Genomic DNA, 114,549 nt, shown 5'->3' with positions numbered 1-114,549 from the left:
GGTCTATGGTTCCAGCGACGGTGAAGCGGCGTTTGTGCGCCAGTTCGTCGACGCCTGGACCAAGGTGATGAACGCGGACCGTTTCGACGTCGCCTGATCACATTGACCAATACCAAAAGGGCGCGGGTGATCCGCGGCCTTTTTCATGCCTGCCAACAGGATCATCGCCGGATGGCGCGGCCTGTATCCGCGTCCAGAACAACCGAACCGTCCCGCACCGCAAACCCGCCGTTCACAAGCAGGGTCTGTACGCCCGTCGCGGGCCGGTTGGCATTTGCATAGGTCGCGTTGTCCGTGATCGTGGCCAAGTCGAACACCACGATGTCGGCATCCATGCCAACCTGCAGCCGCCCCTTGCGCTGCATTTGCGGAACAAACTCCTCAAGCATCTGAGCAGGCATCAGGGACATCTTGCGGATGGCCTCGCTCAACGAGAGCAAACCACGCTCGCGCACATAGGACCGCAGCATCTTGGCAAAAGCCCCGGCAGATCGCGGGTGACTGAACACATCATCGGGCAAGGGCCATTCATCGCCCTCATAAATCAATGACATACCGTTGTCGTCGAGGTAGGACCAGAACACCGCGTCCGAGGCGATCATCACCGACGGGTGCGTGACCGAGACATCAACGAGCGATAGGTCTTCTGGCTGGTCTTCATCCAGAAAATGCCAGGTGATGAATGTGCCGGGTTCGTTGGCCTGCAGATCGTCCAACTCGTCTTCGGTCAAGCGGCGATCGCCCAATTGAAAGGCCTGGGCGGTGGTGTTCAAGCGTTCCTGCCAGTTCTCACCCGAGAACATCGCCGCCCCAACCACAGTGTTGCCCGCGCCATAGGGATAGGCCTCGACCGTGACCGGCAGACCGCGCGCTTGCGCCCGCTCAACCAGATCAAGGGTCGCATGAATGTCACGAACCGAGTTGCTGTTGATATGACAGATATGCATGCGTGCACCCGTCAACGCCGCGTTGGCAATGAGTTCCTGCATCGCATCAAAAGCGCCGTTGGGCTGATGATCACCCAGATACCTCACATGGGTAAAGGTCGCCACGTCGTATTCAGCCGCCAGCTTTGCCAGCGCAAAATACTCTTTCTGGCCATATCCGGGGGCATAACCTGCGTTGACACCAATCCCCAGCCCGCCCTCGGACAACCCCTGTTCCACAAGCGCCATAAGCCGGTTAAAGGTCTCGCCATAGGCGATCTCTTGCTTCCAATTATCAAGGCTTTGGGCATCCTGAAAGAAATCCGGCGTGGCGCGCGGCTCGGTGTTGGTGAAGGCAGCGATCCGCCCAAAGGTCCAGGCCGCAGCCGCGCCATAGTTCAACGGCAACACCTTTTTCGCCTGTGTGTCGTACCAGGCCCCGATGGGGAGCACGCCCGATTCCAATTCAAGAACGGTGCTCACCCCCTGCATGGCCTGCATCCGCATGTCACCGACGTTCAATCCATGGGCATGCAAATCGATAAAGCCCGGCGCGACCACCTGCCCGCGCGCGTCGATTACCGTCTCGCCGGACAAGGGAAACTCGCTGATCGCTGCAATCTGGTCTCCGTGGATACCGACATGTCGAACCGCATCTAATCCCGTTTCCGGATCAACGACTCGACCGTTGTTGATAACGATATCATAGGTTTGCGCATGGACAGCGGACGACAGAAGTATACTAAAAGTAAGGGAGAGTGTTTTTTTCATACTGGAACCATTGGCTTACCAAAAATCGCGACCATTGGGCCCCGTTGACCCGCCGCCTGTCAACAACTCTTGCCTGAAATCCAATTCAGGAACAGCTCCACTTCCGGCCTTGTATCGGCTCTGTTTGTGACCGAACAGAAATACCCTCGGGCCGTCTTGCATTGATGCTCACAGGCCAGAACCAACGCGCCACTGCTCAGGAATTCGTCAATCATCGGACGCCATCCGGTGCCAACGCCCAACCCGCTCTGGATCGCGCGCAAGTAGACCATGTAGCTAAGGTAACGGTCGTGTTTGGGCGGTTTTGGCGCATGCAGACCCGTGCCGTCAAAGTATCTGTCCCAATCGCCAACATGTGCTGGACCGGACATGTGCAATAACGGCATGTCCGCCAGATCACGCAGGGGGACAGGGTCCGGGGATGGCAGAACGTCTGGATGGCAGACGGCAACGATCTGCTCGGGAAAAACGCGCACGCTGCGCAGGCCGGGCACGCCGCCTTCGCCAAATACCACCACAAGATCGCAGCGGGCCACGTCGTAATCCGGGTTCTGATCGCGCGTGACCACCTGCACCTTGATGTCCGGATGCAGCGCCTGAAACTCTGCCAGTCGCGGCAGCAGGTAGAAGCTGGTGAACCCGATGGCAGCATTGACCACGATCTCACCGCCCGGTCGTCGCATCTGCACCGCGTCGAACCCCGCATGCATGGCGTCGAACCCTTTGGCAATCGCCGTGGCCAGAACCTGGCCCTCTTCGGTCAGGGTCAGGCGGGGCTTGGACCGCAGAAACAGCGCGACCTCCAGCCACTCTTCAAGAGCTGCCACCTGTCGGCTGATCGCTGGTTGCTGCACGTTCAGCTCTTGGGCCGCGCGAGAAAAGCTCAGATGCCGAGCAGCGGCCTCGAACGCGTTGATCTGTTGCAGCGGCAAGGGCTTACGAGCCATGATCATTCCACTCACGAATTATAGTCATTCACCATTTCCGTCTTTTTTGTTCTTTTCAAGCGTTACACTGTGGTTTCGTACGTCGAGAAAGGAATGATCGTGCTGGTCCACGCCATGGCCCGATTTGCCGCAACTGCCGCCCCGCCGCCCTCTGTTCACGCGGTGGCAGCCCAAGCGGTCGCAGATTGCTTTGGCTGCATTTTGGCAGGCGCGCACAGCGAGGTCGCTCAGCGGGCTTTTGCCGCCTATAGCCGTTTGGGCGATGGATCCGCGCCAATTCTTGGCACAGTGCAAACCTTACCCGCCTCATATGCAGCCCTTGCCAACGCCGTGGCCGGTCACGCCTGGGACCTGGATGATTGGGAAGAGCCGGGCAACACCCACCCCACGGTTGTCCTGCTGCCTGCGTTACTGGCGGCGGCACATTTGAAACCCGTATCGGGCCGCGACCTGCTGGCGGCTTATGCGGTCGGGTGCGAAATCATCATGCGGTTGGGAGAGGCCCTCACACTTGATCACTATGCGCGTGGGTTTCATTCCACCGCCACCCTGGGCGGGATTGGCGCGGCCGGCGCCGTGGGGCGGCAACTGGGCCTGGATGACGCACAGATTGCACAGGCCATGTCCATCGCAACATCGCGCGCGGTTGGCTACACGGTTCAGTTCGGCTCGAACGCCAAACCCTTGCAAGCGGGGTTTGCGGCCCAGACCGGGGTCGAGGCCGCGGTACTGGCGGCCCAAGGCGCGACAGGTCAGGCACAGGTTATTGACCACCCACGTGGGTTTGCCGGGCTGTTGGGTGCGCACGATGCTGATCGCAGTGCCCGCACACGACAGCGGCTTGGGTCCCCCTGGGCGCTCGACGAATATGGGCTGGTGCTGAAACCTTGGCCAAGTTGCGGCTATACCCATCGGCTGATGACAGCCGCCCTTTCCGTGCGCGATCAGGTTCTGCACCGCCTTGATCAAATCGTACGCATTCAGGTTTGGATGCCTGACTTTCACTATGAAATCCTGCCCTTTGATCGCCCTATGACCCGCAACGAGGCTTTATTTTCCGCCCCCGCCTGCCTTGCGCAAGCACTGATAACCGGAGGCCTGACGTTGGCCGACAGTGCCGCCGGGTTCTGGGACATTGACCCTGTGACCCGGCTGATCCCGCTGACTTCGGTCGCGTCGGAACCCGCGCGTGATCCGAACCTGAACTATGACCCGCTTCAGCCCGACCGCCTGGCAATTGAGCTGCGGTCCGGTGAGGTTATCGAAACCACCTGCGCCTATCCTTTGGGCGCACCGCAGAACCCCATGAGCCCGGACCAGCTCGCCGACAAGTTTCAGGATATCACCACCCTCTCGCGCAGCTGTTTCGATCACCTGCTGCAGTGGCCCGACGCCCCTGATGCAGCCAAATACTTTCAGGAGATCCCCAGATGAGCAGACCAAAACGGGCCGGGGGCCGCAGCGCCCGCAGGCTGGAACGCGCAGACGGCGCAGGCAGCGGCCCGACCGAGGCGATTTGGCCTGGCATCGCAGGTGGGCGGTACCGCGCCTTGACCGGCGCCGAGGTCGCGATGATCGACGAGACGGCAATGCGCATCCTCGAAGAGATTGGCCTGAAGGGGGCCACACCGGCCTGCATTGAAACCGTTTGTGCCGCGGGTGGGCAGATGACCGAAGATGGGCGTTTGCTGATGCCGGAAACCATGGTGCGCGAGGTTCTGAAAACCGCCGGGCGCGGCTTCAAGCTTTATGGTCAGCTGCCCGAGTTTGACATCGACCCATCCGATACGCGCATCCATTTCGGCACCTCTGGCGCGGCGGTCCACATCGTTGACAGTGAAACCCGCGAGATCCGCGATTCCACTCTGCGTGACCTTTATGACATGGCGCGTTTGGCGCAGGCGCTGCCCAACCTGCACATGTTCCAGCGCACCGTCGTGGCCCGCGATCTGACCGACCCGCGCGAAATGGATTTGAACACCGCCTATGCCTCCCTCAAGGGGACAGCGAAACCCACCGGCACCTCGTTCGGGTCGCCTGATGTGATGGAAGAGGCGGTCGAGATGCTGTCGATCATCGCAGGCGGGCGGGACGCGCTGCGTTCCAGGCCACCGATCTGTGTGTCCACCTGTTTCATCGTCCCACCGCTTACCTTTGCCGAAGAGGCGCTAGGCGTCATCGAATGCGCTGCACGGCACGGGATTCCGCTGAAACTCGTTTCGGCCGGACAGGCGGGCGCCACCAGCCCTGCGCCCCTTGCCGGGGCGGTGGCGCAGCAAACCGCCGAGGTGTTGGCCGGGCTTGTTTATGTAAACCTACTGAACCCCGGCCATCCGGCCACATTCGGTGCCCTGCCCTTTGTCAGCGATCTGCGCACCGGGGCCATGTCGGGGGGAAGTGCTGAACAAGGCCTGCTGATGGCCGCCTGTGCCCAGATGGCGCAGTTTTATGACATCCCCTGTGCCGTCAGCGCGGGCATGACCGACAGCAAGATGCCGGATTTTCAGGCCGGGTATGAGAAGGGGTACACCGAACTGCTGGCTTCGCTGGCCGGGGCCAACCTGATCTATGAGGCGGCAGGCATGTATGGCTCACTGTTGGGCTGTTCGCTGGAGAGCTTTGTCTTGGACAACGACATGATCGGCTCGCTGATGCGCGCCACGCGCGGGTTCGAGGTGACACCTGAGGCATTGTCTCTGGAAACCATCCGCGACGTCTGCGTTGGCGGAGCCGGTCATTTCCTGGGGCATGAACAGACGCTGAACCGGATGCAATCGGATTACTTCTATCCTGCGCTGGCCGATCGCCGCACACCGCAGGAATGGGCGGCAGCCGATGACCGGAGCCTGCTGGAGCGCGCGCGCCAACGCACAGCGGACCTTCTGGCGGCACCCGAACCAGATCACATCCCGCCCGAGATCGACGCAGACATCCGGGCACGGTTCCCGATCCACTTGTCCTGATTTGACCGCTTTGTCATTGCCTCAGGTCCGGCGACGTGACTTTAATCTGCGCATCACGCAGGGAGAGAGAGCCACATGAAAATCGCGACTGCCGCCTATCCGCTCGACTGGCTCGACAGCTGGTCACAGTACGAAGACAAGATCGCCCATTGGGTCAGCGACGCCGCCGGGCAAGGCGCCGATCTGCTGGTGTTCCCCGAATATGGCGCGATGGAGCTATGCACGCTGGCAGGCGCCAATGTAGCTGCCGATCTGGAGCAATCGCTGCACGCCGTGTCCGACCGGATGGAACCGGTGCACGCGCTGCATCAGAAATTGGCGGCCGAACACGGCGTTCACATCCTGGGTGCGTCTGCCCCGGTGAACGATGGTTACGACAGGCCGGTCAACCGCGCTACGCTTTATGCGCCAAACGGCAAACGGGGACATCAGGACAAGCAGATCATGACCCGGTTTGAACGCGATCCGTGGGACGTGGTACCGGGTGATGGGCTGCAGGTCTTCGAGACCGAACTGGGCAAGATCGGCGTCCTGATCTGTTACGACAGCGAATTCCCCCTGTTGGGTCGCGAGCTGAGCGAATGCGAAATCCTTCTTGTCCCGTCCTGCACCGAAGCCCTGTCCGGCTACTGGCGGGTGCGGATCGGAGCAATGGCGCGGGCTCTGGAGAACCAATGTGTGTCAGCGATGGCTTCACTGGTGGGCGAAGCGCCCTGGTCGGAGTCGGTGGACGTCACCACCGGCATGGGCGGCATATTCGGCCCGCCCGACACCGGCTTTCCCATGACCGGCGTTTTGGCAGAGGGCACCTTGAACCACCCCGCCTGGACTTACGGCGAGGTTGACATGGACGCCATCGCCCATGTGCGTGCAGATGGTGTGGTTTTGAACCGAACCCACTGGGCCGAACAGGACAGCCGGGTTAATTCGGTCACAAACAGCCTTGTTTAAGCGATTGGGGCCTTGAAATAAGGGGCAAATAGGCTCATTTAAACGCACGGCCTGCGGATTCTGCAGGTGCAACATCAAGATGGAGACAACATGGCCAAGGAAGATACGCTCGAATTTCCCGGTGTCGTGAAGGAACTCCTGCCGAATGCGACGTTTCGGGTCGAGCTGGAAAACGGCCATGAGATCATCGCACATACGGCAGGCAAGATGCGCAAGAACCGCATCCGTGTTCTGGCCGGCGACAAGGTTCAGGTCGAAATGACCCCCTACGATCTGACCAAGGGTCGGATCAACTACCGCTTCAAGTAACGCCAGCCACATGGCGTTCATTCTCGGATCGGGCAGCCCGCGACGGTTGGACCTGTTGGCCCAGCTTGGCGTGCAGCCCGACGCCGTCCGCCCCCCCGATATCGACGAAGACCCCCTGAAAGGCGAGCTGCCGCGCCCCTATTGCGTCCGTATTGCGCGCGAAAAGGTGCAAGCGGTCGAGGCCGCGCCGGATGACATCGTGCTGTGCGCCGACACCACCGTCGCGCTCGGGCGCCGGATCATGGGAAAGCCCGCCGATGTAGGTGAAGCTGCCGAATTCCTGCACGCCCTCTCGGGCCGACGTCACCGGGTGATCACCGCAGTTGCAGTGCGCCAGGGGGACAAACTGTGGGAGCGTGACGTGGTCAGCCAAGTCAAGATCAAACGCCTCTCGGACGTTGAAATCAACGCTTACCTCGCCACTGGCGATTGGCAGGGCAAGGCAGGCGGCTACGCCATCCAGGGGCCCGCCGGAGCCTTCATCCCATGGATCAGCGGCTCGTTCACGGGTATCGTGGGCCTGCCACTGTCGGAAACCGCGGGCCTGCTGCAGGCCGCGGGCTACCCCTTGTATCAGGAGCGCACATGAAGGGCCGTACAATCGTTCTCGACCACATCAACGACCGCCAGGCAGCCGCGCTGATGTTGGACGGCAAGCTCGAAGATTTCCTGATCGCGAGTGACGCCCCGGCCCCCGGCACGATCTATCGCGCCCGCGCCGACCGCCCGGTCAAAGGCCAGGGCGGCATGTTCCTGACCACCCCCGACGGCCCCGCATTCCTGCGCCAGGTCAAGGGCTTGGCCCCCGGCGCGATGCTGCTGGTACAGGTCACGGGTTATGCCGAACCCGGCAAAGCAATCCCTGTGACCACAAAGGTTCTGTTCAAAAGCCGCTATGCCATTGTCACGCCCGATGCGCCCGGCCTCAACATCTCGCGCAGCATCCGGGACGAAGATGAACGGGATCGCCTGTTGGAAATCGCCCATGGCGAGATGGGTTCGTCGGGCTACGGCCTGATCGTCCGCTCGTCCTGCGCTGGCGCGGATGAGGGCGACATCGCCGAGGACATCGCCGAAATGGCCGAGATGGCCGCCCGCGTGATGGGCGACGATGGCACCGACATCGCCTGCCTTGCCGAAGGCGATAGCCCCCACACGCTGGCCTGGCGCGACTGGAGCGATCCAGCCGAAGTGGTCACCGACTCCGGCGGCTTCGAAGACCACGGCGTACTGGACGCACTGGACGAGGCGCAAGGCATCGTAGAGCCCCTGCCCGGCGGCGGTTATCTTTATATCGAGCCAACCCGCGCTCTCATCGCAGTGGACGTCAACACCGGCAGCGATACCTCGATGGCTGCAGGGCAAAAGGCCAACTTTGCCTGCGCCAAGGCTCTGCCCCGCGCCCTGCGTGTCCGCGGCCTGGGCGGGCAGATCACACTGGATCTGGCGCCAATGCCAAAGAAGGACCGCCGCGGGTTCGAAACGTCCCTGAGGGCAGCTTTCCGTGCTGACCCTGAAGAAACGACACTGGTCGGCTGGACCCCCTTGGGTCACTATGAACTGCAACGCAAACGCGGTCGTGTGACCTTGTCCGAGGCCCTCAGATGAGTTGCCCGGTTTGTGAAGCCGAGACGGCGCAAAAGTACCGCCCTTTCTGCTCTAAACGCTGTGCGGACCTTGACCTGGCCAAATGGCTGAACGGGTCATATGCGCTGCCATCCCAAGCCCCCGAAGACATGGATGTGGATGTTTCCACAGAAGAAAAAGCCCCAAACCGTCCGCATTAAAAAAAACCTGAAAAAGCCTCTGGACACTGCCCTTGGCACGTCATAGAAGGCCCCCACCCAACGACAAACGTCGTTCCCGTGCCCGGGTAGCTCAGGGGTAGAGCAGTGGATTGAAAATCCTCGTGTCGGTGGTTCGATTCCGCCCCCGGGCACCATTTGCGTGTGTCGTATGCCCCATCTGCCGTGACGCTGCCGATTTCCTGGTCCGCCGGGATCTGGCCAAGCAGGTCGGGTAAAACCGGTGCATCGCCAATGTGGCTCCCGGTGATCTCAACAGCCCGGATCTCCAGCGTTTCCTCGTCAATCCCGAGGTGGATCTTGCGCCAGACGCGACGTTTCGGGCCGCCATGCTTGCGGGCGTGCCATTCGCCTTCGCCCTCGATGCCGGTGCTGTCGATTAGCAGGTGCAACGGACCCTTGGAGCCGCGATAGGGGATATTGACGGCCAGCGTCTTCTGGCGGCGCGACAGCGTGCTGAAGTCGGGCACCGTCCAGTCGAGGCCAGCCAGTCGCAGCAGACTTTCGACGAACCCGGCTGTCTGCCGGAGCGCCATCCCGAACAGCACCTTCATCGAAAGGCACGTCTGTATAGCGGCGTCGCTGTAGCTTTGCTGGCGGCCACGCCTGCATGTCGGCGCGCCATCCCAGCTCATCTCAGGATCGAACCAGATCGTCAGCAAACCCCGGCGCTTGAGCGCTTCGTTATAGGCTGGCCAGTTCTTGGTCCTGTAGGTTGGGGGTGTAGGTCTGCTCATCCATCCCAGCTACCACGCTGGATTCACAAGATGAATCCCTCACGCGATTCGTGCAACAGAGCCGCTTCTGGATTGATCGAAGCGCTGCGCAAGCAATGGGCCGATGCCTGGGGTGTGCGCATGGAGCATCTGTTGCACTATGCCATTCTGGCACTGCTCGATACCCCCCGCACACCGATCGTCGGGACATCCTTCGACTGTTTCTGGAAAAGGAGTTTCGATCCGAGGTGCTAGCGCAGGTGCAAGATCCGCAAGTGCGGCAGGCCTGGACGAAAGAATACCCAGCCATGAACTACAAGAACGCAGCCGTTGGTCTGGCTCCCATTGCCTACAAGCTGGGTGCCTTTCTGTCTCACCCGATTGGGCGCACGGCGCTCTGCGAGCCCAGACAGCCTCTGCGGTTTCGTCAGATCATGGACAGCAGACAGATCCTGATCGTCAATCTCGCAAAAGGACAGCTCGACGCGGACATTGCCAATGTGCACGGTGGACTTTTGGTGTCGTCCCTCATGCACGCCGCATTGTCGAATTCGCCCAACTCAACGTCACGCGCGATTCCCATCGCTTTGCGTCTGGCGTCGGCAAGGGAGACCACAGGATAAGGGCCGATTTTGACGCGTCTACATGAACCGTTCGGGCGGACCATCGTGTAGAACACCTTGGCACCTGTGGTCGACACACGCACATGCAGGCCGGATATTTTCTGGTCACGCACTTCGTACCGTTTCGAGGTTGCAAGGTGCATCGCGTCGAGTGATTTTGTTGTCAGCATCTGTTTTATGCGGACATCGTAAGACACCCAGAATCCGCGTGTCAGGGTATGGTTTGGAAAACTATGCAGCGCCCGGTGACAGTCTGACTGGTCACGAAAAGATTACGCAAAACGCATTTCTCTGAAGGTGAGTGACAAACGCCGGGATCGGGGGTGTTTCTGCCCATTTACGATATCGCTTTTGCGTGCAGGAATGGCATGGGTCCAGACATGACGCGCCTCACCTGAAAGCACCCAAAGGCTCCCAGGCTCAAGTGTCAGATCGATCTGTTGGCTGATTTTCAAGTTTTCCAAGCGCATGACGCAGGACGAAAGCAGGCTTAACGATGCGATCACATCTCCAAAACACGGTCTGCAATCCACATGTGCAGATATTCCCTGACCCGGCATGTACTCGTTCACAATGACCTGATCTGGGACCGACCCGAGATAGTCTTCTTCCCGAGCTTGTCTTACTTTGTAGTCATAGCGATAGCCGTAGTGCTGCACGCGCCGTTTCAGATCGCTGCGCCAAGGCTGTGCATCAATCTTGTTTACCAGATAATCGGCTTCTTCACCTGAAACGGAGTCGGGCCGGTACTTTAAGCCCGAAGGCAGATCAGGCTGAAAAAACGAAAGTTGCGAAAGCTGTGTGCTCATGTATCGCTGCCTCCTCATCAGCCGTGTTCTGGTGAGAATAGGCCGGATAGTCTTTGGGGTTGAAAGTATAGATGTCTGGCCCTGCGAAGCCAGCTTTCTTGGCTGCGTCATCCATCTTGAACGCGCCCTCATAGAATGGGCTATCCACCGTTGAGATGACGACGAGGTCACCGGATTTCAGGTGGGCGCGGCTGCTTTTCAGAAAGCGCGTGACGAGTACATGATTTGGATTTTGGCCGTAGAGCGCTTCGCGCGAGGCGACATTTGGAAACTGAAAGATGATAGTGCGAAACCGACGCTGCCCGATGGTCTTCGACAAACAAGTTGCATCAACCCCCGTTTTGATCTGCGCGCCAAGTTTCAGCAATTTCGCGGCGTTGTCACAAGCGGTATCGCCCAGATCAACTTCATCCTCGTATGCAGTGGCAAGAATAGATGAAGGCGCCCCCCCTTCAAACGTGCCAAAGCCAACGCAAAGCTAAAATTGCCTTCGCCAACAAACAAAGCGCTGCCAAGACGGGCGCGGGCTGCAAAGTCGAACTTGTGTGGTGCTTTGTTGAGCTTCTTCAGTTCAATGGCTGGCGCGTTGCGAGCTACGGCCTGCTGAACTGCATCAACCAACGAAGCTCCTCGGAATTCATACGTCACTGCCAACACCCCCTGCAAATTTGAGACAAATCGAAGGTGCCAAAGCCGGGTTAACAGGTGGCCATCTGGCGCTCGCTCGCTGGGCTGGGTGCCACATGGGGGCTAATATGTGTGAGCTTGATTGCGATGAACTGACGGAGAGCGAAACAGCCTGGCAAGTCCAAGTAATTGACTGCAAACCACATTCGGCACGGACTGCTAGGGTCAAGACTCATAGCCAGTAAATTACGAGCGCTGCCAAGGCGATCGCGGAGAGGAAGACTCTTGGACAGCGGTCATATCGCGTCGCGACACGCCGCCAATCCTTCAGCCTGCCGAACATGATCTCGATCCGATTGCGGCGTTTGTACCGACGTTTATCGTAACGGATGGCTGTTTTGCGTTGCTTTCGACCAGGGCTACACGCGTGTATCCCTTTGTCTTTCAACGCTTCTCTGAACCAATCAGCATCATAGCCACGGTCGCCCAGCAACCACTCGACTTTTGGCAGGCTGCTTAATAGCGCCCGCGCCCCGATGTAATCGCTGACCTGACCGGCGGTTACGAACAGGTTGAGCGGGCGGCCCTGGCTGTCGCAGATGGCATGCAACTTTGTGTTCATGCCCCCTTTGGTTCGGCCAATAAGGCGTCCACGCCCCCCTTTTTGACAACCATGCTGGTCGCTGTTCGGTGGGCCTTTAGATATGTTACGTCAATCATCAGGGTCTTCTCTTCCCCGCGCTCGGCCGCCAGGCCCGCCATCATCTGGGCAAAGATGTCCTTGTCACTCCAGCGCTTCCAACGGTTGTAAAGCGTCTTGTGAGGGCCATATTCCTTGCGAGCATCACGCCACCGCGACCCATTGCGATTGATGAAGATAATCCCGCTCAACACCCGCCGATCATCAACGCGCGGCTTTCCCTGAGACTTCGGGAAATAGGGCTCCAAACGCGCCATCTGCGCATCGGTGAGCCAGAAAAGATCAGACATGTCACCGCCTTGTTTTCCTGCGGTGAATCACGACGCTCGATCGAAATCAATGGGTCCTGACCCTACTGCATTCTTGGTGTAATTCTGAATAACGCTCCAAACTTCTCATGATTACCCCCGCATTGCCCTGTTGAAATAGTCGGTGAACGGTTTGGTCAGATAGCTCAGCGGTGTGCGTTCGTCGGTCTTGATGAATACTTCGACGGGCATGCCGGGCAGCAGGGTGTTATCGCCCAGTTTGCTCAGCTCACCCTCGCCAGGCAGCACCTCGACCCGATAATAAGTTTGCCCCGTCACCTCATCCACCAATGCATCGGCCGAGACACCCACGACATTGCCTGACAGTTCCGGTGTCGTGCGTTGTTCAAAGGCGGAAAACCGCAAGCCCGCAGGTTGGCCGCGGAATACCTGGTCGATATGGATGGGTTCGACTCGTCCGACAATAACCAGCGGTTGATCTTGGGGGATGACATACATTATCGGCGCTCCGGGTTGGACCACAGAGCGTTCGGCGAAGACCTCGCTGCCGTAGATCAACCCGCTGACCGGGCTTTGCACATTCAAGCGGTTCAGTCGCTCGCTCAAGGCCAGCTTTCGTTCGACCAATTCGATCTGCTGGAACTGCTGGTCACGCAGAGTCGAGATTGCCTCTTCACGGCGGCTTGCCCTAAGGCGGAGCACCTCGATCTTGATCGAGGCGATTTGCCCCTTTGTTTGCGCGATGTTCGCCACAAGCTCACCGATCCGACCGGCCAATGATGCCTGCTCACGCTGGAGCGCTGACACGCGACTATTCTGAGTAAGACCTTTGGCCAGCAGGGCGCTCTGGTCGTCCAACTCGTCCTTGATCAGGTCTAACTGCGTGCGTAGCGCTGTCAGTTGAGCCTCGACGCCGGTAATCGCGGCGTTGTGCTGCTGGATCTGTTCGTTCAACTGGTCAATCTGTTGATTTGTCGTGCGCAGGCGCGCCTCAAAAAGATTGCGTTGACCGGCAAGTTGCTCGGCCACTTCATGATCGCTCTTGCTTGCTTCAACGAATTTTTCCTCAAAAGCGATATCACCCGTTTCGTCCCGCTCGGCAACCAGACGAGCCTTGCGCGCGGCTAGCTCGGTCAGCTGCCCTTCGATGATGGCAAGCTCGAGCCTTAGCAAAGTGTCATCAAAGCGCAGAACGATCTGCCCGGCCTCGACCTGTGCGCCGTCCTTTGCCAGGATTTCGCCCACAATACCGCCCTCAGGATGCTGGATAACCTGCCGGTTGGTTTCAACCTCGATCTTTCCAGTGACCACAACGGCCCCCGCCAACCGCGTTGTCGTGGCCCAAGCCCCTAATCCCCCCACAAGCAGCGTTAGTGCAGAAAACCCAACGATCATTGGCATGGTTGCGCGTCTGCGGATTGGTGGTTTTGTATTCACTGCGCGGTCGCCTGGTTCGAGAAATTTCGCTGGAGGGTTTCTACGTTCTTCAATTGTGCTTTCATCACCTCATCCCGTGGGCCGTAGGACACGACAGTGCCCTGATCCAGCACCACAAGAGTGTCACATTCAGCGATGGCCTGCGGACGGTGGGACATGATGATGACAGCTTTGTTTTCGATCTTGAATTCTTTGATAGTGCGGTTCAAGGCTTTCGATCCTTCGGCGTCCAAGGCCGAATTTGGCTCATCCAGAATGAGAAGAACAGGATCTCCGAACAATGCACGCGCCAGGGCGACGCGTTGCCGTTGCCCACCGGACAGACGGCTTTGATCGCCGTCGAGCAAGGTGTCGTAGCCGTCAGGCAGGGTCAGGATCATGTCGTGGGCATTCGCTCGCTTCGCGGCAGCAACCACTGCATCTCCAGCTACGTCTTGGGCCATGCGCGCGATGTTTTCTGCCACGGTACCTGGTAATAAAACCACATTTTGCGGAAGATAGCCGACATGGCGTCCCAAATGATCCGGATCGTATTGTGAAAGCTCAGCTCCGCCCAACCGAACCTCTCCACTGGCAACAGGCCAGATGCCGAGCAAGGCCTTGGCCAACGAGGATTTGCCGGACCCACTTCGACCAATCACGCCAAGCGCCTGACCGGGTTTTACTGCAAAATTCAAACTCTTGAGGGTCGGACTAGATGCGCCCGGAGGAACGACGATCAGTTTCCGAACCTGAACACTGGCTTCGGGGCGGGGTAGCGGGGTGACGGGTGTAGGCTTTGGGGTTGAGGACAGAAGGTCTACCAAAGAATTCCAGGCATTGCGAGCCCGTTGGACCGTCTGCCACTGCCCCAGACTTTGCTCGATCGGAGCAAGGGCGCGTCCCAACAGAATTGAAGAGGCGATCATTGCGCCTGCGGTCAACTCTCCTTGCAAAACATAGTACGCACCAACAGCCAGCATTGCGGATTGCAGGAGCAGCCGAAATGCTTTGGTGGCCGAAGCGAAACTGCCAGTCCAGTCGGCGGAACTGATACGATCGTCCAAGGCAGCTGCCTGCTTCTGCAACCACCGCTCGGAAACAGCGTTTCGCATGCCCTGACTTTGCACGACTTCACGGGCGTTTTGAACGTGCGACGACAGATCCTGAGCTTGATGCGCAGCAGCCAGAGCACGATGCACCTTTTGTGCCGTGATGATCTGGTTCAGCACCGCAATGACGACCAGGACAGCCGCACCGGCACAGGCGGCCCACCCCAACATGGGGTGCAGAATAAAGATCGCAATCAAGAACACAGGCGACCAAAGCATGTCGAAGATTGCTAGGAAAACAGGTGATGCAGTGAACATCTGGATCGTTTCAAGGTCGTTCCGGCCAGCACTCTTGTTTTCAGTGCCGCCCGATACTCTGGCCAACCTCGCTTCAAACACCGTCCGGTCAAGCGCAGTTTGAAAGTTGGCCCCATAGCGCGCCATGATCCGACCACGTGCGTAATCCAAAAGCGCCATAAGCAGATACAAAATGCCAACCAACAAGAAAAGCGCCGCCAGCGTTTCTTCGGATCTGGAAGTCAAAACCCGATCATACACTTGAAGCATGAACAACGGTCCTGTCAGCATCAGCAGGTTGACGAAGATGCTGAATACGAACACAGCGGCAATCAGATTAGCCCCCGATGTCCGCGCTGATTTTAGCAACTGAATTTGACTGTGATCAGGAGATAGAGAAGACACGGGATTTCTTTTTCTTTGCTTGTTCGCAGGTGTTGCGGCCCTGCAGTTAGGGTCGCAATGAAGATTATCAGTGGAAAGACATCAGCATAGAAGGATTAGACAAATTGGAACTCAGCCTCGCTGAAATCGGTGACCTGCGCGTTGTCGATCAACAAACGATCACCGCTCCCGTAGTCGATCTGAATGTTGCCCCCCACTTGCGAAGTTGAAATATCCGCGAATCGAAGACCAATAAATTGTATCACACCGGCTACTGAAGAATAGTCTCGAATCTGGTCGGTGCCGTCTCCTGTCGCGAATTCGAAAGTGTCACTTCCTGCTTCGCCGAAAAGATTATCGTTGCCTTCATTTCCGTCGATCAGGTCGTCTCCGCTGCCGCCATAAACCCAATCTGCGACTTTGGTTGCCCGAATGATGTCGTTGCCATCCGTTCCGTGCAGCGCGTCCGTGGGGTTACCCACGTTTGCCGTCGCATAGCTGGGGTGGCGCGAGACCCAATCAGCATCGATCCGACCCAGGCGTGATCGGCTCTGTTGCACAAATCCCGTGCGGGATTCATGTCGTGAATCCAGCGTGGTAGTTGGAGCGCATGAGCAGACCCACACCTCCGACCTACAAGACCAGGAACTGGCCGGCCTACAATGAAGCGCTCAAACGCCGTGGCTCGCTTTCGATCGGGTTCGACCCCGAGATGAACTGGGATGCCGCGCCATCAGGCAGACGTGGCCGCCATCAGACCTACAGCGATACCGCCACCAAGCCTGTCTGACGATGAAGGTGCTGTTTGGCATGGCGCTGCGCCAGACGACCGTGTTCGTCGAAAGACTGTTGCGCCTGATCGGTCTGAACTGGAAGGTGCCTGACTTCAGCACGCTTTCGCGCCGCCAGAAGACGCTGGCCGTGGACATCCCATATCGTGGCTCCAACGGCCCGCTACACCTCCTGATCGATAGCACCGACATCAAGACCGAGGGTGAAGGCGAGTGGAACGCATGCAAGCATGGCGGGCCCAAGCGGCGGGCCTGGCGCAAAATCCATCTTGGAATTGACGAGAACACCCTAGAAGTCCGCGCCGTCGAGATCACCGGGAGCCACATCGGTGATGCGCCGGTGCTGCCCGATTTGCTCAACCAGATCCCGGAGGAGGAGGTGATCGGCAGCGTTACCGCAGTACCTATGATACACGCAAGTGCCACGACGCCATCGCTGACCACGGGGCGAATGCTGTCATTCCGCCTCGCAAAAATGCCAAGCCGTGGAAGACCGTCACCACGGGTGCGGGGGCCAGAAACGAGGCTCTACGGGCGTCGAAATATCTTGGCCGAGCGATCTGGCGAAACTGGAGCGGATACCACCGACGAAGCCGTGCCGAAACGAAACCTCTCGGGATCATGCTGCGCATAACGCTGCCGGTCAACGGATGCACTGTATGAAACTGCTGGGGCAGCGCCTCATGGCACGAGACTTTGACCGACAGGTCGCGGAGGTCCAGCTCCGCATCGCCGTCATGAACGGCTATACCGCGATTGGCATCCCTGTCACAGAAGCCGTTGGATGAAGCCGTCAGGGGAAAGGGGAGCCTCGGGCATCAGAGGTTTTGTGCAACAGAGTCGGGTTACACTGGAGTTACGTAGCGAATGGCCTTCATCGTTGTATACATTTCAGCAGCTTAGGCCGCTTCTCAGCCATAAACGACTGCATGCCTATCTAATTCCAATGCTCTGTTCGCGGACTTCCAACCGGTCAACAAACCAACAGATTGCTTCGACCATGGGGGGCAGTCTCTGCAAAATGCAAGGTTGCAGGCCTTGCGGGATCGCCAGCATATTCCAGGCTAAAGAGCTTGTGCAAAATGACGAGGTCGAGGCGGGTTCGTCGAGGCTGTTCATGGGTTGAGCTGAGGTGTTCCAACAGGTGCTGCACCGGCCCCGACTTCAGAATTCATGGAAGATGCCTATGATGTACTGCAGGAGTGCCTAACGCCTCAAAAGCTGCACCTTCGACCGGCGCCCCTATGACGTTGGCACCCTACAAATGACGACACCAGAATTGCAGTGGTTTCGCTGATGCCACCTTCTGCCCGAGGTCTTTCCATTCGAATTCAGCGATGGCGCCTTCCAGTTTCGAATACCCGCGTTTTGTCCAAAATGGCTCCAGCGACTGATAGTCGGCAGTCCGCATGGGATGGTTCAAAGGGCGCTGAACAGCACAAAAGGCAACCAGTCCGAACCCAAGCGCCTGGGCGTGACCCTCGCGCAAATCAAAGAAACGGTGCCCGACGCCCTGCCCCCGATAATTGGACAGCAGAACAGATTCGGCGCAGTAAAAAATATCCGCCATGTCGTACCCGGTGCCCGCAAAGGCCGCGCCAAAATCGTCCGAATGATCAACCAACGGTGTGCCCGTCGAGGCGCCAATCAGCTGCTCACCATCAAAGGCACCGACCAGGATCGCGTCCGCGCTGTCGCGATAAGCCTGCAAATAGTCCCGCTCATAGGCAAGATCGCCATCGTAGAGGTATGGAAAGGCCCGAAACACCTCGATACGCAACGCGGCGACGTCGTCCAGTGCAGCCTCAAGCGCCGCGCCGGTCAGGACGCGGACATCCGTGACCTTAGCCATTCGAGACCTGCTTCACCCAATCCGCAAGATTGTAATAGGTGGTGACACGGGTGATCTTGCCGTCGCGCAGATCAAAGAAGGACCCCGCAGGCAGGCGATAGGTCTGGCCCGTCGCCTCGGGCAGGCCTGCGTCCGTTTCCAGATAGGTACCGTTGACGATGTATTCCGCCGACGCGCGGGTGCCGCCCCCATGATCTTCGGTGGCCTCGAACACGACCATGTCGGTCAGTTCTTCCTTGTAGCAGCGGCTCATATGCGCGCAGAAGTCCGCGAATTTCTCGCGCCCGGCGCGGATCTGCCCCTCGTTCACATGGTGGGCCACATCGTCGGACAGGCAGTCCAGCATGGTGTCCACATCACCTGCGTTGAAAGCTGTAAAATAGCGTTTGACGGTCTCGGTCATGTCATCTCCGTTGGTTCCCCCCAACGATCCTTGAGATGCTGAATGATCTGGTCGCGGGTCTGTCTGTAGCTGTTTAGCTTGTCATTCCGCGTCTCGCCGAGCCCGGTAGGGTCCATTATTGGCCAATATTCGACATCGAGGTGAAAATATCGCGTGAGTTCCAGCGCCCGCCGCTGACTCGCGGGCGACAAGGCAATCACCAGATCGAATGAGCTCAGGTCATCGCCCCATTGCTCCATCATATCGAACGAGCGCGACCTATGGCGGCTAAGCTCGACATCCATTTCCTGACACACTGCGATTGAAAAACCGTCAATCTCCATGTCGTTGTGGACACCGGCAGATTGGACGTAGGTATCCATACCGTAGTATTTTTTCATGATCCCCTCGGCCATCGGGGATCGCACCGCATTGTGGTCGCAGCAAAACAGAACCGACTGCGGAAGCGGCAACACCACCTATCAGCCTCCGAAGTGCAGCACGCAGATCAGCGTGAACAGGCGGCGGGCAGTATCGGTGTCGATGTCGGCCTTGCCTTCAAGACGTTCTTGCAGAACCCGGCTGCCTTCGTTGTGGATACCCCGGCGCGCCATATCGATGGTTTCAATCTGGCTCGGAGGCAGGGTTTTCACCGCATTGAAGTAGCTTTCACAGATCTGAAAGTAGTCTTTGACCACTTGGCGGAACGGCCCCAGCGACAAGTGAAATTCCGCTGCCTTTTCCTCGGCTTCGGTATTCACGTCGAAGACCAGGCGCTTATCGCGGATTGACAGGTTCAGGTGATATGGACCGTCCGGAATGACGCGATCATCCCGCTTGGGCAGGGCGAAACTGTTCTCTTCCAGCAGGTCGAACATCGCAACCTTGCGCTCCTGCTCGATCTCAGGTGTCGGCGGGGGCAGGTTGCGGTCGTCCAGTTCGATTTGACTGATGCGGTTCATCTGTGCGCGGTCTCGGTCAGCGTAAGTTGCGCACGGTCCTACAGGATCACGTCAGCAGGGGCAACGCCCGGTTCCCCCTGTCCAGATTCACTGAACTGGCTGCGGCATCAAGGCCACGAAACCTGACCCAAAAGCCCTCCGTTGCCACGCGACATCCGACCACAGAACAACCGATAAGGATGTCTCAGGCCGACTTAGAGCAACAGGAACTAACGGTTCAACGCGTCCAGACGCACCTTGACCGAAAGTCCGTGCGCCTCAAGGCTCTCGGACTGCGCCAGACGTTCGGCGGCCGGGCCGATGGCACGCAGGGCCTCGGGCGTCATCTTGCTGAGCGTGGTGCGCTTGAGGAAATCCATCACCGACAGTCCGGACGAAAACCGCGCCGAACGCGCCGTGGGAAGCACGTGGTTCGGCCCGCCCACATAGTCGCCAATCGCCTCGGGGGTGAACTGGCCGAGGAAAATCGCGCCCGCATGCACCGTTTTCTGGCTCAACGCGTCCGGATCGGCCACGCACAGTTCCAGGTGTTCCGGCGCAATCCGGTTCGACAAGCTTGCGGCCTCATCCAGGTCTCGCGCGGTGATGACGGCGCCAAAATCGCGCCAGCTCGGACCGGCGATGGAGCGACGCTGCAAGGAAGTGAGACGTTGCTCGACGGCTTCGCCGACAGAACGACCAAACGCAGCATCATCGGTGATGAGGATCGATTGCGCGCTTTCATCATGTTCCGCTTGGCTCAACAGATCTAGCGCGATCCAGTCCGGGTCATTGTCTTTGTCGGCGATCACCAAGATCTCGGACGGACCTGCAATCATGTCGATGCCCACTTTGCCGAACACGCGACGTTTGGCAGCGGCCACAAAGGCGTTGCCAGGGCCCGTGATCTTGTCAACCGGCGTAATGCTCTGCGTGCCATAGGCCAGTGCTGCAATCGCCTGGGCGCCGCCCACGCGATAAATCTCGTCCACGCCCGAAAGCCGCGCGGCCAGCAGCACCAGCGGATTGATCTGACCGTCCGGTGTTGGCACGGCAATGGCCAGCCGTTCGACGCCAGCCACCTTTGCCGGAATGGCGTTCATCAAAACCGACGACGGATAGGACGCCAGCCCGCCCGGCACATACAGCCCCGCAGCCGACACCGCCGACCAGCGCCAACCCAATGTGGCACCGCTCTCATCCGTCCAGCTGTCATCCGCCGGCATTTGCCGCTCGTGATAGGCCCGGATGCGCACGGCGGCCAGTTCCAGCGCTTCGCGATCTGCGTCCGGCACCTGGGCAATCGCCTCATCAACCTCTGCTGCTGAAATCGCCAGCGTCTCGGGGGTCAACGTCATCCGGTCGAACCGCTCGGTCAGCTCGATCACCGCAGCATCGCCGCGCGCGCGAACGTCAGCAATGATCCCGGCCACTACATCATCCACATCCGGGCTGTCTTCGCGCTTGGCGCTGAGCAACTCGGCAAAGGCCTGCTCGAAATCGGGCTGCGTCGTGTCGAGAAACTTTGGCATGGGCGGTCTCCTTTGCCCGGTCACATACCCGGCCCACTCCAAGGCCTCAAGCCGTATGCGCCTCTTGCGGCAAAGCGACCGGATCAAAGCGACTTGATCATCCGCAACTCATCACCCGCCCGCTGCCATCCAAGACGCAGATAAAACGCCTGTGCCGTATACGTACTTTTGAGATACGCTTCCGCAAATCCAGCCTCTCGCAAGTGCCCTTCGACCTGCTGCAACAGCGCAGATCCCACGCCACGTCCGGTGGCTGGTGGATCAACGTAGAGCACCGAAACCTCGCCCTTGGGGGATGCCGCCGCAACGCCGCAAATCTGCCCGTCCCATTCCGCCACCCACAACACGTGATCCCCCGCGAACCACTGCCGCAGGCCATCGGGCGTCTTGTTTGCGGTCCAGGCGGCGATCTGATCTGGATCGCCCTTGTGATCGGCCCCGCACAATTGGGTGATCGAGCGGATCAGGATCGCGCTCATGTCAAAGACGTCAAACACGGTGGCCGGGCGCACAACCCGGCCCCGGGGCACCGCGCCAAAGGTTTGCGAAATGCCCCGTTTGTTCTGCATCACTCAGGATGGTTGGGTACGTGTTTCGACGGCGCCAGATAGGGGCGCGTTACATCGCGCAGCGACACCTCAAGCGCCTCAACCTGCAAACGGATCGCACCATCGCCCGCCAATGTCAGCAGCACATGACCCGCGCCATCCTCTCCAGCCTCGAAGGCAACCGAGAGCAGCGACAGAACCGTGTCCGCGTCCGACCGGTCGATGCCCTGGCTGGAAACGCCCAGAACATTGTCCACTACCAGAACCGATTGCACCCGCTCAAACGCGCGGCCCCGTTTGCGAGCCGCGTCCTCGTCTTCCCACCGGAACCGGTTGAGCAACAGCGCAAACCGCCGTTCAGCCGCGCGCCAGGACATTTCCGTGATCGGAAACACCGCGTCCTGCGTCAGGGTCGAAATGACCTTGAGATCTTCGGCGTCCAACGCACCAAGGTTCAGCGGTGCCTCACGGCCGTCTTCGAATGTTGCGTCTGCCATCAGCTCTTGATCCGTTCGATTTTTGCGCCCACACCTTCGAGCTTGCGCACCACATGCTCATATCCACGATCCAAGTGATAGACCCGACTGACCACAGTTTCCCCTTCGGCAGCCAGACCCGCAAGGATCAGCGACACGCTGGCCCGCAAATCGGTGGCCATCACCGGCGCTCCTTTGAGTTGCTCAACCCCGGTCACAGTGGCTGTTCCACCCTGAACCTCGATATTGGCCCCCATGCGCATAAGCTCGGGCGCATGCATGAAGCGATTCTCAAAGATCTTCTCTTCCAGAACGCTGGTGCCTTCTGCCGTGCAAAGAAGCGCCATCATCTGCGCCTGCAGATCAGTCGGGAAACCGGGGAACGGCTCGGTTGTCACGTCGACCGCTTTCACGCGACCGTTGCGGCGGCACACTTTCAGACCCTTTTCGGTCTCTTCGACGCTGATCCCGGCAGCGTCAAGCTTTTCGACAAAAGCCCCCACCAGATCCATGCGACCGCCGAGCAGTTCAACCTCACCCCCGCAGATCGCAGGCACCAACATATAGGTGCCCAGCTCAATGCGGTCGGTGACCACCTGATGCGTCGCGCCATGCAGCCGGTCGACGCCCTGGATTTCAATGGTAGATGTCCCTTCACCCGAAATCTGCGCGCCCATCTTCCGCAGACAGTCGACCAGGTCGACGATCTCGGGCTCGCGGGCCGCGTTTTTGAGAACCGTGGTGCCCTTGGCCAGCGTTGCCGCCATCACGATATTCTCAGTCGCGCCAACCGAGGCAAAGCGCATCTCATGCACAGCCCCTTTAAGGCCACCGGGCGCCTTGGCATGCAAATAGCCGTCTTTAAGCTCGATCTCGGCCCCAAGCGCGGCAAGACCGTCAGTGTGCAAATCCATCGGGCGCGCCCCGATCGCGCAGCCGCCCGGCAGCGACACAACCGCCTGGCCGAACCGCGCCAACAGCGGCCCCAAAACCAGATTGGACGCGCGCATCTTGCGCACGATGTCATAGTCCGCTGTGTGGCTTGTCAGGTCGTGGCTGGACATCGCAATGACCTGCCCGTCCTGCAATGTTGACACTTCGGCCCCCAGTGATTGCAACAATGCAGTCATCGTCTTGATGTCACTCAAGCGCGGCGCGTTGGTCAGCGTAAGCGGTTCTTCGCTGAGAAGTGTGGCCGGCATCAGCGTCAGACACGCGTTCTTTGCCCCTGCAATCGGGATCTGGCCGCTAAGCGCGCCGTTCCCTGTGACCAGAATCGAATCCATCTGCTCTTACCCCTCGCCTTCCTCGTTACCGTCGTTTTGAACCGAGCGCGCCTTGGCCTGCGCCTTGCGCCGCCCTAGGTTCGCCTTTAGCGCCGCCTTGAGCCTGTCTTCGCGCGACGCCTCGGTTTTTGCCTTATTTCTGGGTGTATCTTTGTCTGCCATGCTTCTTCTGTACAGGAGCCAAAAAAAACCGTCCAGATGCCCTTGCACCCCGTTTCGTTTGAGTCTAATCACCCCCCCACGGCGCTGCTGTAGCTCAGAGGTAGAGCACTCCCTTGGTAAGGGAGAGGTCGAGAGTTCAATTCTCTCCAGCAGCACCATTAGCATCCCCCAAGACAAATATTATGAAAATCACCGCAGTCGTTTTGGCTTCGGAAATCTGTCAAAATTAGCCGGAATTACACCCAAATTCTGTACATATCCATACAGCGTTTCTAGTCCCGCACAACTTGTCGGCTCATTACTTGAGGGCCGATTCGTTTATCCTTCACCCAGGTTCGGAACCCATTAATTCGTCAAACTCAGCGTATGACCGCAAGCTCTGCGCGTTGATCATACGTTTCGGAAAAGACAATGACTGGCTGCCAGATGAGGAGCGGAATGGGCGCTTAACTTCAGCACCGCCATACTGACGCTCGAACCGTCGTGCAATCATTGCCCGCGTGAGGTGCCCCGCTCGATTTTCGGTTTGAGCATCTTCAGCACTAATTTACAATTTCCCGCCATCTTGCCCCTGGGTGAATTAAGGAGCGGGAAGTGAAAGTCGAAACATTATTGCTGTCCAAGAGATCGGCTGACGTTAAAGGGGTCAGTCCTGATTTCACTTTACGGGAGACCGCTCAACTGTTGCTTGAGCACAGGCTTGGCGCCTTGGTCGTCACCGATGACCATAACAATTTGATTGGCATCGTATCTGAGCGAGACCTAATCCCAGTTGTCGCCAGCCTGGATGCGTCGGCGTGCAATCAGCGTGTCTCAGAGGTAATGAGCACGTCTGTCGTATCCTGTAGTCCCGAGGACGAGGTGGCGTTTGTCCTGCGGTTGATGAATGAGCATTCGTTCCGGCACATGCCAGTGCTTGAGGACAAGAAGCTGGTCGGAATTCTGAGTATCCGAGAACTGACAAAAGCATACGACCTGCTGCAGATCGAAGCGAACACTGATCCTCTGACCCAAGTATCGAACCGTCGGCCCTTTCTCAAAACGCTTGAGGCAAACTTTCAGAGTGCCGCCAAAATTGGCCAACCGCTTTCCGTTGCCATGCTGGATGTGGATCACTTTAAGCGCATCAATGACACCTATGGTCACGACGCGGGCGACAAGGTTCTACAGCAACTGTCCAGGATGCTGATCAGAGAGTTCCGCACAATTGACCTTGTTGGCAGGCTCGGCGGTGAAGAATTCGCTCTGGTGTTCCCTGAAACAGATCTTTCAGGCGCATTCATTGCATGCGAACGCTTGCGCAAAAACGTAATGCAGCAGGAAATCAAGACAGATGGCAACAGAATCTGCCTGACCGTTAGCATTGGGCTTTCTGCACTCGGCGCGGATTCGGTTGACGGGGCATCGCTGCTTAAGCAGGCAGACGAGTTGCTCTATGTGGCAAAACACAAAGGGAGAAATCAGGTGGTTGTCGATGGAAATCTTGATATCTCGACCATTTCCAAAACGTCGATGTCTTGGGTTGGAGAAAACCAGTAGCTTACAGTCGGGCTTTCCAATCAATAGATGATGCTTGCTGCGAGCGATTGCTGAAAGGGGAACCCTAGGACAGCAGTCATAGTGGGCTGCGACGTGCTTCTGCTGCTTGAGCGTGCCAAATATGATTTCGATCCGGTTGTGGCGTTTGCACATGCGTTTATCGTATGTGACCGAGGTCTTGCGTTGCCCTCTGCCGGGGATGCAGGCACGAATTGCGCTTCAAAGGCGGGTCTTTTGGCCTTGGCAGAAGTGTGCGTCCCGAGTGTGCTGCGCATGGGATCACCTGCGTCAGTGTCAGCCCGACAGGGATATAGGCGGAAATGCTAAAGTCCCTTTTGGATCAGACCACCGAAAAATCCGGGATACGGCGTGCCGATGTCTATGCAAGCCATGCGGCGTCCCCCCCTAAGAGAACCCTTGCGCAACCTGAAGAGATTGCAAATCTCAACGCATTTCTTGTCAGTGACGCGGGCAGCGCAATCACAATGGAAGATTTCCGGGTGAACGCAGGGAAGAACTGGCACGGCCCAGCCAATGTATGTTTGAGGCCGCAAGTGTTGCCGCACCCACAACACAAAACGACACGAATGGGCCTTCGTTTATTCAACCGGCCTGGCCGTCAACACATCAAACGCAGGATCCAGATGGTTATCAAGCAATGGCGCGATACCCGAGGGAACATCTTGTGAATTTGGCAGATACAAGCCACACGCCCCCAGTGCCTTACGCAGGTCGATATTGTTACCGATCTTGTTGTAAATTACCCGCGCCACAGTGGGGTCGCGCCGCGATGCGCTGGAAGACCCCATGGTCAAACCCGATAGTTTCGTCGCCTGACTACGATAGGTCCCATAGAGAATAGTCAGGGCCATTTCCCCGGCCGACATAGTGCTGGTTTCAGCGATGAACAGACGCTCGGCTTTCATCGTCACGAGACCCCGGTATTTGAAAACGAACCGGTGGCCAGTCACCGGATCCCGCAACCGTTCGATGGTTTTGGACAGCACCTGTCCGTCCTGTTCATACAGGTGCACCAGCGTTTTCATGATCTTGCCCTGCCACCCAAACGAGTAGAAATAGGCATGATGATAGCCCAAATAGGGTCTGAGCCGCCGTAAGTCGGGCGAAAAAGCCTCGTTCACCAGTTTGTTGACCTGGTGGTCGGACGCGCTTGTCAGCGGCAGGTTCACATAATTGCGTTGGAACTCGGCCTTGGACCAGGACAACGCCCCTGGCTCCAACCCAAAATGCACTTCGATCTTGCGCGTGTTGTGGGGGGACGGGCGGGTTTGCCCGGAAAGATAGCGGGCAAACTGCTGCCGGTTGATCGACAGTTTGCGACACAGATCGGAAACAGATGCTTCTCGTGTCACGATCATCTTCAGATTGGCGCTGAATGGGGCGTCCTGGTCCGTCACTTTTTTCCAAATCCCCGCAAATTCTTTAGCTAGTTTTCGCTAAAAGAGATCTTTCGCTAAAACAAGCTAAAACTAGCGAAATCCACATTGTGTGCCCGTTTATGGAAGTGTCCCCAGCAGAACATGGTCAGCGACCAGCAAGATGGGAGGACATCAGATGCCAGATTATACACGGTTCGAATTTCTAAAGCGCGAACTGTCCGAGAACCGGTTGTCGCGGCGCGGCTTTCTGCAACAGGCCAGTGCGCTAGGGCTGATGGCAGCTGTGCCCGCTGGGCTAATTGGCAGCCAGGCACAGGCGGCGACGCCCAACAAGGGCGGTAATTTCCGCATCGGCGTCGGCGGCGGCTCAACCACCGACTCGTTGGATCCGGCCACCTATGCAAACGCTTTCTCGCAAACGCTGGGGTCGACGATTCATTCATCGCTGACCGAAGTGGGCACTGACAGCACCCTGCAATCCGCAGTCGCCGAAAGCTGGGAAGCCAGTTCTGACGCCACGGCATGGACCTTCAAGATCCGCTCGGGTGTCACTGCGCACAATGGTAAGACCATCGACGCAAATGACGTGATCGCATCGCTCAATCACCACCGGGGCGAAAGCACCTCGTCTGCCAAGCCTTTCCTTGATCCGGTCACGAACATCTCGGCCCCCGATGCAAACACCGTTGTGATCGAGCTGAACGGCGGCAACGCGGATTTCCCGTTCATTCTGTCCGACTTTCGCCTGGTCATCATGCCATCGGACGGCGGCAGCGTCGAAGTCGCCGCGCGTGATGGTATCGGTGTTGGTCCCTACAAGTTGGAAAGCTTTGACCCCGGCGTCCGTGCCCGCACCAGCCGCAATGACAATTTCTATGGCGACGGTCAGAACTTTGACTCGGTTGAATTCATCACGATTGCCGACAGCACCGCGCGCACCAATGCGTTGGTGTCAGGCGATGTGGATTACATCGACCGGGTGGATCTGAACACGGTGCACCTGCTCAAGCGGCAGTCGGGCATCACCGTTCAAGAGGTCAAGGGGATGCAGCACTACACGCTGCCGATGAACATCACCACGAACCCGTTCACAGACAATAACATCCGTCTGGCGCTGAAGCATGGCATCGACCGAGAAGCCGTCGTCAAAACCGTTCTGCGTGGCTATGGCTCGGTGGGCAACGACCACCCGATTTCCTCGGCCAACCGGTTCTTTAACAGCGAGCTGGCGCAACGCACCTATGATCCGGACAAGGCGAAGCACTATCTGAAACAGGCTGACCTGGACTCGTTGACCGTGGGCATTCACCCCTCGGACGCAGCCTTTGCCGGCGCAGTGGACACAGCGGTTCTTTATAAAGAGCACGCGGCCCCTGCAGGTATCACTCTGGACGTGGTGCGCGAGCCGGCGGATGGTTATTGGTCCAACGTTTGGATGAAAAAGCCCTGGTCGTTCTCATACTGGAATGGCAGCCCGATCGAAGACCGCACGCTGACCACCGCTTATGAGGGCGGCGCGGCCTGGAATGAATCCTTCATGGATTTCCCGGACTTCAACGAGCTTCTGGTCGCGGCGCGGTCCGAGTTGGACACCGCCAAGCGCAAGGACATGTATTGGCAACTTCAGGCGATCCTGAACGAACGCGGTGGATCGGTCATCCCGATGTTTGCCAGCTATGTTTCGGCGCATTCCAACAAGGTAGCGCACGCCGATCAGGTGGCAAAACACGCGGATATGGATGGCTATAAAATCGCCAACCGCTGGTGGTTCACCTAATAAATCCCCGACTGTGGCGGCGTTGGGCTTGTCCCGCGCCGCCCTCTTTTTCTCTGGCGCAAAAGGGTTCCTGTATGAGCCTGGCGAAAGCCCATTCCCTATTGTTTGAACCGGTACAGATTGGCCCGGTCACGGCCCCGAACAGATTATATCAAGTGCCCCATTGCAACGGCATCGGGGATGCCGCGCCTCATGTGATCGCTGCGATGCGGGGAATGAAGGCCGAAGGTGGATGGGGTGTGGTCTGCACCGAAAACCTGATGGTCGATGCCTATAGCGACATCGCCCCTTTTGCCATGCAGCGACTGTGGGATGCAGGGGATGTCGATGTGCAGCGCCTCACCGTGGATGCGATCCACGAACACGGCGCGCTGGCGGGATGCGAGTTGGCGCATTTCGGCATGGCAGCCAGCAACCGCATCAGCCGCGAGCTCCCGATGGGGCCATCCTCACGTCCGATCCTTGAGGCGATCGATCCACGCCAGTCGCGGGTAATGGACAAAAGCGATATCAAGGCGTTTCGCCGCCGTCACCGCGAGGCCGCGATAAGGGCGCGCGAGGCCGGGTTCGATATCGTTTACCTGTATTGCAGCCACGAAAACTCGATCCTGTCTCAGTTCTTCTCGCCCTACCTGAATGACCGCTCGGACGAATACGGCGGATCGCTGGAAAACCGGATGCGGCTGTTTCATGAGGTCTTGGCGGATACCAAAGATGCGGTGGGGGACCGTTGCGCTGTCGCGATCCGTTTCTCGGTCGCGCAGTTGCAGCGGCACCGGATCATTGAACGGGACGAGCTGCGCGACATCGTCGAAGCGACTGCAAACATGCCCGACCTTTGGGATGTTAACATCAATGACTGGGGTCATGACAGCGCCACCTCGCGCTTTGCGGGCGAAGGGCATCAAGAGGATCTGATCTCGTTTGTCAAACAGGTGTCTGACAAGCCGGTGGTCGGTGTGGGCCGCTTTACCTCACCCGATACCATGGCCGGTCAGGTCCGGCGCGGTGTGATGGATCTGGTCGGCTGTGCGCGGCCCTCGATTGCCGATCCGTTCCTGCCAGAAAAAGTGCGGACCGGCCGAGTGGACGAAATCCGCGAATGCATTGGCTGCAACCTGTGCATTTCGGGCGAGAATTCATTCACGACCATGCGTTGCACCCAGAATCCGACAATGATGGAGGAATGGCGCCGTGATTGGCACCCCGAGATCGTGTCACGCATTGGATCTCCCGAAAACGCGCTGATCGTCGGATCTGGCCCTGCGGGGCTCGAGGCGGCGCTGGTCTTGGCCAAACGCGGCTATGACGTGGCGGTCGCCGAGGCCGCGAGTGATTTTGGTGGCCGGATCCGGCGCGAAAGCGCGCTGCCGGGGCTGGCCGAGTGGATCCGCGTGCGCGAACACAGGCTGTTGCAGCTACGACAGATGGCCAACGTGGATCTGTACCATTCCTCTCTGCTTGGGGCAGAAGATGTGCTGGACTTTGGTTTTGAAAACGTGGTTCTGGCCACCGGCGCGCGCTGGCGGGCCGATGGGGTTGGGCGCAGTCATTACCGCCCGCTGGACCTGCCTCCGGTACTGACGCCCGATGACGTGATGGACGGCAACCAGGTGTCAGGCCATGTGGTGATCTATGACGATGACGGGTCGTATCTGGCGGCCGCACTGGCCGAACAGCTTCTCAAACAGGGCGCGACGGTCGAGATTGTAACCCCGCATGAAACTTTTGCTCGCTGGACCCGGCTGACACTGGAACAGCGCCGGTTGCGGGCACGGATGGTCGAGCGCGGTGTGTCCGTGTCGCAAGAGTTCACCCTGTCTGACGCCACGCAGGGCCAGTTCACCTTTGTGGATGGCTTAACGGGGCAAAGCGTCACGCGCGAGGGCGATCACCTGCTGATGCTAACCAGCCGCCGACCGGATAGCGCGCTGTTTGATGCGCTGACGCAACAACCGCTTGCCGAGGCCGGGATCAACTCCGTGACCCCCATCGGCGATTGCGTTGCGCCGGGTCTGATCGCCCACGCCGTTTTTGCCGGGCACCGGCTGGGTCGGGAAATCGGGCAGGCCGCACAGGACGTGTCCTATGCCCGTGAACGCTTTTCTTTGAACAGACAGGCCGCCCATGCGGATGCGGCAGAATGAAGGACAACTCATGACCGAACAGAACATCCCCGTCATCCGCCTGCATCCTGATGGCGACGGCGCCACCTTCAACCCGTGGCAGGACGTCACCCATGACGGCGTGATCGAGGGCACCCCACAGGACCGCAACCTGATCTACTTCGACCAGTGCCGCGACATGGCCGGGCGCTCGCGGGTGGGCATCTGGGAAAGCACGGCCTATGCCGAGCAGATCACCGACTATGCCGCGGATGAATTCATGGTCGTGCTCGAAGGCAGCTGCACCATCATCGACGCGGCGGGCCACGAAGAAGTGTTCGAGGTCGGTGACAGCTTTTTCATGCCCAAAGGTTTTAACGGGATTTGGCGGCAAGAGGGGCACATGAAGAAGTATTTCATGATGTTCCTTGCCGACTGATCCGGACAAAGGGGGGACTTCGCCATGCATGCACTGATGAAAATGATCCTGCAGCGATTGGGGATCGGGTTACTGACGCTGTTTGTTGTCTCCCTTCTGATCTTTGGCGCGGTCGAGATGTTGCCAGGGGATCTGGCACAGGAGTTGCTGGGACAAGGTGCAACCGAAGAGACTTTGGCCGAGCTTCGCGAACAACTCGGCCTTAACCAGCCTGCCTACCAACGGTATGTAAACTGGCTCGGGGGCGCGATTCAGGGTGACTTTGGAACTTCATTGGCCAATGGCCGTGATATTGGCGAATTGATCGGAAACCGGTTCGTGAATACGATCAAACTGGCGATCTATGCCGCTGTCATTGCGGTGCCAATTGCCATCACACTGGGTCTGCTGGCCGCGCTGTATCGCAACACGATCTTTGATCGGGTGGTGAACATATTCACGTTGGCTTCGATTTCGTTCCCCGAATTTTTCGTGGCCTACATCCTGATCCTGATCTTTTCTTCGAAACTGGGTCTGTTTCCGGCGCTTGCCGCTATTGAAGATGGCGCTCCATTCACTGAATTCCTGTACCGGGGCTTTTTGCCCGCGCTGACGCTGACGCTGGTTGTTACTGCGCACATGATGCGGATGACCCGGGCATCAATCATCAACCTTCTGGCGCAACCCTATATCGAGATGGCAGGGCTGAAAGGCATGAAACGACTGCGTGTGATCGTCAAACATGCGCTGCCAAATGCGTTGGCCCCGATCATCAACGTCGTGGCGTTGAACCTGGCCTATTTGATCACTGGCGTGGTGCTGATCGAAGTGGTGTTTGTCTATCCCGGTCTTGGACAGTTGCTGGTCGATAGCGTGGCCAAGCGCGACGTGACTGTGGTGCAAGCCGCCTGCCTGATCTTCGCCACCGTTTATATCCTACTGAACCTCACTGCGGATGTGCTGTCGATTGCGACCAACCCGCGCCTGATGCACCGCAAATAGGGGGCCGCGCTGATGTGGAAAGACCTGAAAAAAGCGCCACCAACCGCCTGGTTCGGCATCCTGACCGTGGCGTTCTATGTCATCGTGATGGCCTTCGCGCCGGTTCTCGCTCCGTTTGGCGAGACCGAGATTGTGGGCTCTGAATTCGAACCCTGGGGCGCGCCGTATTTACTGGGTACCGACAATCTGGGCCGCGATATGTTGAGCCGACTGATCTATGCGGCGCGCAACACCGTGGGGATCGCGCTTGTCACCACTGCGTTGGCCTTTCTGCTGGGTGCAGCGATGGGGCTTCTGGCAACGACCATGGGGGGTTGGATCGATCAGATATTCTCGCGCATTGTCGATGTGCTGATGTCAGTGCCGTCGCTGATCTTTGCGCTGCTGCTGCTGACCATCTTTGGCACATCAATCGTTTCGGTGGTGCTGGTGATCGCTGTACTGGATTCGACGCGGGTGTTCCGGCTTGCGCGGGCGGTGTCGATGAACGTGATCGTGCTGGATTTTGTCGAGGCGGCTCAGCTGCGCGGAGAAGGTCTGGTCTGGATCATCCGCAAAGAGATTTTGCCCAACATCATGCCGCCGCTGGTGGCCGAATTCGGATTGCGCTTCTGCTTTGTATTCCTCGCCATCTCGGCCCTGTCTTTTCTGGGGCTCGGCCTGCAGCCGCCAACCGCCGATTGGGGCTCGATGGTGCGCGACAACGCTGCGCTGATCACCTTTGGTGATGTCACACCATTGCTGCCTGCCGCTGCCATCGCCCTGCTGACCATCGCAGTGAATTTTATCGTGGATTGGATGCTGCATCGCGCATCCGGGCTGAAGAGCTAAAGAAGGAGAGAAACATGAGCGAACAACTCCTGACCATCCGCGATCTGCGCATTGAGGGAAACACCGGTGATGACTGGATCGAGATCGTACATGGCGTCGACATAGATCTGAAAAAGGGCGAAGTGTTGGGCCTGATCGGGGAATCCGGCGCCGGTAAATCAACCATTGGCTTGGCGGCCATGGGCTATTGCCGGGATGGGTGTCGCATCTCGGGCGGAACCATCAACTTTGACGGGGCGGATTTGCGCGCCGGCAGCGCCGAGGATTTGCGCGGTGTGCGCATCGCCTATGTGGCGCAATCAGCAGCGGCGTCGTTCAACCCGGCCCACAAATTGATCGACCAGTACTGCGAAGGCCCGGTTGTGCACGGTGTCATGAACCGCAAACAGGCCGAAGAGGAAGCGGTCGAGCTGTTCGAGAAACTGCAACTGCCCGAACCGCATCAGATCGGCTTTCGCTATCCGCATCAGGTCTCGGGCGGGCAATTGCAACGGGCGATGACCGCCATGGCAATGTCTTGTCGCCCCGATCTGATCATCTTTGACGAGCCGACTACGGCGCTGGACGTCACCACACAGATCGAGGTGCTCAGCGCGATCCGCGACATCGTACGCGAATACAACACTGCCGCAATTTACATCACCCACGATCTGGCCGTGGTGGCGCAGATGGCCGACCGGATCAAAGTGCTGCTGAAAGGGGATGAGGTCGAAGAGGCTGACACCGTCACCATGCTGTCGGCCCCGAAACAGGACTACACCAAATCACTCTGGGCCGTGCGCTCGATGGAGGCCCAGCCGAAACCAGCCCCGGCGGCGAATGCGGTGCCCATTGTGCGGGTCGAAAACGTGACTGCGGCCTATGGCGCGACGCCCGTGCTGGAGAATGTGAGCTTTGACATCCATGCGGGGCGCACCGTGGCCGTGGTGGGTGAAAGCGGGTCTGGCAAGTCCACTACGGCGCGGGTCATCACCGGCCTGCTGCCTCCGCGCGATGGCCGCGTTCTGTTTGACGGTCAGGAGATGCCGGGTCACTTTCGCAGGCGTAGCAAAGACCAGCTGCGCAAAGCCCAGATGATCTATCAGATGGCCGACACAGCACTTAATCCCAAACAAACCCTGGGTGAAATCATTGGCCGCCCTGTGCAGTTCTATCTGGGCCTGCGCGGGCGCGCCGCCACCGAACGGGTTCGGGCGCTGATGGATCAGATCGAGCTGGAACCGGATCAGTATATCAACCGCTATCCAACCGAACTGTCAGGTGGCCAGAAGCAGCGCATCGGCATTGCCCGCGCCTTGGCGGCAGAGCCGGAATTCATCGTTTGTGACGAGGTGACTTCGGCGCTTGATCAATTGGTGGCCGAGGGGATTTTAAAGCTTCTGGACAAAATCCAGCGCGAAATGAACCTGGCGTATATGTTCATCACCCACGATCTGGCCACTGTCCGCGCCATCGCCGACGAGGTGGTCGTGATGCAGAAGGGCCGCGTTGTCGAACAGGGGCCCAAGGTCGATATGTTCACCCCGCCACATCATCCCTATACTGATTTGCTGCTGAGTTCGGTGCCTGAGATGGACCCAAACTGGCTCACTGGACTTCTTGAGGCACGTGGTATCAGTGCAAGCTAAGGTTCTGATAAAAGTGGTCAGTGAAAACTGATCGTACCGTGCCCAGCCTCATTTCAATGGACCATTTCGGATTAGAGTTTCGGGCATTGGTGGGCGCATGTTGAGGGCCTGATGGGATCGGGTGTGGTTGTGTTGTTCCAGCCAGCAATTGATCGCGATCTGTGCCTGCCCGGTGTTTGTGAACCATTCGGAATCGAGAACCTCGCGGCGGAGCGTTCCGTTGAGCCTTCGTTGTCCCCGTTCTTCTGGGGTGAACCCGGGAGGATCCGGGTCGGTCTTACCCCAACTCTCTCGAGACAGCGCTGAGTAACCTGTGATGCAACTTCCGGGCCGTTGTCGCTTCGGACGAACTCTGGCTGTCCGTGGCGCAAGAACAGCCCATAGAGTACCTCCAGCCCATCTTCAGAACCCATGCGGTTCCAAACTTCTGCGGCAAGTGCCTGGCGGGTGTAACGACAGACACATTCAAAACAGAAGGCAATGTCCTGAGGGTGATATGTGACGTTGTCGCAGGCATGACCGGCGCCAGTTCGTTGAAGACTAATAAAGGCTTGTCTGCTCCTCGGCTTGGATCGGTGTTTGATAAACTCTGAAGCAACGCTTCAACTATCTGAGTTTAGCTGAGCCTTGCGAGGCTAAGAAGACTTGATGTGAAGCCACTCAACTCATCACGACACATCCCAGAAAATAGAGAGCCACCGCCCCTTTGAGGGCGGTGGCAAACTTTTAGTGGTCAAAATTGCAGTTTAAGCTGGTCAAATTGCAAACTGATGCGAGCTTTCACAAGAATTTGAGCCCATGCCGGGTCAGCCACACTTGGAATGCCCGCAACTGCGGCAGGTCATGCAGCCTTCGATCATGACCAGGTCAAACTGGCCGCAGCTGGGGCAGGCCTTGCCGCGGTTTGTGTCGGTGTTGACCACCTGCGCCTGCGGATCGGACTTCAAGCCCATGCCCTCGCCCTCCAAGAACCCGATCGCCACCATGTGTTGCTCGATCACACCACCAATCGCCGCCAGGATCGAAGGGATGTATTTGCCCTGCACCCAGGCCCCCCCGCGCGGGTCAAACACGGCTTTCAGTTCTTCTACAACAAAGGAGACATCGCCACCACGTCGGAACACCGCCGAAATCATCCTGGTCAGTGCCAGCGTCCAAGCATAGTGCTCCATATTCTTGGAATTGATGAACACTTCGAACGGGCGACGACGGCCGCCGATGATGATGTCATTGATGGTCAAGTAGATTGCATGCTCACTGTCAGGCCATTTGAGCTTGTAGGTCGAGCCCTCAAGCGACTGCGGGCGATCCAGCGGTTCTGACATGTAGATCACATCGCCGCCTTCGACTTCGTGCGGGGCATCAGCACTTTCGCCCGGCGCCTTTTCCGAACTTTCCGATACGGTCAGAACGGACCCTGTGACGTCATTCGGGCGGTAGGTCGTGCACCCTTTGCAGCCCTGATCCCAAGCCTGCATGTAGACGTCCTTGAACGCATCGAACGAGATGTCTTCGGGGCAGTTGATGGTTTTTGAGATCGAACTGTCGATCCACTTCTGCGCAGCGGCCTGCATCTTGACGTGATCGGTTGGGGCCAAGGTCTGGGCGTTGACGAAGTAGTCCGGCAACTCCTTGTCGCCGAACTTGTCGCGCCACAGCTGCACGGCATAATCCACGACCTCTTCTTCGGTGCGCGAACCGTCCTTTTGCAGTACCTTGCGGGTATAGGCGTAGGCGAAGACTGGCTCGATGCCCGAGCTGACATTGCCCGCGTAAAGCGAAATGGTTCCGGTTGGTGCGATCGACGTCAGCAAAGCGTTGCGGATGCCGTGCTCGCGAATTGCCTCGCGCACGTCGTCGTCCATCGCCTGCATTGTGCCGCTGGCCAGATATTTCTCGGCATCGAACAAGGGAAACGCCCCCTTTTCCTTCGCCAATTCCACCGACGCCAAATACGCGGCGCGGGCGATCGCGTGCAACCAGCGCTCGGTCTGACGCGCCGCCTCGTCCGAGCCATAGCGCAGGCCCAGCATCAACAGCGCATCGGCAAGGCCCGTGACGCCCAGACCAATCCGGCGTTTGGCTTGCGCCTCGGCCGCTTGTTCGGGCAGCGGGAATTTAGAGGCATCGACCACGTTGTCCATCATGCGTACAGCGGTGGCGACCAATTCCTGCATCGCGTCAGGGTCAAGCTCGGCGTCCTTTTCGAACGGGTTCTTGACCAAACGGGCCATGTTGATCGACCCGAGCAGGCATGCGCCATAGGGCGGCAGAGGCTGCTCACCACAGGGGTTGGTCGCGGCGATGGTCTCCACGTAACTCAGGTTGTTGGCTTTGTTGATCCGGTCGATAAAGATCACGCCCGGCTCGGCATAGTCATATGTGGCCTGCATGATCTTGTTCCACAGATCACGGGCCTGAACCGTGTGATAGACCTTGTCGCCAAAAACTAGCTCCCAAGGACCGTCCGCCTTTACGGCCTCCATGAAGGGATCGGTGACCAGGACCGACATGTTGAACATGCGCAGGCGCGCCGGGTCGGATTTGGCAGTGATGAACTGCTCGATGTCCGGGTGATCGCAGCGCATGGTGGCCATCATCGCGCCACGACGCGAGCCCGCGGACATGATGGTGCGGCACATCGCGTCCCAGACATCCATGAACGACAGCGGGCCCGATGCATCGGCCGCCACGCCGTGTACATCCGCGCCCCGCGGACGGATGGTCGAGAAATCATAGCCGATCCCCCCACCCTGCTGCATGGTCAACGCCGCCTCTTTCAACATGTCAAAGATGCCGCCCATGCTGTCGGGCACGGTGCCCATGACAAAGCAGTTGAACAGGGTCACCTGACGCGCGGTGCCAGCACCGGCGGTGATACGGCCAGCTGGAAGGTATTTGAAATCTTCCAGAGCCCCAAAAAACCGCTCTTCCCAATGCGTCGGATCTTTCTCGACCCGGGCCAGATCACGGGCGATCCGTCGCCAGCTGTCCTCGACGGTTACGTCGATGGGCGTTCCATCCGCCTGCTTAAAGCGGTATTTCATATCCCAGATTTGCTCGGCGATGGGGGCGGCAAAGCGGCTCATTGGCTGATTCCCTGTCTTGGAAGAGGCGTACAGATTAAACCAATTGTGATGACATCCACAACACCTTGATGACTGCAACCATCAAGCTACAATATGAAGTTGAAACCGGGGACGACTCTGTGGGCAAGCTGTGAATAAGTACGTAAATCTCATCAAACTCTCGGTCGGGACGGAATCGCCCGAGACGCTTGATGCCTGGCAGCAAAGCCGCGCTGCCCAGACCGAAGACGGATTACCCCGCCATGTCACCCGCATGTGGCCCAAGCGTGAGGCCGAGATTCTCAATGGCGGCTCGATCTATTGGGTCATCAAAGGCGTCATCCAATGCCGTCAGAAAATCCTGCGAATGGATGAAGTCATAGGCTCGGACGGCATTCGCCGCTGTGCCATCGTACTAGATCCCCAGCTGCACCGAACCCAGACGGCCCTGAAACGCCCATTTCAGGGCTGGCGCTACCTAAAACCAGAAGATACCCCGCCCGATCTGCCCAAGGGGCGTACGCAGGATGACCCGATCCCGGACGAGTTGAACAGGGCGCTTGCCGAGATCGGCGTGCTCTGAACTCAATCCTCGAAAATCGCCACAGCCCGAATGAACCCGGCTGAGGCGCCTTTGATCTTGAACGGAAAGCACGAGATTTCGAACCCGTTGGGTGGCAGGCCCTCAAGGTTCGACAGCTTCTCCATATGGCAATAACCAATGTCCATCGACGCCCTGTGCCCCTCCCAGATGATTGAAGGGTCACCGGATTTGGCATAGGTCTGAGCCGTCAACGGAAACGGCGCATCCCAGCTCCATGCATCAGTGCCAGTCACCCGCACACCCCGTTCGGTCAGATAAAGCGTTGCCTCACGCCCCATGCCGCAGCCCTTCATCAAGTAATCAGGCTGGCCGTAGTGCGCTCCTGCTGAAGTGTTGACCACAACAATGTCTAGCGGCTGCAAATCGTGACCGACCCGCGTCAATTCTGCTTCAACATCTGCCGCAGTCACCACATAACCGTCATCAAAATGGCGAAAGTCCAGTTTCACGCCGGGGTTCATGCACCATTCCAATGGCACCTCGTCGATGGTGATCGCCCTCTGACCGTTGTTCATGGTCGAATGGTGGTGATAGGGCGCGTCCAGATGGGTGCCATTGTGGGTGGCGATCTTCAACCGCTCAATGGCCCAACCTTCACCACCCGGCAAATCCTCACGCGTCAGACCCGGAAAAAACGACATGACCTGCCCGGCAGTCTGATCATGGCTCAGGTACTCGATCTCGGGCAGCATGATGGGCGGGTCGGACACGATGCCCATTTCCAAAGGGACAGACAGATCGACAAATCGGCGCGGCATAAGGGGGGCTCCTGCTCTGGCGTTTGGCCGCACATTAACATGATCCTCGGGATTGTCTTTTTTCGTGTTAAGCTCTTCGGAATTGATTGGAGGAATTTGAATGCCAAGTTTCAAAGACAGGCTGAACAACAGCACAGACTGCATGACAATGAACATCGCGACCATCCCCTCGGCGGTGGTGACCCAAGCCATGGCCGCAGCCGGATCGGACGGGGTGATTATCGACATGGAGCATGGTGCCATCGACTATGGCACAGCTCACGCCATGATCGCCGCCACTCAAGGCACAGAGTGCGCGCCACTGGTCCGCCTGCCCGAAATTGACACGGCTCTGGCCAAGCGAGTGCTGGATTTGGGCGCCGAGGGGTTGGTTTTCCCGTTGGTCCGGACACCGCAGGATGCAGAGCGCGCTGTTGCATCCATGCGGTATCCGCCAAACGGAAACCGGGGGTTTGGCCCATTCATCGCCCATTCCCGCTGGCAAACCGCTCTGCCTGAATACCCATCGAAGATAGAGGATCAGCTTGTCTGCTGCCTACTGGTCGAAACCCGCGACGCGGTGGACAACATCGACGCCATCTGCGCTGTACCGGGCATTGACCTGTTGGTCCCTGCCCTGTTCGACCTATCCACGGATCTGGGCCACATGGGTCAGTTCGATCACCCCGAGGTGGTCGAGGCTCTCGCTCGGGTCGAAGCCGCCGCCAACGCTGCGGGCATACCGCTTGGCAACGCAGCACTGAACGGGGATCAGGCCAAGGGGCTGGTGGCGCGCGGCTATCGGGTCATCGCGGGCTTTGATGTCTTGTGGCTCAAGGAAAAGGCGGCGCAAACCCAAAGCTGGGTCGCCGGTTGAACCGAATTACGAGAAAACCAGCGCCTTGACCGGCAACACGATCGCCTGCGCTCGTAAAACGATGGCGTTGGCGATGCCCATGCCGTCGACCAGCCGAGCGATGAAAGCCGAGAAGCCCTTGATCTCTCCGGCTTCGATTTCTTTTGCACGGCTGGTGTAGGCGACGCCGACGCAGGCGCTGCCGGGTGGGATGTCTTGCAAGTGCGCGGGAAATATCGGAGCAAGGAACACCGTCACAGTCCCCGGTCGCACCCGGTCCTGTTGGTCCAACAACGCATCGCCGGGGCGGAACTGTCCGGCGGCAATTGCGTTTTGTACGTCGCCGACGACCATCGGAATGATGGTCAACGGTTTTGCAGGACAGGTAATTTCCACCAGCATCCCAGGCTTCACCACGCTCGCCGAGATCTGACCAAAAGCTGCAATGAAACGCCCCTGCCCTGTGACATCAGGAACCAGAACGCCAGCCGGTCGCAGGATCGGGTTCACGATGTCTCCGGGTTTGAGCAGGAATTGCTTCACCGTCCCATCCACTTCGGCAAAAACCGTGGACTTCGCGATCTCATTCTCGGCTTCCTGCAATGTGGCGCGTGCGGTTTCGCGCTGTGCGGGGAGCAAGATTGTCTGGCGAAGTTTTGCGCCATCCAGCGCCGCCGTGGCAGCCGCCTGTTGGCTTTCGGCACGGGACACGGCGGTCTGCAACCGCTCCAACTCTTGCTCGCTGACCGTGGAATTATTCCGCTCGGCCAAGGATTGGCGACGATCCAGGTCATCACGCGCCTGGTTCAGGTCGGCAGTGGCGCTACTGAGACGAGCTTCAGCCGCTGCGATCTCTGTAGTCATCAGCCCAAGGGCCGCATCAATTTCGTCAATGCGGCGTCGTGCGGTTTCGGCTGCCGCCTCTTGCCGCGTGGTGTCCAGGCGAAAGATCGGGTCGCCCGCTTTTAGCTGGTCGTTGTTCTGCACATAGACCTCTGCCACCCGGCCTGCGCGGTCGGACAGCACAGTCACGGTGCGAAACGCGGCCGAAACATTGTGGGTCGAGGGGTGAAAGTAGAAGATCACGGTGATCAGGGTCACAGCCAGAATTGCGCAGGCCGTCAGGCCCCATCGCAGCTCATACCAAACGTTGAAGAGCGTGATCTCATGCCCCCAACGTTTGCCCTGTTTGTAATGGCGATACAGGTAGTCAGGCACAATCGTGATCAGGGCCGAGAAGATGAGTTCAAGCATCGTCTTCCCCCGTCACGGTTCCTGAAATGTGGGACGGGAATATCTCGTGCAACGGCACCGCTGCGATCAGTATGGCAGCGATCCAAAAGGCATTGTTCAGTGTAAAGAGCGATATCAGACCCAGCACCCCAACCAGCTGCATCTGCACCTTGTGTGCGCCAGACGCCATCCGGTCCGGGATCGCCTGGATCGTGAAGTAAAGCGCGCCAAAGCCCAGCAAAACAGCCACTAGAACGCATCCGACGACGATCAGGAAACCGTCTGTCTCACCCGGCGGTGTTACCCAAAAAGGCAGTCGCGCCAGGGCCTCATCAGAAATGGAACTGCTCAAGGGTCGCCTCCAGTTTCATAACGATACCAGAGGACTATAGACACGATCACGCTATCAGATCAACGAAACCGCATATGTTTGGGGTGCAGGCGACCCATATGGATCGCCTGCGCCGTCAATCATTCCGCCGCGATGGCGTCTTCGATCTTTTCGACGCGGATCGCCGAGAACTTGAACTCGGGGATCTTGCCATAGGGGTCGATGGCCGGGTTGGTCAGGATGTTCGCCGCCGCCTCGACATAGGCAAACGGAATGAACACCATATCCTCGGCAATCGCCCGGTCAGCCCGCACCATAATGTCGATGGAACCGCGACGGGTGGTCAAACGCACCATCTCGCCCGGCTCAACCCCCATCAGTTTCAGGGTGCGCGGGTTCATCGAGCAGTTGGCCTCGGGCTCCACCGCGTCCAGAACCAGCGACCGGCGGGTCATCGACCCGGTGTGCCAATGCTCCAGCTGACGGCCAGTGGTGGCGATCATCGGATACTCTTCGTCCGGCGCCTCGTCCGGCGGGATGACGCTGGCAGGCGTGAACTTGGCCCGACCTTCAGCACGCGGGAAGCCATCACCAAACACGATCGCCTGACCGGGGTCGGTCTCATGCAGCGACGGATAGGTAATGGTCTCGGTCTCAAGCCGCTCCCAGGTGATGTTGTCGAGCGAGGCCATGGTCTGCTTCATCTCGTTGAACACCTGAGACACATCCGTGTAATCCCAGTTCAGCCCAATGCGCTGCCCCAGTTCCACAGTGATCGCCCAATCCTCGCGCGCCTCACCCGGAGGGGCCACGGCAGGACGCACACGCTGCACCTGACGGTTGGTGTTGCTGACGGTGCCGTTCTTTTCATAGAGCGCAGAGGCGGGCAGGATGATGTCGGCGTAGTTCGCCGTCTCGGTCAGGAAGATGTCCTGCACGATCATCAGGTCCAGATTGGCCAGAGCCGCCCGAGCGTGATCGGCATCCGGGTCGGACATCGCCGGGTTTTCACCCTGGATGTACATGCCCTTGATGTTGCCCGCATAGGCTTGATCGATGATCTCGGTCACGGTCAGACCCTTCTCGTTCGAGAAGTCGCGATCATCCTCCCAGACAGAGTTGAACTTGGCACGAATGCTATCGTCCATCACCGACTGGTAATCCGGCAGGAACATCGGGATCAGGCCCGCATCGGACGCACCCTGCACGTTGTTCTGGCCGCGCAGCGGGTGGAGACCTGCGCCTGGCTTGCCGACGTTGCCGGTCATCAGAGCCAGCGAGATCAGGCAGCGCGAGTTGTCGGTGCCGTGGATGTGCTGGCTGACACCCATGCCCCAGAAGATAAGGCCTGCCTTGGCGTTTGCGAACGTGCGTGCAACACGACGCAGCTGCTCGGGCTCGATGCCACAGATCGGCGCCATCGCTTCGGGCGTGAACTGGCGCAGGTGCTCTTTCTCGGCTTCCCAGTTCTCGGTCCAGCGGTGGATGTACTGGCTGTCATACAGTTCTTCCTCGACGATCACATTCATGATCGCGTTGAGCATCGAGACATCCGCACCGGGACGGAACTGCAGCATTTCGTCGGCGAACTTGCGCATGCCAACGCCGCGCGGGTCCATGACGATCAGCTTGCCGCCACGCTTGGCGAACTGCTTGAAATAGGTCGCGGCAACGGGGTGGTTTTCGATCGGGTTCGAACCGATGATGATCGCCACATCCGCATTCACGATCTCGTTGAAGGTCGCGGTCACAGCGCCCGAGCCCACATTTTCGATCAGCGCCGCAACGGATGAAGCGTGGCACAGACGGGTGCAGTGGTCGACGTTGTTGTGGCGGAAGCCCTGGCGGATGAACTTCTGGAAGAGGTAGGCCTCCTCGTTGGTACATTTCGCTGAGCCAAAGCCAGCAACCGAACGCGGGTCTTCTTCGCGCAGCGCTTTGAGCTTGGTGGCGGCCAGGTCCATCGCCTCTTCCCACGAGGCTTCGCGGAAATGGGTCGACAGATCGCCGGGATCGACGTTCAGCCCTTTGGCCGGTGCATCCTCGCGCCGGATCAGTGGCTTGGTCAGGCGATGCGGGTGGTGGATGTAGTCAAAGCCGAAGCGGCCTTTGACACACAAACGGCCTTCGTTTGCCGGGCCGTTGATGCCCTCAACGTATTTGACCTTGCCGTCCTTGACCTTGAGCGAGACCTTGCAGCCCACGCCGCAGAACGGGCAGACGCTTTCGGTTTCGCTATCGTAGTCCTTACTGTCACCCTTTTGCTGGCCATCCAGGACTGTGGCAGGCATCAGGGCACCCGTCGGGCAGGCCTGAACACATTCGCCACAGGCCACACAGCTTGACGCACCCATCGGGTCGTTCTGGTCGAACACGATTTCAGCGGTATGACCACGACCGGCCATGCCGATCACGTCGTTCACCTGCACTTCGCGGCAGGCCCGGACGCAGAGGTTGCAATTGATGCAGGCGTCCAAATTGACGCGCATCGCGACGTGGCTGTCATCCAGCAGCGGGATTTTATCCGCCTCTTTGGCGGGGAAGCGGCTGTCGCTGACATCATTCAGCTTGGCCATGTCCCAGAAGTGGCTGGATGTGTCGTGCGGCTGTTCGGGCTGGTCAGCAACCAGCAGCTCCATCACCATGGCGCGCGACTTCTCGGCGCGGTCGCTGTCGCTCTTGACGACCATCCCTTCGGCCACGGGACGGATGCACGAGGCGACCAGTGTGCGCTCGCCTTCTACCTCAACCATACAGGCACGGCAGTTGCCGTCGGGGCGATAGCCCGGCTGCGGCTTGTGGCACAAGTGCGGAATTGTGAACCCCTGCCCCTTGGCGGCTTCCCAGATGGTCCAGCCCTCGGGCACGGTGACATCTTCGCCGTTCAGGTTGAAGGTGACGGTCTTGGTTGGGCTTGCGTCTAGCATGGCTCTGTCTCCCTCAGATTTCGTCAGCAAAGTGTTTCATGACCAGGCGGATCGGATTCGGAGCCGCCTGCCCCAGACCACAGATCGAGGCATCGCCCATGACCTGGCACAGGTCCTCGAGCAGGTCCTGATCCCACTTGTCGGCCTGCATCAACTTGACCGCCTTTTCGCAGCCAGCCCGGCATGGCGTACACTGGCCGCAGCTTTCGTCTTCGAAGAAGCGCAGCATGTTCAGCGCCGCATCGCGGGCGGTGTCCTGATCGGACAGAACCACAACCGCAGCCGAGCCGATAAAGGTGCCAAGCGGTTGCAGAGTGTCAAAGTCGAGCGGGACGTCGTCGATGCTAGAGGGGAGAAGGCCCGACGACGGCCCGCCCGGTTGATACGCCTTGAATGCATGGCCATCAGCCATACCCCCCGCCGCATCAATCACGTCAAGAATGGTCGACCCTGCGGGCAGCAGGAACACACCCGGGTTCGCAACACGACCCGAGACCGAGTAGCTGCGCAGCCCCTTGCGGCCATTCTTTTCAACAGAATTCAGGATCTGCGGCCCCTCGCGGCAGATCTTTGAGACCCAATAAAGCGTCTCGACGTTGTGAACCAGCGTGGGCCGGTTGAACACGCCGACCTGCGCCACAAATGGCGGGCGGTGGCGCGGCAGGCCCTTTTTGCCCTCGATGGATTCGATCATCGCGGATTCTTCGCCGCAGATGTAGGCACCGGCGCCCCGGCGCAGGTCGATGTAACCGGGCTCGACAATCCCCGCAGCTTCAAGCGCCGCAATTTCGGTGGCGAGAATTTTCAGCACCGCCGGATATTCGTCGCGCATATAGATGAAGCAAGTTTCGGCCTCGACCGCCCAGGCAGCGATCAACATGCCCTCAAGGAAGACATGCGGCGTGCGCTCCAGATAATAACGGTCCTTGAAGGTGCCCGGTTCGCCCTCGTCGCCGTTCACGGCCAGGTAGCGCGGCCCTTCGTTCATGCGAACAAAGCCCCATTTCTTACCCGACGGGAAGCCCGCACCGCCCAGACCCCGCAGGCCCGAGGACAGGACATCATCCTGCACCGCTTCCCAGTCGCCGCCTTCGCGCAGCTCTGTCAATTTGGCATAGCCGCCTTCAGCCACATAGGCGTCGTAGGTTTCGTAGTCGGGGATATGGGCGTGGGTGTCATCCGCCGCAATCGCCGCCTGCACCTTTTCAGGTGTGGCGTTATCGATGTGGTTGTGGCCGATCTCAAGCACCGGGGCAGTGTCGCAACGGCCCATGCAGGGCGCGCGGAGGACGCGGACCTGAGTGGGATCAAGGCCATCTTCAAGCGCCTTTTGCAACTGCGCAGCCCCAGCCATTTCGCACGACAGCGAGTCGCAGACGCGGATGGTCAGAGCGGGTGGAGGCGTCTCGTCTTCTTTCACCACATCAAAATGCGCGTAGAAGGTAGCGGTCTCATAAATCTCAGCCTGCCCCAGACGCATCTCAACCGCCAAAGCGGCAATGTGGTCGGCGCTGATGTGGCCATGGGCATCCTGGATCAGATGCAGAAATTCAATCAACAGATCCCGGCGGCGTGGGCGATCGCCCAACAGGCGCGTGATCTCTGCCTGCGCTTCATCCGAAAACTGACGGCCTTTGGGCGTGTGCCGCCCTTTGCCTTTACCTGACTTCCAAACGCCCTTGGGTGCGTTTGATGGCTTGGTATCTAATGGTGCCATGATGCCCTCCGATTGACGCTCCGTCTCTCATCAGAATAGCATATCGTCAAATCGCAAATCGCAATCACACGATAACGACACCTTATCACCGTAAAGACGTCACCACGCGCCTCAATGCGGCAACCGTTGGCAGTTCCGGGTCACGCGTCAGCGTGGCCAAGCAGATGGGCTTGCTGACCTCGGGCGCAATCAACGGCAAGACCCTTGTGCCCTTTAGGTTCCCCAAAGCGCGCACCAAGACACGCGGCACCACCGTTGCTGCCAACCCTTCGCGCGCCATGACCATCGAGGCGGTAAACCCGCTGCTTTCCGCAACCACCTGAGGATGCAGGCCAAGTTCGGCAAAGATGCGATCCAGAATGCGCCGGTTCTGCATCTGAGGCTCAAGCATCGAAAGTGGAAACTCGGCCACGCGCGCCCAGGGAATTGGTCCCGTTTCGCTGGTCATGTGCTCGGGAACAAGCAGGACATAGGTCTCTTCATAGAGTGGCTGAACCGAACGAAGATCTGTACCGATGCTGTCACCATAGGTAACGCCCGCATCAATCGTGCCCTCGTCCAACCGCTTCTGGATTGTGGCCGAGGACATGGAATCGATGCGCGGCACGATCTTTGGGTGCGCCTGATGCAGTCGCCTCACCAACCGGCCGGTAAAGGCCAAAGCCGTGGGAATCACCCCCAGGACCAAGGTTCCTGTGATCTCACCCTTGACCGCCAGCACCTCTTGCTCCAGCGCTTTGGTGTCCAACAGGATGCGCCGCGCCCGTCGGACGATCATTTCGCCCTCTTCGGTCAGCCCCTGAAACCGATTGGCGCGCTTGACGATGGAGACACCCAACCGGTCCTCGAGATTTCGGATCCGCATGGAGAACGCAGGCTGCGAAATCCCGCAATCCTCGGCCGCCTTGGCAAAGTGCCGATGCCGCGCTAACGCGCTAAGCAATTCCAGGTCTCGTAATTCGATCACGGGTGCAGTCTCCGGGGCGGATCTGCCCCCTTTCCGGATCATAGCGACATTCAGGGCGGCGAAAAGCGTTGCATTGCATGGCCCTATGCAAAGGCACGGTCTGTCTCAAAAAAGAAATTGACAAATGCGGTTGTCCACATGGATGCTATAGCGAACGTTCACTAACTTGCCTTGCGGCAAGATATCAGGATTGCACGGACAGACATGCTGACGCTAGGCGAATTGATCAACCGAAACGCGCGCAACTTTGGCGACCGCGAGGCCTATGTCGAGATTGACCGCCGCCGCACTTGGCGGGAATTGGATCAGCGCACGGATGCGCTTGGCCGCGTTCTGCGGGGTTGGGGCGTGCGCCCTGGCGATCGGATCGGTGTGATCCTGAAAGACAGCATCGAGGTGGTCGAAACCATCGGGGCCTGCGCCAAGGCGGGCGCGGTTCGGGTCGGGTTGAACTATCGCCTTGCCCCGCCCGAGTTGGGCGCGTTGATCGACGACGCCGGTGTAGATCAAATCTTTGTCCAGGCGGAACTGGTCGATGGGGCCAAAGAGGCGCTGGCCCATTCGGATCGACAGCCGCGCCTGATCGGCATTGGTGGCGGACACGATCTGTCAGACGACTATGAGGCCCTGATCGCCGAAGGCACGGCAGACGAACCACTCAGCCTGTCGCAGCACGAGCGACTGATGATCTGCTACACCACCGGATCAACCGGCCTGCCGAAAGGCGCAATCTATCCGCATCGCCAGATGATCGAATCCATGGCCGCCATTGCTCTGTCCGAAGGGGCCACGCCCGATGACGTCTGGCTGCACGCGATGCCCGCCTCAGGCGTGCCGATCATGCATCTGCTGCGCAACATCTTTCACGGCAACACCTGCGCAATCATCGGCGAATGGGATGCGGAACGGGCCCTGCAATTGATCGAACGCGAGAAATGCTCGATCTGCGTCCTGGTGCCGACGATGCTCAACAGCCTGCTGAGTTCCGGCCTGATCGGCAAATACGACGTCTCGTCCATGCGCCAGCTCGGCTATGGCTCGGCCCCGATCCCGCCCGCCACGGTGCGCGAGGCCGTGCAGGCCTTTGGCTGTTCGTTCCTGCAGATGTATGGCACGACCGAGTTGATGGGCATGTCGATGATGCTGACAGCGACCGACCATGACCTTGCCTTGAACGCCGATCACAATTGCCTCGCCAGTGCCGGCCGCCCGCTCTATTTTGTAGAAACCCGGATCATCGACGACGAGGGCAACGATCTGCCCCAAGGCAAGGCCGGAGAGCTGCTCATCCGCACGCCCTACGTGATCCCCGGCTATTGGAATCAGGACGTGAAATATACCGAGACGGTGCGCGATGGCTGGCTCTACACTGGTGACATCGCCGCGCAGGACGCCGAAGGGTACGTCTATCTGATGGATCGGGCCAAGTTCCGTATCAAATCGGGTGGCTACAACATTTTCCCGGTCGAGATCGAAAACTGCCTGGCCGAGCATGAGGCGGTGGATGAGGTCAGCGTCTTTGGCCTGCCCGATCCCAAATGGGGCGACCGCATCCATGCGACCGTGACACTGGTTGATGGCCAGACCACCACAGGCGAAGAGCTGCGCGCGTTTTGCCGGGGCAAGATCGCCAACTTCAAGATTCCAAAGGACATCGAGATCTGGGACAGCCTGCCAAAAGGGCCGACCGGAAAGATCCAAAAGCGTGAGATCATCGAGGTCTGTACGCGCCGCGAGAAGACACACGCCACTCAGTGATATCTCGCGAAGGCGCGGTGGTTTCTCCCAACCATCGCGCCGCTGGAACCCCGAAACTTGCGCCCGCCCCTGGGCGCATTTTTTTGTTCTAAGGGAAGCGGGCCGGATCCGTGACGATCCGACCCGTTGTCGTCTTTAACTCACTCTTCTGGCACGTAGTTCCGAACACACTGCTGGAAGTATGTCAGCGGCGATTCCGCACCCGGTCCGCTGGCCAGTTGACCTACAGAATATTTAGGAGACTGCAGCGAACGCTGCATTTTTTCGGCGACATATACATCCTCGGTCTGGAAATCACCGGTTTCCAGCGGGTGCACCTTCCAATGCGAGGATTTGATAGTGCCGGTTGTCTTGTCATAGCCCGGGACGTGCTTGAGCCCACCCATTGCCTTTAGTCGTGCCTTGGGCATCCAGCTCAGGACTTCCAGGCGTGTGGTGTTCGGCCCGGTCGGGTGCATGATCGACAGCGAGAAGGAATAGGGCGACGTCACCACCAAGGTGGTCGGGAACATCGCATAGACGCCGCCATACCCATGCTCGCCTGCGTGAACGAGCGGCTTGAGCCGCATCTTTTGCAGTTGCTGTGCAACGTACTGCGGGATCCGGCTTTTGATGTTTTCCTGTTCGGTCGAATACCAAACCTGGTGATCGCCATGCGGCTCCCAGACGTTCTTTTCCGGGTGGGGGCCGCCCAACGTGTGTTCATGCAGGTAAAGCAGGTGATAACCGTCAATGGCGTTCTCGAAGAAAACCTTCCAGTTGCACTCCATCTCGTAGACGATCTTTTCCTGCGCCTGCACCAACTCGGGGTTGTTCAGATCATGCGGCCAGACCACCTCGGGGATGGTGCTCAGGTAGGCATCAAAGCTGAGATCAGGTTCCGGGCTGACAAAGACCAGGCCTTTGAATTCCCCCACTGACGCAGGGTGCAGGCCGTTTTCCTTCTTGTCAAAATCCGGGAACAGCGCCTTTTGATCCGGCACACCGCGCAGCGCGCCATCCAGACCGAATGTCCAGCGGTGATAGGGACAAACGATGGTTTTACCCTTGTTGCCACAGCCACGATCCACCAGCTCGGTTCCCCGGTGGCGGCAGATGTTGTGGAACGCGCGCAGCTCGCCATCCGATCCGCGAATCACAAACAAGGTGAAGGTCCCGACCTGGGCCGTCATATAGTCACCGGGGTTGGCTACATCCTTGGCGAGACCTGCGAATCCCCAGGTCTTGGCGAACAATTCCTTCATTTCACGGTCGAACCATTCCTGCGAGGTATAGGCCTCACGCGGCAGGATCTGGGTGGCGTGTTCTGGCATAGAGCAATCTAAAGTCACGAGAATCTCCTCTCTCTTCTCAGCGGGCGCGCGTCTTTATCCATTTACTATCATGAATGACAAACTATCGCCTTTGACAAGTAATTCAACCTGTGTCTAAATTCAAGATATCATGAACGTTCACTAACCTCAAAACAATCAACTATGAAAATATATCAGTGAACGGGACCAGGGAGGAAAGAAAATGAAGACCCAAACCGCCGGCACGCCCGGCAAGATGCAACTGTTCTACGGCTTGGGCGGTGTCGCCAACGGCGTATTCTCAAATGGTTTGAGCTTCTTTCTGCTCATCTATTACAACCTGGTCATCGGACTTCCGGCCGAGGTTGTGGGTTTTGCCCTTTCGATCGCGCTGGTCTTTGACGCGATTTCGGACCCGGTTGTGGGCTATCTGTCGGACAACTGGAAATCGCGGATGGGCAAGCGGCATCCGTTCATCTTTCTGTCGATTGTACCGACCGCTTTCCTGTTCTGGCTGATCTGGAATCCGCCCGCATCCCTGACCACCGATGGGCAGCTGTTCTGGTTCCTGTTGCTGACCACCATCGGACTGCGCTTTTCGATGACACTGTATGATGTACCGCACAACGCGATGCTGCCGGAACTGACCAGCGACTACAACGCTCGGACCCTGTTGTCGGGGCACAAGGTCTCAGTGACGTGGATCGCCGGTCAGATCATCGTGATCGCGATGTACACCATCTGGCTCGTGCCGACCGACTTCATGCCTTACGGCATTCTGAACCAGGCCGGATACCAGGAAGCTGGGCTTGTCAGTGCTTTCCTTATCGGTGGCGCAATCCTGATCTCCGCCCTGGGTCTCTACTCCTACAAAGATCAGATGACCGAAATCGCCCATGAGCCGACCAAAGGCGCCGGTGGCTTCTTTCGTCAGTTTGCCTCGGCCGCAGGTCTTCCCGCATTGCGCGCAATCTTCCTGTCATCGGCAGTCTACGCGATCGGATCCGGCGTTGCCGCCGCTCTGTGGACCTATCTGATGAGCTTTTACTGGGAGCTCAGTAACGATCAGATCTCGCTCATCCTGTTGGCGAATTTGGCAGGCGCGCTGATTGCGGGTTTCCTGATCAAGGTGCTGTCCAACCGTGACAACAAGAAGGCCGCGGCAATCAACTTGTCGATCCTGTCGACCATCATCGGCGCTGGCCCCTATCTGCTGCGCTGGCTGGATCTGTTCCCTGCCAATGGCACTGAGGCCCTGCTCTATGTCCTGTTTGCGCACGGTATCATTCAGGTTGGTGTGATTGTCTGGACCTCTTCGGTGCTGACCTCGATGACTGCGGATGTGGTAGAGGTTGGCCTGCACAAGTCCGGGTTCCAGAACGAAGGGATCATCACTGCTTCGATCACCTTCATCCTAAAAGCAGGTACAGCGGGCGGCTTGGCGGTCTCGGGCATGTTCCTGGCCTTCGTTGGTTTCCCATCGGCACCCGACCAAAGCAACCTGACACCTGAGATCATCAGCAGCCTCGGCATCAACTACGCGCTGCTCACAGTCATGATCTACGTAGCGTCCATCGTTTTCCTTTTGTTTTACAATCTTGACAAAAAACAATTCGAAGAGATGGTGGGCAACAAAGCTGCATAGAAAACTAACAATTTCCTGGGCGTGGTGACTGACCTCGGTGACACCGCGCCCAGGAGCCCCAAGGGAGACTAAAATGACCAAGCACGACCCAAATCTGAACGCGGACATGCTGAGCCTGCTCGAAGCGCAGCGTTCGCATTTCCTGACCTCCGGAGCCCCCTCGCTGAACGAACGGATTGATCGCATCAACCGTCTGATCGATCTGATCGCCGACAACCAGGACGCTCTTTGTGACGCTGTTTCTGCAGACTTCGGCAACCGCAGCAGGGCCGAGACACTGATCGCCGATATCGGCGGCACGCTGACCGAACTCAAGCATGCCAAGTCCCATTTGGCCCAATGGATGAAACCGACCAAAGCCAAAGTTGATTTCCCGCTGAACATTTTCGGCGGCAAGGCCCGGATCGAATACCAGCCCTTGGGTGTCATTGGCATCGTATCGCCTTGGAACTTCCCGATCTACTTGGCCATCGGCCCAATGGGGGAAGCCTTTGCTGCCGGCAACTCGGTTATGTTGAAGCCGTCGGAATTCACACCAAACACCTCGGCCCTGATGAAGCAGTTGATCGAAGAGAAATTCTCGGCCAACGAGGCAGCGGTGATCACTGGTGGCGTGGAAACCGGTGTGAACTTTACCAAGCTGCCGTTCGACCACATGCTGTTCACGGGGGCGACCTCGATCGGCAAGCACATCCTGCATGCTGCCGCCGACAACTTGGTTCCCGTGACTTTGGAACTGGGCGGTAAGTCGCCCGCCATCGTGACCAACAACGCCGACATGGATGTGGCAACTTCGCGGATCACGGCAGGTAAACTGTTCAACGCAGGCCAGGTCTGCCTGGCGCCCGACTATGCCTTGGTCCCACGCGCCAAGGTTGGTGACTTTGTGAACCAAGTCAAAACCAAGATGGCCGCTGCTTATCCGACCCTGCAGGGCAATCAGGACTACACCCATATCGTATCCGACCGTCAGCACGACCGGTTAAAGGCGCTAGTTCAGCAGGCCCGCGACAGCGGCGCTGAAGTGATCGAGGTGAACCCTGCCAATGAGAGCTTTGACGGCTCGAACGAAAAGGTCATGCCGCCCACCATCATCGTCGACCCTTCTCCTGACCTGGACGTGATGACAGACGAGATCTTTGGCCCGATCCTGCCAGTCATCCCCTATGACACGGTCGAACAAGCCATCACATTCGTGAACGCCCGCCCCCGTCCCCTTGCTCTGTATGTCTTCTCGAAAGACGCAGGCGAGCAGGACAAGGTTCTGTCCAATACCACATCGGGCGGCGCTTGCATCAACGACACCATCATGCATTCGACCCAGCAAAGCCTGCCGTTTGGCGGCGTTGGTCCGTCGGGCATGGGCGCTTATCACGGCCACCACGGCTTCAAGCTCTTTAGCCATGAAAAGTCCGTCTACAAGCAGATCAATATGGACGGGCCGTTCAAACCTTTGCGGGCGCCTTTCGGTGAGAAATTCAAGAAGGCCGTTGCGCCGATGCTTAAAAAGTAAGGGAATTCAATGAAGTACCTAACCAACCACCCGGTCACGTGGCTGACTGTTGTCGCGCTGCTTCTGGCGACACTCTTTGGCCATTTCTGGGTCTGGGGGTCGCTGTTCCTGTGGTGGGCTTACACCTCGTTCATCGCGGGTGAGGCCTTTATCGGGGAAATCGTGAACATCCGCGAAAATCCACCGCTGTTCTGGACCGTCACCGTGATGTGGTTCTCTTTGGGAGCCTACTACGTGGTTCAGGACCTCGCGTGGCGACTGTTCGGCATCTATTTCGACATCTCTCAACTGGTTGGCATCAATCCATACGGGTTCTGATCCCCGACCCGTTCATTTTAGCAAGTGAGGAAAAGACCATGAAACTGACACCCATTCTGAGTGGCGCTTTGTTCGCGTCGACTTTGTCGACGACCGCTGCTCTAGCCGACATGGAAGTAACCATCGACGGTGTCGATGCATCCGGCGGTTCAATCCACGTTCTGGCGTTCAACGATCAACGCGCGTTCGAAAACAACATGTTCGCCAAAATGGTAAGCTATGTGAAAATTCCCGCAACCGAGGGTTCTGTCACTGGTGTTCTTCCCGGACTGGAGGCCGGCAGCTATGCCATCATGTTGCATCACGATGCCAACGACAATGGCCAGTTTGAAATGAAAGGCGCCGTTCCGGAAGAGGGCTGGGGTTACTCCAACAACGCCGGCGCAACCGCGCCTCCGACTTATGACGAAGCAGTGTTCGAATATACCGGCGACAACAACCCAACCATGAAAATGAACTACGCGCCCAAATAAGTGACGTAGGCAAAAACCCGCACAAAGACCCCGCTCAGGCGGGGTCTTTTTCGTTCTGTCACCTTGCTTTGCGCATTGAAAACCTTAACTTGTCATATATGACAGATAACTGGAGGAGTTGCAGCTCACCTGCCCCCCTCCGCACAGTCGAGGCAAAGCCATCAACATGAAAAACACATTGGAAGACACCAGCCGGTTTCTGATGCAAGCCACACTTGGGGCCGATCAGACGCTTTTGGACAGGGTGAGCGCGCAGGGGATCAAGCCCTGGCTTTCAGATCAACTTGACCACAAGCCGAACTCTGGACGCACGTTTGAAAACGCGACCCGCGCGATCTGGAAGGATTTTCGCAAGCGGCTTGTCGCGGCTCATGGCGAGCACGCGATCAATGGCGATGGCAACAACCCCGCCCTGCCCTACAAATGGTACTTCCACATGGCCTGGTGGGATCACACGCTCAGCAGCAAGGACGATCTGCTGCGTCAGCGTATGGCACAGGCCTTGGGTGAGGTTCTGGTGATCTCGGACCAATCCTCGCTGGAACTCGATGCCATTGGTTTTGCCAGCTACTATGACCTGCTCTACAAACACGCCTTTGGCTCGTATGTTGATCTGCTTTACGACGTGTCGATGCATCCGATGATGGGCATTTACCTGTCTCACATGCTCAACCAGAAAGCCAACAAGCGCAAAAACATCCACCCGGATGAAAACTATGCGCGCGAGATCATGCAGCTGTTTTCGATCGGCCTGTTCGAGCTGAACCAGGACGGGTCGGAAAAACTGGACGGGGGCGGCAAACCGATCCCGACCTATGACAACCGCGATATCAAGGAACTCGCCCGAGTGTTCACCGGCCTACTGCCCGCAGCCTATGAATACGAATGGACCAACAGTTTCTGGGAAAGCTCGTACAACGGTTATCCGGTTGGTTTTGATGACGATGTCGAAAAAGCATACAAAACCGTGCCCTTCATCGACGCCACAAAGCCGATGGTGGTCGATGAGGATTTCCATGATCGCGGCGCCAAAAACCTGCTGGGGGGCAAGCTGACGCTGCCCGGCGGTCAAAAAGGCCCGCGCGAGATCCGTTCATTGGTAGAGCAGCTGGTGGCACACCCATCAACCGCGCCATTCATCGCGCGCAACCTGATCAACCGGCTTGTGACCTCGAACCCCTCACCTGCTTACATCCGCGCCGTGGCCAAGGCGTTTGGTCCCAAGGGCGACCTGAAGGCCACGCTTGAGGCGGTGCTGACTTATCCGTTGATCAATGAGGTGACGGACAACCGCTTGCCGACGGCCCGCAAGGCCGGGGACAAGATGGTGCAATCGCAAAAATTGAAATCGCCGCTGCACCGCGTGACCCAGCTTTTGCTGGCATTCAACGCCCACAACACCAGCGGCAAGCTGTGGCTGCTCGGGGATGATCTGCAAGAAGAACTGCAGATGCACCCGATGTCGGCACCCACGGTGTTCAATTTCTACAAGCCCGACTTTGCCCCTCATGGTCCGCTGCAGAACGCCGGAATGGTCGCGCCCGAGTTTGAGCTGCACACCTCGGCCACTTCGGTCGCTTACGTCAATCAAATGTACTATTGGTTCTTTGGAGGTTTCCTGCCGCTGGTCTCGACCCAGATCGGGTCTGGGGCCGAGCAGAAAATGGTCATGGAGATGTATCCAGATACCCTCTGGGCACAGAAAAATGACGCCTTGCGGTTCGATCTGAAAGCCGAGATCGCATCAGCAAAATCTGCGGCCAAGCGCGATGCGTTGATTGATCAGATGTCGATCCTGCTCACAGGTCGCACGTCTCAAAAGGCCAAGGCACGTATCAAAGCGGCCTTTGCGCAATTTTCCGACAATCCCGCATGGGTGGTGCAAACCATCGCCTTCATGATCGCCATTTCCCCCGAATTCACCGTGCAGGAGGCCTGAACCATGTCCCATCCCGAATTCACACGTCGCGGTTTCCTGCACTCCAGTGGTCTTGCCATGGCAGGCACCGCCGCCATGACCATGGGCCTGCCCGGCCTGGCGCGCGCCTCGGGCGCTATGATCACACCGCAGCGCAAGGCACTGGTGTTCATCATGCTCGACGGGGGCAACGACAGCTACAATATGCTGGTGCCCACCGACCGCACCCATCACAAGCAATACAGCCGCACCCGGGGCAACCTGGCCATCGCACGGCGCGAATTGCTGGGTCTGGATGGCCCCGACGACGCGGCAGGCCGCAGCTTTGGCCTGCACGCGTCGATGCCCGAGGTGCAAAAGCTCTACAACCGCAAGAAACTCGCCTTTGTCGCCAACGTCGGCCCGCTGGTCGAACGGCTGCGCAAGGAGCAATTCTATGATGGTTCAGCGCAACTTCCGCTTGGTTTGCTCAGCCACGCGGATCAGTTCAAGCACTGGCAAACCTCGCGCCCGGACGTACGCGAAAACCAGGGCTGGTTTGGCCATTTCGCCGATCAATTGCAGCCCAGCCTGTCCGCACATGAAATCCCGATGAACATTTCGCTGGCCGGTCACAACATCCAGCAGAACGGCGCGCACAACCTGCCTTATTCGATCAAGTCCGAGGGGTCGGTTGGCCTCTATGTCAAGGAAGAGAAGAGCCAGCTGAACGAGGTACTTCTGGATAGCTTCACCAAGCTGATGAACGAAGATTACGCAGGCGACCCGTTCATGGAGACCTATCTGGGCCTCACCCGCGACGCGCAAGCCAAGCACGAGGTCTTCCGTGACGCCACGAAAGGCATCAAGGCGCCGGGCCGCTTTTCGGGCAGTGATCTGAGCCAACAGCTGCGCATGGTCGCCCGCACCATCAAGGCCGCGGACCGGTTGGGGTTGCAGCAGCAGACGTTCTTCCTGCGCTATATCGGTTGGGACCACCACGACGAGTTGCTTAACAACCAAGGTTACATGCTGAGTGTTCTGTCGCGGGCCTTGGGTGAGTTCCAGCATTCGCTGGAAGAGATGGAGATCGACGACCGTGTCGTGACCTTCACCGGGTCCGACTTTGGCCGCACCCTGACCTCGAACGGGAACGGCACCGACCATGGCTGGGGTGGCAACACCATCGTCATGGGCACACCTGTTCAGGGCGGCCGCGTCTTTGGCGAATACCCGAGCCTTGGCCTGGGCAACGACAACTTGCAGGATGTGGGCGACGGCGTGCTGATCCCGACCACTTCGACCGACCAGCTCTATGCCGATCTTTCACTGTGGTTCGGCGTTCAGGACAGCGCGCTGAACACGCTTTTCCCCAACCTGCACCGGTTCACAGACACAGCAAACGGGGGTCGTCTGGGTTTGTTTGCCTGAGAGGGCGACCTTGCCTTGACGGCAGGGTCCCCCTCCCCTCCTCCACTCCTCTCGGGCGGTTTTCCGAGTAGCACCAGATGACCTTTGGACCGGGGCCGGGCGTTTGCCTGGCCTCGGTTATTTTATGTGCCGCGGAGCAAAACGCGCGTGGGCGACCCGCTCAAACCGGTGAGTTTCAAGGGCGTCGTGATGATCTCACCCGTCTCGGGCAGAGGGCCCGCATCGTCCGCATTCAGATCCTCAACCAAAAACTTGCCCGCTCCGGCGATGCGCTGATGAAACCACAGCCCGTCCGGATGATCGACACGCACGCCGCCTGCCATCACCCAGATCGGGATCGGCAAAGTTAGCAGGGCCTCGATATCCGCGACCCGAGCCAAGTGATCCGCGCGCGCGTCCAGAAACAGATGGGTGATCCCTGCCCATCCCTCTGGTGACAGATCCACCTTCGGCTGCGCTGCATCCACCCGGCGAAACCGGCCAAAACAGTGTTGCGGGTCAAAGGCATCCATCGTGGCCGCTCCGGGCACAAAATGGCACGGCGCATCGATATGAGTGCCCATCTGCGTGCCCATGGACAACGCCCAGACCTCATATCGGCTGGTCTCCGGATCGGTCCACTTCATCGCGCCAAAGGGCGGGTCCGAGTAGTTTTCCGCCGAATAGATCCACATCTCGGGGTTCAGATCAAAACTCAAGTCGATCCAATCGGTCATGGCGCAGCCTCCATTGCTGAGACTGATCTAAGGTCGCCGCACCCCCAACAAAAGAGGGCGCCCGATTTCTCGGACGCCCCATGTCATGAATGTTGGTCCGTATCAGATGCAGCGATCCGCGCGGCAGATCATGCCCGGCTCACCCGCCTGCAAGATCATCTCGTGGCTGAGCGCACGCGGCAACGCCCGCACCAAGAGCGCGCGCGCGCAATCGAGACGGTCAGCATAGTAATCGGCCGACTGCGCCCCTGTCCCGGCGTGTGCTGCTTTGGCAATACGCGCGGCCATCCACGCCGAGAAGCTGAGCGCGACCACCTCAAGATAGTCACAAGCCCCCGACAGAACATCGCCCTGCGCCGTCGACAGCACCCAATCGGTGCAGCGGCCCAATCGGGCGGCGGCATCGCGCAGTGCGGTCTGGACGTCTGCCAGTTCAGCAGGCAGGGCATCGGCATCGGCCAGCATATCGGCGACAAAGCCCTTCATCACCGCTCCGCTGTCACCACGCACCTTGCGGGTTACCAGATCGCGCGCCTGCACGGCGCTGGTGCCCTCATAGATCTCGGTGATGCGGACGTCGCGGACCAGCTGTTCGACACCGTAGTCCTTGATGAAGCCGTGACCACCGTGCATCTGCACCGCCTCGTTGGCCATGCGCGACCCCATCTCGGAGAGGTAGGATTTCAACACCGGGGTCAGAACCGACAGCTTGGCGTCGGCTGCCTTGCGGGCCTCGGGCGTGGCCGAGCGATGCGCTTCGTCCAGCAGGCTGGCACCGAAATAAGCAAACGCACGGCCCGCATCCATTTCACCCTGAGCCGTCAGCAGGCGGCGACGCACGTCGGCGTGTGCAACCAGCGGATCGGCTGGTCCTGCGGGGTTCCACGCCTCGCCATCCGCGCGACCCTGCAGGCGTTCATGCGCATAGGCGGTTGCGGTTTGAATGGCCGCCTCGGCAATGCCCAGACCTTGCTGACCAACCGACAGGCGAGCCGCATTCATCATGACGAACATCGCCGCCAGACCCTTGCCCTCTTCACCCACGATCCAGGCCTTGGTGTCCTCGAACGAGATCGCGCAGGTGGGCGAGCCATGGATGCCCATCTTGTTCTCGATCCCGGCGATGGTGATCGTGTTCTGGGTATCCGTGGTGTTGCCGTCGGCATCCAGCATATACTTGGGCGCAAGGAACAGCGACAGGCCGCGCGGGCCGGGCTGCGCGCCCTCGACGCGAGCCAGGATCAGGTGGGCCACGTTTTCCGACATGTCGTGGTCGCCCCAGGTGATGAAGATCTTGTTGCCGGTGATGGCATAAGACCCGTCATCGTTTTGCACGGCCTTGGTGCGGATCAGACCCAGATCGGTGCCGCAATGCGGTTCCGTCAGGTTCATGGTCCCGGCCCAGTTTCCATTAGTCAGCTGCGGCACATAAACCGTCTTCTGATCGTCCGAACCATAGGCCATCAGAGCCTCAACCACGCCAAAGTTCAGCTCGTGGATCAGGGCAAAGGCCAGGTTGGTGCCAGCCATCCCCTCGCGCAGCGCGGCATGCAGGACAAAGGGCAGTTGCTGCCCGCCGTATTCTTCCTCAAGCGCGAGCGCGTTCCAACCGTCTTCGCAGAACACCTTGTAGGCATCGCCAAAACCGGGCGCGGCATAAACCTGACCGTCGACCAGCTTAGCACCGGGGCTGTCGCCCGCCTCATTGCAGGTCGCCAGGTTGTCACGCACAAAGCCGTTGATGGCGTCGACCACGGCAAAAAACGTGTCCTTGTCGCAATGCTCATACCCCGGCAGCGCCAGCGTGTCGTCGAGGTTCAGAACCTCATCAAGCAGGAACGTGATGTCCCGTTGGGGGAGTTGATAGTCCATCTGTACCCTCCGTCAGTTCTTCAGCGGTTTGCCGGTGGTCATGGTGTGACGCATGCGCTCGACGGTCTTGTCCTGAGCGATCAGACGCATCATGCCGTCGGCTTCGAGCGTGTGCAGCGCTTCCTCGTCCAACGTGCCGCCTGTGCCACCGGCCAGGACCTGAGCGGTTTCACGGGCGATCTCGACCGTATAAGGCGCGTCGGCTGTGGCCTCGGCCAAGGCGGCCAGTTTCGACTCCAGCGCGACGGTGATTGCAGTGGCGTCCAGCGTGATTTCGGCCTTGGCCGGGGCGGCGTAGCCTTCGGCCAGTTCCAGTGCCGCCGCTTTGGCATCCGCCAGCAGACGATCGCGGTTCATCACCACGCCATCCGTTGCACGCAGGTAACCCGCGTTCTGTGCCATAGGCGCCGAACCCACCATCAGCGCGGTAGAGATCACGTCAAACGCAGCCTCGGCCCCCTTGACCGGATCGCCCAGTTCAGCGGTTTTGCGCAGCAGCAGCGCGGTGGTGCCACCCCATGCGGGCAGCAGGCCCACGTTGGCCTCTACCAGACCGATATTGCTTTCCAGCGAGGCCATCACACGATCCGAATGCATCAGGATCTCACACCCACCACCAAGGGCCAGACCGCAGGCAGCAGAGACAACCGGGAACGGCGCGTATTTGATCTTGCGCATGGTCGCTTGACCGATGGCCAGTTGATCCGCGACCAGATCCAGCTCGCCGGCATCCGCACGGTCCAGCGCCTTTTTCAGGTTGGCACCGACCGAGAAATGGTAGCCGTCTGAACCGATGACCATCGCCTTGAAGTCACGTTCCACCACGTCCAAAGCCTCTGACACGCCGTTCATGACCAGATCGTCCAGCGCCGCGTTGGGGGCGGTGATAGTCAGCAAGGCAACACCATCGCCCATGTCACGCAGGACAACTGCGTCGGTGGCAAAGACAGGCACGTCGGTCAGGTCGGATGCAAAGATCACACCCGGCCCACGCGGCACGTCCGCCTGCTCACCCGAGGGCAGCAGCACCTTGCGATCCAGGCCTTTGCCGGAATAGATCCCACCACGTTCAGCGGCCAAGGCCAGCAAGGGCGGCACCTCCTGACCTTCGGCTTTCAGCCGCGCCACGATCTTGTCCGCGCCGATCTTGTCGATCAACTTGAACGGACCCATGCGCCAGTTATAGCCAAGCTCCATCGCTGCATCGATGTCGGCAGGGTTGGCGGTGATTTCAGGCACGCAATAGGCCGCATAAGACAGGGTCGGTCCCATCACGGACCAGGCATAATCGGCCAGACGATCGCCCGCTTGGTCGATGAAATCCACGCCAAAGGTTTTGGCCAGCTCCGGCCCCTTGGCCTGCGCGCGGTATTCGAGCGAGAACAGATCGACGGCCTGAGCCACTGTCTTGCCGTTCTCATCCTTGCTGCGCTTGTAAAAGCCCGCACCTGCCTTGCGACCAGCCAACCCCTTGGCGGCCATGTTGTCGAACAGCTCCAGCCCCTCGGTGTGGGTCTGCTGCGGATCGTCAGCCTCTAGCAGGTTGCGCATGGAGAGGCGGGACTTGCCCAAAAGGTCGACGCCGATCAGGTCCATCAGCGCAAAAACACCCGTGCCAGGCACGCCAAAGGGACGCGCCAGAACGGTGTCGGCTTCCTCAACGGTGATACCACGGGCCACAGCCTCGCGCGCGGCGGCGTTCATCCACAATCCACCCAGACGGTTGGCGATAAAACCGGGGCGATCGTTGCAGGGCACCACGGTCTTGCCCAGGCGCGCGTCGCTGAAGGCGCGGGCGCGTTCGGCTGCAACCGGGTCGGTGTCCGGTCCGGTGACCAGCTCGATCAGGCGCATGTAGCGCGGCGGGTTGAAGAAGTGGACGATAACGAACCGCTTGCGCAGGCTCTCGTCCATCTCGGCCACCAGATCCGCCAGCGGAATGGTCGATGTGTTCGAGCTGAGCAGCGCATCATCGCGCAGATAGGGCGCTATCTTGCCATAAAGCGCGTGCTTGATGGCCAGGTCCTCAAGGACCACCTCGACCACCCAGTCACAATCGCGCAGCTGCTCCAGATCGTCGTCCAAGTTGCCCGAGGTCAGACGCGAGACATAGGCCTGGTCGGCCAATTGCGGCGCGCGGCCTTTGGTCATGCGGGCAACCGCACCCTTGGCCAGCATCGAGCGATCTTCGGTATCCTTGGGGACAATGTCGAGCAGGACAACCTCCGCGCCCGCGTTGGCGAAATGGGCGGCAATGCCTGCCCCCATAACGCCCGAGCCGATGACGGCAACTTTGTTGATGGTGCTCATTACAGCACCTCAAACAGGCCAGCCGCGCCCATACCGCCGCCGATGCACATGGTGGCGACAACGTATTTCGCGCCGCGCTTCTTACCTTCGATCAACGCGTGGCCGACCATGCGGGTGCCGGACATGCCATAGGGGTGACCAACCGAGATTGCGCCGCCATCGACGTTCAGGATCTCATTCGGGATGCCCAGTTTCTGCTGACAATAGAGGGCCTGTGACGCGAAGGCTTCGTTCAGTTCCCACAGACCGATGTCGTCCATCTTGAGCCCGTTGCGTTCCAGCAGCTTCGGCACGGCAAAGACCGGGCCAATGCCCATTTCATCGGGCTCGCAACCAGCCACGACATAGCCCACATAACGCCCCAGAGGCTCAAGCCCGCGCTTCTCGGCCAGCTTTTCCTCCATCACGACCTGCGCCGAGCCACCGTCGCTGAGTTGCGAGGCGTTGCCGGCGGTGATCCACTTGCCGTCGCCCATCACCGGGTTCAGACCCTGCAGGCTATCCAAAGTGGTCGAGGGACGGTTGCATTCATCCTGTGTCAGCGTGACCTCTTCATAAGTGATCTCGCCGGTTTCCTTGTTCTTGTTGGCCTTGGTGACGGTGATCGGCACGATCTCATCATCGAACTTGCCTGCGGCTTGGGCTGCTGCGGTGCGCTGCTGCGATTGCAGGGCAAATTCGTCCTGTGCCTCGCGGCTGATGCCATAACGTTCGGCCACGGTATCGGCGGTCTTGATCATCGGATCATAGAAGCCGCGGACGTTGTTATCGATCCAATCCTCTTTCAGGCGGAAGGTGTTGTCGCGGCCCATGACAAGCGAGATGCTTTCCGCACCGCCACCAACAACCACGTCGCAGCCATCGACCATCACGCGCGAACAGGCGCGAGTCAGCGCTTCCAGACCCGACGAGCAAAAGCGGTTGACGGTCACGCCCGACGCCGTCGCCGGCAGGCCGGCGCGCATCGCGACCTGACGGCCCAAGTTGCCGCCATTTGCGCCCTCGGGCACGGCGTTACCGATGATTACGTCTTCGATTTCAGACGGATCAACGCCCGCGCGCTTGACCGACTCGGCCACGGCATGGCCGCCATAAACAGCAGGATGAGTGTCGTTGAAGGCGCCTTTGAAAGCTTTGCCGATGGCGGTACGGGCGGTGGAAACGATAACAGCGGAACGCATGATTGGGATCCTTTTGGGAGGAGGAGAAGGAAGGGGAAAGGGGGCGCCAAGCGCCCCCGTCAGTTAGTTGTCGGTGGGCAGCTTGTAATCTGCGTATTGCTCACGCAGGTGCAGCTTGGACACTTTGCCGGTTGCGGTGTGGGGCAGCTCGGCCTGGAACACGACGTCATCGGGCGTCCACCATTTGGCGATCTGACCATCGTACAGAGCCAGCACGTCTTCGCGGGTGACATCCGAGCCTTCACGCTTGACCGCAACGATCAGCGGGCGCTCGTCCCACTTGCGGTGTTTGGCAGCGATACAGGCAGCTTCGAGCACATCGGCGTGGCTCATGGCGATGTTTTCCAGATCGATCGAAGAAATCCACTCGCCCCCCGACTTGATCACGTCCTTGGTGCGGTCGGTCAGGCGCAGATAGCCCTTTTCGTCGATGGCCGCGACGTCGCCGGTCGAAAACCAACCATCCTCGGTAAAGGCATCGGCCCCAGCCCCGCCCCAATAGCTGGAGGCGACCCAGTGACCGCGCACTTGCAACATGCCCGAAGCCTGACCATCGTGCGGCAGACGCTCGCCTTCGTCGTTGACGATGCGCATTTCGACGCCATAGAGCGCGCGGCCCTGCTTGGTTTTGATCTGCAGACGCTCGTCGATGGGCAGCTTGTCTTCGCCGCGCTTCAGTACGGCCAGCGAGCCCACCGGCGACAGTTCAGTCATGCCCCAGCCGTGAACAACCTCGGTCCCATGATCCTTTTCGATCTTTTCGATCAAGGACAGCGGTGCAGCCGAACCGCCCATCATGGCGCGCTTGACGGTCTTGAGCTTTTCGCCGCGCTGATCGAGGTATTCATAAAGGCCCAGCCAAACGGTCGGCACGCCCGAAATCATGGTAACCTCTTCGCCGTCCATCAGCTCTTGCAGCGGTGCGGGGTCCATGCCCGGTCCCGGCAGAACCAGCTTGGTGCCGTTCATCAGTGCCGCATAGGGAATGCCCCAGGCGCAGGCGTGGAACATTGGAACAACCGGAAGCGTCGCATCGCGCGAGCTGAGCGCCAGCCAGTCGCCACCCGACACCCCCATGGCGTGCAGCACGGTGCCGCGGTGTGAATAGAGAACGCCCTTGGGGTTGCCGGTGGTGCCCGATGTGTAGCAGAGCGCCATGGCAGCATTTTCGTCAATCTCGGGCCAGTCAAAGACGTCTGGCTTGCCTGCTATCAGGCTTTCATAATCACTGACCTCGGTCTTCATCTCAGGGATGCGATCCGGGCCGGTCAGGCTGTACCAGCCCTGAACGGTGGGACAGCGGCTGGATACCGCGTCGATCAGCGGCGCAAAGGTCGTGTCAAAGAACAGATGCGTGTCTTCGGCGTCGTTCACGATAAAGGCGATCTGGTCGGGGTGCAGGCGCGGGTTGATCGTGTGGCAGATGGCACCGATGCAAGCCAGAGCGTAGTAGAGCTCTAGGTGCTGCGCATTGTTCCAGGCCAGCGTTGCAACGCGGTCACCGGCACCGACGCCCAACTCGGTCAGCGCATGCGCCAGCTGCTGCGTGCGGCGGCCCATGTCAGCAAAGCTGTGGCGATCAACCGACATATCCGAATTGCGCCAGACGATCTCGGCCTCGGGGTGGGCGCGCATGGCGTGACGAAAGATGCTCGTCACAGTCAGCGGCATGGTCATGATCTGGCCGGGGATTGTTTGTTTGGCCATGGGGTATCCTCCCGTATTGAACTGCCGGAGGGTCTCCCCCACCTGGCAGATGGATGTTCAGGGTTTGATAGGGTTCAGAGTTTTGGTGGTGTCAGGCGTCCGACGGCTTGTTCCAGAACATGGCTCAGGCCCAGAACACCCACGTCGTCATAGCGTTGACCGATGATCTGAACGCCAATGGGCAAGCCATTGCGGTCCAGCCCCATGGGCACGTTTGATCCGGGTTGCTCGGTCAAGTTTAACAGGAACGTATTGGCCCAGCTTTCAAAGATACGGGTCGGGTCCGAGCCGGGCAGCTCAGCATCAAAGGCGGTGTCGGGGGTCGAGGGCAGGATCAGGAAATCATACCCTTTGATCAGGTTCAGTGTCCGTTCACGCAACAGCTGCGTGGCGAAGAAATTGGCGTGGTGGTCCAGCGCTGTCAGCTCCAACGCCCGGCGGGTCCAGTCATAGATCACCGGCGTCTTGCGTTGTTCTGCATCCGGGTGCTGGCTCAACTCGCTCAGGGTGCGGACCATGTAGAACAGTTCGGCAGGTTCCCACTCTCCGCGCTCAAATGGGACTGTGTCGAGGCGGTCGACATGCACCCCCTGCCCGCGCAGCGCCTCTCCAGCGCGCACGATGGCATTGGCCACGTCTTCTGCCACAGGCTCGCCGATCCCCAGCTCGGTGATCACAAGCGCGCGTTTGCCTGCCGGATCAAAACGGTCAAGCTCGGCAACATAGTCCACACCGTCACGCGGAAGGGCCGAGAAGTCACGCGCATCCGCGCCGGTCAGCACGTTCATGTGCAGCGCCACGTCGGTGATCGAGCGTGCCAAGGGACCCGCGACCAGAACGGGGCTACCTTGGAAATAGTACGGCACGCGGCCATAAGACGGCTTGTGCCCCACAAGACCACAGTAAGAGGCCGGCAGACGGATGGAACCGACGATGTCGGTGCCAATCGACACCGGTTCGATCCCGGCGCAGACGCTGGCCGAGGCCCCAGAGGAGGACGCGCCAGTGGTCTTGCTCAGATCCCAGGGGTTGCGAGTAACGCCGTGGTACGAGCTGACACCTGCCGCCAGGATGCCATAGTCACACATGGTGTTCTTGCCGACGATGACAGCGCCGCTGTCGCGCATTCTTGCGACAGTGGGGTGATCGGAGGAGTGGATCACCCCGCTGCCAGCTGCCGACCCACGATGGGCCGGCAGACCGTTGGTTTCCAGCGCGTCCTTGATCGTGGTTGGCACCCCATCGAGCCAACCCAAGGGCGCGCCGTCGCGCCAACGGAGTTCGGATGCCTTTGCCTGCGCCAATGCTCCATCACGGTCGATGTGATAGATCGCATTGATCTTTGGATTGACCTCTTCGATCCGGGCCAGCGTTGCTGTCAGGGCCTCAACCGGCGACAGCTCGCGGCGTCGGAACAGATCGGTCATTTCGACCGCAGATAGATGGGACACGGACACGGTCATAATCGTCTCGGACAGGCTAAGGGTTTGTTACTCTTCGTACTTCTTCACGTAGTAGACCTTAGAGGCGATTTTCCATTCGCCGTTGGTCTTGATCAGAGACAGGTAGTCAATGAAGTATTTGGGCTGCACCGCACAGTCGATTTTCACGAACGCTGTGTTGGGACCCGACTGGTCGATGTGCACCACGTGGCCATAGACAGGATAACCCAACTCCTTGGGGCTTTTGCGGCCAGCGACCAGGTCCTTGTACTGCTGCAGCGTCATGTGGACATAGCTGCCATCATCATTGACACAGCACAGATCACATTCGGGCAGAAACTGCTTGTCGATTGCTGCGACATCACCTTCGTGCAGGCCGATCATATAATCCTGCATCATGGCTTCGAGTGTTGCGATATCCGCCATCTTGTCCTCCAACGGGGTTACGCCGCCACCGGCGCGAGTTTGTAAAAGCCACGTTGCGCATAGATCAGCGCCGAGGCTTGCGGGTTCAGGTGCACAGCATCCACCAAGCCAAAGAAGACCCGATGCGTGTGCGCGTCTGTCCATTCGCTGACCGTGCATTCAAACGAGGCGACCGCCTCTTTCAGGATCGGCAAACCGCCCGCCGACCGTTCCCATGTACCGGCCATCTGGAACTGCTTTTCCTTGTCCTCTTTCGAAGAGAACGCACCAACCACATCTGTCAGGCTGTCGGGCACCACGTTCACAGCAAACTTGTTCGACCCCATGATGTAGTCGAACGTGCGCGCCGTGCGATTGGTGCAGATCAGCAGCGATGGCGGGTCCGCCGCCAGCGAGGTCACAGCCGTGGCCGCCATGCCTGCGCGCGCGCCGTCATGCTCGGACGTGATAATGGTGGTCGAGGCCGCCAGCAGTTGCATGCCCTGCTTGAACAGCTCTTGCGTATTGTCTTGGGTCATGGCGACCTCCCTTGTCATAGGGGTCGGGCGTTGCGGCCCGACCGTGGCGATCAGCCGTTGACCTGCTTGATGACACCTTCGGAGAACTCGATCAGAGCCTCTTGCTCGATGTCGTCGCCGAAATAGTTCACGTGGTGCCAGACAAAGAACTCATCAATCTGATAGCGCTCGGCCAGTTCACTGATCTGATCCACAACCTGTTGACGCGAACCATCCCAGACACGGCCCAACGGCACGTGATAGGGCGGCGCGTCATAGGCTTTGCCCCACAACTCGTCGAACATGCCGCGGTATTGCTTGGTCTTTTCCGGGGTTTTACCCATCAGCAGGTGACCACCCAACGCCAGAACGTCGTTGTTGGTTGTCTCTGTCAGACCCTTTTCATGCGCGGCCGCCAGACACTGTTCCAGAATGACCGGCATGAACTCTTCTTTGTCGGCGGTCACGAACGACACCATCTTGGCGCCTTCAGAGGCCCAGAACCGTGCGGTTTCCATCGAGTAGGAGAAGGGCGCATAGACCTTGGGGTGCGGTTGCTGCAGCGGACGCGGAACGATGCCCGATTTGCGCAGGACCTTGTTTTCATCAACCGGGTTGTCACCACCCCAGAGTTTGGTCGGATTGAATTCCCATTCAACATTCGACGGGAAGTTCCAAAACTCGCCCTGATGCTCGGTCAGATCGTCGGTCCAGAGCGATTTGATCAGGCGCCAGTTCTCGTACATGGCGCGGCGGTTGCGCTGATCCGCCTCGGACTTGTCTGACTCGGCCGAGGTGATGTCCAGGTGCTGCCCCATGGTTGCGGTCCAACGAGGGGTGTTGCCACGAGAGAAGCCCGCAAACACTCGACCGCCTGTCATATGGTCGAGCATCGCGATGTTTTCCGCCGTGGTGATCGGGTTCATCGCGGTCAGGTTCATACCCAGCTGACCCACCTTAAAGTTCTTGGTGTGCTGCGCGATGTACATGTTCCAGAACAGCGGGTTGGTGGTGCATTCCACCCCTTCGACCTGCATGTGATGCTCGGTCAAACAGAACCCTTCGTATCCCAGCTCTTCTGCCAGAACCATCTGGTCCCGCAGCGTGTGCATCATCTTGTTGAATCGACCCGGATCGCGACCGGCAAGTTGGGCGTCTTCGCCATGTTGCCGAGCGAACGGGATGGCAAGAATCTTGAATTTCATGGCGCGCTTCCCCGCTATAATGAACGTTCACTAACCTTCACCTGAAAACACGGTGTCGTCAAACAAATTTTGTTGATATGTTACAGAGGTTTAGAAATGACCCTTCGTCAGGAAATTTAGTGAACGGTCACTCCTTTTTCACTCTAGACCAAGGAATCTCGCTGGACAACCACCGCTGAGCCACGCATCGTATGCATGCAACGTAAGGGAACCTGGGGCGAAGAATGTATTCGTATTCATCAGCACAAATGGCTGATTTCATATCGAAAAAACAAAGCGATAGTGCTTTTTCGTCTCTCGCGCTCGAGGCTGCCCGCCACGAGCTGGAACGTGATGTTGACGGCGAACTACAACTGATCACAAGCACAGTTTCGACCCTCGCGCCGCCTTCTGGGGAATCACTTGTTGCAAAATCAACACGGCTGTCCGCCAAAGGGGCGGATCAGCAGGTCTGCCGGGTGATCCTATCGCAGCTCACCGAAGGCTCTTCTAAGAAACGAAATGTGGCAGAAGCACTATGTGTCTTTCAGGTCAAGGAACCCGCGCCCGAAGATCAGGCTGCGGCCGTAGACAGGTCCGAAAAGACCGCTGCCACAGGAAAAGAAGCTCTTTCCAGCACCGCTGAAATGCGGCGATTGCAAATTTTCGAAGGCGCTTGCAAAGTCATTGCCCGCCATGGGTTCGGCAATTCTACAATGCGTGAAATTGCACGTGAGGCAGGTCTGTCCGTGCCGTTGATGTACAAATACATCAAGGATAAGGACGACATCCTTTACCTGATCATGACCGTGAACATGCAGGGCATGTTTACATTCTTCGACAATCAGGAATTCAGCTCTGGCAATCCAGAAGAAAACCTGATCAGCGCAGTCGACAAATACATCGACTACATTGGCGAAAATCGAAAATATATCAATTTGGTATACTCCGAAACCCGCTCACTTAGCGCCGAAAACCGCATGAAGGTGTTTGACACCGAACGTGACTTCATGCGCCGCTGGCAGGCCATTATCGATGACGGCGTCGAGAAAGGGTTCTTCCGGCCTGTAAACACCGAGCTTTTGTCCAACTTCATCTACTTCCTATGCACCGTCTGGGCGTTGCGACATTGGAGCATTGGGCACTTTCCCGTTGATGAGGTTAAAACAGCACTGCACGAGTTTGTCTTGACAGGACTGCTGAAAGTGGAAAATTAAATATCAAAGTGTCAGCATATGAATGCGCATAACAATCATTAACCAAGTCGCTTGTTGACGAATACGGAATTTTTGGAAAGGACATTTCATAAAGATGGGTCGACCGTCGGTTCAAAAACAGCGCAAGGCTGAAGTTCTTGATGCATTCCTGACCTGCGCCTCAAAGTACGGCATAGAAGGCGCCACGCTGGAACGTATCGCTACTGAAGCAGGATTGAAGCGGCCGCTGATCCGTCATCACCTGGGCAACCGAGATGACATGGTCAAAGCCCTGTCTGAATACGTGATCTCTGCGATCAATGAATTGGTCCAAGGGATGCGTGAGGCCCTTGAAGGGTATCCCACGGCTAAGGACTTCATCGATGCCCTTTATACGCCACAAAGCGAAACCGACCCGCGCCTGAACATCGTGTTCCAGTCTCTCACTCATTCCTCGGATAGCTATCCCGGCCTGCGCGAAGAGCTGATTTCGGTCATGCAGTCGTTTTTCGATATGGCCAGCGAGGTCATGCAACGTAACTATCCGCATGCCCCAAAGGCGGAATGCGATATCGTTGCCCAAGGTGTTATTGGTCTCTACCTGACCACGGATTCACTCGCGCCACTCGCCCCACCGTCCGAGTGGGCCTACTCATCCTATTTCGCCTCTTTGCGGTTGGCCAATTCGCTGCGCGAAATCAGCTGACATCAAGCATCCAAACGAAAACGGCCAGCAATGAATTGCTGGCCGTTTTCTTTTGTACGTGGTTCAGGGATCAGACCTCGAGCCACTCCTGCCGGATTTCCGCGTTGTTTTTCAGATCATCCGGCGTCCCTTCGAACACCATGTGGCCGTGGCCCATCACGTATACGCGGTTAGTCACCCGCATGGCGATGGTAAGCTTTTGCTCCACCAGCAGGATGGAAACGCCCCGCTCAGCGATCTGCAGCAAAAGATCACCCACTTGCTCCACGATCTTGGGGGCCAAACCTTCGGTCGGCTCGTCGATCATGATGAAATCCGGGTCGCCCATCAGTGCACGGCAGACGGTCAGCATTTGCTTTTCGCCACCGGACATCAGCGAGGCATCGACGTCAGCCCGCTCTCGCAGGTTGGGGAACATGTCGAACATGTCCTCCATATTCCAACGCCCGTCACCGTCCTTTTGCCCTGGCTTGACGCCCAGCATCAGGTTCTGGCGCGTGGTCAGGCCGGGAAAGATATCGCGGTTTTCGGGTACATAGCCTATGCCCTTCTTGGCGATCTCATAGCTCTTGCGCCCTGCAAGCTCTTCCCCGCGGAACTGGACCGATCCCTTGGGTTCAACCTCGCCCATGATCGCCTTGCAGGTGGTAGACCGCCCCACCCCGTTGCGCCCCAACAACGAGACGATCTCGCCTTCGCCGACTTCAAGGTTGACGCCCTGCAGGATGTGACTTTTGCCGTAGTATGCGTGAAGATCATTTACCTTGAGCATCTTACGCGTCCTCTTCTTCAAGCGTTGTACCCAGATAGGCCTCTTTCACCTTGGCCGAGGCACGCACGGCATCCGGCACGTCCGACTCGATGATTTCGCCATAGACCAGCACCGAAATCTTGTCGGCCAGGTCAAAGATCACACCCATGTCGTGTTCCACGATCATCAGCGTCTTGTCCTCGGTCACCTTGCGGATCAGATCCACGATCAGGTCGGTTTCCGAATGGCTCATCCCTGCACAGGGCTCATCCAGCAGGATGATGTCGGCGCCACCTGCGATGGTGATCCCGATTTCCAGCGCGCGCTGCTCGGCATAGGCCAGCGTACCCGCCAGAAGATCGCGACGTGCAGTCAGATTGATCTCTTCCAGGATCTGTTCTGCCTTTTCCGTCACATCGCGTTGGCCATTGATCATGTGCCAGAACGAGTATTTGTAACCCATCGTCCACAACAGCCCGCAACGAATGTTCTCGAACACGGTCATGTTGGGGAAGATGTTTGTGATCTGGAACGACCGGCTCAGGCCGCGTCGGTTGATCTCGAACGGCTGCATGCCGCTGACATCTTCACCATGCAGGTATACCCCGCCCGAGGTCGGCGCGAAACGACCCGTGATCAGGTTGAACAGGGTGGATTTGCCTGCCCCGTTCGGGCCGATCACCGCATGACGCTCGCCCTTTTCGATCTTGAGGTTGACGCCCTGGATGATCTTGGCCAGGCCAAAGCTCTTCTCCAGATTGCGCAGTTCGATTGCGGGAACTGTCATTGGGCGTCTCCTGCGTGGTTGGCTTCGTCCCAGGCGGCCTTGATCGACGGCAGAATGCGCGAGACCAGGAACAGCGAGATGGCAGCGATCACGATGCACAAGCCAAGTGCTTGATAGCCATGACTGTCGAAGGTGATGCCGTACAGGGACATCTCGTGGTCATCACCAAACGAATGGCGCTTGTGGAAGCTGATTTCCAAGATCGCGGCCAGCGAAAGAACGCTGGTGATCGCAGGGATCGCAACCTTGAGGTAAGGACCGACCAACAGGTTCAGCTTGCCAAGAGCCAACGGGCGGCGATGCATCGCGATGATCCCGGCAAAACCACCAGGGAAAAACATCACACAGGCCACGAACAGGATGCCCAGATAGAGCGACCAGATCTCGGTATAAAGACCCAGAACCGTCTGCAGCAGGGTGAACACGATCGCCCCGATGATAGGACCGACAAAGAAACCGACGCCCCCCAAGAAGGTGATCAGCAGGATCGAGCCAGAGGTCGCCAGGTTCAGGTTCTCTTCGGTCAGGATCTCAAAGTTGATGGCAAAGAGCGAGCCAGCGACGCCTGCAAAGAAACCCGACGCGATGAACGACATCCAGCGCACCCGGCGTTGCGAATAACCCAGGAACTCGGCGCGTTCTTCGTTGTCGCGAACCGCGTTGGCAATACGGCCAATCGGCGTGCGCGAGAAAAGGTACATCAGTGCTGTGGCCACCAAGAGCCAGATCACGGTTAGATAGTAGACCTCGGACTGCGCGGCGAAATCGTAACCCAGAACTTCGGGGCCCATGGTCCGGTCTCCTGAAATCCCCTCTTCACCGCCAAAGAAGACGACAATGATGATCGAACAGGCGGCGATCAACTCGCCCACACCCAGAGAAATCATCGCGAACACGGTGCCTGCCCGACGGGTCGAGAAGCTGCCAATGAGGAAGGCAAAGGCCATGCCGAACACACCGCCAACAACCGGCAGCAGCGGCAAGGGCAACCACAGGCCATCATATTCCACCATGTTCATCACATGCATGGCAAAGAACCCACCCAGGCCCATGTAGACCGCGTGCCCAAAGGACAGCATGCCCCCCTGCCCCAGAAGCATGTTATAGCTAAGCGCGAAGACGATTGTGATCGCCATCTGGTTCATGATGGTCAAGGCCGAACTGGACTGAAAGATCAGTGGCAGACACAGCAGGAACAGCGCGGCAAAGGCCCATGGCAGCAGGTTGGAAAGCGATATCAACCTGTTGGGATTGGACACAACTTGTGTTTTGCTTGCGGTATTCATGTCTCACGTTTCCCCATCAGACCCTGTGGACGCAGCACAAGGACAAAGACCATCAGCAGATACGGCAGGATCGGCCCGATCTGCGGCAGGGTCAGGGTCCACAGATCCTGCAGCGGATGATCCCAGATGTTTTCAGGTTTGGTAAAGCCGATGGCGGTCAGGATGTCCTCCATCGCGACGTTGTAGGCAGCGGCGAAAGTTTGTAGCCAGCCGATGATCAGCGAAGCAACAAGCGCGCCCCAAAGCGAGCCAAGGCCGCCGATGACGATGGTTACGAAAACGATCGAGCCCAGCTGAACCGCCATGCCGGGGAATGTGCCCAGAACCGGCCCTGCGATCACGCCCGCCAGACCCGCCATCGCAGTGCCCACGCCAAAGACGCCCATGAACACCAAAGGCACGTTGTGCCCCAGGTTCTGCACCGTTTCGGGATAGCTGAGCGCAGCCTGAATGGTCATCCCGATGCGGGTCTTGGTCAGGATGTACAGCAACGTCAAGAACAGCCCCATCGCAACAAAGATCATGAAGACTTTGTACGCAGGGAAAGAGTTTCCAGCGATGGCAAAGGCGGCAAAGTTCAGCGCCTCGGGCTCGGAGTAAGCCATCTGGCTCTTGCCCCAGAAGAACTGAACCACTTCTTCGATCAGCAGCGCCAGACCAAAGGTAAAGATCAATTCGGGCACATGGCCGTATTTGTGAACGCGCCTCAGCCCGTATCGCTCGATGAGCGCCCCAAAGACGCCGACGATGACCGGGGCGACCAGAAGGCCCAGCCAAAACCCGGTTATTGTGCTGATTTGGTAAGCGAAATACGCCCCCAACATATAGAAACTGGCGTGGGCAAAGTTCAGAACACCCATCATCGAAAAGATGAGTGTAAGGCCGCTGCACAGCATGAACAGCAGCAACCCCGTAACCAGGCCATCCAAAATATTAACGAGGAACAATGCCATCGTTGTCGGCTCCCTGATGAGAATTTCGGTTTTTTCTTGGTCTTGTCCCGTCAGGAAACCCCTGACGGGACAGTCTGGCAACCTTTAATGCAGTGACGAAACGTTACGGGCGTTTCATCTTGCAGGTGGTTGGCGCATCTGCCGAGGCCAGCTCGACGACGGTCTCGGCAATCATGCCGTGGCCCGAGTTGTCATAATCGAAGGTCAAACCATCTTTGGCCTGGCCTTGAACGGTCACAGTCTGGATCGCCTGGTGATCGCTTTCGCGCATCACGGTCTTACCGGTCAGGATGCCGTCGTGCTCCATGCCTTCCAGAGCGTAGGCGATCGCTTTTACGTCATCGGCATTGCCTACTTCGTTGATGGCCGCGGCCAGCATCGGAGCAACGTTTGCCATCTGCGGCTGGCCCAGGTCGAGCTCCGGGAACTTCTCGTAGTAGGACGCAGTGAACGCTTCGGCGTCTGCCGACAGCGGCGGGTTGATCTGACCGGCACCGGCCAGCTTGACGATGCCGTCGCCCTGATCACCAAAGTTCGCAGTGATGCCCGAGGTGGCGCCATAGTAGGTGTAGATCGGCTTGGTAAAGCCTGCACCCATGACGGCCTTGCCCAGACCAACCATGTCACCGCCCCAGTTGCCGGTGATTACGGCGTCCGCTTCGCTTGCAATAACTTTGCGCGCGTAAGGCGTGAAGTCTTTGACCTTGCCAATCGGGTGCAGCTCGTTGCCGACGATTTCGATGTCGGGGCGCTTTTCACCCAAGAAACGAACAGCGGCGGCCGCAACCGCTTTGCCGAACGAATAGTCCTGGCCGATGATGTAGACCTTTTTGATGTCCTGATTGGCCGCGATGTCGTCGGTCAGCGCATCCATCTTGATGTCGGCGTTGGCGTCAAAACGGAAGTGCCAGAAGTTGCACTTGTCGTTGGTCAGCGCCGGATCAACCGCCGAGTGGTTCAGGAAGATGACCTGGCTGTCGGGGTTGCGCTTGTTGTGCTTTTTGATGGCATCGGTCAGCGCGTTGGCAACGCCCGACGATGCACCCTGTGCGATGAAACGAATGCCTTGGTCGATGGCGACCTGCAGCTGGATCAGGGATTCCTTGGCACTGATCTTGTTGTCGAACGGTACGATCTCGAACTCGGCCGCGCCATTCAGCAGGGCGCCCTTCTTGTTGACCAGTTCGTCAACCGAGTGACGATAGATCGACAGGCCCTGGTTGCCCGTCGACGCAAACGGCCCCGACAATGGGTCGATAAAGGCGATTCGGACTTTCTCCTGCGCCATGGCCGATGTTGCAGCCAAACCGGCGACAACCGCACCGACCAGCAACGACTTGAACTTATTCATTTGTTCCCTCCCTAAGGGTTTGGTTTTGCTCCTGGACGGATAGGCGCCCATTCGCTTGATCGTGCCAACTTTTTTGTTAGTGATCGTTCACCACTGTTGAAAATAATCGTTTGTGTGTCAACGATCTTTTTTGACAAATTAACGGTCCAAAATTCAGTTTGGCAACCTTCAACTTTGAGCTGAGGAAAAAGTTACCGAGTCGTCGACAATCGAGTCTGACAATTTTCCGCAATCCCCCCTGAAACCCCGAATGCCCGCGTAAGGCAAACTGGCCCCCACAACCTCAACACCCGGAATCCTCGAATAAATTCAATCCCGTAACATGTTCAAACTTTACGTTGACAAATTTCCGAATCCAGCAATATCATTAGCATACAAACAACAATGGCACGCTTCCAACCGGGAACTCGCACCTTGGACTACTTTTCGCCCACGACCTTGGACGATGCATTTGACCGCCTCAGCGCGCGCAATGTCGATATCGTTGCAGGGGGGACCGACTTTTATCCGGCGCGTCCACAAGGACCGCTTAAATCTGATCTTCTCGACGTGACCCGCATCGCGGGCCTGTCCGGTATCACCCAGGGAACGGATGGCTGGCGCATTGGTGCCGCGACCCGGTGGAGTGAGATCTTTCGCACTGATCTGCCCTCTTCCTTTGCGGGCCTGCAAGCCGCTGCGCGCGAAGTGGGAAGCTTGCAAATTCAGAACGCAGGCACTGTCGCAGGCAACCTCTGCAACGCCTCCCCTGCCGCTGACGGTGTACCCCCTCTGCTGACGCTGGATGCGCAGGTTGAAATCGGCTCGGCTCGCGGCACGCGCACGATCGATCTGTCCGATTTCATCACCGGTGTCCGCAAGACAGACCTGCTCGACGACGAACTTGTCACCGCAATTCTGTTGCCGGAACCGCCTGCGCATGCGCAGGGCGCTTTCGAGAAGCTCGGCTCACGCCGCTACTTGGTGATCTCGATCACGATGACTGCAGCCGTGGTTGGTCTGGACGATGAGGGACGCATCGATCACGCTCGCGTTGCTGTTGGGGCATGCTCGCCCGTCGCACAGCGCCTGACCGGGTTGGAATCCGACCTGATCGGCAAAACGCTGGATCAAATTGAGGTGACCGAGGCGCATCTCACCCCGCTGTCGCCCATCGACGATGTACGCGGCAGTGGCGAATACCGTCTGGATGCGGTTGCGGAACAATGCCTGCGGGCAATCATACAGGCAGGAGGCGAGAATGGATAAGCGCGTGAGCGAAACCGTCGCTGATTTCATCCTCAACGGCGATCACGTCAGCACAACGCCCGTTGCCGGGGAACGTCTTTCTGAGACCCTGCGCGAACGCCTTGGGGCCCGCGACGTCAAGATCGGCTGCAACGCGGGCGACTGCGGGGCCTGCACTGTCTTGGTCGATGGCGATCCCGTGTGCGCCTGTTTGATGCCCGCGCAACAGGCGGCTGGCCGGGCCGTCGAAACCCTGGGCGGTTTGGCGCGCGAGGATGAGATCACGCAGCGTCTGTCCGAAAGCTTTCAGAATTTTGGCGCGGCACAGTGTGGGATCTGTACACCCGGCATGATGACCGCTGCTGTCGCCTTGCTGCGCGACACAGATGCTCCGGACGAAGAGCAGGTGCAGGACGCCCTTGGGGGCGTGCTCTGCCGCTGCACCGGCTACCGCAAGATCATCGACGCCGTTGTCGCCGTGGGTCAGGCCGAGGTGCCCATGCAGGCCGAAGGTCATGCAGGCGAAGGCATCCGCCGCCTCGACGGTCTGGGCAAAGTGCAGGGCACAGAGGCCTTTGGCGATGACGTCGCCCCTGCTGGCACGCTCGAAGTGGTTGTGATCCGCTCGCCCTTCCCACGCGCAGGGTTCACCTTTGGGGATTTGGACGCATTTGCTGAAGTCACAGGCGTGGAAGCTGTTTTGACTGCCGCTGACGTTCCAGGCCGCAACCTGTTTGGCGTTATCCCGGCCTTCATGGATCAACCCGTCTTTGCCGAAGAAGAGGCGCGCTTCCGGGGCGAAGCCGTGGCTGCCATCGTTGCCACCCCTGAATTTGCCCGTGACTTTGACCCAAATACGTTCCCAGTCGAATGGGACGAGCGCCCTGCCGCTCAGGACGTACATGCGGCAATGGCGCCAGAGGCGGCGCAACTGCACGAAGGCCGTGACGGCAATGTCATGTGCGGGGGCTTTGTCCAGTGCGGCGACGCCAAGGCGGCAATTGCCGAGGCCGACCTCACCGTCGAAGGCAGCTTCCGCAGCGGATTTGTCGAGCACGGCTACATCGAGCCGGAAGCAGGCTTTGCCGAGGTGGTGAATGGCCGCGTTGAAATCCACGCCTGTACCCAGGCTCCGGTCATGGATCTCGATTCGATGGAGATCATTCTGGGCATGCCTCGCGATCAGATCCGCATCATTCCGACCGGTGTTGGCGGTGGGTTCGGGTCCAAACTCGATATTTCGGTGCAGCCCTACCTGGCGCTTGGCGCGCTCAAGACGGGCAAGCCCGTGCGCATCTGTTATTCGCGCACCGAGTCGATGCAGTCGACCACCAAGCGGCACCCGTCCGAGATCACGCTCAAGATTGGCGCCACGAAGGATGGCAAGATCAAAGGCTTCGACTTCTTCGGCTACTTCAACACCGGCGCTTATGCCAGCTGGGGTCCGACTGTCGCGAACCGGGTTCCGGTCCACGCATCCGGCCCTTATCAAATCACCGACTACCGAGCTGAATCCAAAGGCATCCACACGAACTGCCCTTCGTCAGGTGCCTTCCGAGGCTTTGGCGTGCCCCAATCGGCCATCGCGCAGGAAAGCCTGTTTGACGAGTTGGCGGATAAGCTTGGCATCGACCGGCTGGATTTCCGCATCAACAACTCGCTTGAGAACAATGTCCCGACCGTCTGTGGTCAGGTCTTCGAGCAAGGCGTTGGGATCAAGCCGTGTTTTGAGGCCTTGCGTACCGCGTGGAATGACGAACGCACTGACGCAGAGGCGTTCAACGCAAGCAACGACACGCTAAAGCGCGGCGTTGGCGTTGCGGGCGGCTGGTACGGCTGCGGCAACACTTCGCTGCCAAATCCCTCGACCATCAAATCCGGCGTTCGCGCCGATGGCACCGTGGTGCTGCACCAGGGCGCGATGGATATCGGCCAGGGCGCAAATACCGTCATCAGCCAGATTTTTGCCACTGCCTTGGGCATTCCGGTGGCTCAGCTTGAAATCATCGGTGCGGACACGGATGTGACGCCGGATGCCGGCAAAACCTCGGCCTCGCGTCAGACCTATGTGTCGGGCAGCGCCTCGCGCCTGTCGGGCGAGGCGATGCGAGCGCAAATCCTGGCGCGTGTGAACGCCAGCGAAGACGCCACGCTGACCATCGGCAACGGTCAGATCAAGATCACCGATCAGGGCAGCGAACATGTCATCGACCTGAGCACGCTGTCCCCTGACGCCGAGGGCTATGTCCTGCGCGCAGAAGAGACCTATGACCCGCCCACCAAACCGCTGGACGAAAACGGCCAGGGCATCCCTTACGCCCAATTCGGCTATGCCGCGCATCTGGTGGTGGTTGAGGTCGACACCAAACTGGGCACCGTCAAGCCGCTGAAATTTGTGGCCGCCCATGATGTCGGCAAGGCGATCAACCCGATGCTGGTCGAGGGGCAGGTTCAGGGCGGCATCGCACAGGGTCTGGGCATGGCTCTGATGGAAGAATACCTGCCGGGCCGGACCGAAAACCTGCATGACTATCTGATCCCGACCATTGGCGACATTCCCCCGATCGAAACCCACATCATCGAAGAACCGGATGCGCATGGTCCCTATGGGGCCAAGGGGTTGGGCGAACACGTGCTGATCCCCACCGCTCCGGCCATTTTGAACGCAATCAAAGACGCCAGCGGCGTGCGGCTGACCCAAGTGCCCGCCACCCCGTCGCGCGTCCGTGCCGCAATCAAGGACAACAACAATGGCAACTGACCGCGCCAAACCCGAAAAAATCCGCTGCGACGCCTGCCCGGTGATGTGTTTCATCGCCGACGGCAAGGCCGGCGCCTGTGACCGCTATGCCAACCACGGCGGCGATCTGGTGCGCCTGGATGCGCTGACCATCATCGAAAACACCGACGAGGCCAAGCTGGTCCCCTTCATGAAGGACAGCCAAGGGCCCGATGACTGGGATGGCAACATCGTGCAGGGCAATCGCCCCTTTGTGACTGCCGTTGGCGCCGGCACAACATATCCCGACTACAAGCCCGCGCCGTTCATCGTCAGCCAAGAGGTGCAGGGCGTCGACATGGTCACCGTCGTAACCGAAGGCATCTTCTCGTACTGCGGTGTGAAAGTGAAGATCGACACTGACCGTCACATCGGCCACGAACGCGATGTGGTCTATGTCGATGGCGAACCGATTGGTCATGTGATGACGTCCGAGTACGGCTCGAAGATGTTGTCTCTGGGTGGTGTTGAGCACCTGACTGGTGGTTCCAAGAAAGAAGGCCGGATCACCTGTGATGCGCTGCTGAAACTCTGCAACCGCGAAGCGGTTGAGATGGTGATCGGTGAAGAAGAGCATCAGACCACCGTTGTTGTTGAGGCAGGCAAGGCCCCGATCATCAACGGCGTCGAAGAGAAACTGATGCGCGTCGGCTGCGGCTCGGCCACCATCGGCATGTTCGCCAAACAGTGGGTCGACCATGTGGATGACGTGGTTGTGGTCGATGACCACATCACCGGCGTTCTGTCAGAGCACCAGGCGGGTAAGCTGCTGGATGTCGAGGCAACCGGCATCAAGATCAACGGTCGCCGCTCGACACCTGGTCGATACTTCCAGGTGGCGGAACCCGGCACCGGATGGGGCGGCACGGATATCGAAGACCCGCTCAAGATCCTGGGTGACTTCAACCCGAAATTCGCCAAAGAAGGCATGAAACTGCTGATGGTCTCGACCACCGGTGAGCAATACGCCTATTTCGAGCTCGACGCAGACCTGAAACCGCAGACTGTCGACATTCCGGCCCCTCTAAAAGCATCCGCCGATTTGATCGCCGAGAACTGTGAACCGTCGGTCTGTTCGGTTCTGTTCATGGGCGGCGCGGGCGGCAGCTTGCGGGCCGGCGTCACCGAAAACCCTGTTCGCCTGACCAAATCGGTCAAGGACTCTCTGACCTTTGTGTCCTGCGGCGGGGCCGAGGCCTATGTCTGGCCCGGTGGCGGGATCACCGTGATGGTGGACGTGCTGGACATGCCTACAGGCTCGTTCGGTTACGTCCCGACCCCGGCCCTGGTTGCCCCCATCGAATTCACCATGCGGGTCAGCGACTATGGCACGCTTGGCGGTCACATGGAGGAAATCAAACCGGTGGCTGAGGTTGTCTCGGATGAAACCCGCAAGGTGTCCCAGTTCGACAACCAGCCCGACCCGATGGCGGCCACCAACTATCGTTGGGCCAAGTGAAGCCCGTCGCCGCCATATTGCCCTGTGGCACCCGGCTGCATTTGCAGCATGGGCCGATTGACCTGATCATCGGGGCAGATGACGCGCGTCGACTGGCTTTTGAGGCTGCGGAGGCACGGTTTCAAACCGTGCTGCAAGAACTGGTTGGCGAGTTGGAACGACTACGCCAGCCGATGACATTGGACCATACCCCATTTGATGGGCGTATTGCCCGCCGAATGGCGCGTGTGGTTCGACCTCATAGCCTTACCTTCGTAACCCCGATGGCGGCAGTGGCTGGTTCGGTGGCCGATGAAATCCTGAACGCCATGCGTCAGGCCACGCCCCTGCGCCGGGCCTATGTGAACAATGGTGGCGACATTGCGTTGCATCTGGCACCGGGTGAATCCTTCACCTCTGCCATGGCCTCGGTCGAAGGCCATGATCTGGGCCGTATAGAAATCACCTCTCGCGACAGGATTGGCGGCATTGCCACGTCAGGTCGCGGAGGTCGCAGCCTGTCTTTTGGCATCGCCGACAGCGTCACAGTTCTGGCGCGCACGGCCGCCCAAGCCGATGTGGCCGCAACCCTGATTGCAAACGCCGTCGACCTGCCCAATCACCCTGCCATCACCCGCCGCCCGGCCACCGACCTGCAAGACGACAGCGATCTGGGCGATCGGCTTGTCACGACCCACTGCGCGCCGCTCGCGAACGCAGATATTCACCATGCGCTGCAAAGCGGTCTGATCGTCGCCGAAAAAATGCGCGATGCCAGATTGATCCGCGCTGCATCCCTTCACCTGCAGGGCGAATCCCGCCATGCAGGACCTTCCGGTCTGACCGGACAACAAAACAAACGGACACTTCTAAATGCCTGACGTCATTCTAAGAAAAACAATCGCGTCTTACGAAGAGATCTTTCACGAGGGCGGCCCCGCTCCGGAAACACCTCAACGCCGTGCGGCCGTTTTGGCGATCATCAAGAACCCCTTTGCTGGCCGGTATGAGGCCGACATTCAGGGCTTTATGGAGGACCTGAAGCCTCTGGGTCTGCAAATGGCACAAAAGCTGCTCGACATCCTGGGCGGTCCCGAAAACATCGAAGGCTATGGCAAAGGGTCCCTCGTCGGCGAAGGCGGCGAGCTGGAGCATGGCGCCTTGTGGCACGCACCGGGCGGTTACGCCATGCGGCAACTGCTGGGCAATGCAAACGCAATCGTGCCCTCGTCCAAGAAGGTCGGCGGCGTTGGCGCGCGGCTGGACGTGCCGATCACCCATATCAACGCCTCTTACGTGCGGTCGCATTTCGACAGCATGGAAGTGGGCAGCAACGATGCGCCGCGCGGCGATGAGCTGGCATTTGCGCTGGTGATGAGCACCGGACCGCGCATTCATTCACGCTCGGGCGGGTTGGAGGCCTGGGACATCAAGGGAGAGGACGGTCTGAGATGACCATGGATATTCGTAAAATCGCCGTAAACGTCGAAGAAACCCATATCGAAGCAGGACGTGACATCGCACCGGCCACCCGCAAGGCGGTCGCCGTGGCGGTGATCGCCAACCCCTATGCCGGGACCTATGAAGAGGACCTGACCCCGCTGATGGATATGGGCGCGGAACTGGGAACTATTCTGGGCAAGAAATGTGTCGAGGCCCTGGGGATCACACCCGAGCAGGCCGAAAGCTATGGCAAATCCGCCATGGTCGGCGAAAACGGCGAGCTGGAACATGCCGCCGCCCTGCTGCACCCGAAACTGGGCGCGCCGCTGCGCAAGGAGGTCGAAAAGGGCGCAGCCCTGGTACCCTCTTCCAAGAAGATGGGCAGCCCGGGCCAGGTGCTTGACGTACCGCTTGGCCATAAGGACGCCGCTTATGTGCGCAGCCACTTTGACGGCATCGAGGTTCGCCTGAACGACGCGCCGCGCGCAAATGAAATCATGGTGGCCGTCGCTGTCACCGACAGCGGCCGCCCGCTGCCTCGCGTCGGTGGTCTGACCCACGAAAACGCCGAAGGCAAGGATGGCCTGCGATAAAAGGTGACGCTAGGTCACCTTAGCACTGACAATCAACCAGAAGCCGGGCATAACCGGCCGCACGAAAAGGAAAAACTGAACCAACCGGAGGAACAGAAATGACCATGATCAGACGCACCGTCCTAGGTGCGCTTGCGGCCCTACCCCTGATGGGGTTTGGCCCGCAGGCCGCACAGGCCGCGGACACGATCGTAATTGGCGAGGTGAACAGCTATACTCGCCTGCCCGCCTTTACCGAGCCCTACAAGAAGGGATGGCAATTGGCGATCGAACAGATCAACGCCGCGGGTGGGATCGACGGCAAACAGCTTGAGGTGATCAGCCGCGATGACACCGGCGATCCAGCCACTGCCATCCGCATCGCGGAAGAGCTTGTGACCAAGGAAGGCGCCGTTCTGATCTTTGGCACCTTCCTGTCGAACATCGGATTGGCCGTCGCGGACTTTGCTCAGCAGAAACAGGTTCTGTTCCTCGCATCCGAACCGCTCTCGGACGCCATCGTCTGGTCCAAGGGCAACAAATACACCTATCGTCTGCGTCCCTCGACCCATATGCAGGCCGCGATGCTGGCCGAACAGGCTGCCAAGCTGGACGCGGTGAAATGGGCCACTGTTGCACCCAATTACGCTTACGGTCAGGACGCAGTCAAAGCGTTCAAATCCGAACTGAGCAAACTGCGCCCTGACGTCGAATTCGTCGAAGAGCAGTGGCCGCCGGTGTTCAAGATCGACGCGGGCTCGACCGTGCGCGCGCTTGAAGCTTCCAAGCCGGACGCGATCTTCAACGTGACCTTTGGCGGTGATCTGGCCAAATTCGTGCGCGAAGGGTCGCTGCGCTTCCTGTTCGAAGACCGCGCTGTCGCCTCGCTGCTGACGGGGGAGCCCGAGTATCTACACCCCCTGGGCAACGAGACCCCAGATGGGTGGATCGTCACTGGCTACCCGCCTGCGGACATCGATACCGACAGCCACAACGCCTTTGCCAAGGCATACTCGGACAAGTTCGGCGAAGCACCGAAGACTGGCTCGATCGTGGGTTACAATTCGGTCCTGGCGATTGCTGCCGCATTGACCAAAGCTGGTTCCACCGACACCGAGGCGCTGCTGGCCGCCATGGACGGCCTGGAAGTGGCCGACAGCCCGACCGGTCCGTTCATGTTCCGCGCAGCTGATCACCAGTCGACCATGGGCGCCTATGTGGGCAAAACCGCCCTGGTGGATGGCGAACCCAAGATGGTTGATTGGGCCTATGCCGACGGCGCCGCCTATCTGCCGTCCGAAGAAGAGGCCGCAAAACTGCGTCCCGCTGAATAAGACCGCCACTCACGCAGTCTGAGGTGGGGCGCGCATTCTGGCGCGCCCTGCCCACCCCCCGAAATTCACACGAATAGGGATGGTAGGCCGATATGGGCTTCTATTTTGCACAACTGTTGACCGGGCTGGCAAATGCCTCGTCGTTGTTTCTGATTGCATCTGGTTTGTCGATTATCTTTGGCGTCACGCGCATCGTGAACTTTGCCCATGGCTCGTTCTACATGGTGGGCGCTTATCTGGCCTATACCATCGTCACCGCGCTGAATGGCGGGATATTTGGCTTTTGGTTTTCGATCATCGCGGCCGCCGCCATCGTTGGTGTGATCGGCCTGTTGATCGAGATGACCATCCTACGGCGCATTTATCGCGCACCTGAGCTGTTCCAGCTGGTGGCCACATTCGGCGTTGTGCTGATCTTTCAGGATGCCACGCTCGCGATCTGGGGGGCCGAGGATCTGCTGGGGCCACGCGCGCCCGGGCTGGACCGCGCCGTCCGCATCATGGGCGAGCCGATCCCTGAGTATGACCTGGCCCTGATCGCCATTGGCCCCGCCGTTCTGGCGGGCATCTGGCTCTTGTTCCACAAAACCCGTTGGGGCGTGCTGGTCCGCGCGGCCACCGAAGACCGAGAAATGGTCGGCGCGCTTGGCGTCAATCAGGCCTGGCTCTTCTCTGCCGCCTTTGTTCTGGGCGCCTTCCTGGCCGGTCTGGGCGGTGCGCTGCAGATCCCGCGTGAGGCGGTGAGCCTGCAGATGGACTTGTCGATCATTGGCGAAGCCTTTGTGGTTGTCGTCATCGGCGGCATGGGCAGCGTGAGCGGTGCCTTTGTGGCTGCCGTTCTGATCTCGGTCCTCAATGCCTTTGCCATCCTGATCTTCCCGCAGATTTCGATCGTGTTGCCTTTTGTCGTGATGGCCGTTGTGCTGATCCTGCGCCCCTATGGTCTGTTCGGCAAACCAGGCAGTGAACACGTGGGCACCGAAGAACCCGAACAGCCCCTGAAACTGATGAGCCAGAAATCGACGATGGTCTTGCTGGCCGCCGTGATGGTGCTCGCCTTCAGCCCGGCGGTGACGGCTGACTTCACCTCGATCCTGCTGGTGGATGTGATGGTCGCCACGCTCTTTGCCGTGTCACTGCACTTTATGATGGGCATCGGCGGAATGGTCAGCTTTGGTCACGCCGCATACTTTGGCGTCGGAGCTTATGCAGCCGCGATGATGGTCAAATTCCTGGGCTTTGGCATGTTACCCGCAATGCTGCTTGCGCCGTTCTTTGCAGCCGCTGCAGCGCTATTCTTTGGCTGGTTCTGCGTGCGCCTGTCTGGCGTTTACCTCGCCATGCTGACCATGGCGGCGGCACAAATCCTGTGGGGGGTCACCTTCCAGTGGCAGGCCTTTACCGGGGGCGACGACGGCATCCTGGGCGTCTGGCCAGCTGAATGGGCAAGTTCGGACAAGGTCTATTTCTACATCGCCTTTGTGCTGTGCCTGGGCGGGATCTGGTTCCTGCGGCGCGTGGCCCATTCGCCATTCGGCTACACCCTGCGTGGCATCCGAGACAGCCAGACCCGGGCCGAGGCCATCGGCGTGGACACCAAGTTCCACCAATGGATGGGCTTTGTGGTCGCTGGCAGCCTTGCAGGTCTGGCGGGTGTTGTCTTTGCCTTCTCCAAGGGCTCGGTCTTCCCGGACACACTTGGGATTGCACACAGCATCGACGGGCTGATCATGGTCCTGCTCGGTGGTATCCACGCCCTTTCCGGTCCGATCTTTGGCGCCGTGGCCTTCGTCATGATCGAGGATTGGGTGACCCGTCTGGATTACTGGCGCTTCATCTTTGGCGGCATCATCCTGGTCGTGGTCCTCTTGGCACCTGATGGCGTCGCAGGCGGGGTAAACCGACTGATCCGGGCCATCCTGCCCAACCAGAAAGGAGGTGCGGCATGAACCCGGTTCTTTCCGTCCGCAACCTGTCCAAGAACTTTGGGGGCATCAAGGCGGTCCAAGACGTCAACTTCGACGTGACAATGGGTGAATTCCTGGCCCTGATCGGCCCCAATGGCGCGGGCAAAACCACCTGCTTCAACATGCTCAACGGATACCTAAAACCCAACAGCGGGGCTTCAGTACAGTTGAACGGTAAGGAGCTGTTGGGCACCCCACCCCGGAAAATCTGGCGCATGGGTGTGGGGCGCACATTCCAGATCACCGAGACGTTCCTGTCGATGACGGTTCTGGAGAACATCCAGATGGCGCTGATTTCGCACCACCGCCGGGTGTTCGACATGTTCTCGCGCGCGACGCGGCTGTATGTCGACGAGGCGATGGCGCTGCTTGATCTGGTGTCGATGTCCGAGCATGCCGGGCGCGCCTGCTCGGAACTGGCCTATGGTGACCTGAAACGGCTGGAGCTGGCAGTTGCCCTGGCGCATGAACCGGCGCTGCTGTTGATGGATGAACCTACGGCGGGCATGGCCCCCTCTGAGCGGATCGCCCTGATGGCCTTGACCGCTGACATCGTGCAGCGCGAAGGGGTCAGCGTGGTCTTTACCGAACATGACATGGACGTGGTCTTTGCTCATTCGCACCGCATTCTGGTGCTGAACCGGGGTGAGTTGATCGCCGAGGGCACCGGCGATGAAATCCGCGCCAACCCAACCGTGCAAGAGGTCTATCTGGGTGGCGGCACCCTGTTCGAAGACAAGAAGGAGGCCGCCAATGCTTGAGGTCGCAAATCTGGACGCCCGTTATGGCCGGGCGCAGATCCTGAACGGTGTGTCGCTGTCACTGGGTCAAAACGAGGTGGTCGCGGTGTTGGGCCGCAATGGTGCGGGCAAATCCACCACAATGAAATCCATCATGGGCATGGTGCGCCAGAAAACCGGGCAGATCACCTATGAGGGGCAGAGCATCCTGGGCAAACCCAGCCATGCCATCTGTCGTGCTGGTGTCGGCTATGTGCCTGAAGAACGGCGCATCTTTGGCGAGTTAACGGTCGAGGAGAACCTCGAGGTGGGTCGCCGCGACAAACGTGATGACGCACCGGAATGGACCTTGGAACATCTGTTCGAACTGTTCCCAAACCTGAATGAGCGGCGCAAGAACCTGGGCAAGCAGCTGTCTGGCGGCGAGCAGCAAATGCTGACCATTGCGCGGACCCTGATGGGAAACCCCAAGATGGTATTGCTGGACGAACCGTCCGAAGGGATCGCGCCGGTGATTGTCGAACAAATGGCCAATGTCATCGCCGAGCTGAAACGTGAGGGGCTATCGGTTCTGATCAGCGAACAGAACCTGCATTTCGCCCGCCTGGTATCGGATCGGGCCTATATCATCGAGAAAGGCTCGGTCTGTTATGACGGAACCTTTGACCATCTTGATCAGAACCCGGAAATCTCAAACAAATACTTGGCGGTTTGACGCCTGTCTGGGCGGTCCCCCGCCCGGATTTTTCGTTGTGGGCATGCACGTTTTTGTTATACTGCTAATGTTTTTTGCAATTGGCGGATGAGTGGATGACCGAAACGGCAGACCAAGCAGATACAGACTATAGCCTGGATGACCAGGTCGGGTATCTTTTACGATTGGCCAGCCAACGCCACGCCACAATCTTTCAATCGAAAACCATCAACGGGCTGACCCCCACACAGTTCTCGGCCCTGATCCGGATTTCCGAGCAAGGCACCTGTTCGCAAAACCATCTGGGCCGTCTGGCCGCAATGGATGTAGCCACGATCAAAGGCGTCGTTGACCGGTTGCGTCAAAAGGGTCTGACACTCACAGCCCCCGACCCCAACGACAAACGGCGTACGATGATCTCACTCTCGCCCGAAGGCGAAGAGATGGTTGCTCAGATGAAAGAGGTCGGGCGAGAGATCACGGCAGAGTCGCTGAAACCCCTCACCGCCGCCGAGCAGCGCAACCTGGTCAAGATCCTGCGCAAGCTGTCATGATTTGACGGGTCGCTTTGGCGAGGCCTTGTCCAACTTCAGCTCGGACCGCGAAAAGCGGATCGGGGTGCGCAGTCCGGGCACGCCTTCGGGTGTGATCTGCATTTCGCGGTGCTGGACCTGCGGGTCGCTCAGGGCTTCGGCCACCGAATTGATCGGACCACCCGGCACGCCGCCCTTTTCAAGCGCGGCCAGCAAGTCCCATTTGCCCCACTTCATACATGCGGCGGTTAGCAACTCGGTCAGTTCTGCTCGGTTGGCCACTCGGTCGGGGTTGGCCACAAAACGGGTATCTTCGATCAATTCCGGCACGTCCAGAATGGTACAGAGCGTGGCGTATTGCCGGTCATTGCCGCAGGCGATGATGATGTGGCCGTCCGACACCGGGAACACCTGATAGGGCACGATGTTCGGGTGCGCATTTCCCAGACGTGTCGGACAGTTGCCGGACGCCAGGAAGTTCATCGCCTGGTTGGCCAGAACACCTGTCATGCAATCAAGCAGGCTTAGATCGACATGTTGTCCCAGGCCTGAACGCTCCCGCTCGGCCAGAGCCGCCTGAATACCGATTACACCATAAAGTCCGGTGAAAATGTCAGCAAAAGCCACACCGATCTTTTGTGGCTCGCCCGCAGGATCACCGGTCAGGTCCATGATGCCGCTCATGCCCTGGATCAGGAAATCATAACCCGCACGATGCGCATAAGGTCCATCCTGACCAAAGCCAGTGACCGAAGCGTAAATGAGGCGCGGATTGACCTGTTTGACACTGTCGTAGTCCAGCCCGAATTTCTTGAGCCCGCCAACCTTGAAGTTCTCGATCAGAACGTCGGCGTCACGGATCAGGTCCAGCAGTTTAGCGCGATCATCGGCATCGCCGAAATCCAGTGCAATGCTGTCCTTGCCCCGGTTGGCGCCATGAAAATAGGCCGCCGTCTTGTCCCCGTCCCGTTCGATGAACGGCGGGCCCCATTTGCGTGTGTCGTCCCCGTCCGGGCTTTCGATCTTGAGCACATCCGCGCCCAGATCCGCCAGCGTCTGCCCGATCCAGGGACCTGCCAGAATGCGGGCCAGTTCAACAACTTTCAGACCTTGCAGCGGTGCGCTCATGTCATGTGCCTTTCAAAAAAATCCCCCGGAGGCCGAAGCCATCCGAGGGGCAGTTCGGGGAGTGTTATGTCTTAGCTCACAACCTGCGGCAGGCGGGTTGCGGGCGGGGTATTGCGGCTGCGTTCCGAGGTCACCTTGCCGTCGATGATGGTCATGCCAACACCCGGCAAATTGCCCAATTGCACCGATTCCAGAATGTTCTTGCCCGGAGCATGTTGCGCTTGATCCATCAGCACGAAATCGGCGCACATACCTTTGTCGATCAGGCCAGTGTCCAACTCGCGTTGGCGCGCCGTGTTGCCGTTGGCAAAGCAGAACGCAATCTCGGCCGGGACGTTGCCGAGAGAGGACAGCATCGCAACCATCCGCATGATGCCCAAGGGCTGTACACCAGACCCAGCAGGGCCATCTGTGCCCAGAATAATCCGGTCCATCTGCTTCAGCTCACGCGCGGTGTTCAGCGTCAGAAGCGCGGCCCGCTCGTTGCCGTTGTGGACGATTTCCAAGCCGGCAGTACAGCTTTCGCACAGGCACATGATCTGATCATCGGGCAGCGCCGAATGGCCCCCGTTGATGTGGCCAATCACATCGGTGCCGGTTTCCAGAACCATATCCGCATCAATCAGTCCCGAACCCGGGATCGACGGGCCGCCGGTGTGAATGGTGGATTGGATGCCGTATTTGCGCGCCCAATCGACCATCTGTTTCGCGGTCTTGCCGTCCTTGACGGTGCCCAGACCAACCTCGCCCAACAGTTTGACACCGGCGTCGGCCATTTCCTTGAAGTCTTCTTCGACCATACCGTGTTCAATCACGGGGGCGCCTGCGTGGACCTTCATGCCCGAGGGGCGGAAATTCTCGTACCAGCGCTGCGCCGCGATCGCCATCGCCTTGAGCCCCACAATGTCTTTGGGACGGCCCGGCATGTGCACCTCGCCCGCCGAGATCAGAGTGGTCACGCCGCCATGCAGGGTCGAGTCGATCCAGTGCAATTGCTGCTGGCGCGGGGTATAGTCGCCAACGACCGGGTGAATGTGGCTGTCGATCAGACCGGGTGCCACGGTTACACCATTGGCATCGACCACCGTATCGGCGTCTTCGCAGTCCAAATCTTTCTCATACCCCCACTCGTGGATCTTGCCATCGATCGCGATCAGGCAGTCACCGTCCAGAATCGGCTCCTCCATCTTGCCCGACAACAACAGGCCGATGTTCTTGATGACAAGCTTTGCGGACATGGATCCCTCCGATTGGTTTGGCGCAATTATTGTTTGCATACTAATATAAATTGAGCATCCGTCAAGCGTCATGAGGTTTGATTTATTGAACGTACACAAACATATTGACAGGCACTTGCCGAGTCGATTATTCATTAGCACACAAACGAAAGGACGAGTGCCGATGACCTATGTGGTGACCGACAACTGCATCAACTGCAAATTCACCGACTGCGTCGAAGTCTGCCCGGTGGATTGCTTTTATGAAGGTGAGAACACCTTGGTCATCCACCCCGATGAGTGCATCGACTGCGGCGTCTGCGAGCCCGAATGCCCCGCCGACGCCATTCGCCCAGACACCGATGACGGCGCTGAGCACTGGGTCGAGATGAACCGTAAATATGCCGAACACTGGCCGGTCATCACCGAAAAGAAAGACCCCATGCCCGATGCCGACGAATGGAACGGCAAAGAGGGCAAGCTGGACCTCTTGTCCGAAACCCCTGCAGCCGCCTGACCGCTACGGAGAGACCCATGTCGCTTGATGAAGCCCCCAAGACTGAATTCCCGATCCCCGCTGGCGTTTTTGCGCAGACGGTCACCTCGGTCGAGCACTATACAGACCGTTTGTTTAAATTTCGTATAACACGCCCTTCGACTTTCCGGTTCCGGTCGGGTGAGTTCGTGATGATTGGCCTGCCGAATGCGGAAAAGCCAGTATTTCGTGCCTATTCCGTAGCCTCACCCAGCTGGGACGAAGAGCTGGAGTTCTATTCGATCAAGGTGCCGGACGGCCCGCTGACCGAGCACCTGCAAAAGATCAAGGTGGGCGACACGGTGCTGATGCGCAAGAAGCCCACCGGCACGCTGGTCAACGACGCTTTGCTGCCCGGAAAGCGCCTTTGGATGTTCTCGACCGGCACCGGCATCGCGCCCTTTGCCTCGCTCATCCGTGATCCGGAAACCTATGAAAAGTTTGACGAAGTCATCCTGACCCACACCTGCCGCGAGGTAGGCGAGCTGGAATACGGCAAGCAATTGGTCAAGGCGCTGAAAGAGGATCCGCTGGTCGGTGAGATGGCGCAGAACTTGCGCCACTACTGCACCGTGACGCGCGAGGATTATCCGTTTCAGGGGCGCATCACCGACCTGATGGCAAGCGGAAAAGTCTTTGAAGATCTGGGGGTTCCGCAGATCTCACCCGAAACCGACCGCGGCATGATCTGCGGTTCGATGGAGATGCTCAAGGACACCAAGGCCGCGCTCGAAGGGTTCGGCCTGGACGAAGGCGCCAACAACAAACCGTCGACCTTTGTGGTTGAACGCGCCTTTGTTGACTAACGATTTCAGGGGCTTCGGTCCCTGATCCGAACACCGGGGCTGACCCTCACGCTCTCACATGAGGCTCCGGTGTTCCGAAATTGAATGCAGACCGGCTTCTCCCTTTGCTCCGGTCGCGTTCAGGGGAAAGCAAACTCTCCTCCTCGCTTTCCCCACCTTTCCCCCCTATTCAACCAGTGCAATTGGCCGACGGCAGACAGGGATTAACGTTCTGCTGTTTGGCGGTTTTTCCCGGAGCACAATGCGTGCACTAACTGTGCACCGTGCGTGCACCAGCTGACACATGGTTTTGCAGGCAGCTAAAGGTTAGCGGAGCGGGCGTTGCTGCAACGATTTGGTCATGAATGTGGACACCAAAAAACCCGACCTGAAGTCCAACCCATGCCGCAAATGCTGAACCAAGAACACAACAGGGACCGAGCGACCTGACTTCGTGTTCCACAAAGCGGACAACCGACGACCTTTGGCAGATGTCCGCGCTGAGCCCATTTTGACCTATGCTGCACCAGGCACGAATGACCGCCAAGCGCAGATAGTTACCTTTGCAAAGTCGCCCGAACGGCCCAGAGCCGACCTTGAGCATAGTGCTCGATTGCTGCAGTCGCAGCCCGCATTGCAGACCTTCGCCGCGAACGCAAAACCCAGTTTAAGTCGAACTCACAGATCGCGGGACAAAACTGCTATCTGCAGCGTTGCAACCTATGTCGGCTAGCCTGCAAAAACCGCCATCGCTTGCACCGCTAGTTCCCCATCAATCGCCCATCAAGCGGATATGTCGTTAGGTTCTCATAACCAGTGTCAGTGATCAGAATTTGATCTTCTAGCTTGATGGAGAAGTCACCGCCCTCTGGCGACACCAGCGACTCGGCGCAGAAGATCATGCCGGGTTCCAGCTCCAGATCATAGGCGCCTTCGTCCCAGCGATCCGGATGCGGCATCGAGGGCCATTCATCGCACAGGCCAACGCCGTGCATCTTGGTGCCGTATTTCTGTTTCTGGAACTGCGGGTCTAGCACGTGGCCGTTAAAGCAAAGCTCTCGTATAGATGCCCCGGGTTTGAGCATTTCGATATTGCTTTGCAAATGCTCAATCGCGTGGTTCATCGCGTAGATCATGTCGTCGCGCGGCGGCTGATCGCCAAACCACCAGGTGCGGGAGATGTCGCAGCACATGCCGTAAGGGCCGATGAGGTCGATATCGAAGGCAAGGATTTCGTTGTTCTGCAAAATCCGCTGGCCGCATTCCTGCATCCAGGGGTTGGTCCGGGGTCCGGTCGCCAGCAGACGGGTCTCGATCCATTCGCCACCGCGCCGGATGTTCTCGGCATGCAGCACAGCCCAGATGTCATCCTCGCTCATCCCCGGTTTGGCCGCTTCGTGCATGGCTGCCACGCTGGCCTCGGTCGAGTTCATCGCACAACGCATCGCGTTGATCTCATCGATACATTTGACGGCGCGGGTCTTTCCCGTGACCTCCTCACCGTCGAAAATCTCATAACCCAAGGCCTCGAACGCGCGTAGTCCGTGGGTCATGATCTTGTCGATGGCGATACGTTTGTTGCCGCCGCCATGTTCGCGGATCAGGTCATCGACCTCAGCGGCGAACTTGGCCGCCCGCATGGCCCCGTTGTTGCCCGCCGCGTAGTAGTAGAACGCAGCGCCCGTGCGGGTTTCACGCACCAATGGCAGGTGATCGGCCAGGAAAAGCGAGCTTTTGTAATCCCACATCACCATATAGCCATCGGCGCACAACAGGACCGCGCGGAACAGGTTATGCGTATTCCAAAGCTGCATGTTGGTGCTGTCGGTAGCATAGCGGATGTTCAACGGATCAAAGAGCAGGATCGCGCCATAACCGCGGTCCACCACCGATTTGGTTAGCTTTTTCCAGCGATGGTCCCGCATCCGGTCCAGATCGGGTAAGGTCAGGCCAGCGGCCTCCCATTCGTCCAGCGCCAGCTTGGTCGGCCCGATCTCCATCCGGTCATCATCATTGGGCGACCCGTCTGCCAGCGTCTCACCTTTGGTCGGATCGATCTTTCTGGTGTCAGAGAAATGTACCGTCATGCGGTAACTCCCAATGCTGCCCTCAAGTCATGCCAGCCAAGGCGCGTGTCTGATCCCAAACGGCCTGCTCCAGCGTCACGGGATCCTGCGCCGCTTTGCCCTGACCAGGCATCCGTGCGCCTTCGTCCAGGGCAACGCCTTCGGCAATTCGGCCGAGCCGGTCAAAGAAATCCGGGGAACTGCCCGGGTCCATCAGCAGATAATATTGGCCAAGGTCATGCGGAGGGCCTTCAGGGGCTTTCAATGGTTTGACATCGCGACTAACCACACCGCCGGTCATGCCAGCGGCCAGCAATTCAGCCATCAGGCCAAAACCCCAGCCCTTGTGGCTGCCCATGCTGACCAGCGACCCGCCCAAAGCAGCTTCGGGGTCGGTGGTTGGCTGTCCGTCAGCATCGACAGCCCAGCCTTCGGGAATACGCTCGCCCGCGGCTTTGGCCATGGTGATCTTGCCCAGGGCCACGGTGGTGGTCGACTGGTCGAACTGCATGGCGATGCCGCCCGCACCATCGGGAACGGAAAATGCGATTGGATTGGTGCCGATCACCCGTGTCTTGCCGCCGGGCGGTGCGACAATGGGCGAGGCATTGGTCAAGCCCAGACCTATAAGACCAGCCCGAGCAATCTGTTCTGTAAAATACCCAAGCGAGGTGCAGGTATGCGCATGGCCGACAGCAAGGCTTGCAACACCGCATTCCTGCGCGGCTGCGATGGCTTCCGGCAAACCCCGTGCAAAAGCGGGCTGCGCAAAGCCGAACTTGGCATCCACTGCGACGACGCCGGGCTTGGGATGTGAGACAACCGGTTCAACCGTTCCGTCCACGCGACCGGACTGCAATTGCTGGCAATAACTTTCCAAGTAGTAGAGTCCGCAAATGCGGTTGCCGACCGCCTCGGCCTTGCGAACCGCGAGGGCAACTTCCTCGGCAATCCACGGTGCGGCGCCGTGGCGCGTGAGGGCTGATTTGGTTGCGCGGTGGATTTCATCCAGGGCAATGTCGGGCATGGGCGTTTTCCTGTCTATCGGCCAGACCGTCAGGCCGTTCCCACAAACTGTTGGTGGGTGTTGGCCGTTTTGGCAACCACATCGAGGTTCAGGTCAAACCCCAGCCCCGGCCGCCCTTCAAGCGAGAGCGCTCCTTTTTGTGGCTCAAGGCTGGGGGTGTCGATGATGTTGTCTTTCAGAAGCTGCCACATGATCTGGTTGCCGTCGTCAAGATTGGCCGCCGCGCGCCCGATGTGATGCTCGGCGCAAGTGGTGATGCCCGTGGTCATGCTGGAATGGATGCACAGCGTCAGCCCGGCCCCTTCGCAGATGGCAGCGGCCTTTAGCATCGCGCGCAGTCCGCCAATTTCGCGCGGTCCCACGGCGATCATGTCGGCCGCCCCGGTCGCGCAAGCTTGATAGACATCCTGCAACGTAAACACCGATTGATCGGCACCCAATGCTATGGGTGAGCGATCCTTGAGGTGCTTCAATGGTAGCAGCGACAAGCTGGTGGTCGGCTGTTCCACGTATTCGATATTGTAGGGCTCGATCGCCTTCAGCATGCGCAGCCCAAGTGCTGGGTCCCAAGCCTCGTTCGCGTCAAGGCGCAGGCGGTGATCCGGGCCGATGGCGTCGCGGATGGCGCGGATATTGGCCAGATCATAGTCGGGCGAGATGCCTACTTTCAGGTAGATGATCGGATGTCCCGCCTCGGCCCCGGCTTTGGCATCGGCAACCAGTTCTTCGGTGCTTTCGCCTTGCAGGAAATAGAAATATCCGACGTTTTTGCGTTGCTCACCCCCCAGAAGATCCCAGACGGGCAGGTTCAGCAGTTTGCCTTGCAAATCCATCGCCGCCATTTCCAACCCACAGAATAGCTGATTGGCATAGCGCGGCATGTTCCCGCCAAACACAAGGAAGTTGCGCTTGTAGGCGTCGTCGCGCGCGGCGGTGATGTCGAACACCGAGCGTCCGATAAAGGATTTGGCCAGTTTCAGCAGGATGATCTTCTGCGCATCGGCGTCAGGGGCGGCGGTGGTTTCGCCATATCCGATGGTTCCATCCTCGGCTTCGATCTCGATCAGGTTCACGGTGAAGGCGTTCTCGACCCCCTGCGACCAGACGTAGGGAACGCGCGTTTCCAGCCGCAACGGCGTGACGCGGATATCTTTGATCTTCATCGGGGGCTGTCCTTTGAAAATTTTGGGTTACGCGGAATTTTTCCGTGGTCGCGCAGATACGGAAGCCGGGCACGGGCTTCGCGCACAAGGGCAAGATCAAGCTTGGCGGTGATCGCTTCTTCTTCGCGGCCAGCACGAGCCAGATCGTTGCCGTAGGGATCGACGATACAGCTTAGCCCTGCGAAGGCGTGGCCATTCTCAACGCCGCAGAAATTGGCGTAGACCATAAACACGCCGTTCTCGTAAGCGCGTGACGGCACAACCAGATTGGGCACTTGATCCCAGGCGCAGGCGGTGACGACAAGCACCACGTCCGCACCCTTCGCCGATACCTGCCGCACCGCTTCCGGGAATTCACTTTCATAGCAGATCATCACTGCGACGATTGCCGCGCCCAATCTGACCAATGTGAAATCCGAGCCTGTGCCAAACCGATCCGGCTCAATTCCATCAGGCAGAACGGTTTTGCGATGATTGATCAGAACCTCGCCGGTGCTATCGACCAGCAGGGCCGAATTGTAGACCTGTCCGCCCGCGCGTTCGGGGTAGCCGTAGAGGATCGCAACGCCCAATTCTTGCGCCAAGGCCTGCACCCGTTCGGCAAACACACCGTCTGAGGGTTCGGCATGGGCATGCAAAGCATCACCCACGTTGTAGCCTGACAGGAACAACTCGGGCCAAACCAGCAGATCGCTTCCGTCCATCGCATGCGCGCGCGCTTGGGATTCCAGCAAGGACCAACGCTGGTTTGCGCCGGTCCGACCGGCATCAATTTGTAGAACCGTGACTTTCATCTTTCACCGATACGACCATTGCGTCGGGGCCATCGTTCAATGTTATCCTAAGGCTGTCCAATAAAGATTCGTTATCTTTACAGGCCCTTCCTTATGCGTCGTTCCGACTTGCCCCCAAAACTGGTTCAAAGCTTTCTCACGGTGCTGCGCATGCAAAGCTTCACCAAGGCCGCACAGTCCTTGAACCTGACCCAACCCGCCGTCACCCAACACGTCGCACGTCTGGAAGAACTTCTGGGCGTCAAGCTGATCGAACGTAGCCGGGGCGTGGTGTTGCCGACCAATCACGCGCAAACCTTGATGCCTGATTTTGAACAGCTTGAACGATCCGTCAGCCTGATTTTCGACAAAGTGCGGACCCTGCCGCGGGCGGATCGCGAGATTGTTCAGATCGCGACACCGACGTCCCTGGTCACATACCTGCTTGCTCCTCTATTTGCGGAGCTTAGGAAAGAAGGCGCAAATGCTTTCCCAATATTCCGCGAAGTCGATGATCATCGGGTTTATGACATGGTGCGTGCGAAAGAAGTCGACTTCGCACTAACCTCAATGACTGGGAATGACGCCGCACTATCCTGTGAGTTCCTACTGAGTGATTGCCCCTGCGTTGTCTTCCCCGCAGGCCATCCACTGACCGGTGATGGACCTGTTGAGTTAGACTCCATCGCAACATTCGATTTCATCCGCCCGCCGCGGGACACATCCGCCAACCGTATGATCGAGGTGTTCGAACGCGAACTGAACCGGGAATTCAGCTTTACCGCAGAAGCCTCGCGCCTCATGACGATGGAGGTGATGGCGCGTTCTGGTCTGGGTCTCTTGATCCTACCGGCACTGTCTGCACGCTTAAGCGCCCATTCCGGGCTGAAATTCCGACCGATCAACGCGAGTATCGGATGGCGCTCCTGTCAACTGATCCACCACCCGCAGGCGCGACCCTCAGCGTTTGTTAAGAAACTCATGAAGAGCATCCGATGCAGTTCGAACTCTCTCGTAAAAGACCTGCCTGAGCTCATTTCTACAACTGAATAGACCTCTTAGATATCTATCTGCCGAGGTCTGCTTTGGCAAATTGGCAGGCTTTCATGCATTCCGCAACATCGGGCACTTAGGGCTCGTTCCTGACATCGGAGGCGGCGCGGCATCCTGTGGTATGAGGTCCACGAGCGACTTCACATTTCGACACGCCAGTATGCGCGGATTGTTCGGGACTGGGTCACGTCGATCGGACTGGAAGCCAGTGCTTACGGCACACACTCAATGCGGCGCACGAAGGTCACTCAGATCTACAAGAAAACAGGCAACCTTCGCGCCGTTCAGCTTCTGTTGGGGCACACAAAAATGGACAGCACGGTCAGATATCTTGGCGTTGAACTTGAAGATGCCTTGGCCATTGCTGAAGCCATTGAAATCTAACGTCTCCGGGCCGTCTACACAGACGGCCCGGAGCCGACGCCGGTTGCCGCCTGCGATGCCGCGGCGCAGCTTTCCGAAAGCGGAGGTTGCCCGACGGAGTAGAGTCTGTCTTATGTTAAATACAAACGAACCGGACCGATGTTTCCGATGTGTGCCGTTCATGCGCTGTACTCAGGCGACCAGTCTTCACCCCATGCGTCTTTCCAAAACTTGTCAAAGCTGACATTCGATGCCGCTGAACCACCCTTCCACAAGTCGTACTTTTCGGACGAGAATGCGTCGAAGTATGCACAGATTTTTTTAGTTAGCTTGGCAACTGTCTCAGACTGTGTTGGATCGTCAATCAGGTTGTTGCGTTCGTTCGGATCGCTTGCAATGTGATACAGCTCGTCGCTCAAAGTGTAAGACGGCGCATCTTTGAAGCGACTGACATAGAGCCACTCCTCTGTCCGTACGACCCGCGTTTCTTCCTGCTCATAGAAGACCGCATCTGTCCCTGCCAAATCATCTCCAGCCAAGGCAGGCGCAAGATCCTTCGCAGCACTCGGATGGCTGGGTGTGGCGTTATTTACACCAGCTAAGCTAGCCAACGTTGGAAACAGATCAATCTGGCTGACGAGATCTTCGCACAGATGGCCATTTGTGGTCCCGCCGCCGCTGAAGATCAGTGGGATGTTGTAGGATGGCCGGTGCCCTGTGGCGGGGAACGCGGCGGCGCCATGTCCCCAGACACCATTGTGGCCCAGCGAAAATCCGTGATCGGCGGTGTAGATCACAATGGTGTCTTGATCGAGGTCCAACCGATCCAGTGCCGACAGAATGCGCCCTACCCCATGATCGATCAAACTGACCTGCGCAAAGTAATTGCGGAGCGACTCAATATTGTTGGGCAAAAGAAGCGGGCCCTTGAGTTGCTCGCGCACACCGCCCTCGACAACCCGAAGTCCAAACCGCTCGATCACATCGATCGACAGACCCTCACGCGGGATCGAATGCATGTCGGCGTCATCATAGAGATCTGCAAATTCCGTCTTTGCGCGACCCTTGATCGACGGCCAATGACCGTAAGGACCGTTGTATGGCACAAACGCAAAGAAAGGGTCGTCTTGTCCGGCCTGACCTTCGAGGAACTCGATGGTTTTATCCGTGAAGAAGTCAACGGTGTGCCCAGCGAACCTGTAGCGTTGTTCCTGGTCGATTACCTCATTGTCGTAAAAACTCGTCGTGTGTCCGTGCGGGAAAGTCACCCAGTGATCAAAGGCCAGTTGTGGAGTAAACGGGACGCCGAGGTGAAACTTGCCAATCAACGCGGTCGTGTACCCGGCCTGTTTCATGATGGTGGGGATGTTGGCGAAGCCCCCAATGGCGGACCAGTTTTCTGGCCAATGATCAATCAATCGATCATCGAGCCAGTTATGAATGCCGTGCTGACTGGGCATGAGGCCAGTCAGCACGGATGCGCGGCAGGGCGAACACATCGCGTTGACGCAATAGGCATTTGAAAACCGAACACCGCGCGCTGCGAGTCCATTCAAATGCGGCGTTATGACTTCGTCATTTCCATAACACCCCAAAAGGTCCGCTGGCTGATTATCAGACATGAACAACAGGATATTCGGTCGTTTCAATTTTAAGCCTTTCTTGGCTATCGTGCGTCCGCAAGAATGAGTTGGGCGGCACATCCGGCAATCATCATCGTGGGTGCGTTGGTGTTTCCAGACACGAGTGCCGGCATGACCGAACAATCCGCCACTCGAAGGCCTTCGATGCCATATACGCGCAGTTGGGTGTCCACGACAGACGCTTCAGTCGGGCCCATGCGACATGTACCGGCAGGATGGTAGATTGTACGCGCCTGGGAGCGGATCGCGTCATCGAACGTGTTAGAGCCGACCGCAGTGCTGACATCCGGCCCTGGCCAGATCTCTTCGCCAACAAGGTCCCGTAGTTCAGGTTGAGAAAATATATCCTGAGCAAGCCGGACGCCACGCCGCAGTGTGTCCATATCGGCCTCTTCGCGCAGCGCGTCGGACACGAATTTTGGAGGTTCTAGCGGGTCGCGCGACGTCAATCCGAGACGGCCTCGCGACTTCGGTCTCATCGTCATCGGGTGAATTTGCACCGCATGAAAATTGAGCGGTGGTTGCCCGGGAGCACCCGGCGCGAAAGGCGCAAGGTTGTATTGCACATCCGGCCTGCCATCTCCGTCGGTATCGACGCAAGCACCGGCGTCCAGCAGGTTTGACGTCAGCAAACCGCGCCGAAACACGAAGTAGTCCAAGCCATGTTTGAGCGCCTTCAATCCCTTGTCTGATCCGTGAAGACCAACGGGCTTCAGCAGTCGCCGGGTGACCGGTGCGCCGACATGATCCTGATAATTGCGTCCGACCTCATCTGCTTCGTGCACGATGTCGATGCCGTGCCGATCAAGTTCATCCCGCGGTCCGATGCCCGATAGCATCAGGAGTTTTGGTGTCTGGAAGCTGCCAGCGGTCAACACGATTTCCCGTCTCGACCGGATCAGAATGTCATTGCCATCTGAGCCCTTTGCCTCGATGGCGACGGCGCGTCTGTTTTCAATCCTCACGCGCTGTACAATATGACCCGTCAAAACGGTTAGGGTCTCACGGGACAGCTCTGGCGCCAAAAAACAATAGGCAGCGGACTGACGCTGCCCTTTGCTCGCTGTGACCTGATACCAGCCAGCACCTTCTTGACGTGCGCCGTTGAAGTCGTCGGTTCGCGGCACACCCGCTGAAACCGTGGCATCAATCAGACGCTCAGAGACCGGATGGGGCGCAGATGGCCCATCAACGACAAGCGGCCCCTTTGTTCCGTGGTATTCGTTCACAAACTGCCGATTGGCCTCTTGGCGCTTGAAAACAGGCAAAACGTCCTGATAGCGCCATCCGTCGCAGCCATGCACTTCGGCCCAGTCATCATAATCCTGAGCCTGGCCACGCATATAAAGCATGCCGTTGACGGACGATCCCCCACCCAGCACACGCGCTTGCGGCACCGGAAACTTCAATCCACCAAGGCTGTCGTCGGGTTCGGAAATAATTGCCTCTGCATCCTGACTTTGCAGGGCTTTGAAAAACGTGGCGGGGATTTGGATCCAACGGTTGCTGTCCGTGCGTCCGCGTTCGATCAGGGCAACTGTGCCGCCGCTTTCGGCCGCAAGGCGTGCGGCAACCACGCATCCCGCCGACCCTCCGCCGACAATCACATAATCGAATTCGAGTTTCTTCATGAAGTGCCCTCAAGGAGGTCATAGAAGGGAAAATCCGATCCGGCTCGGTTGAGGCCTTCGGACATGGACGCGCGGTAGTTTCGGATGGCAGCATCTGAGAACAGGGCGTCGCCATCACCCACGGCGCCTTTGCGGATGATCTCCCCCTTGGGCGCACTCCAGATTGTTTGCCGTACGGGATAGAACTTTTCATTTTGCGCCTTCATGGCCTTGAACGATGTCCGCTCTAGCACGCGCTCGATTTGGCCTGTCGAAAGGTCTACACCCAGAAAGCCAGCGATCTGCGCAACGGTATTTTCCGGTGCAGATTTCATGTCTTCGAAGCGCAGGAACAGCACATTCTTGCGATGCCGCTCGGCCCACCACGACGCGGTGAAATCGCACCATGGCCCCCAGAACGCATGTTCCGACCCGAAAAACCGAAGCCAGACGTCAGGCGGCGGTGTCATCGGACCAAAGTAGAGCTTGGCAAAGAAATGATACCCAGACGCCGCGCAATCCACGGGATCGCGCGTCATGGCGATGAACTTTGCCGGGCTATAGATGGGCGTGCGATCGGCTGAGAGGTGAGATTTAACAACACGATAGCCTGTTGGCGATGCGCTTGCGTTGTCATCCGACAGCGCGCGCCAGTACTTGGGTTGAGCGGCGTCCGGCCACGCGATTTCGTCTTGAACATGTGCGAACTCACCTTGGCCCAGATGGGCAATCTGATAGCACACATGCATGATCCAGTTTGTCCCGGCCTTGAAGTAAGCCGAGCAGATAATGTCGGTTGGTTTCGGGTCGTATCCATTGTACGCGGTTTCGCGATTTGCGTTCATTCGCGCGGATGCACGTCGCAATACCGGCGAGTAAACGCGGTCGCCGAAAACTGTGCCAGACGCGTGAAATGCCGCTTGGACGAGATGTTGCACGTGGCGTCCGTATCGATTGTGCCACTCAGACCGTCGCGCGCCATCTTGAAAACGGAGAGAACGCGCGTCATCGACAGACCAGACACCTTGCTTCATGGCGTCACAATGTCGAACCAAAGGTCGAACGTGTCATGCAGCGCCAGCCAATGTTTCAAGGCTTCTGAGTTCCCTTTGATCAAGGCGCCTTTGGATTGGGCATCCTCGAAGGACAGATCTCCATTTGCGAGACCCTCCAGAAGCGGCAAGGACACGGTGATTTCGGCATCCGGGTTCGGATGTAGCACGTTCATGCGCGCGAATTCGACTTGTCGCAGAACCGTGACGCATAGGTCTTGCCCATCAACGTTGAAGTTCAAGACAAGGTTCACATCTCTTGCTTTGTCGGCATTCAGCCGTAGGGCGTAAGCGTCAAACCAATCTTTTGCGCTGAGTGTCGCGGCAAGATCTGCGTTACGCCCACCGGCTGCAGGCACAGGCGTGACGCCTTCCTCAAGCTCCTTTGCGCCCATCAGGTAGATGTTGCGCATAATGCCGCTTTCATCGCGGAAGCCTTGATGCCGATATACGAGGGCAAGCAGGCGCTTGGCACGTGCTCCACCTTCTTTTGCAAAGGCAAGGCCGGAAAGCAGCGTCGCGGCCCATTGCAGGTCGTCGTCTTCAATGGCCTTTTGCGCTAGTTCCATGACGCGATCAGGCCCGCCCAAGGCCTCTGTCAACCGCGTCCCCAAAGCAGTTGGCGCTAGCGGATCAATGTTGACCGGGTTGCCATCGAAGAATCCATAGTAGTACTGGTATACGGCACGTGCATTGAACTTGAGCGTTCCGTAATAACCGCGCGCATGGAACTTAGTGCTGAGCCAGTCCGGCTCTGCGATCTTCTCAGCAATCTCATTTGGTGTGTGCCCAAGATTGGCGAGCCGCAGAGTCTGGTCGTGGATGTATTTGTAAATGTCCCGCTGCTCCGCAAGATAAGCTCGCAGATTGTCTTGCCCCCAAACGGGCCAGTTGTGGCAATTGATGAGTACGTCCGCCTGATCGGCAAACAAAGTGGCCGCCTCGTCGATGCACCGGGCCCAAAGCAGAGCATCGCGCACCTGCGCGCCGCGCGGGGTCAGAATGTTATGCTGTGTTTGCGTACAAACCTCGGCCATGCACATCACTCGATGATCCGGCAATAGAAACGTGAATTCGGCCGGTGCTTCTGTTCCGCTTGCCATCGCAAAGACAAAGCGCACGCCGTCGATAATGCGTTCTGCGCCGGTTTCGCCGACGAACTCTGTTGGCGGCACAAAGGTGCGGCTGCCTTTGCCGACGGTTTTTCCAATGCCCCCATCGACGGTGCCTTCGGCGCCTTCTCCCAACGTTAGACCGAACTGATAAATCGCCCGCCGTGATGTATGGTTGCCGCCCAGCACGCCTTCTGAAGCGGCGTAGTCCATAAAGCCTTCGGGGGCATAGATCGGCGGTGGTGCTGCAGCATCGACCACACCACGCAAGCCACCAAAATGATCAGGGTGCGTGTGCGTTATGATCACGGCACTCACGTCGCGCGCGCCCAATGTATCGTTGACGACTTGCAATGCAGATGCGGACGTTTCGGCGGTCATAAGCGGATCGACAAGAATCCAGCCGGTGTCACCTTGGATGATCGTCATGTTCGCATAGTCAAAGCCGCGCGCCTGCCAAACACCTCGCGTCACCTCAAACAGCCCGCCGATCGCGTTCAACTGCGCCATGCGCCAGAGCGACGGATTGACCGTGACAGGGCACTCTTCCCTAAGGAAATCGTATTGCGCCATATCCCAAGCTTTGCTCCTATGCGCATTCATGACCCCGCCGAACGGAAGGTCCGCGATCTTCCCTCTTTGGGCTGCGTCGAAATCCGCAAGATCGTTGAGTGGCAGGCGCGTGGCGACAGAACTGTTGGCGGCTTCAGTGGACGCCAATAGCCGTTCCTCTAGGGCACTCAGGTCATGCATCGTGTTTGCCCTCTCCACCCGTCACGGGCAGTGTCAAATCCCCGGCGACGAGCGTATCCAAGGTGACAATCAGATGACGGCGAAACGCTTCATCTTTGATGCTGAACGACAGGTTCGGGTTCATCATCTCGTTGTTGAGCGCCGAAAACAGCAGTTGCATGGCGAAAGAAACCCGCTCTTCAAGCCCAACACGATTGCTAACAAGAGGGCTATACAACTCCGTTACGCGCTGCCGAAGATACTGACCGCGCGCCTTCATGGGTGCCCAGCTTTCAGGCCGTAGCGTCAACAGAGCGTAAGCTTCGCGCAGAACACCACGCCAGTGTCCCGAAAAGACAATCAGCATGACATCCACAAAGGCTTCGCTCACATCCTGTCGGGTTTTGCCGTCGAACCGAGAAGGCGATAGGTGTTCGCTATAAAGGGTCATATGCTCGGTGAGCATACGGTGCCTCAAGAATTCGAAGAACGCGTCCTTGGTTTCGAAGCGCGAATAAAATCCGCCGACCGAACTGTTCGCAGCCTTGGCAAGAGCAGGGATCGCGAGATCGTCCAGTCGGGTCGACAACAGAACCTCGCGCCCAGCGGTGACGAACCTGTCCTGTAGCGCTCTGCTGCGGTTCTGCTCTGCGGGCCGCACCCCCGGGATCGGATCAACTAGTTCCAGAAGAGTGGTGTCCACGCTGCAATCCCCGTGTTTGGCCTTTGTTCAAATCGTGCAAAGGATGGCTTGCCATGTCAACAAGAATGAGTATTCTCATTTTTGTTTTTGACATTGGGAGGATGTCTTGAGCGACGCGGTGACCAAATCGGTAGAGCAGCGTTTCGGCAGTTTTGTTGGCGTTATCTTTACGCTGGTGATTGTGATCTACGCGGCATCCGGGCCACTCACCGACTTCGTGCGATGGTTTATCGAGACGACGACACCGGGCTTCGATGACATGTCCCGCCGGGACCAACGCGTGCTTTTCAAAGAGCACTGGCTGGGCGCCGGCTTGAAGTCTTTTGAGCGGAACTTCTTACTTCCGACAGGCATGATCCTTGGGCTGCCGCTGCTGTTGTCCTTCGTGATTTCATTTTTGGCCTTACCGATGAAGGCAAAGTGGGTGAACTGGGTCTTGGCTGCGCTCTCTGCATTCGTATTTGCCGTGTGGATCGGAAAGCTGTTCGGTGTCGATGTCGGCATCCTGCCATCGGCAAAACCGATGGACTTTATCCTGTTTCCGATCGCCACTGTTCTGACGATCTACCTGACATGGCGACTGTTTGGCGCCTTTATCGTCGGGTTTTGCCTGTTCTGGATCGTGTATTTCGTCGTGCGCGGTGCACTGCCCGAATGGACGGGCATCTTTGCGGGTGCCGAAAGTTCATTCGACCAATCAATCAGATCTATGGTTCTAAACTTCTGGTCTCAAACCGGGGGCATGTTCGGCCAACCCCTGCAAGTCGTGTCGGGGAACGTCCTCATCTTTTTGGTGTTTGGCTCGGTGCTGATGGCAAGCGGTGCAGGCTCGCTCTTAATGAAAATCGCAAACCGCTTAACCGGTGGAATTACAGGCGGTGCCGCGCACGCGGCGGTCGCGTCTTCGGCACTTTTTGGGACCCTGTCCGGGGCGGCGATTTCTAATGTCGTATCCACCGGCGTGATGACCATTCCGGTCATCAAACGCTCTGGCTTCAAGCCAAGCTTTGCTGGGGCCGTTGAGGCTTCTGCCTCAACCGGTGGGCAAATCATGCCGCCAGTGATGGGCGTTGTTGCCTTTTTCGTGGCTGGCCAAATCGGACTTGAATACCGATACATCGTGGTTGCCGCGATTGTGCCCGCGATCTTCTACTACATCGGTATTTTCCTGACCGTCTATTTCGAAGCACGCCGTCAGGGCATCGGCGCTCTCCCGCGCGACGAACGACCGAGACTTACCACCCGCGAAAAAGTACAATGCCTAGTCTTCATTCTACCTCTTGGGGTCATGAGCTACATGCTGTTCGCGCAGCCCTCAGTGCAAAAAGCAGGGTTTTATGGATTTGTAACTGCATTGCTTGCCGCGCTGGTTCTGTTCCCGAATTATCGGTCTTGGCGCAAGATTTATGGCGCGTTTGCAGAAGCTGGTCGGATGAGCGCATCTATCGTTGTGATTGTCGCGACGATCGGCTTGATCGTTGGGCTCATCCAAGTGTCTGGCTTCTCCGGGCGCCTGTCGTTGCTGCTTGCTCAGTTGGCATCTGGCCCATTGTTCCTGACCCTCATTGTTGTGGCACTCGGCGCGATCGTCCTGGGCATGGGCCTTCCACCAGGTGCGACGTACTTCATCATCGTAATCGCGTTGTCATCGGGCATCGAAGCTGTGGGAATAGCGCCCCTTACACTCCACATGTTCGTTGTGTTCTTTGCGGTGATCTCTGCCGTCACGCCGCCTGTCGCGCTCGCAGCTTTCGCGGCAGCGCCGATAGCGGGCGCAAGCCCCTTGATAACCGGCCTCCAAGCCGCCCGCCTGTCGGTCGCGGGCTTCATCATACCCTTTGTCTTCGTCTACCACCCTGCCGCACTCTACAAATTGCAGACGCTGTTTGTCTGGTTCGGGGAAGACCTGCCGCGATCAAAGGCAATGGTCGAATTGACCGCGGTCACTTGGTTGGGTCTCGCTTGGGTCTTCATCGCCTTTGTCGTGGCAATGTGGATGATCTCTTCCGCACTGACCGGCTTTGAGCGCAATGAATTGCGCGGCTGGGAGCGTGCTTTGCGCGCGATCGTCGGCATAGCCATTCTGATCCCCCATACCCTTACCGCGGCCATATCGCTTGCCGCGGCCATGTCCCTGATTGTCGTGCACAGGCTTTTGAGCCCGCCGCAATCTGGGTCCATCGACAACCAAACGAACAACGCTAAAAACAGGGAGGAAACTCATGCGTAACTTTGGTCTTGCAGCGATACTAGCTGCGGGTTTGACGCTTCCAGCGCAGGCCGATGACACGAAACTTAAGATGGCGACAATTGCCCCAAGCCTTGGGGCGTCCATCACGATGGCCACTTTTGCCAATGTGGTGAACGAGAATGTTGAAGGGGTCGAAATCGAGGTGGCCGCCGGTGGTGCTGCCACTCTGCACCAACTGGAAGTCGGCCGTGGCAACCTCGAAATGGCGATGACCAGCCCGGTTATCTACAACCTGATGGCGGGCGGCAAAGTCATGTACGCCAAAGAGACAGACGCGCCGGATGCCGCAAAAAATGTGCGTCTTTTGATGTGGTTCCCTTGGGGTCCGTATCACTTCGCGGTGCGGGGTGACAGTGACATCGAGGTTCTGGATGACCTTGAAGGCACAACCGTCTTTCTCGGCCCTCAGGGCGGTGGCGCATACAACGGAGCCAAGGGGTGGATCGAGGCAACGACAGGTCTTGTTGCCGGGCAAGACTACGAAGCAATCGCTGCGAACTGGCAAACCGGTTTCCAGGCATTTCTGGACGGCAAAGTCGACATGTACGTAAACGGCTGCCTCGATCCCTGTGGTCAGTTTATCCAATTCACTGAGACAGAAGAGGTGCGCTTCCTTGCTCCTGCCGAACCTTTCGCTGGTGGTATCGACGAATGGCTCGGGCCGTTCCGGTATCGCGATCAGGTCCAGCCAGGTCAGTACGACGGTCAACTTAATGACGGCGCAATTGAATCCTGGAACACAGCCGTCGGTATCGCCGTCAGCGCAGACGTCGACGAAGAAACTGTCTACAATCTGACGAAAGCGTTCTGGGATAACCTCGATCAAGTGACGTCGGATGCACCATGGGCGAAAGCTCTGGACGTCTCATTTGCGTCAGAGAGCCGCGGCATGATTGAGCTCCACCACGGCGCCGCGCGATACTATCGCGAGGCTGGCGTGATCGAGTAATTCGGAACCCCACGAACCCAGTCAATTTCTGGCCGGGTTCGACTTAGATTGCTCCAGCAAGCCAGTCCTTCGATCTACGCTACGAACCAGGCGACCATTGTTCACTGACGAAAGATCTAGGAGGGCGACTTGTGAGCCTCGGAGGCGGCGCAGAATTTTTGTGATAACCCGCATTGGTCAACATCGGGTTGTCGTTGTGGGGGGCATGGCGGATCGGAGGATCAGTCATGGAAACACCAAACCTACCAGCCATTCGCGCACTTCGCCCCGCTTGGAACAAGGGCCGCATAGTCGGCCAGAAACGTCCGCTTAAACCAAAGCACGTCTGGGCGATCCGCGTAAGGCTTGAACTTGCCGAGAACCATCGCGACCTAGCATTGTTCAACATGGCCATCGACAGCAAACTCAGAGGTTGTGATCTCGTGAAGATGAAAGTGGTCGATGTCATGGCATCGGGCCAAATCAATGAGCGCGCTTCCATTCTGCAAAGCAAAACTCAGAAACCGGTACGCTTCGAGATTTCTGAGGGTACACGCGCATCTATTGAGAAGTGGATGGAAGACGAACTAATGGTCGGCTCTGAGTACCTATGGCCAGGCCGTTTCCATGAACGCTTGCACATCTCAACCCGTCAGTATGCGCGGATTGTTCGCGATTGGGTTACGTCGATTGGACTGGAAGCCAGCGCTTATGGCACGCACTCAATGAGAAGAACAAAAGTTACGCAGATCTACAAGAAGACAGGCAATCTGCGGGCGGTTCAGCTTTTGCTAGGTCACACGAAGATGGACAGCACGGTCAGATACTTGGGCGTCGAGCTTGAGGATGCCCTTGCCATTGCAGAGGCCATTGAAATCTAACCACGAGGGCCGCTGCCTTTAGCGGCCCGAATCCAACGTCTGCTTCCACGAAACCGTTCAGTCCTCTACGCTACTGCAGCGAAAGTCGGGAATCCGCCCGAGGTGCGAGACAGCCATGTCCGCTTTGGGCTGGCAGCCGTCATTGAGGTCTTTTGCGCTAGAGGCAGCAAAGTCCCGCCAAGCGGAGGTTGAGGGGAGTTCTGTCAATGTCTGCTTTTGGAATACGAGTAACCCCTCGAAATACCTTCGAGGGGTTCAACTTGCAAAGGCCCGCCAAGTCAGCGACGGGCGGGCGGTTTTTAAACATTTACGGCATGGACTGGCCCCCGAGGTGGGTCAATCCGGACGTTGCCAGGGCTTTGCGCGTTTACTGATTGTCCCGTTTGCCTGTCTTGGCCAGGAAGGCCTCCATCCCGGCGCGCGCTTCGGGCGAAGATTGGGCGATGGCGGCAGCCAGGCTTTCGGTGAACAGACCGTCGCTGGCGGACATGTCGTTGATGCGGGTGATGGCCTGCATCATCATGTAGTTCGACAGCGGCGCATTTTCGGTCACGCGGCGGGCCAGCTCCATCGCCTTGTCAAAGGCGGTGCCGTTGGGTTCGACGTAGTGGGCTAGCCCAAGATCCAGGCCCTGCTGCGCCAGATAGCGGCGACCGGTCAGCATCATCTCCATCATCCGACTTGCGCCGATGATGCGACCCACGCGCACAGTGGCGCCACCGCCGACAAAGATCGCGCGGCGGCCTTCGGGGAGTTCATAGAAGGTGTCCTCTTGGCTCACCCGGATATGGGCGGTCATGGCCAGTTCCATCCCACCGCCCAAGACGCCGCCGTTCATGGCAGCCACAACTGGCACCCGGCCGTATTCGATCTTGTCGAAAATCCGATGCCAGAGGCGGCATTCGTGCATCGCGCCCGCGGCGTCGCGCATGGAGTGTTCCAGCAGGTCGAGACCCGCGCAGAAATGCTGTCCCGACGAGCGGATCACCACCGCGCCCACCTCATCCGGCAGGGTGTCGAAATAGTGCTCGATCTCGTAAAGCAGCCCTTGGTTGATGGCGTTGAATTTGGCCGGGCGGTCAAGCGTCAGGATACCGATATTGCCGTCGGTCTCGCTGGTGATGTGGGTATATTCCATTGCGGGCGTCCCTTACTTCGGCTCAAGGCGGATGGCACCGTCAAGGCGCACGCATTCCCCGTTGAGCATGGTGTTCTCGATCATATGGCCTGCAAGCTGCGCGAATTCGGCGGGTTTGCCAAGGCGCGAGGGGAACGGCACCTTGGCGCCAAGGCTGTCCTGAATGTCCTGCGGCAACAGATCCATCATCGGGGTCGAGAAGATGCCCGGCGCAATCGCCAGCACGCGGATGCCGGAACGGGCGAACTCGCGCGCGGCTGGCAGGGTGAGGCTGGCGACACCGCCCTTGGACGCAGCATAGGCCGCCTGGCCGATCTGGCCCTCGAACGCCGCAGCCGACGAGGTGTTGATGATCACGCCGCGTTCGTTGTCGTCGAGTGCGTCGTTCTGGGCCATCTTCTCGGCCACCAGACGCATCACGTTGAAGGTGCCGATCAGGTTGATCTGAACCGTGCGGGAGAATGCTTCGAGCGAGGCCGCGCCATTGCGCCCGACGATGCGCTCGCCATGGGTGACACCGGCGCAGTTGACGGCGATGCGCGGCAGGCCGTTGGCGGCGATGGCAGTTTCCAGCGCGGCGGCAACGCCATCGGCGCTGGTGACGTCACAGGGGGCGGCAACCGCGCCCAGTTCCTTGGCAGAGGCCTCCAGCTTGTCGCCCGGCAGGTCGAACAGGGCCACTTTGGCGCCCTTTTCGGCCAGCACCTTGGCGGTGGCAAAGCCCAGCCCCGAAGCCCCGCCTGTTACGATCGCGGATGCGTTTTCGATTTTCATTTCGAACTCCTCATATCCCGGCCCAAGGTACGCAACGGCACATCTGCCATCGGCTTGCGTCATGCCCTTGGGCGATTTATCTCGATTTGCGAACCTAAGTGAACGCTCAATAATACATTTGCATACTAACAATCTCTTGGGTAGTCTAATTCTGACAAAACCGGAAACACAGGCGTGATTCCGGCAGAAGACGCCAGGGAGTGAGACGAAATGACCACAGAGGGTCGCGAGACGATGACATCGGCCTACCCAGCCACCAAATTTGCCCCCGCCGAAGTTGTGCGCGAAGACCTGGGCAATGGAGCCTTTACGCTGCGCAGCCCGCAGCTGTTCGACATCAAGGTCAAGAACCTGTCCGCTCTGCTGGATCGTTGGGCCAGCGAGGTCCCTGACCGTCCCTACCTGATGGAGCGCAGTCAGGATGATGATGTGTGGCAGGGCGTAAGCTATGGCGAGGCGCACGCGCAGGTGCAGTCATTGGCGGCGTTTCTGCTGGCGCAAGGGTTGGGGCCGAACAAGCCGCTGTTGATTCTGTCGGCAAATTCGGTGCGTCATGGGGTGCTGATGCTGGCCGCGATGCATGTGGGCATTCCGGTGGTGCCAGTATCTGTCCCCTATTCCCTGCATGATCAGACGCTGGCCAAGCTGCGCCACATCGTTTCCGTGACGTCCCCGGGCATGGCCTATGCGGCGGATTCGCAGGCCTTTGCCAATGCGTTTGACTACCTGGGCGGCGAGGGCATCACGCTGCTATCGGACGATGGCGCCCTGACCTATGACGCAGCGCTGCAAACCCCGGTCAGCGATGCGGTGGCCGTCGAGGCCGCCAAAGTGGACCATCAGACCGTTGGTAAAATCCTGTTCACATCCGGTTCGACCGGCATGCCCAAGGGTGTGATCGTGAACCAGGAAATGATGCTGGCCAGCCAGCAGGCGCTGGTGCAGATCTGGCCGTTTCTGGAGGTCGAGCCGCCAGTGATCGTGGATTGGCTGCCGTGGAACCACACATTCGGCGGCAATTTCAACTTCAACCAGATCCTGTGGAACGGTGGCACGTTTTATATCGACGATGGCAAGCCGGTGCCGGGTGAGATCGAAAAGACCATGCGCAACATCCGCGATGTGTCGCCGACGCTCTATTTCAACGTGCCCAAAGGGTTCGACATGATGCTGCCGGTGATGCGCGAGGATGCCGCCCTGCGCAAGGCATTCTTTGAACGGTTGCAGCTGATCTTTTTCTCGGGCGCCGGTCTGCCGGATCACCTGTGGGAAGGGCTGGAAGAGTTGGGCGTGGCCGAGCGAGGCGAAAAGGTGCCCTTTGTCAGTGCCTGGGGCGCGACCGAGGCGATGTTGATCACCTGCGTGCACTTCCCGGTGCCAAGCGCGGATGTGATCGGCTTGCCGACGCCGGGCTATGAGCTGAAATTCCTGCCCAATGGTGGCAAGCTGGAGATGCGCGTTCGCGGGCCGCATGTGACACCGGGCTATATGAACAATGCCGAAAAGACGGCCGAGGCGTTTGACGAGGATGGGTTCTATCTGACCGGGGATGCCGGGCGTCTGGTGGATCAGGGTGACCTGAGCAAGGGCATCTATTTCGACGGGCGCACGTCCGAGAATTTCAAGTTGATGACCGGGACCTGGGTGGCCGTGGGCAACCTGCGGGTGGCGCTTTTGGATGCGTTGAAGCCCATTGTTTCGGATGCGGTCATCGCCGGGCACAACCGCAATGACATCGGTGCGCTGCTGTTCCTGAATGCGGATGAATGCAAGTCGCTGGCGGGTCGGGTTGATGATCTGGCGGGCTATGCCAGTGACCCGGCGGTGCGCGCGTTCATCGAGGAACGGCTGAGCGCCTATAACGCAGGCCAGACCGGCAGCGCCACGCGCGTGAAGCGGGTGTTGGTCCAGACCGACGCGCCGTCGGTCGAGAAAAACGAGATCACCGACAAGGGCTATATCAACCAGCGTCTGGCGCTGGAATTGCGCGACGGGGCGGTGAGCGAACTTTATGAAGGGTCCGAGCGCGTCATTGCCTCGGTCAAGGTGCACGCATGATCGACTATACCGCGTCCGAGGCGGAAATTGCCTTTGTCCTGAAACAGATCGGGCGGCCCGAGCGTCTGCCCGAGTGGAGCGACGATCTGGCCGAAGATTTGATCCCGGCGCTGGCGAAATTCATCAACGCCGAGATCGCGCCATTGGATGTGATCGGGGATGAGGTGGGGGCCAAGCTGGAAAACGGCCGGGTGCGGATGCCGCCAGAGATGGTGACGGCTTACAAACGGTATGCCGAGGCCGGATGGCCGGGGCTGTGTGCACCCGAAGAGTTCGGCGGCATGGACCTGCCACATGTCTTTGGCGCAGTGCTGGCGGATATGCTGGCGGGTGCGTGTATCTCGTATGAGATGGTGCTGAGCTTGGCGCAGGGTTGCATTCGTACGATCAAGGCCTCTGGCTCGGACGAGCAAAAGGCGCGGCTGTTGCCGCCGTTGGTGTCGGGCGAATGGATGGCGTCGATGTGCCTGACGGAACCGGATGCGGGTTCAGATCTGGGACGGATCAAGACCATGGCTGTTCCGGATGGTGATGGTTATGCGGTCAGCGGGGCCAAGATTTTCATCTCGGGCGGCGATCACGATTACACCGACAATGTGATGCACCTGGTGCTGGCGCGGACGCCGGATGCGGCACCGGGTGTGCGGGGGCTGAGCCTCTTTGCCTGCCCCGCTGTGCTGCCCGATGGCACCCGCAACACGGTGCAGACCGTGCGGCTTGAGGACAAGATGGGCATGCATGGCTCGCCCACTTGCCAGATGGCATTTGATGGCGCGCGCGGCGAGTTGCTCGGCAAAGAAGGCAAAGGCCTGGCGGCCATGTTCACCATGATGAACGCCGAGCGTCTGGACGTCTCGCTGCAGGCCGTAGGGCAGATGGATGTCGCATTCCAACGCGCCCGCGCACATGCCGCAGGTCGTCGTCAGGGCACCACGTCCGAGGGCACCGCGCTGATCACCGAACATGGCGATGTGCAGCGGATGCTTTTGGACATCTACGCCCACGCCATGGGCTGCCGCGCGATGGTCTATAAGACCTTTGTGGATATGGATCTGGGGGCCGATCAGGGTCTGCTTGATATCCTGACCCCGACCTGCAAGGCCTTTGCCACGGATGCGGTGAATGCGACCAGCAGCCTCGCGGTGCAGATCCACGGCGGATACGGCTTTTGCAAGGAATACCGGGTCGAGCAGATCATGCGTGATGCACGGATCATGGCGATTTATGAAGGCACCAATGGCGTGCTGGCCACCGGCGTGGCGCGCCGCGCCATCCGGGCAAATGATGGCGCAGCTGTGACCGCGTTCGACGAGTTGGTGTCAACCGGCGAGACGTCAATGGAACTGGCCGACGCGATCGAGGATTGGCGTCAGGCCACCGCCGCGATGCAGACACGTGGCGACATCGGCCCATCGGTCAACGACTACATGCGCCTGACCGGCCTTGTCTATTTCGGGCGTGTT

The 114,549-nt window shown here is 58.6% G+C and carries 104 protein-coding genes, 2 tRNA genes and 5 pseudogenes (2 of these 111 running past the window's edge); 51 read left to right on the top strand and 60 right to left on the bottom strand.

What is annotated here, in order from left to right; all coding sequences use genetic code 11:
* Positions 1–97: the 3' end of a catalase/peroxidase HPI gene (gene katG / locus TRL7639_RS04815; protein WP_085794628.1), read on the top strand. Its footprint begins 2,123 nt before the window's first position; the window shows 97 of its 2,220 coding nt (coding positions 2,124–2,220); the start codon falls outside the window, past its left edge; its stop codon occupies positions 95–97.
* Positions 98–161: 64 nt separating this feature from the next.
* Here katG and TRL7639_RS04810 read toward each other — a convergent pair whose 3' ends face one another.
* Entirely contained in the window at positions 162–1,697 is a 1,536-nt protein-coding gene (locus tag TRL7639_RS04810) for an amidohydrolase family protein (RefSeq protein WP_085794627.1), read from the bottom strand.
* A gap of 59 nt (positions 1,698–1,756) precedes the next feature.
* Positions 1,757–2,644: a LysR substrate-binding domain-containing protein gene (locus tag TRL7639_RS04805; protein ID WP_165759753.1), complete on the bottom strand. Its 888-nt coding sequence runs from the start codon at positions 2,642–2,644 to the stop codon at positions 1,757–1,759.
* Positions 2,645–2,743: 99 nt separating this feature from the next.
* Here TRL7639_RS04805 and TRL7639_RS04800 point away from each other — a divergent pair, with 99 nt between their 5' ends.
* The 8 genes from TRL7639_RS04800 (at position 2,744) to TRL7639_RS04765 (ending at position 8,809) form a co-directional block, all read left to right on the top strand.
* Positions 2,744–4,078 (top strand): MmgE/PrpD family protein, encoded by a 1,335-nt coding sequence (locus TRL7639_RS04800; RefSeq protein WP_165759752.1) that lies wholly within the window; start codon positions 2,744–2,746, stop codon positions 4,076–4,078.
* Positions 4,075–5,607 (top strand): trimethylamine methyltransferase family protein, encoded by a 1,533-nt coding sequence (locus TRL7639_RS04795; RefSeq protein ID WP_085794624.1) that lies wholly within the window; start codon positions 4,075–4,077, stop codon positions 5,605–5,607. Before TRL7639_RS04800 ends, TRL7639_RS04795 begins: the two co-directional genes overlap by 4 nt.
* A gap of 75 nt (positions 5,608–5,682) precedes the next feature.
* A complete protein-coding gene (locus tag TRL7639_RS04790; protein WP_085794623.1) occupies positions 5,683–6,558 on the top strand; it encodes a carbon-nitrogen hydrolase family protein in 876 nt (291 codons plus the stop codon).
* Between the two features lie 90 nt (positions 6,559–6,648).
* A complete protein-coding gene (infA, locus tag TRL7639_RS04785; protein ID WP_005978431.1) occupies positions 6,649–6,867 on the top strand; it encodes a translation initiation factor IF-1 in 219 nt (72 codons plus the stop codon).
* A gap of 10 nt (positions 6,868–6,877) precedes the next feature.
* The gene (locus tag TRL7639_RS04780; RefSeq protein ID WP_085794622.1) at positions 6,878–7,456 is read left to right on the top strand and encodes a Maf family protein; all 579 of its coding nucleotides are present in this window, start codon (positions 6,878–6,880) and stop codon (positions 7,454–7,456) included.
* Complete coding sequence (locus tag TRL7639_RS04775; protein ID WP_085794621.1) at positions 7,453–8,475, top strand: ribonuclease E/G; 1,023 nt, start codon at positions 7,453–7,455, stop codon at positions 8,473–8,475. The genes TRL7639_RS04780 and TRL7639_RS04775 overlap by 4 nt, the downstream gene beginning before the upstream one ends.
* Positions 8,472–8,654, top strand: a complete 183-nt coding sequence (locus tag TRL7639_RS04770; protein WP_085794620.1) for a DNA gyrase inhibitor YacG — start codon at positions 8,472–8,474, stop codon at positions 8,652–8,654. Before TRL7639_RS04775 ends, TRL7639_RS04770 begins: the two co-directional genes overlap by 4 nt.
* 80 nt (positions 8,655–8,734) lie before the next feature.
* Positions 8,735–8,809, top strand: a tRNA-Phe gene (locus TRL7639_RS04765).
* 6 nt (positions 8,810–8,815) lie between these two features.
* On the opposite strand, the pseudogene TRL7639_RS23550 reads toward TRL7639_RS04765, so the two are convergent.
* A pseudogene (locus tag TRL7639_RS23550) lies at positions 8,816–9,409 on the bottom strand (IS5 family transposase); the annotation flags it as partial.
* A 30-nt stretch (positions 9,410–9,439) separates the two neighbouring features.
* Here TRL7639_RS23550 and TRL7639_RS22880 point away from each other — a divergent pair.
* On the top strand, positions 9,440–9,643 hold the full coding sequence (locus TRL7639_RS22880) for a hypothetical protein (RefSeq protein WP_133057609.1): 204 nt from the start codon (positions 9,440–9,442) through the stop codon (positions 9,641–9,643).
* Positions 9,644–9,815: 172 nt separating this feature from the next.
* Here the strand turns inward: TRL7639_RS22880 and TRL7639_RS04755 are convergent, their stop codons facing one another.
* The 8 genes from TRL7639_RS04755 to TRL7639_RS04720 all read right to left on the bottom strand — a co-directional run bounded on the left by TRL7639_RS04755 (position 9,816) and on the right by TRL7639_RS04720 (position 16,047).
* Positions 9,816–10,154: an Arm DNA-binding domain-containing protein gene (locus TRL7639_RS04755; protein WP_235820344.1), complete on the bottom strand. Its 339-nt coding sequence runs from the start codon at positions 10,152–10,154 to the stop codon at positions 9,816–9,818.
* Between the two features lie 129 nt (positions 10,155–10,283).
* Positions 10,284–10,820: an alpha-ketoglutarate-dependent dioxygenase AlkB gene (locus tag TRL7639_RS04750; protein WP_110647105.1), complete on the bottom strand. Its 537-nt coding sequence runs from the start codon at positions 10,818–10,820 to the stop codon at positions 10,284–10,286.
* Entirely contained in the window at positions 10,780–11,220 is a 441-nt protein-coding gene (locus TRL7639_RS04745) for a Rossmann-like fold-containing protein (protein ID WP_235820342.1), read from the bottom strand. The genes TRL7639_RS04750 and TRL7639_RS04745 overlap by 41 nt, the downstream gene beginning before the upstream one ends.
* Positions 11,181–11,468: a hypothetical protein gene (locus tag TRL7639_RS04740; RefSeq protein WP_133057608.1), complete on the bottom strand. Its 288-nt coding sequence runs from the start codon at positions 11,466–11,468 to the stop codon at positions 11,181–11,183. Before TRL7639_RS04740 ends, TRL7639_RS04745 begins: the two co-directional genes overlap by 40 nt.
* A gap of 211 nt (positions 11,469–11,679) precedes the next feature.
* Positions 11,680–12,437 (bottom strand): IS5 family transposase gene (locus TRL7639_RS04735; RefSeq protein WP_110647104.1). Its coding sequence is split into 2 segments (ribosomal slippage): positions 11,680–12,119 and positions 12,119–12,437, totalling 759 coding nucleotides; the frame shifts between segments, so codons are not numbered across the junction.
* A 111-nt stretch (positions 12,438–12,548) separates the two neighbouring features.
* Positions 12,549–13,817: an HlyD family type I secretion periplasmic adaptor subunit gene (locus TRL7639_RS04730; protein WP_110647103.1), complete on the bottom strand. Its 1,269-nt coding sequence runs from the start codon at positions 13,815–13,817 to the stop codon at positions 12,549–12,551.
* Between the two features lie 32 nt (positions 13,818–13,849).
* Positions 13,850–15,586, bottom strand: coding sequence for a type I secretion system permease/ATPase (locus TRL7639_RS04725; RefSeq protein ID WP_085794615.1), 1,737 nt, complete (start codon positions 15,584–15,586; stop codon positions 13,850–13,852).
* A 95-nt stretch (positions 15,587–15,681) separates the two neighbouring features.
* The gene (locus TRL7639_RS04720) at positions 15,682–16,047 is read right to left on the bottom strand and encodes a calcium-binding protein (RefSeq protein ID WP_133057607.1); all 366 of its coding nucleotides are present in this window, start codon (positions 16,045–16,047) and stop codon (positions 15,682–15,684) included.
* Between the two features lie 128 nt (positions 16,048–16,175).
* Between TRL7639_RS04720 and TRL7639_RS04715 the strand changes: the two are divergent.
* Positions 16,176–17,144: pseudogene (locus TRL7639_RS04715) on the top strand (IS5 family transposase).
* Between the two features lie 470 nt (positions 17,145–17,614).
* Here TRL7639_RS04715 and TRL7639_RS04710 read toward each other — a convergent pair.
* From TRL7639_RS04710 to TRL7639_RS23010, 9 genes are all read right to left on the bottom strand, one after another.
* Complete coding sequence (locus TRL7639_RS04710; RefSeq protein WP_085794613.1) at positions 17,615–18,208, bottom strand: GNAT family N-acetyltransferase; 594 nt, start codon at positions 18,206–18,208, stop codon at positions 17,615–17,617.
* Positions 18,201–18,611, bottom strand: a complete 411-nt coding sequence (locus tag TRL7639_RS04705) for a ketosteroid isomerase-related protein (RefSeq protein WP_085794612.1) — start codon at positions 18,609–18,611, stop codon at positions 18,201–18,203. Before TRL7639_RS04705 ends, TRL7639_RS04710 begins: the two co-directional genes overlap by 8 nt.
* Positions 18,608–19,066 carry an arsenate-mycothiol transferase ArsC gene (locus TRL7639_RS04700; protein ID WP_085796255.1) on the bottom strand — a complete coding sequence of 153 codons (459 nt, stop codon included), beginning with the start codon at positions 19,064–19,066 and terminating at the stop codon, positions 18,608–18,610. Before TRL7639_RS04700 ends, TRL7639_RS04705 begins: the two co-directional genes overlap by 4 nt.
* A gap of 6 nt (positions 19,067–19,072) precedes the next feature.
* Complete coding sequence (locus TRL7639_RS04695) at positions 19,073–19,552, bottom strand: UPF0262 family protein (RefSeq protein ID WP_085794611.1); 480 nt, start codon at positions 19,550–19,552, stop codon at positions 19,073–19,075.
* Positions 19,553–19,761: 209 nt separating this feature from the next.
* A complete protein-coding gene (hisD, locus tag TRL7639_RS04690) occupies positions 19,762–21,063 on the bottom strand; it encodes a histidinol dehydrogenase (RefSeq protein WP_085794610.1) in 1,302 nt (433 codons plus the stop codon).
* Positions 21,064–21,146: 83 nt separating this feature from the next.
* Positions 21,147–21,632, bottom strand: a complete 486-nt coding sequence (locus TRL7639_RS04685; protein WP_085794609.1) for a GNAT family N-acetyltransferase — start codon at positions 21,630–21,632, stop codon at positions 21,147–21,149.
* Positions 21,632–22,108 carry a DUF2948 family protein gene (locus TRL7639_RS04680; protein ID WP_085794608.1) on the bottom strand — a complete coding sequence of 159 codons (477 nt, stop codon included), beginning with the start codon at positions 22,106–22,108 and terminating at the stop codon, positions 21,632–21,634. Before TRL7639_RS04680 ends, TRL7639_RS04685 begins: the two co-directional genes overlap by 1 nt.
* The gene (gene murA / locus TRL7639_RS04675; protein ID WP_085794607.1) at positions 22,108–23,373 is read right to left on the bottom strand and encodes a UDP-N-acetylglucosamine 1-carboxyvinyltransferase; all 1,266 of its coding nucleotides are present in this window, start codon (positions 23,371–23,373) and stop codon (positions 22,108–22,110) included. Before murA ends, TRL7639_RS04680 begins: the two co-directional genes overlap by 1 nt.
* 6 nt (positions 23,374–23,379) lie before the next feature.
* A complete protein-coding gene (locus TRL7639_RS23010) occupies positions 23,380–23,535 on the bottom strand; it encodes a hypothetical protein (RefSeq protein ID WP_165759751.1) in 156 nt (51 codons plus the stop codon).
* Positions 23,536–23,618: 83 nt separating this feature from the next.
* Here TRL7639_RS23010 and TRL7639_RS04665 point away from each other — a divergent pair.
* Positions 23,619–23,693 (top strand) — tRNA-Thr (locus TRL7639_RS04665).
* 436 nt (positions 23,694–24,129) lie between these two features.
* The gene (locus tag TRL7639_RS04660; RefSeq protein ID WP_110647102.1) at positions 24,130–25,074 is read left to right on the top strand and encodes a diguanylate cyclase; all 945 of its coding nucleotides are present in this window, start codon (positions 24,130–24,132) and stop codon (positions 25,072–25,074) included.
* Between the two features lie 42 nt (positions 25,075–25,116).
* Here TRL7639_RS04660 and TRL7639_RS23280 read toward each other — a convergent pair.
* Positions 25,117–25,287 (bottom strand): annotated as a pseudogene (locus TRL7639_RS23280) (IS5/IS1182 family transposase); the annotation flags it as partial.
* A gap of 107 nt (positions 25,288–25,394) precedes the next feature.
* On the opposite strand from TRL7639_RS23280, the gene TRL7639_RS23545 reads away from it, so the two are divergent.
* Positions 25,395–25,763: an SDR family oxidoreductase gene (locus TRL7639_RS23545; protein ID WP_085794605.1), complete on the top strand. Its 369-nt coding sequence runs from the start codon at positions 25,395–25,397 to the stop codon at positions 25,761–25,763.
* On the opposite strand, the gene TRL7639_RS04650 is transcribed toward TRL7639_RS23545, so the two are convergent.
* Positions 25,674–26,492, bottom strand: coding sequence for a helix-turn-helix transcriptional regulator (locus tag TRL7639_RS04650; protein WP_085794604.1), 819 nt, complete (start codon positions 26,490–26,492; stop codon positions 25,674–25,676). The genes TRL7639_RS23545 and TRL7639_RS04650 overlap by 90 nt on opposite strands.
* Before the next feature lie 157 nt (positions 26,493–26,649).
* On the opposite strand from TRL7639_RS04650, the gene TRL7639_RS04645 reads away from it, so the two are divergent.
* The 6 genes from TRL7639_RS04645 to TRL7639_RS04620 all read left to right on the top strand — a co-directional run bounded on the left by TRL7639_RS04645 (position 26,650) and on the right by TRL7639_RS04620 (position 34,235).
* Positions 26,650–28,251: an ABC transporter substrate-binding protein gene (locus TRL7639_RS04645; RefSeq protein ID WP_085794603.1), complete on the top strand. Its 1,602-nt coding sequence runs from the start codon at positions 26,650–26,652 to the stop codon at positions 28,249–28,251.
* A 74-nt stretch (positions 28,252–28,325) separates the two neighbouring features.
* The gene (locus tag TRL7639_RS04640; RefSeq protein ID WP_085794602.1) at positions 28,326–30,398 is read left to right on the top strand and encodes an oxidoreductase; all 2,073 of its coding nucleotides are present in this window, start codon (positions 28,326–28,328) and stop codon (positions 30,396–30,398) included.
* A 10-nt stretch (positions 30,399–30,408) separates the two neighbouring features.
* Positions 30,409–30,795, top strand: a complete 387-nt coding sequence (locus TRL7639_RS22775; protein ID WP_165759750.1) for a cupin domain-containing protein — start codon at positions 30,409–30,411, stop codon at positions 30,793–30,795.
* 24 nt (positions 30,796–30,819) lie between these two features.
* The gene (locus TRL7639_RS04630) at positions 30,820–31,776 is read left to right on the top strand and encodes an ABC transporter permease (protein WP_085794601.1); all 957 of its coding nucleotides are present in this window, start codon (positions 30,820–30,822) and stop codon (positions 31,774–31,776) included.
* Between the two features lie 12 nt (positions 31,777–31,788).
* Positions 31,789–32,607 carry an ABC transporter permease gene (locus TRL7639_RS04625; protein ID WP_085794600.1) on the top strand — a complete coding sequence of 273 codons (819 nt, stop codon included), beginning with the start codon at positions 31,789–31,791 and terminating at the stop codon, positions 32,605–32,607.
* A gap of 14 nt (positions 32,608–32,621) precedes the next feature.
* On the top strand, positions 32,622–34,235 hold the full coding sequence (locus TRL7639_RS04620) for an ABC transporter ATP-binding protein (RefSeq protein WP_085794599.1): 1,614 nt from the start codon (positions 32,622–32,624) through the stop codon (positions 34,233–34,235).
* A gap of 48 nt (positions 34,236–34,283) precedes the next feature.
* Here TRL7639_RS04620 and TRL7639_RS23540 read toward each other — a convergent pair whose 3' ends face one another.
* The 3 genes and pseudogenes from TRL7639_RS23540 to TRL7639_RS04610 all read right to left on the bottom strand — a co-directional run bounded on the left by TRL7639_RS23540 (position 34,284) and on the right by TRL7639_RS04610 (position 37,324).
* A complete protein-coding gene (locus tag TRL7639_RS23540) occupies positions 34,284–34,535 on the bottom strand; it encodes an integrase core domain-containing protein (protein WP_370808936.1) in 252 nt (83 codons plus the stop codon).
* 8 nt (positions 34,536–34,543) lie between these two features.
* A pseudogene (locus TRL7639_RS23535) lies at positions 34,544–34,717 on the bottom strand (IS3 family transposase); the annotation flags it as partial.
* A gap of 324 nt (positions 34,718–35,041) precedes the next feature.
* On the bottom strand, positions 35,042–37,324 hold the full coding sequence (locus TRL7639_RS04610) for an adenosylcobalamin-dependent ribonucleoside-diphosphate reductase (protein WP_085794597.1): 2,283 nt from the start codon (positions 37,322–37,324) through the stop codon (positions 35,042–35,044).
* A gap of 130 nt (positions 37,325–37,454) precedes the next feature.
* Between TRL7639_RS04610 and TRL7639_RS04605 the strand changes: the two genes are divergently transcribed.
* Positions 37,455–37,886: a DUF1489 family protein gene (locus TRL7639_RS04605; RefSeq protein WP_085794596.1), complete on the top strand. Its 432-nt coding sequence runs from the start codon at positions 37,455–37,457 to the stop codon at positions 37,884–37,886.
* 2 nt (positions 37,887–37,888) lie between these two features.
* Here TRL7639_RS04605 and TRL7639_RS04600 read toward each other — a convergent pair whose 3' ends face one another.
* Positions 37,889–38,665, bottom strand: a complete 777-nt coding sequence (locus TRL7639_RS04600; RefSeq protein WP_085794595.1) for a cyclase family protein — start codon at positions 38,663–38,665, stop codon at positions 37,889–37,891.
* A gap of 142 nt (positions 38,666–38,807) precedes the next feature.
* Here TRL7639_RS04600 and TRL7639_RS04595 point away from each other — a divergent pair, with 142 nt between their 5' ends.
* Positions 38,808–39,521: an HpcH/HpaI aldolase family protein gene (locus TRL7639_RS04595; protein WP_165759749.1), complete on the top strand. Its 714-nt coding sequence runs from the start codon at positions 38,808–38,810 to the stop codon at positions 39,519–39,521.
* 6 nt (positions 39,522–39,527) lie between these two features.
* On the opposite strand, the gene TRL7639_RS04590 is transcribed toward TRL7639_RS04595, so the two are convergent.
* The 5 genes from TRL7639_RS04590 to TRL7639_RS04570 all read right to left on the bottom strand — a co-directional run bounded on the left by TRL7639_RS04590 (position 39,528) and on the right by TRL7639_RS04570 (position 46,675).
* Complete coding sequence (locus TRL7639_RS04590; RefSeq protein WP_085794593.1) at positions 39,528–40,754, bottom strand: HlyD family secretion protein; 1,227 nt, start codon at positions 40,752–40,754, stop codon at positions 39,528–39,530.
* Entirely contained in the window at positions 40,747–41,085 is a 339-nt protein-coding gene (locus tag TRL7639_RS04585) for a hypothetical protein (protein WP_085794592.1), read from the bottom strand. The genes TRL7639_RS04590 and TRL7639_RS04585 overlap by 8 nt, the downstream gene beginning before the upstream one ends.
* A 119-nt stretch (positions 41,086–41,204) precedes the next feature.
* Positions 41,205–43,991, bottom strand: coding sequence for a formate dehydrogenase subunit alpha (gene fdhF / locus TRL7639_RS04580; RefSeq protein ID WP_085794591.1), 2,787 nt, complete (start codon positions 43,989–43,991; stop codon positions 41,205–41,207).
* A 13-nt stretch (positions 43,992–44,004) separates the two neighbouring features.
* Positions 44,005–45,708 (bottom strand): NAD(P)H-dependent oxidoreductase subunit E, encoded by a 1,704-nt coding sequence (locus tag TRL7639_RS04575; protein WP_085794590.1) that lies wholly within the window; start codon positions 45,706–45,708, stop codon positions 44,005–44,007.
* Positions 45,709–45,793: 85 nt separating this feature from the next.
* The gene (locus tag TRL7639_RS04570) at positions 45,794–46,675 is read right to left on the bottom strand and encodes a LysR family transcriptional regulator (RefSeq protein ID WP_085794589.1); all 882 of its coding nucleotides are present in this window, start codon (positions 46,673–46,675) and stop codon (positions 45,794–45,796) included.
* A 204-nt stretch (positions 46,676–46,879) separates the two neighbouring features.
* On the opposite strand from TRL7639_RS04570, the gene TRL7639_RS04565 reads away from it, so the two are divergent.
* Complete coding sequence (locus TRL7639_RS04565; RefSeq protein WP_085794588.1) at positions 46,880–48,433, top strand: class I adenylate-forming enzyme family protein; 1,554 nt, start codon at positions 46,880–46,882, stop codon at positions 48,431–48,433.
* 140 nt (positions 48,434–48,573) lie between these two features.
* Here TRL7639_RS04565 and TRL7639_RS04560 read toward each other — a convergent pair whose 3' ends face one another.
* Positions 48,574–49,764, bottom strand: a complete 1,191-nt coding sequence (locus tag TRL7639_RS04560) for an aromatic ring-hydroxylating oxygenase subunit alpha (RefSeq protein WP_085794587.1) — start codon at positions 49,762–49,764, stop codon at positions 48,574–48,576.
* A 184-nt stretch (positions 49,765–49,948) separates the two neighbouring features.
* Between TRL7639_RS04560 and TRL7639_RS04555 the strand changes: the two genes are divergently transcribed.
* From TRL7639_RS04555 to TRL7639_RS04530, 6 genes are all read left to right on the top strand, one after another.
* Complete coding sequence (locus TRL7639_RS04555; protein ID WP_085794586.1) at positions 49,949–51,370, top strand: MFS transporter; 1,422 nt, start codon at positions 49,949–49,951, stop codon at positions 51,368–51,370.
* Between the two features lie 73 nt (positions 51,371–51,443).
* Entirely contained in the window at positions 51,444–52,883 is a 1,440-nt protein-coding gene (locus tag TRL7639_RS04550; RefSeq protein WP_085794585.1) for a coniferyl aldehyde dehydrogenase, read from the top strand.
* A gap of 9 nt (positions 52,884–52,892) precedes the next feature.
* Entirely contained in the window at positions 52,893–53,201 is a 309-nt protein-coding gene (locus tag TRL7639_RS04545; protein ID WP_085794584.1) for a hypothetical protein, read from the top strand.
* A gap of 38 nt (positions 53,202–53,239) precedes the next feature.
* On the top strand, positions 53,240–53,674 hold the full coding sequence (locus tag TRL7639_RS04540) for a DUF2141 domain-containing protein (RefSeq protein ID WP_085794583.1): 435 nt from the start codon (positions 53,240–53,242) through the stop codon (positions 53,672–53,674).
* A gap of 166 nt (positions 53,675–53,840) precedes the next feature.
* Positions 53,841–55,613: a DUF1800 family protein gene (locus tag TRL7639_RS04535; protein ID WP_085794582.1), complete on the top strand. Its 1,773-nt coding sequence runs from the start codon at positions 53,841–53,843 to the stop codon at positions 55,611–55,613.
* A 3-nt stretch (positions 55,614–55,616) separates the two neighbouring features.
* A complete protein-coding gene (locus TRL7639_RS04530) occupies positions 55,617–57,002 on the top strand; it encodes a DUF1501 domain-containing protein (RefSeq protein ID WP_207559637.1) in 1,386 nt (461 codons plus the stop codon).
* A 122-nt stretch (positions 57,003–57,124) separates the two neighbouring features.
* Here TRL7639_RS04530 and TRL7639_RS04525 read toward each other — a convergent pair whose 3' ends face one another.
* The 9 genes from TRL7639_RS04525 to TRL7639_RS04485 form a co-directional block, all read right to left on the bottom strand.
* Positions 57,125–57,718: a cyclase family protein gene (locus TRL7639_RS04525; protein WP_085794581.1), complete on the bottom strand. Its 594-nt coding sequence runs from the start codon at positions 57,716–57,718 to the stop codon at positions 57,125–57,127.
* Positions 57,719–57,820: 102 nt separating this feature from the next.
* Positions 57,821–59,590, bottom strand: coding sequence for an acyl-CoA dehydrogenase family protein (locus tag TRL7639_RS04520; RefSeq protein WP_085794580.1), 1,770 nt, complete (start codon positions 59,588–59,590; stop codon positions 57,821–57,823).
* A 12-nt stretch (positions 59,591–59,602) separates the two neighbouring features.
* On the bottom strand, positions 59,603–61,900 hold the full coding sequence (locus TRL7639_RS04515; RefSeq protein ID WP_085794579.1) for a 3-hydroxyacyl-CoA dehydrogenase/enoyl-CoA hydratase family protein: 2,298 nt from the start codon (positions 61,898–61,900) through the stop codon (positions 59,603–59,605).
* A complete protein-coding gene (locus TRL7639_RS04510) occupies positions 61,900–63,081 on the bottom strand; it encodes an acetyl-CoA C-acyltransferase (RefSeq protein ID WP_085794578.1) in 1,182 nt (393 codons plus the stop codon). Before TRL7639_RS04510 ends, TRL7639_RS04515 begins: the two co-directional genes overlap by 1 nt.
* A 63-nt stretch (positions 63,082–63,144) precedes the next feature.
* Entirely contained in the window at positions 63,145–64,788 is a 1,644-nt protein-coding gene (locus TRL7639_RS04505) for a long-chain-fatty-acid--CoA ligase (protein ID WP_085794577.1), read from the bottom strand.
* Positions 64,789–64,862: 74 nt separating this feature from the next.
* Positions 64,863–66,215 carry an amidase family protein gene (locus TRL7639_RS04500; RefSeq protein ID WP_165759748.1) on the bottom strand — a complete coding sequence of 451 codons (1,353 nt, stop codon included), beginning with the start codon at positions 66,213–66,215 and terminating at the stop codon, positions 64,863–64,865.
* Between the two features lie 63 nt (positions 66,216–66,278).
* On the bottom strand, positions 66,279–66,656 hold the full coding sequence (locus tag TRL7639_RS04495) for a nuclear transport factor 2 family protein (RefSeq protein WP_165759747.1): 378 nt from the start codon (positions 66,654–66,656) through the stop codon (positions 66,279–66,281).
* A 17-nt stretch (positions 66,657–66,673) separates the two neighbouring features.
* On the bottom strand, positions 66,674–67,174 hold the full coding sequence (locus TRL7639_RS04490) for a flavin reductase family protein (RefSeq protein WP_165759746.1): 501 nt from the start codon (positions 67,172–67,174) through the stop codon (positions 66,674–66,676).
* 50 nt (positions 67,175–67,224) lie between these two features.
* Positions 67,225–68,358, bottom strand: coding sequence for an LLM class flavin-dependent oxidoreductase (locus tag TRL7639_RS04485; RefSeq protein WP_085794573.1), 1,134 nt, complete (start codon positions 68,356–68,358; stop codon positions 67,225–67,227).
* Between the two features lie 248 nt (positions 68,359–68,606).
* Here TRL7639_RS04485 and TRL7639_RS04480 point away from each other — a divergent pair, with 248 nt between their 5' ends.
* Both TRL7639_RS04480 and TRL7639_RS04475 read left to right on the top strand, forming a co-directional pair.
* On the top strand, positions 68,607–69,554 hold the full coding sequence (locus tag TRL7639_RS04480; RefSeq protein WP_165759745.1) for a TetR/AcrR family transcriptional regulator: 948 nt from the start codon (positions 68,607–68,609) through the stop codon (positions 69,552–69,554).
* 94 nt (positions 69,555–69,648) lie between these two features.
* Complete coding sequence (locus TRL7639_RS04475; RefSeq protein WP_085794571.1) at positions 69,649–70,239, top strand: TetR/AcrR family transcriptional regulator; 591 nt, start codon at positions 69,649–69,651, stop codon at positions 70,237–70,239.
* Positions 70,240–70,309: 70 nt separating this feature from the next.
* Here the strand turns inward: TRL7639_RS04475 and TRL7639_RS04470 are convergent, their stop codons facing one another.
* The 5 genes from TRL7639_RS04470 to TRL7639_RS04450 all read right to left on the bottom strand — a co-directional run bounded on the left by TRL7639_RS04470 (position 70,310) and on the right by TRL7639_RS04450 (position 75,367).
* Positions 70,310–71,011 (bottom strand): ABC transporter ATP-binding protein, encoded by a 702-nt coding sequence (locus TRL7639_RS04470; protein WP_085794570.1) that lies wholly within the window; start codon positions 71,009–71,011, stop codon positions 70,310–70,312.
* 1 nt (position 71,012) lies between these two features.
* Entirely contained in the window at positions 71,013–71,777 is a 765-nt protein-coding gene (locus tag TRL7639_RS04465; protein ID WP_085794569.1) for an ABC transporter ATP-binding protein, read from the bottom strand.
* On the bottom strand, positions 71,774–73,063 hold the full coding sequence (locus TRL7639_RS04460) for a branched-chain amino acid ABC transporter permease (protein WP_085794568.1): 1,290 nt from the start codon (positions 73,061–73,063) through the stop codon (positions 71,774–71,776). The genes TRL7639_RS04465 and TRL7639_RS04460 overlap by 4 nt, the downstream gene beginning before the upstream one ends.
* Positions 73,060–74,016, bottom strand: a complete 957-nt coding sequence (locus tag TRL7639_RS04455) for a branched-chain amino acid ABC transporter permease (RefSeq protein WP_085794567.1) — start codon at positions 74,014–74,016, stop codon at positions 73,060–73,062. Before TRL7639_RS04455 ends, TRL7639_RS04460 begins: the two co-directional genes overlap by 4 nt.
* A 103-nt stretch (positions 74,017–74,119) precedes the next feature.
* Positions 74,120–75,367: a branched-chain amino acid ABC transporter substrate-binding protein gene (locus TRL7639_RS04450; RefSeq protein WP_085794566.1), complete on the bottom strand. Its 1,248-nt coding sequence runs from the start codon at positions 75,365–75,367 to the stop codon at positions 74,120–74,122.
* 384 nt (positions 75,368–75,751) lie between these two features.
* On the opposite strand from TRL7639_RS04450, the gene TRL7639_RS04445 reads away from it, so the two are divergent.
* The 11 genes from TRL7639_RS04445 (at position 75,752) to TRL7639_RS04395 (ending at position 88,115) form a co-directional block, all read left to right on the top strand.
* Entirely contained in the window at positions 75,752–76,615 is an 864-nt protein-coding gene (locus TRL7639_RS04445) for an FAD binding domain-containing protein (protein WP_207559636.1), read from the top strand.
* A complete protein-coding gene (locus TRL7639_RS04440; protein WP_085794565.1) occupies positions 76,608–79,355 on the top strand; it encodes a molybdopterin-dependent oxidoreductase in 2,748 nt (915 codons plus the stop codon). The genes TRL7639_RS04445 and TRL7639_RS04440 overlap by 8 nt, the downstream gene beginning before the upstream one ends.
* A complete protein-coding gene (locus tag TRL7639_RS04435; RefSeq protein WP_085794564.1) occupies positions 79,345–80,832 on the top strand; it encodes a 6-hydroxynicotinate reductase in 1,488 nt (495 codons plus the stop codon). Before TRL7639_RS04440 ends, TRL7639_RS04435 begins: the two co-directional genes overlap by 11 nt.
* Positions 80,829–81,692 carry a UPF0280 family protein gene (locus tag TRL7639_RS04430; protein ID WP_085794563.1) on the top strand — a complete coding sequence of 288 codons (864 nt, stop codon included), beginning with the start codon at positions 80,829–80,831 and terminating at the stop codon, positions 81,690–81,692. Before TRL7639_RS04435 ends, TRL7639_RS04430 begins: the two co-directional genes overlap by 4 nt.
* On the top strand, positions 81,685–82,266 hold the full coding sequence (locus TRL7639_RS04425) for an amino acid synthesis family protein (protein WP_085794562.1): 582 nt from the start codon (positions 81,685–81,687) through the stop codon (positions 82,264–82,266). The genes TRL7639_RS04430 and TRL7639_RS04425 overlap by 8 nt, the downstream gene beginning before the upstream one ends.
* The gene (locus TRL7639_RS04420) at positions 82,263–82,847 is read left to right on the top strand and encodes an amino acid synthesis family protein (protein ID WP_085794561.1); all 585 of its coding nucleotides are present in this window, start codon (positions 82,263–82,265) and stop codon (positions 82,845–82,847) included. Before TRL7639_RS04425 ends, TRL7639_RS04420 begins: the two co-directional genes overlap by 4 nt.
* Before the next feature lie 98 nt (positions 82,848–82,945).
* Positions 82,946–84,160 (top strand): ABC transporter substrate-binding protein, encoded by a 1,215-nt coding sequence (locus TRL7639_RS04415; RefSeq protein ID WP_165759744.1) that lies wholly within the window; start codon positions 82,946–82,948, stop codon positions 84,158–84,160.
* 92 nt (positions 84,161–84,252) lie between these two features.
* Positions 84,253–86,109: an ABC transporter permease gene (locus tag TRL7639_RS04410; RefSeq protein ID WP_085794560.1), complete on the top strand. Its 1,857-nt coding sequence runs from the start codon at positions 84,253–84,255 to the stop codon at positions 86,107–86,109.
* On the top strand, positions 86,106–86,888 hold the full coding sequence (locus TRL7639_RS04405; protein WP_085794559.1) for an ABC transporter ATP-binding protein: 783 nt from the start codon (positions 86,106–86,108) through the stop codon (positions 86,886–86,888). The genes TRL7639_RS04410 and TRL7639_RS04405 overlap by 4 nt, the downstream gene beginning before the upstream one ends.
* Positions 86,881–87,582: an ABC transporter ATP-binding protein gene (locus TRL7639_RS04400; protein WP_085794558.1), complete on the top strand. Its 702-nt coding sequence runs from the start codon at positions 86,881–86,883 to the stop codon at positions 87,580–87,582. The genes TRL7639_RS04405 and TRL7639_RS04400 overlap by 8 nt, the downstream gene beginning before the upstream one ends.
* Positions 87,583–87,677: 95 nt before the next feature.
* Positions 87,678–88,115, top strand: coding sequence for a MarR family winged helix-turn-helix transcriptional regulator (locus TRL7639_RS04395; protein ID WP_085794557.1), 438 nt, complete (start codon positions 87,678–87,680; stop codon positions 88,113–88,115).
* Here the strand turns inward: TRL7639_RS04395 and TRL7639_RS04390 are convergent.
* Entirely contained in the window at positions 88,110–89,222 is a 1,113-nt protein-coding gene (locus TRL7639_RS04390) for a CaiB/BaiF CoA transferase family protein (RefSeq protein WP_085794556.1), read from the bottom strand. The genes TRL7639_RS04395 and TRL7639_RS04390 overlap by 6 nt on opposite strands.
* A gap of 71 nt (positions 89,223–89,293) precedes the next feature.
* Positions 89,294–90,460, bottom strand: coding sequence for an amidohydrolase family protein (locus TRL7639_RS04385; RefSeq protein ID WP_110647099.1), 1,167 nt, complete (start codon positions 90,458–90,460; stop codon positions 89,294–89,296).
* A 163-nt stretch (positions 90,461–90,623) separates the two neighbouring features.
* On the opposite strand from TRL7639_RS04385, the gene fdxA reads away from it, so the two are divergent.
* The gene (gene fdxA / locus TRL7639_RS04380) at positions 90,624–90,956 is read left to right on the top strand and encodes a ferredoxin FdxA (RefSeq protein WP_085794554.1); all 333 of its coding nucleotides are present in this window, start codon (positions 90,624–90,626) and stop codon (positions 90,954–90,956) included.
* 17 nt (positions 90,957–90,973) lie between these two features.
* Complete coding sequence (locus TRL7639_RS04375) at positions 90,974–91,780, top strand: ferredoxin--NADP reductase (protein ID WP_085794553.1); 807 nt, start codon at positions 90,974–90,976, stop codon at positions 91,778–91,780.
* 740 nt (positions 91,781–92,520) lie between these two features.
* On the opposite strand, the gene dddP is transcribed toward TRL7639_RS04375, so the two are convergent.
* Genes dddP through TRL7639_RS04355 form a run of 4 tightly spaced genes read right to left on the bottom strand, consistent with a single transcriptional unit; the run spans position 92,521 to position 96,809 of the window.
* Positions 92,521–93,846, bottom strand: a complete 1,326-nt coding sequence (dddP, locus tag TRL7639_RS04370; protein WP_085794552.1) for a dimethylsulfonioproprionate lyase DddP — start codon at positions 93,844–93,846, stop codon at positions 92,521–92,523.
* Positions 93,847–93,868: 22 nt separating this feature from the next.
* The gene (locus TRL7639_RS04365) at positions 93,869–94,852 is read right to left on the bottom strand and encodes an Ldh family oxidoreductase (RefSeq protein ID WP_085794551.1); all 984 of its coding nucleotides are present in this window, start codon (positions 94,850–94,852) and stop codon (positions 93,869–93,871) included.
* Between the two features lie 29 nt (positions 94,853–94,881).
* On the bottom strand, positions 94,882–96,015 hold the full coding sequence (locus tag TRL7639_RS04360) for a mandelate racemase/muconate lactonizing enzyme family protein (RefSeq protein WP_085794550.1): 1,134 nt from the start codon (positions 96,013–96,015) through the stop codon (positions 94,882–94,884).
* Positions 96,012–96,809, bottom strand: a complete 798-nt coding sequence (locus TRL7639_RS04355) for a carbon-nitrogen hydrolase family protein (RefSeq protein ID WP_085794549.1) — start codon at positions 96,807–96,809, stop codon at positions 96,012–96,014. The genes TRL7639_RS04360 and TRL7639_RS04355 overlap by 4 nt, the downstream gene beginning before the upstream one ends.
* Positions 96,810–96,902: 93 nt before the next feature.
* On the opposite strand from TRL7639_RS04355, the gene TRL7639_RS04350 reads away from it, so the two are divergent.
* Together TRL7639_RS04350 and TRL7639_RS04345 are read left to right on the top strand one after the other, a co-directional pair.
* Entirely contained in the window at positions 96,903–97,841 is a 939-nt protein-coding gene (locus tag TRL7639_RS04350; RefSeq protein ID WP_085794548.1) for a LysR family transcriptional regulator, read from the top strand.
* A 129-nt stretch (positions 97,842–97,970) separates the two neighbouring features.
* Positions 97,971–98,225 (top strand): annotated as a pseudogene (locus TRL7639_RS04345) (tyrosine-type recombinase/integrase); the annotation flags it as partial.
* Between the two features lie 158 nt (positions 98,226–98,383).
* On the opposite strand, the gene TRL7639_RS04340 reads toward TRL7639_RS04345, so the two are convergent.
* From TRL7639_RS04340 to TRL7639_RS04320, 6 genes are read right to left on the bottom strand one after another with little or no spacing between them, the layout of a single operon-like run.
* Positions 98,384–99,907: a sulfatase family protein gene (locus TRL7639_RS04340; protein ID WP_085794547.1), complete on the bottom strand. Its 1,524-nt coding sequence runs from the start codon at positions 99,905–99,907 to the stop codon at positions 98,384–98,386.
* The gene (locus TRL7639_RS04335; protein WP_085794546.1) at positions 99,871–101,478 is read right to left on the bottom strand and encodes a GMC family oxidoreductase; all 1,608 of its coding nucleotides are present in this window, start codon (positions 101,476–101,478) and stop codon (positions 99,871–99,873) included. The genes TRL7639_RS04340 and TRL7639_RS04335 overlap by 37 nt, the downstream gene beginning before the upstream one ends.
* Complete coding sequence (locus TRL7639_RS04330; RefSeq protein ID WP_165759742.1) at positions 101,475–102,302, bottom strand: sulfotransferase domain-containing protein; 828 nt, start codon at positions 102,300–102,302, stop codon at positions 101,475–101,477. Before TRL7639_RS04330 ends, TRL7639_RS04335 begins: the two co-directional genes overlap by 4 nt.
* Positions 102,299–102,466, bottom strand: coding sequence for a hypothetical protein (locus TRL7639_RS23005; RefSeq protein ID WP_165759741.1), 168 nt, complete (start codon positions 102,464–102,466; stop codon positions 102,299–102,301). The genes TRL7639_RS04330 and TRL7639_RS23005 overlap by 4 nt, the downstream gene beginning before the upstream one ends.
* Positions 102,467–102,487: 21 nt before the next feature.
* Complete coding sequence (locus TRL7639_RS04325; RefSeq protein WP_085794544.1) at positions 102,488–104,374, bottom strand: alkyl/aryl-sulfatase; 1,887 nt, start codon at positions 104,372–104,374, stop codon at positions 102,488–102,490.
* Positions 104,367–104,942 (bottom strand): TetR/AcrR family transcriptional regulator, encoded by a 576-nt coding sequence (locus tag TRL7639_RS04320; RefSeq protein ID WP_133057606.1) that lies wholly within the window; start codon positions 104,940–104,942, stop codon positions 104,367–104,369. Before TRL7639_RS04320 ends, TRL7639_RS04325 begins: the two co-directional genes overlap by 8 nt.
* A 220-nt stretch (positions 104,943–105,162) precedes the next feature.
* Here TRL7639_RS04320 and TRL7639_RS04315 point away from each other — a divergent pair, with 220 nt between their 5' ends.
* The 3 genes from TRL7639_RS04315 to TRL7639_RS04305 all read left to right on the top strand — a co-directional run bounded on the left by TRL7639_RS04315 (position 105,163) and on the right by TRL7639_RS04305 (position 109,116).
* Positions 105,163–107,286: a TRAP transporter permease gene (locus TRL7639_RS04315; protein WP_085794542.1), complete on the top strand. Its 2,124-nt coding sequence runs from the start codon at positions 105,163–105,165 to the stop codon at positions 107,284–107,286.
* A complete protein-coding gene (locus TRL7639_RS04310) occupies positions 107,279–108,256 on the top strand; it encodes a TAXI family TRAP transporter solute-binding subunit (protein WP_085794541.1) in 978 nt (325 codons plus the stop codon). Before TRL7639_RS04315 ends, TRL7639_RS04310 begins: the two co-directional genes overlap by 8 nt.
* 227 nt (positions 108,257–108,483) lie before the next feature.
* Positions 108,484–109,116 carry a tyrosine-type recombinase/integrase gene (locus TRL7639_RS04305; protein WP_085794540.1) on the top strand — a complete coding sequence of 211 codons (633 nt, stop codon included), beginning with the start codon at positions 108,484–108,486 and terminating at the stop codon, positions 109,114–109,116.
* A 367-nt stretch (positions 109,117–109,483) separates the two neighbouring features.
* On the opposite strand, the gene TRL7639_RS04300 is transcribed toward TRL7639_RS04305, so the two are convergent.
* Positions 109,484–110,254 carry a crotonase/enoyl-CoA hydratase family protein gene (locus TRL7639_RS04300; RefSeq protein ID WP_085794539.1) on the bottom strand — a complete coding sequence of 257 codons (771 nt, stop codon included), beginning with the start codon at positions 110,252–110,254 and terminating at the stop codon, positions 109,484–109,486.
* 12 nt (positions 110,255–110,266) lie between these two features.
* Positions 110,267–111,028 carry an SDR family NAD(P)-dependent oxidoreductase gene (locus TRL7639_RS04295; protein WP_085796249.1) on the bottom strand — a complete coding sequence of 254 codons (762 nt, stop codon included), beginning with the start codon at positions 111,026–111,028 and terminating at the stop codon, positions 110,267–110,269.
* Positions 111,029–111,238: 210 nt separating this feature from the next.
* On the opposite strand from TRL7639_RS04295, the gene TRL7639_RS04290 reads away from it, so the two are divergent.
* Together TRL7639_RS04290 and TRL7639_RS04285 are read left to right on the top strand one after the other, a co-directional pair.
* Positions 111,239–113,086 (top strand): feruloyl-CoA synthase, encoded by a 1,848-nt coding sequence (locus tag TRL7639_RS04290; RefSeq protein WP_085794538.1) that lies wholly within the window; start codon positions 111,239–111,241, stop codon positions 113,084–113,086.
* A protein-coding gene (locus TRL7639_RS04285) for an acyl-CoA dehydrogenase family protein (protein ID WP_085794537.1) crosses the window boundary here: on the top strand, positions 113,083–114,549 show its 5' portion. The gene runs 162 nt beyond the window's last position; 1,467 of the gene's 1,629 nt are visible here — the first part of the coding sequence; the start codon lies at positions 113,083–113,085; its stop codon lies off the right edge, out of view. The genes TRL7639_RS04290 and TRL7639_RS04285 overlap by 4 nt, the downstream gene beginning before the upstream one ends.

Source organism: Falsiruegeria litorea R37 (genome assembly GCF_900172225.1).
Lineage (GTDB): Bacteria > Pseudomonadota > Alphaproteobacteria > Rhodobacterales > Rhodobacteraceae > Falsiruegeria > Falsiruegeria litorea.
Note: the sequence above shows the minus strand (reverse complement) of the source record. Positions and strands in the feature narration are given on the sequence as shown.

Coding starts and splice junctions, on each gene's coding strand:
- TRL7639_RS04755 (WP_235820344.1), bottom strand. CDS start 10,154: ATGCACCTTGCAACCTCGAAACGGTACGAAGTGCGTGACCAGAAAATA.
- TRL7639_RS04510 (WP_085794578.1), bottom strand. CDS start 63,081: ATGCGTTCCGCTGTTATCGTTTCCACCGCCCGTACCGCCATCGGCAAA.
- TRL7639_RS04750 (WP_110647105.1), bottom strand. CDS start 10,820: ATGAGCACACAGCTTTCGCAACTTTCGTTTTTTCAGCCTGATCTGCCT.
- TRL7639_RS23010 (WP_165759751.1), bottom strand. CDS start 23,535: ATGGCAGACAAAGATACACCCAGAAATAAGGCAAAAACCGAGGCGTCG.
- TRL7639_RS04620 (WP_085794599.1), top strand. CDS start 32,622: ATGAGCGAACAACTCCTGACCATCCGCGATCTGCGCATTGAGGGAAAC.
- TRL7639_RS04770 (WP_085794620.1), top strand. CDS start 8,472: ATGAGTTGCCCGGTTTGTGAAGCCGAGACGGCGCAAAAGTACCGCCCT.
- TRL7639_RS04730 (WP_110647103.1), bottom strand. CDS start 13,817: ATGCCAATGATCGTTGGGTTTTCTGCACTAACGCTGCTTGTGGGGGGA.
- TRL7639_RS04680 (WP_085794608.1), bottom strand. CDS start 22,108: ATGGCAGACGCAACATTCGAAGACGGCCGTGAGGCACCGCTGAACCTT.
- TRL7639_RS04365 (WP_085794551.1), bottom strand. CDS start 94,852: ATGCCCGACATTGCCCTGGATGAAATCCACCGCGCAACCAAATCAGCC.
- TRL7639_RS04795 (WP_085794624.1), top strand. CDS start 4,075: ATGAGCAGACCAAAACGGGCCGGGGGCCGCAGCGCCCGCAGGCTGGAA.
- TRL7639_RS04395 (WP_085794557.1), top strand. CDS start 87,678: ATGACCGAAACGGCAGACCAAGCAGATACAGACTATAGCCTGGATGAC.
- TRL7639_RS04405 (WP_085794559.1), top strand. CDS start 86,106: ATGAACCCGGTTCTTTCCGTCCGCAACCTGTCCAAGAACTTTGGGGGC.
- TRL7639_RS23545 (WP_085794605.1), top strand. CDS start 25,395: ATGCTAAAGTCCCTTTTGGATCAGACCACCGAAAAATCCGGGATACGG.
- TRL7639_RS04400 (WP_085794558.1), top strand. CDS start 86,881: ATGCTTGAGGTCGCAAATCTGGACGCCCGTTATGGCCGGGCGCAGATC.
- murA (WP_085794607.1), bottom strand. CDS start 23,373: ATGGATTCGATTCTGGTCACAGGGAACGGCGCGCTTAGCGGCCAGATC.
- TRL7639_RS04780 (WP_085794622.1), top strand. CDS start 6,878: ATGGCGTTCATTCTCGGATCGGGCAGCCCGCGACGGTTGGACCTGTTG.
- TRL7639_RS04565 (WP_085794588.1), top strand. CDS start 46,880: ATGCTGACGCTAGGCGAATTGATCAACCGAAACGCGCGCAACTTTGGC.
- TRL7639_RS04435 (WP_085794564.1), top strand. CDS start 79,345: ATGGCAACTGACCGCGCCAAACCCGAAAAAATCCGCTGCGACGCCTGC.
- TRL7639_RS04535 (WP_085794582.1), top strand. CDS start 53,841: ATGAAAAACACATTGGAAGACACCAGCCGGTTTCTGATGCAAGCCACA.
- TRL7639_RS04360 (WP_085794550.1), bottom strand. CDS start 96,015: ATGAAGATCAAAGATATCCGCGTCACGCCGTTGCGGCTGGAAACGCGC.
- infA (WP_005978431.1), top strand. CDS start 6,649: ATGGCCAAGGAAGATACGCTCGAATTTCCCGGTGTCGTGAAGGAACTC.
- TRL7639_RS04790 (WP_085794623.1), top strand. CDS start 5,683: ATGAAAATCGCGACTGCCGCCTATCCGCTCGACTGGCTCGACAGCTGG.
- TRL7639_RS04775 (WP_085794621.1), top strand. CDS start 7,453: ATGAAGGGCCGTACAATCGTTCTCGACCACATCAACGACCGCCAGGCA.
- TRL7639_RS04465 (WP_085794569.1), bottom strand. CDS start 71,777: ATGACAGTTCCCGCAATCGAACTGCGCAATCTGGAGAAGAGCTTTGGC.
- fdxA (WP_085794554.1), top strand. CDS start 90,624: ATGACCTATGTGGTGACCGACAACTGCATCAACTGCAAATTCACCGAC.
- TRL7639_RS04695 (WP_085794611.1), bottom strand. CDS start 19,552: ATGAACCGCATCAGTCAAATCGAACTGGACGACCGCAACCTGCCCCCG.
- TRL7639_RS04505 (WP_085794577.1), bottom strand. CDS start 64,788: ATGGCCAAACAAACAATCCCCGGCCAGATCATGACCATGCCGCTGACT.
- TRL7639_RS04475 (WP_085794571.1), top strand. CDS start 69,649: ATGGGTCGACCGTCGGTTCAAAAACAGCGCAAGGCTGAAGTTCTTGAT.
- TRL7639_RS04485 (WP_085794573.1), bottom strand. CDS start 68,358: ATGAAATTCAAGATTCTTGCCATCCCGTTCGCTCGGCAACATGGCGAA.
- TRL7639_RS04590 (WP_085794593.1), bottom strand. CDS start 40,754: ATGCTTGAACTCATCTTCTCGGCCCTGATCACGATTGTGCCTGACTAC.
- TRL7639_RS04540 (WP_085794583.1), top strand. CDS start 53,240: ATGAAACTGACACCCATTCTGAGTGGCGCTTTGTTCGCGTCGACTTTG.
- TRL7639_RS04520 (WP_085794580.1), bottom strand. CDS start 59,590: ATGGACTATCAACTCCCCCAACGGGACATCACGTTCCTGCTTGATGAG.
- TRL7639_RS04490 (WP_165759746.1), bottom strand. CDS start 67,174: ATGACCCAAGACAATACGCAAGAGCTGTTCAAGCAGGGCATGCAACTG.
- TRL7639_RS04545 (WP_085794584.1), top strand. CDS start 52,893: ATGAAGTACCTAACCAACCACCCGGTCACGTGGCTGACTGTTGTCGCG.
- TRL7639_RS04325 (WP_085794544.1), bottom strand. CDS start 104,374: ATGCATGACCTGAGTGCCCTAGAGGAACGGCTATTGGCGTCCACTGAA.
- TRL7639_RS04805 (WP_165759753.1), bottom strand. CDS start 2,644: ATGGCTCGTAAGCCCTTGCCGCTGCAACAGATCAACGCGTTCGAGGCC.
- TRL7639_RS04460 (WP_085794568.1), bottom strand. CDS start 73,063: ATGAATACCGCAAGCAAAACACAAGTTGTGTCCAATCCCAACAGGTTG.
- dddP (WP_085794552.1), bottom strand. CDS start 93,846: ATGACGGTACATTTCTCTGACACCAGAAAGATCGATCCGACCAAAGGT.
- TRL7639_RS04440 (WP_085794565.1), top strand. CDS start 76,608: ATGGATAAGCGCGTGAGCGAAACCGTCGCTGATTTCATCCTCAACGGC.
- TRL7639_RS04390 (WP_085794556.1), bottom strand. CDS start 89,222: ATGAGCGCACCGCTGCAAGGTCTGAAAGTTGTTGAACTGGCCCGCATT.
- hisD (WP_085794610.1), bottom strand. CDS start 21,063: ATGCCAAAGTTTCTCGACACGACGCAGCCCGATTTCGAGCAGGCCTTT.
- TRL7639_RS04625 (WP_085794600.1), top strand. CDS start 31,789: ATGTGGAAAGACCTGAAAAAAGCGCCACCAACCGCCTGGTTCGGCATC.
- TRL7639_RS04525 (WP_085794581.1), bottom strand. CDS start 57,718: ATGACCGATTGGATCGACTTGAGTTTTGATCTGAACCCCGAGATGTGG.
- TRL7639_RS04425 (WP_085794562.1), top strand. CDS start 81,685: ATGCCTGACGTCATTCTAAGAAAAACAATCGCGTCTTACGAAGAGATC.
- TRL7639_RS04450 (WP_085794566.1), bottom strand. CDS start 75,367: ATGAATAAGTTCAAGTCGTTGCTGGTCGGTGCGGTTGTCGCCGGTTTG.
- TRL7639_RS22775 (WP_165759750.1), top strand. CDS start 30,409: ATGACCGAACAGAACATCCCCGTCATCCGCCTGCATCCTGATGGCGAC.
- TRL7639_RS04515 (WP_085794579.1), bottom strand. CDS start 61,900: ATGAGCACCATCAACAAAGTTGCCGTCATCGGCTCGGGCGTTATGGGG.
- TRL7639_RS04600 (WP_085794595.1), bottom strand. CDS start 38,665: ATGCCGCGCCGATTTGTCGATCTGTCTGTCCCTTTGGAAATGGGCATC.
- TRL7639_RS04310 (WP_085794541.1), top strand. CDS start 107,279: ATGCGTAACTTTGGTCTTGCAGCGATACTAGCTGCGGGTTTGACGCTT.
- TRL7639_RS04710 (WP_085794613.1), bottom strand. CDS start 18,208: ATGGCTAAGGTCACGGATGTCCGCGTCCTGACCGGCGCGGCGCTTGAG.
- TRL7639_RS04610 (WP_085794597.1), bottom strand. CDS start 37,324: ATGAGCCGCTTTGCCGCCCCCATCGCCGAGCAAATCTGGGATATGAAA.
- TRL7639_RS04445 (WP_207559636.1), top strand. CDS start 75,752: ATGGCACGCTTCCAACCGGGAACTCGCACCTTGGACTACTTTTCGCCC.
- TRL7639_RS04385 (WP_110647099.1), bottom strand. CDS start 90,460: ATGTCCGCAAAGCTTGTCATCAAGAACATCGGCCTGTTGTTGTCGGGC.
- TRL7639_RS04290 (WP_085794538.1), top strand. CDS start 111,239: ATGACCACAGAGGGTCGCGAGACGATGACATCGGCCTACCCAGCCACC.
- TRL7639_RS04350 (WP_085794548.1), top strand. CDS start 96,903: ATGCGTCGTTCCGACTTGCCCCCAAAACTGGTTCAAAGCTTTCTCACG.
- TRL7639_RS04455 (WP_085794567.1), bottom strand. CDS start 74,016: ATGGCATTGTTCCTCGTTAATATTTTGGATGGCCTGGTTACGGGGTTG.
- TRL7639_RS04415 (WP_165759744.1), top strand. CDS start 82,946: ATGACCATGATCAGACGCACCGTCCTAGGTGCGCTTGCGGCCCTACCC.
- TRL7639_RS04335 (WP_085794546.1), bottom strand. CDS start 101,478: ATGAAGAAACTCGAATTCGATTATGTGATTGTCGGCGGAGGGTCGGCG.
- TRL7639_RS04640 (WP_085794602.1), top strand. CDS start 28,326: ATGAGCCTGGCGAAAGCCCATTCCCTATTGTTTGAACCGGTACAGATT.
- TRL7639_RS04375 (WP_085794553.1), top strand. CDS start 90,974: ATGTCGCTTGATGAAGCCCCCAAGACTGAATTCCCGATCCCCGCTGGC.
- TRL7639_RS04300 (WP_085794539.1), bottom strand. CDS start 110,254: ATGGAATATACCCACATCACCAGCGAGACCGACGGCAATATCGGTATC.
- TRL7639_RS04630 (WP_085794601.1), top strand. CDS start 30,820: ATGCATGCACTGATGAAAATGATCCTGCAGCGATTGGGGATCGGGTTA.
- TRL7639_RS04495 (WP_165759747.1), bottom strand. CDS start 66,656: ATGGCGGATATCGCAACACTCGAAGCCATGATGCAGGATTATATGATC.
- TRL7639_RS04550 (WP_085794585.1), top strand. CDS start 51,444: ATGACCAAGCACGACCCAAATCTGAACGCGGACATGCTGAGCCTGCTC.
- TRL7639_RS04595 (WP_165759749.1), top strand. CDS start 38,808: ATGACAATGAACATCGCGACCATCCCCTCGGCGGTGGTGACCCAAGCC.
- TRL7639_RS22880 (WP_133057609.1), top strand. CDS start 9,440: ATGAATCCCTCACGCGATTCGTGCAACAGAGCCGCTTCTGGATTGATC.
- TRL7639_RS04555 (WP_085794586.1), top strand. CDS start 49,949: ATGAAGACCCAAACCGCCGGCACGCCCGGCAAGATGCAACTGTTCTAC.
- TRL7639_RS04575 (WP_085794590.1), bottom strand. CDS start 45,708: ATGGCACCATTAGATACCAAGCCATCAAACGCACCCAAGGGCGTTTGG.
- fdhF (WP_085794591.1), bottom strand. CDS start 43,991: ATGCTAGACGCAAGCCCAACCAAGACCGTCACCTTCAACCTGAACGGC.
- TRL7639_RS04500 (WP_165759748.1), bottom strand. CDS start 66,215: ATGACCGATCTGTTCCGACGCCGCGAGCTGTCGCCGGTTGAGGCCCTG.
- TRL7639_RS04295 (WP_085796249.1), bottom strand. CDS start 111,028: ATGAAAATCGAAAACGCATCCGCGATCGTAACAGGCGGGGCTTCGGGG.
- TRL7639_RS04340 (WP_085794547.1), bottom strand. CDS start 99,907: ATGTGCCGCCCAACTCATTCTTGCGGACGCACGATAGCCAAGAAAGGC.
- TRL7639_RS04645 (WP_085794603.1), top strand. CDS start 26,650: ATGCCAGATTATACACGGTTCGAATTTCTAAAGCGCGAACTGTCCGAG.
- TRL7639_RS04810 (WP_085794627.1), bottom strand. CDS start 1,697: ATGAAAAAAACACTCTCCCTTACTTTTAGTATACTTCTGTCGTCCGCT.
- TRL7639_RS04410 (WP_085794560.1), top strand. CDS start 84,253: ATGGGCTTCTATTTTGCACAACTGTTGACCGGGCTGGCAAATGCCTCG.
- TRL7639_RS04705 (WP_085794612.1), bottom strand. CDS start 18,611: ATGACCGAGACCGTCAAACGCTATTTTACAGCTTTCAACGCAGGTGAT.
- TRL7639_RS04685 (WP_085794609.1), bottom strand. CDS start 21,632: ATGCAGAACAAACGGGGCATTTCGCAAACCTTTGGCGCGGTGCCCCGG.
- TRL7639_RS04305 (WP_085794540.1), top strand. CDS start 108,484: ATGGAAACACCAAACCTACCAGCCATTCGCGCACTTCGCCCCGCTTGG.
- TRL7639_RS04470 (WP_085794570.1), bottom strand. CDS start 71,011: ATGCTCAAGGTAAATGATCTTCACGCATACTACGGCAAAAGTCACATC.
- TRL7639_RS04420 (WP_085794561.1), top strand. CDS start 82,263: ATGACCATGGATATTCGTAAAATCGCCGTAAACGTCGAAGAAACCCAT.
- TRL7639_RS04480 (WP_165759745.1), top strand. CDS start 68,607: ATGGCTGATTTCATATCGAAAAAACAAAGCGATAGTGCTTTTTCGTCT.
- TRL7639_RS23005 (WP_165759741.1), bottom strand. CDS start 102,466: ATGACGCGCGTTCTCTCCGTTTTCAAGATGGCGCGCGACGGTCTGAGT.
- TRL7639_RS04330 (WP_165759742.1), bottom strand. CDS start 102,302: ATGAACGCAAATCGCGAAACCGCGTACAATGGATACGACCCGAAACCA.
- TRL7639_RS04355 (WP_085794549.1), bottom strand. CDS start 96,809: ATGAAAGTCACGGTTCTACAAATTGATGCCGGTCGGACCGGCGCAAAC.
- TRL7639_RS04530 (WP_207559637.1), top strand. CDS start 55,617: ATGTCCCATCCCGAATTCACACGTCGCGGTTTCCTGCACTCCAGTGGT.